General features: G+C 72.0%; 98 protein-coding genes, 1 tRNA gene and 2 pseudogenes (1 of these 101 only partly in view). 56 read left to right on the top strand and 45 right to left on the bottom strand.

The window, feature by feature from the left end; all coding sequences use genetic code 11:
• The 5 genes from ABZ836_RS11050 to ABZ836_RS11030 all read left to right on the top strand — a co-directional run.
• Positions 1–44, top strand: the end of a protein-coding gene (locus tag ABZ836_RS11050) for a Tad domain-containing protein (RefSeq protein ID WP_361141306.1). 382 nt of this gene lie to the left of the window's left edge; only the last 44 of its 426 coding nucleotides appear in the window; its start codon lies off the left edge, out of view; the stop codon is at positions 42–44.
• Positions 45–85: 41 nt separating this feature from the next.
• The gene (locus ABZ836_RS11045; protein ID WP_361141304.1) at positions 86–2,884 is read left to right on the top strand and encodes a BTAD domain-containing putative transcriptional regulator; all 2,799 of its coding nucleotides are present in this window, start codon (positions 86–88) and stop codon (positions 2,882–2,884) included.
• A 695-nt stretch (positions 2,885–3,579) separates the two neighbouring features.
• Positions 3,580–4,749, top strand: a complete 1,170-nt coding sequence (locus ABZ836_RS11040; protein ID WP_361141302.1) for an AAA family ATPase — start codon at positions 3,580–3,582, stop codon at positions 4,747–4,749.
• An 89-nt stretch (positions 4,750–4,838) separates the two neighbouring features.
• The gene (locus tag ABZ836_RS11035; protein ID WP_361141301.1) at positions 4,839–6,608 is read left to right on the top strand and encodes a VWA domain-containing protein; all 1,770 of its coding nucleotides are present in this window, start codon (positions 4,839–4,841) and stop codon (positions 6,606–6,608) included.
• A gap of 75 nt (positions 6,609–6,683) precedes the next feature.
• Positions 6,684–7,178, top strand: a complete 495-nt coding sequence (locus ABZ836_RS11030) for a hypothetical protein (protein WP_361141299.1) — start codon at positions 6,684–6,686, stop codon at positions 7,176–7,178.
• A 121-nt stretch (positions 7,179–7,299) separates the two neighbouring features.
• On the opposite strand, the gene ABZ836_RS11025 is transcribed toward ABZ836_RS11030, so the two are convergent.
• The 14 genes from ABZ836_RS11025 to ABZ836_RS10960 all read right to left on the bottom strand — a co-directional run bounded on the left by ABZ836_RS11025 (position 7,300) and on the right by ABZ836_RS10960 (position 23,098).
• On the bottom strand, positions 7,300–7,596 hold the full coding sequence (locus tag ABZ836_RS11025; protein WP_361141297.1) for a hypothetical protein: 297 nt from the start codon (positions 7,594–7,596) through the stop codon (positions 7,300–7,302).
• Positions 7,597–8,390: 794 nt separating this feature from the next.
• Positions 8,391–8,663 carry a hypothetical protein gene (locus ABZ836_RS11020; protein ID WP_361141295.1) on the bottom strand — a complete coding sequence of 91 codons (273 nt, stop codon included), beginning with the start codon at positions 8,661–8,663 and terminating at the stop codon, positions 8,391–8,393.
• A gap of 399 nt (positions 8,664–9,062) precedes the next feature.
• Positions 9,063–9,665, bottom strand: coding sequence for a hypothetical protein (locus tag ABZ836_RS11015; RefSeq protein WP_361141293.1), 603 nt, complete (start codon positions 9,663–9,665; stop codon positions 9,063–9,065).
• Between the two features lie 177 nt (positions 9,666–9,842).
• Positions 9,843–10,559, bottom strand: a complete 717-nt coding sequence (locus tag ABZ836_RS11010) for a hypothetical protein (RefSeq protein WP_361141291.1) — start codon at positions 10,557–10,559, stop codon at positions 9,843–9,845.
• Positions 10,560–10,815: 256 nt separating this feature from the next.
• The gene (locus ABZ836_RS11005; protein WP_361141289.1) at positions 10,816–11,592 is read right to left on the bottom strand and encodes a hypothetical protein; all 777 of its coding nucleotides are present in this window, start codon (positions 11,590–11,592) and stop codon (positions 10,816–10,818) included.
• A 202-nt stretch (positions 11,593–11,794) separates the two neighbouring features.
• The gene (locus tag ABZ836_RS11000) at positions 11,795–12,637 is read right to left on the bottom strand and encodes an extensin (RefSeq protein ID WP_361141287.1); all 843 of its coding nucleotides are present in this window, start codon (positions 12,635–12,637) and stop codon (positions 11,795–11,797) included.
• The gene (locus ABZ836_RS10995; RefSeq protein WP_361141285.1) at positions 12,634–13,557 is read right to left on the bottom strand and encodes a bifunctional lytic transglycosylase/C40 family peptidase; all 924 of its coding nucleotides are present in this window, start codon (positions 13,555–13,557) and stop codon (positions 12,634–12,636) included. The genes ABZ836_RS11000 and ABZ836_RS10995 overlap by 4 nt, the downstream gene beginning before the upstream one ends.
• Positions 13,554–14,549 carry a replication-relaxation family protein gene (locus ABZ836_RS10990; protein ID WP_361141283.1) on the bottom strand — a complete coding sequence of 332 codons (996 nt, stop codon included), beginning with the start codon at positions 14,547–14,549 and terminating at the stop codon, positions 13,554–13,556. The genes ABZ836_RS10995 and ABZ836_RS10990 overlap by 4 nt, the downstream gene beginning before the upstream one ends.
• 36 nt (positions 14,550–14,585) lie before the next feature.
• On the bottom strand, positions 14,586–17,009 hold the full coding sequence (locus tag ABZ836_RS10985) for a DUF87 domain-containing protein (RefSeq protein ID WP_361141281.1): 2,424 nt from the start codon (positions 17,007–17,009) through the stop codon (positions 14,586–14,588).
• Entirely contained in the window at positions 17,006–18,796 is a 1,791-nt protein-coding gene (locus ABZ836_RS10980) for a conjugal transfer protein TraC (RefSeq protein WP_361141279.1), read from the bottom strand. Before ABZ836_RS10980 ends, ABZ836_RS10985 begins: the two co-directional genes overlap by 4 nt.
• Positions 18,793–19,734: a PrgI family protein gene (locus ABZ836_RS10975; protein ID WP_361141277.1), complete on the bottom strand. Its 942-nt coding sequence runs from the start codon at positions 19,732–19,734 to the stop codon at positions 18,793–18,795. The genes ABZ836_RS10980 and ABZ836_RS10975 overlap by 4 nt, the downstream gene beginning before the upstream one ends.
• A gap of 3 nt (positions 19,735–19,737) precedes the next feature.
• Positions 19,738–21,360: a hypothetical protein gene (locus ABZ836_RS10970; protein ID WP_361141275.1), complete on the bottom strand. Its 1,623-nt coding sequence runs from the start codon at positions 21,358–21,360 to the stop codon at positions 19,738–19,740.
• A gap of 281 nt (positions 21,361–21,641) precedes the next feature.
• A complete protein-coding gene (locus ABZ836_RS10965; protein ID WP_166029014.1) occupies positions 21,642–21,917 on the bottom strand; it encodes a pilin in 276 nt (91 codons plus the stop codon).
• 371 nt (positions 21,918–22,288) lie between these two features.
• Positions 22,289–23,098 (bottom strand): hypothetical protein, encoded by an 810-nt coding sequence (locus tag ABZ836_RS10960; RefSeq protein WP_361141273.1) that lies wholly within the window; start codon positions 23,096–23,098, stop codon positions 22,289–22,291.
• A 476-nt stretch (positions 23,099–23,574) separates the two neighbouring features.
• Here ABZ836_RS10960 and ABZ836_RS10955 point away from each other — a divergent pair, with 476 nt between their 5' ends.
• A complete protein-coding gene (locus ABZ836_RS10955; RefSeq protein WP_361141271.1) occupies positions 23,575–24,237 on the top strand; it encodes a hypothetical protein in 663 nt (220 codons plus the stop codon).
• Positions 24,238–24,273: 36 nt separating this feature from the next.
• Positions 24,274–25,200, top strand: a complete 927-nt coding sequence (locus tag ABZ836_RS10950) for a DNA methyltransferase (RefSeq protein WP_361141269.1) — start codon at positions 24,274–24,276, stop codon at positions 25,198–25,200.
• A gap of 64 nt (positions 25,201–25,264) precedes the next feature.
• Here the strand turns inward: ABZ836_RS10950 and ABZ836_RS10945 are convergent, their stop codons facing one another.
• Both ABZ836_RS10945 and ABZ836_RS10940 read right to left on the bottom strand, forming a co-directional pair.
• Positions 25,265–25,435, bottom strand: coding sequence for a hypothetical protein (locus ABZ836_RS10945; protein ID WP_361141267.1), 171 nt, complete (start codon positions 25,433–25,435; stop codon positions 25,265–25,267).
• Positions 25,436–25,625: 190 nt separating this feature from the next.
• The gene (locus tag ABZ836_RS10940; RefSeq protein WP_361141265.1) at positions 25,626–26,330 is read right to left on the bottom strand and encodes a hypothetical protein; all 705 of its coding nucleotides are present in this window, start codon (positions 26,328–26,330) and stop codon (positions 25,626–25,628) included.
• A gap of 742 nt (positions 26,331–27,072) precedes the next feature.
• Here ABZ836_RS10940 and ABZ836_RS10935 point away from each other — a divergent pair.
• The 3 genes and pseudogenes from ABZ836_RS10935 to ABZ836_RS10925 all read left to right on the top strand — a co-directional run.
• On the top strand, positions 27,073–28,095 hold the full coding sequence (locus ABZ836_RS10935) for a hypothetical protein (protein ID WP_361141263.1): 1,023 nt from the start codon (positions 27,073–27,075) through the stop codon (positions 28,093–28,095).
• Between the two features lie 276 nt (positions 28,096–28,371).
• Positions 28,372–28,698 carry a hypothetical protein gene (locus tag ABZ836_RS10930; RefSeq protein ID WP_361141261.1) on the top strand — a complete coding sequence of 109 codons (327 nt, stop codon included), beginning with the start codon at positions 28,372–28,374 and terminating at the stop codon, positions 28,696–28,698.
• Positions 28,699–29,297: 599 nt separating this feature from the next.
• Positions 29,298–29,759, top strand: a pseudogene (locus ABZ836_RS10925) (recombinase family protein); the annotation flags it as partial.
• 926 nt (positions 29,760–30,685) lie between these two features.
• On the opposite strand, the gene ABZ836_RS10920 reads toward ABZ836_RS10925, so the two are convergent.
• Positions 30,686–30,757: transfer RNA gene (locus tag ABZ836_RS10920), tRNA-Arg, on the bottom strand.
• 138 nt (positions 30,758–30,895) lie between these two features.
• Between ABZ836_RS10920 and ABZ836_RS10915 the strand changes: the two genes are divergently transcribed.
• The 25 genes from ABZ836_RS10915 (at position 30,896) to ABZ836_RS10795 (ending at position 57,660) form a co-directional block, all read left to right on the top strand.
• Entirely contained in the window at positions 30,896–31,366 is a 471-nt protein-coding gene (locus ABZ836_RS10915) for a response regulator (protein WP_356130722.1), read from the top strand.
• A gap of 95 nt (positions 31,367–31,461) precedes the next feature.
• Positions 31,462–32,763, top strand: coding sequence for an ArgS-related anticodon-binding protein NrtL (gene nrtL, locus ABZ836_RS10910; RefSeq protein WP_361141259.1), 1,302 nt, complete (start codon positions 31,462–31,464; stop codon positions 32,761–32,763).
• A 62-nt stretch (positions 32,764–32,825) separates the two neighbouring features.
• Positions 32,826–34,217 (top strand): diaminopimelate decarboxylase, encoded by a 1,392-nt coding sequence (gene lysA / locus ABZ836_RS10905; RefSeq protein WP_356130593.1) that lies wholly within the window; start codon positions 32,826–32,828, stop codon positions 34,215–34,217.
• A gap of 160 nt (positions 34,218–34,377) precedes the next feature.
• Positions 34,378–35,703, top strand: a complete 1,326-nt coding sequence (locus ABZ836_RS10900) for a homoserine dehydrogenase (protein ID WP_356130724.1) — start codon at positions 34,378–34,380, stop codon at positions 35,701–35,703.
• A gap of 8 nt (positions 35,704–35,711) precedes the next feature.
• Positions 35,712–36,779, top strand: a complete 1,068-nt coding sequence (thrC, locus tag ABZ836_RS10895) for a threonine synthase (protein WP_356130595.1) — start codon at positions 35,712–35,714, stop codon at positions 36,777–36,779.
• Between the two features lie 286 nt (positions 36,780–37,065).
• Complete coding sequence (gene thrB / locus ABZ836_RS10890) at positions 37,066–37,989, top strand: homoserine kinase (protein WP_356130597.1); 924 nt, start codon at positions 37,066–37,068, stop codon at positions 37,987–37,989.
• Between the two features lie 464 nt (positions 37,990–38,453).
• Positions 38,454–40,499 carry a transcription termination factor Rho gene (gene rho, locus ABZ836_RS10885; protein ID WP_361141257.1) on the top strand — a complete coding sequence of 682 codons (2,046 nt, stop codon included), beginning with the start codon at positions 38,454–38,456 and terminating at the stop codon, positions 40,497–40,499.
• A 271-nt stretch (positions 40,500–40,770) separates the two neighbouring features.
• On the top strand, positions 40,771–41,952 hold the full coding sequence (locus tag ABZ836_RS10880; protein ID WP_356130601.1) for an LCP family protein: 1,182 nt from the start codon (positions 40,771–40,773) through the stop codon (positions 41,950–41,952).
• Between the two features lie 164 nt (positions 41,953–42,116).
• On the top strand, positions 42,117–42,341 hold the full coding sequence (gene rpmE, locus ABZ836_RS10875; protein ID WP_166021190.1) for a 50S ribosomal protein L31: 225 nt from the start codon (positions 42,117–42,119) through the stop codon (positions 42,339–42,341).
• Between the two features lie 112 nt (positions 42,342–42,453).
• On the top strand, positions 42,454–43,530 hold the full coding sequence (gene prfA / locus ABZ836_RS10870) for a peptide chain release factor 1 (RefSeq protein WP_356130603.1): 1,077 nt from the start codon (positions 42,454–42,456) through the stop codon (positions 43,528–43,530).
• A 70-nt stretch (positions 43,531–43,600) separates the two neighbouring features.
• Positions 43,601–44,440, top strand: a complete 840-nt coding sequence (gene prmC / locus ABZ836_RS10865; protein WP_356130726.1) for a peptide chain release factor N(5)-glutamine methyltransferase — start codon at positions 43,601–43,603, stop codon at positions 44,438–44,440.
• Positions 44,441–44,515: 75 nt separating this feature from the next.
• The gene (locus tag ABZ836_RS10860; RefSeq protein WP_361141254.1) at positions 44,516–45,163 is read left to right on the top strand and encodes an L-threonylcarbamoyladenylate synthase; all 648 of its coding nucleotides are present in this window, start codon (positions 44,516–44,518) and stop codon (positions 45,161–45,163) included.
• The gene (locus tag ABZ836_RS10855; protein WP_356130607.1) at positions 45,160–45,807 is read left to right on the top strand and encodes a protein-tyrosine-phosphatase; all 648 of its coding nucleotides are present in this window, start codon (positions 45,160–45,162) and stop codon (positions 45,805–45,807) included. Before ABZ836_RS10860 ends, ABZ836_RS10855 begins: the two co-directional genes overlap by 4 nt.
• 145 nt (positions 45,808–45,952) lie before the next feature.
• Positions 45,953–47,194, top strand: a complete 1,242-nt coding sequence (gene glyA, locus ABZ836_RS10850; RefSeq protein WP_361141252.1) for a serine hydroxymethyltransferase — start codon at positions 45,953–45,955, stop codon at positions 47,192–47,194.
• Between the two features lie 91 nt (positions 47,195–47,285).
• A complete protein-coding gene (locus ABZ836_RS10845) occupies positions 47,286–48,785 on the top strand; it encodes an MraY family glycosyltransferase (RefSeq protein WP_361141250.1) in 1,500 nt (499 codons plus the stop codon).
• Positions 48,786–49,167: 382 nt separating this feature from the next.
• The gene (locus ABZ836_RS10840; RefSeq protein WP_356130613.1) at positions 49,168–49,605 is read left to right on the top strand and encodes a hypothetical protein; all 438 of its coding nucleotides are present in this window, start codon (positions 49,168–49,170) and stop codon (positions 49,603–49,605) included.
• Between the two features lie 225 nt (positions 49,606–49,830).
• A complete protein-coding gene (gene atpB, locus ABZ836_RS10835; protein ID WP_356130615.1) occupies positions 49,831–50,652 on the top strand; it encodes a F0F1 ATP synthase subunit A in 822 nt (273 codons plus the stop codon).
• A gap of 77 nt (positions 50,653–50,729) precedes the next feature.
• The gene (atpE, locus tag ABZ836_RS10830) at positions 50,730–50,957 is read left to right on the top strand and encodes an ATP synthase F0 subunit C (protein ID WP_356130617.1); all 228 of its coding nucleotides are present in this window, start codon (positions 50,730–50,732) and stop codon (positions 50,955–50,957) included.
• Positions 50,958–50,998: 41 nt separating this feature from the next.
• A complete protein-coding gene (locus tag ABZ836_RS10825) occupies positions 50,999–51,544 on the top strand; it encodes a F0F1 ATP synthase subunit B (protein ID WP_356130619.1) in 546 nt (181 codons plus the stop codon).
• Entirely contained in the window at positions 51,541–52,356 is an 816-nt protein-coding gene (locus ABZ836_RS10820; RefSeq protein ID WP_356130621.1) for a F0F1 ATP synthase subunit delta, read from the top strand. The genes ABZ836_RS10825 and ABZ836_RS10820 overlap by 4 nt, the downstream gene beginning before the upstream one ends.
• A 149-nt stretch (positions 52,357–52,505) precedes the next feature.
• Entirely contained in the window at positions 52,506–54,098 is a 1,593-nt protein-coding gene (atpA, locus tag ABZ836_RS10815; protein ID WP_356130623.1) for a F0F1 ATP synthase subunit alpha, read from the top strand.
• 21 nt (positions 54,099–54,119) lie between these two features.
• Positions 54,120–55,037 (top strand): F0F1 ATP synthase subunit gamma, encoded by a 918-nt coding sequence (locus ABZ836_RS10810; protein ID WP_356130625.1) that lies wholly within the window; start codon positions 54,120–54,122, stop codon positions 55,035–55,037.
• Positions 55,037–56,485 (top strand): F0F1 ATP synthase subunit beta, encoded by a 1,449-nt coding sequence (gene atpD / locus ABZ836_RS10805; RefSeq protein ID WP_356130627.1) that lies wholly within the window; start codon positions 55,037–55,039, stop codon positions 56,483–56,485. Before ABZ836_RS10810 ends, atpD begins: the two co-directional genes overlap by 1 nt.
• Positions 56,486–56,658: 173 nt before the next feature.
• A complete protein-coding gene (locus tag ABZ836_RS10800) occupies positions 56,659–57,033 on the top strand; it encodes a F0F1 ATP synthase subunit epsilon (RefSeq protein WP_356130629.1) in 375 nt (124 codons plus the stop codon).
• Positions 57,034–57,204: 171 nt separating this feature from the next.
• Positions 57,205–57,660 (top strand): DUF2550 domain-containing protein, encoded by a 456-nt coding sequence (locus ABZ836_RS10795; protein WP_356130631.1) that lies wholly within the window; start codon positions 57,205–57,207, stop codon positions 57,658–57,660.
• 288 nt (positions 57,661–57,948) lie between these two features.
• Here the strand turns inward: ABZ836_RS10795 and ABZ836_RS10790 are convergent, their stop codons facing one another.
• From ABZ836_RS10790 to ABZ836_RS10780, 3 genes are all read right to left on the bottom strand, one after another.
• Positions 57,949–59,778: a glycoside hydrolase family 18 chitinase gene (locus ABZ836_RS10790; RefSeq protein WP_356130633.1), complete on the bottom strand. Its 1,830-nt coding sequence runs from the start codon at positions 59,776–59,778 to the stop codon at positions 57,949–57,951.
• A gap of 179 nt (positions 59,779–59,957) precedes the next feature.
• Positions 59,958–60,611 carry a response regulator transcription factor gene (locus ABZ836_RS10785; protein ID WP_361141246.1) on the bottom strand — a complete coding sequence of 218 codons (654 nt, stop codon included), beginning with the start codon at positions 60,609–60,611 and terminating at the stop codon, positions 59,958–59,960.
• 4 nt (positions 60,612–60,615) lie between these two features.
• Positions 60,616–61,827 (bottom strand): histidine kinase, encoded by a 1,212-nt coding sequence (locus ABZ836_RS10780; protein ID WP_356130637.1) that lies wholly within the window; start codon positions 61,825–61,827, stop codon positions 60,616–60,618.
• A 165-nt stretch (positions 61,828–61,992) separates the two neighbouring features.
• Here ABZ836_RS10780 and ABZ836_RS10775 point away from each other — a divergent pair, with 165 nt between their 5' ends.
• Positions 61,993–62,610 (top strand): hypothetical protein, encoded by a 618-nt coding sequence (locus ABZ836_RS10775; protein WP_356130639.1) that lies wholly within the window; start codon positions 61,993–61,995, stop codon positions 62,608–62,610.
• Here the strand turns inward: ABZ836_RS10775 and ABZ836_RS10770 are convergent.
• The gene (locus ABZ836_RS10770) at positions 62,527–63,099 is read right to left on the bottom strand and encodes a cob(I)yrinic acid a,c-diamide adenosyltransferase (RefSeq protein ID WP_356130641.1); all 573 of its coding nucleotides are present in this window, start codon (positions 63,097–63,099) and stop codon (positions 62,527–62,529) included. The two genes, ABZ836_RS10775 and ABZ836_RS10770, sit on opposite strands and share 84 nt — an antisense overlap.
• Positions 63,100–63,243: 144 nt before the next feature.
• On the opposite strand from ABZ836_RS10770, the gene ABZ836_RS10765 reads away from it, so the two are divergent.
• From ABZ836_RS10765 to ABZ836_RS10755, 3 genes are all read left to right on the top strand, one after another.
• Positions 63,244–64,092, top strand: a complete 849-nt coding sequence (locus ABZ836_RS10765; protein ID WP_361141243.1) for a 3-hydroxyacyl-CoA dehydrogenase family protein — start codon at positions 63,244–63,246, stop codon at positions 64,090–64,092.
• Positions 64,093–64,270: 178 nt separating this feature from the next.
• A complete protein-coding gene (locus tag ABZ836_RS10760; protein WP_356130645.1) occupies positions 64,271–64,594 on the top strand; it encodes an STAS domain-containing protein in 324 nt (107 codons plus the stop codon).
• Positions 64,595–64,889: 295 nt separating this feature from the next.
• The gene (locus ABZ836_RS10755; RefSeq protein WP_361141241.1) at positions 64,890–67,466 is read left to right on the top strand and encodes an ATP-binding protein; all 2,577 of its coding nucleotides are present in this window, start codon (positions 64,890–64,892) and stop codon (positions 67,464–67,466) included.
• Positions 67,467–67,581: 115 nt separating this feature from the next.
• Here the strand turns inward: ABZ836_RS10755 and nucS are convergent, their stop codons facing one another.
• Positions 67,582–68,253, bottom strand: a complete 672-nt coding sequence (gene nucS / locus ABZ836_RS10750; RefSeq protein ID WP_356130649.1) for an endonuclease NucS — start codon at positions 68,251–68,253, stop codon at positions 67,582–67,584.
• A gap of 255 nt (positions 68,254–68,508) precedes the next feature.
• Between nucS and ABZ836_RS10745 the strand changes: the two genes are divergently transcribed.
• Positions 68,509–68,898 carry an SCO5389 family protein gene (locus tag ABZ836_RS10745; RefSeq protein WP_356130651.1) on the top strand — a complete coding sequence of 130 codons (390 nt, stop codon included), beginning with the start codon at positions 68,509–68,511 and terminating at the stop codon, positions 68,896–68,898.
• A gap of 73 nt (positions 68,899–68,971) precedes the next feature.
• On the opposite strand, the gene ABZ836_RS10740 is transcribed toward ABZ836_RS10745, so the two are convergent.
• A complete protein-coding gene (locus tag ABZ836_RS10740; RefSeq protein WP_361141473.1) occupies positions 68,972–70,000 on the bottom strand; it encodes an LLM class flavin-dependent oxidoreductase in 1,029 nt (342 codons plus the stop codon).
• Positions 70,001–70,265: 265 nt separating this feature from the next.
• Here ABZ836_RS10740 and ABZ836_RS10735 point away from each other — a divergent pair, with 265 nt between their 5' ends.
• Entirely contained in the window at positions 70,266–70,622 is a 357-nt protein-coding gene (locus ABZ836_RS10735) for an ATP/GTP-binding protein (RefSeq protein ID WP_356130652.1), read from the top strand.
• 89 nt (positions 70,623–70,711) lie between these two features.
• Here ABZ836_RS10735 and ABZ836_RS10730 read toward each other — a convergent pair whose 3' ends face one another.
• The 7 genes from ABZ836_RS10730 to mce form a co-directional block, all read right to left on the bottom strand.
• Entirely contained in the window at positions 70,712–71,527 is an 816-nt protein-coding gene (locus ABZ836_RS10730; RefSeq protein WP_356130654.1) for an ABC transporter permease, read from the bottom strand.
• Positions 71,524–72,576, bottom strand: a complete 1,053-nt coding sequence (locus ABZ836_RS10725) for an ATP-binding cassette domain-containing protein (protein WP_356130656.1) — start codon at positions 72,574–72,576, stop codon at positions 71,524–71,526. The genes ABZ836_RS10730 and ABZ836_RS10725 overlap by 4 nt, the downstream gene beginning before the upstream one ends.
• Before the next feature lie 123 nt (positions 72,577–72,699).
• Positions 72,700–73,467: an ABC transporter permease gene (locus ABZ836_RS10720; protein ID WP_361141238.1), complete on the bottom strand. Its 768-nt coding sequence runs from the start codon at positions 73,465–73,467 to the stop codon at positions 72,700–72,702.
• A gap of 2 nt (positions 73,468–73,469) precedes the next feature.
• Entirely contained in the window at positions 73,470–74,423 is a 954-nt protein-coding gene (locus ABZ836_RS10715) for an ATP-binding cassette domain-containing protein (RefSeq protein ID WP_356130660.1), read from the bottom strand.
• Positions 74,424–74,583: 160 nt separating this feature from the next.
• Positions 74,584–75,513, bottom strand: coding sequence for a cellulose-binding protein (locus ABZ836_RS10710; protein ID WP_356130661.1), 930 nt, complete (start codon positions 75,511–75,513; stop codon positions 74,584–74,586).
• 184 nt (positions 75,514–75,697) lie between these two features.
• Complete coding sequence (scy, locus tag ABZ836_RS10705) at positions 75,698–79,480, bottom strand: polarized growth protein Scy (RefSeq protein ID WP_361141236.1); 3,783 nt, start codon at positions 79,478–79,480, stop codon at positions 75,698–75,700.
• A 204-nt stretch (positions 79,481–79,684) separates the two neighbouring features.
• Complete coding sequence (gene mce / locus ABZ836_RS10700; protein WP_356130665.1) at positions 79,685–80,125, bottom strand: methylmalonyl-CoA epimerase; 441 nt, start codon at positions 80,123–80,125, stop codon at positions 79,685–79,687.
• A 145-nt stretch (positions 80,126–80,270) separates the two neighbouring features.
• On the opposite strand from mce, the gene ABZ836_RS10695 reads away from it, so the two are divergent.
• Positions 80,271–81,467: an acetyl-CoA C-acetyltransferase gene (locus ABZ836_RS10695; protein WP_356130667.1), complete on the top strand. Its 1,197-nt coding sequence runs from the start codon at positions 80,271–80,273 to the stop codon at positions 81,465–81,467.
• A gap of 111 nt (positions 81,468–81,578) precedes the next feature.
• Entirely contained in the window at positions 81,579–82,538 is a 960-nt protein-coding gene (gene meaB / locus ABZ836_RS10690; RefSeq protein WP_356130669.1) for a methylmalonyl Co-A mutase-associated GTPase MeaB, read from the top strand.
• Positions 82,539–82,604: 66 nt separating this feature from the next.
• On the opposite strand, the gene ABZ836_RS10685 is transcribed toward meaB, so the two are convergent.
• From ABZ836_RS10685 to ABZ836_RS10670, 4 genes are all read right to left on the bottom strand, one after another.
• Entirely contained in the window at positions 82,605–83,081 is a 477-nt protein-coding gene (locus tag ABZ836_RS10685) for a MarR family transcriptional regulator (protein WP_356130671.1), read from the bottom strand.
• A gap of 129 nt (positions 83,082–83,210) precedes the next feature.
• The gene (locus ABZ836_RS10680; RefSeq protein ID WP_361141233.1) at positions 83,211–84,002 is read right to left on the bottom strand and encodes an AIM24 family protein; all 792 of its coding nucleotides are present in this window, start codon (positions 84,000–84,002) and stop codon (positions 83,211–83,213) included.
• Positions 83,999–84,649, bottom strand: a complete 651-nt coding sequence (locus ABZ836_RS10675) for an AIM24 family protein (protein ID WP_356130675.1) — start codon at positions 84,647–84,649, stop codon at positions 83,999–84,001. Before ABZ836_RS10675 ends, ABZ836_RS10680 begins: the two co-directional genes overlap by 4 nt.
• Complete coding sequence (locus ABZ836_RS10670) at positions 84,649–85,287, bottom strand: AIM24 family protein (protein WP_356130677.1); 639 nt, start codon at positions 85,285–85,287, stop codon at positions 84,649–84,651. The genes ABZ836_RS10675 and ABZ836_RS10670 overlap by 1 nt, the downstream gene beginning before the upstream one ends.
• Before the next feature lie 197 nt (positions 85,288–85,484).
• Here ABZ836_RS10670 and ABZ836_RS10665 point away from each other — a divergent pair, with 197 nt between their 5' ends.
• The 6 genes and pseudogenes from ABZ836_RS10665 to ABZ836_RS10640 all read left to right on the top strand — a co-directional run.
• Complete coding sequence (locus ABZ836_RS10665) at positions 85,485–85,838, top strand: DUF3817 domain-containing protein (RefSeq protein ID WP_356130679.1); 354 nt, start codon at positions 85,485–85,487, stop codon at positions 85,836–85,838.
• On the top strand, positions 85,835–86,131 hold the full coding sequence (locus ABZ836_RS10660) for an MTH1187 family thiamine-binding protein (protein WP_361141230.1): 297 nt from the start codon (positions 85,835–85,837) through the stop codon (positions 86,129–86,131). The genes ABZ836_RS10665 and ABZ836_RS10660 overlap by 4 nt, the downstream gene beginning before the upstream one ends.
• A 231-nt stretch (positions 86,132–86,362) precedes the next feature.
• Positions 86,363–87,127 (top strand): hypothetical protein, encoded by a 765-nt coding sequence (locus tag ABZ836_RS10655; RefSeq protein WP_361141228.1) that lies wholly within the window; start codon positions 86,363–86,365, stop codon positions 87,125–87,127.
• Positions 87,124–87,810, top strand: a complete 687-nt coding sequence (locus ABZ836_RS10650) for a DUF4166 domain-containing protein (protein WP_361141226.1) — start codon at positions 87,124–87,126, stop codon at positions 87,808–87,810. Before ABZ836_RS10655 ends, ABZ836_RS10650 begins: the two co-directional genes overlap by 4 nt.
• Before the next feature lie 227 nt (positions 87,811–88,037).
• The gene (locus tag ABZ836_RS10645) at positions 88,038–88,673 is read left to right on the top strand and encodes a helix-turn-helix domain-containing protein (RefSeq protein ID WP_356130730.1); all 636 of its coding nucleotides are present in this window, start codon (positions 88,038–88,040) and stop codon (positions 88,671–88,673) included.
• A gap of 271 nt (positions 88,674–88,944) precedes the next feature.
• Positions 88,945–90,606, top strand: a pseudogene (locus ABZ836_RS10640) (cellulose synthase catalytic subunit); the annotation flags it as partial.
• A gap of 778 nt (positions 90,607–91,384) precedes the next feature.
• Here ABZ836_RS10640 and ABZ836_RS10635 read toward each other — a convergent pair.
• The 4 genes from ABZ836_RS10635 to ABZ836_RS10620 all read right to left on the bottom strand — a co-directional run bounded on the left by ABZ836_RS10635 (position 91,385) and on the right by ABZ836_RS10620 (position 95,681).
• Positions 91,385–92,551, bottom strand: coding sequence for a hypothetical protein (locus tag ABZ836_RS10635; RefSeq protein WP_361141224.1), 1,167 nt, complete (start codon positions 92,549–92,551; stop codon positions 91,385–91,387).
• Positions 92,552–92,657: 106 nt separating this feature from the next.
• A complete protein-coding gene (locus ABZ836_RS10630) occupies positions 92,658–93,287 on the bottom strand; it encodes a DUF6114 domain-containing protein (RefSeq protein WP_356130688.1) in 630 nt (209 codons plus the stop codon).
• 104 nt (positions 93,288–93,391) lie between these two features.
• Positions 93,392–94,021: a DUF6230 family protein gene (locus ABZ836_RS10625; RefSeq protein ID WP_356130690.1), complete on the bottom strand. Its 630-nt coding sequence runs from the start codon at positions 94,019–94,021 to the stop codon at positions 93,392–93,394.
• Between the two features lie 679 nt (positions 94,022–94,700).
• Complete coding sequence (locus ABZ836_RS10620; protein WP_356130692.1) at positions 94,701–95,681, bottom strand: tetratricopeptide repeat protein; 981 nt, start codon at positions 95,679–95,681, stop codon at positions 94,701–94,703.
• A gap of 222 nt (positions 95,682–95,903) precedes the next feature.
• Between ABZ836_RS10620 and ABZ836_RS10615 the strand changes: the two genes are divergently transcribed.
• The 4 genes from ABZ836_RS10615 to ABZ836_RS10600 all read left to right on the top strand — a co-directional run bounded on the left by ABZ836_RS10615 (position 95,904) and on the right by ABZ836_RS10600 (position 99,259).
• Complete coding sequence (locus ABZ836_RS10615) at positions 95,904–96,527, top strand: TetR/AcrR family transcriptional regulator (protein ID WP_361141221.1); 624 nt, start codon at positions 95,904–95,906, stop codon at positions 96,525–96,527.
• 25 nt (positions 96,528–96,552) lie between these two features.
• A complete protein-coding gene (locus ABZ836_RS10610) occupies positions 96,553–97,062 on the top strand; it encodes a MarR family transcriptional regulator (protein ID WP_356130696.1) in 510 nt (169 codons plus the stop codon).
• A 64-nt stretch (positions 97,063–97,126) separates the two neighbouring features.
• Positions 97,127–97,468, top strand: a complete 342-nt coding sequence (locus ABZ836_RS10605; protein WP_356130698.1) for a DUF3817 domain-containing protein — start codon at positions 97,127–97,129, stop codon at positions 97,466–97,468.
• 90 nt (positions 97,469–97,558) lie between these two features.
• The gene (locus tag ABZ836_RS10600; protein WP_361141217.1) at positions 97,559–99,259 is read left to right on the top strand and encodes a methylmalonyl-CoA mutase family protein; all 1,701 of its coding nucleotides are present in this window, start codon (positions 97,559–97,561) and stop codon (positions 99,257–99,259) included.
• 76 nt (positions 99,260–99,335) lie between these two features.
• Here ABZ836_RS10600 and pyk read toward each other — a convergent pair whose 3' ends face one another.
• The 3 genes from pyk to pta all read right to left on the bottom strand — a co-directional run bounded on the left by pyk (position 99,336) and on the right by pta (position 104,174).
• Positions 99,336–100,766, bottom strand: coding sequence for a pyruvate kinase (gene pyk, locus ABZ836_RS10595; RefSeq protein ID WP_356130701.1), 1,431 nt, complete (start codon positions 100,764–100,766; stop codon positions 99,336–99,338).
• A gap of 70 nt (positions 100,767–100,836) precedes the next feature.
• Positions 100,837–102,066, bottom strand: a complete 1,230-nt coding sequence (locus ABZ836_RS10590; RefSeq protein ID WP_361141215.1) for an acetate kinase — start codon at positions 102,064–102,066, stop codon at positions 100,837–100,839.
• The gene (pta, locus tag ABZ836_RS10585; RefSeq protein WP_361141213.1) at positions 102,063–104,174 is read right to left on the bottom strand and encodes a phosphate acetyltransferase; all 2,112 of its coding nucleotides are present in this window, start codon (positions 104,172–104,174) and stop codon (positions 102,063–102,065) included. The genes ABZ836_RS10590 and pta overlap by 4 nt, the downstream gene beginning before the upstream one ends.
• Positions 104,175–104,526: 352 nt before the next feature.
• Here pta and ABZ836_RS10580 point away from each other — a divergent pair, with 352 nt between their 5' ends.
• On the top strand, positions 104,527–105,552 hold the full coding sequence (locus tag ABZ836_RS10580; RefSeq protein WP_356130707.1) for an ATP-dependent 6-phosphofructokinase: 1,026 nt from the start codon (positions 104,527–104,529) through the stop codon (positions 105,550–105,552).
• 78 nt (positions 105,553–105,630) lie between these two features.
• Here the strand turns inward: ABZ836_RS10580 and ABZ836_RS10575 are convergent, their stop codons facing one another.
• Positions 105,631–106,272, bottom strand: coding sequence for a helix-turn-helix transcriptional regulator (locus ABZ836_RS10575; RefSeq protein ID WP_361141211.1), 642 nt, complete (start codon positions 106,270–106,272; stop codon positions 105,631–105,633).
• A gap of 206 nt (positions 106,273–106,478) precedes the next feature.
• Between ABZ836_RS10575 and ABZ836_RS10570 the strand changes: the two genes are divergently transcribed.
• Together ABZ836_RS10570 and ABZ836_RS10565 are read left to right on the top strand one after the other, a co-directional pair.
• Positions 106,479–107,882 carry a cation:dicarboxylase symporter family transporter gene (locus ABZ836_RS10570; RefSeq protein WP_356130711.1) on the top strand — a complete coding sequence of 468 codons (1,404 nt, stop codon included), beginning with the start codon at positions 106,479–106,481 and terminating at the stop codon, positions 107,880–107,882.
• Between the two features lie 226 nt (positions 107,883–108,108).
• Positions 108,109–110,352, top strand: a complete 2,244-nt coding sequence (locus ABZ836_RS10565) for an ATP-dependent DNA helicase (protein WP_361141471.1) — start codon at positions 108,109–108,111, stop codon at positions 110,350–110,352.
• A 166-nt stretch (positions 110,353–110,518) separates the two neighbouring features.
• Here the strand turns inward: ABZ836_RS10565 and glgB are convergent, their stop codons facing one another.
• From glgB to ABZ836_RS10550, 3 genes are all read right to left on the bottom strand, one after another.
• Complete coding sequence (glgB, locus tag ABZ836_RS10560) at positions 110,519–112,762, bottom strand: 1,4-alpha-glucan branching enzyme (RefSeq protein WP_361141469.1); 2,244 nt, start codon at positions 112,760–112,762, stop codon at positions 110,519–110,521.
• Positions 112,763–112,996: 234 nt separating this feature from the next.
• A complete protein-coding gene (locus tag ABZ836_RS10555; protein ID WP_361141209.1) occupies positions 112,997–114,451 on the bottom strand; it encodes a maltokinase in 1,455 nt (484 codons plus the stop codon).
• Positions 114,452–114,546: 95 nt separating this feature from the next.
• Positions 114,547–114,831 (bottom strand): alpha-glucosidase C-terminal domain-containing protein (locus ABZ836_RS10550; RefSeq protein ID WP_361141207.1); only part of this gene is annotated, 285 nt, incomplete at its 5' end.

Genomic DNA, 114,831 nt, shown 5'->3' with positions numbered 1-114,831 from the left:
TCACCGCAACCGCCACCGCGCAGGCCGAACGCGTCACGCCCTGACAACGCGGCGGCTCCCAGCGAGCGGCCGAGGAAGAATCACCATGCCTCCCACATCGCCCACCCCGCTTCACCTCGGTAGCCGCCTGAAGGCCGCCGCCACCGCGGCGGCCACCGGCACGGTGACGCTGGCGGTTCTCGTCGGCATGCCCGCCGTCCTGTGGCGGTGCATCGGCACGCCCTGGCCGGAACCGGGCGCCTCCTGGGAGGACTTCACCGACCGTCTCGCCCAGCCTGTCACCGACCCGATGGTCGTCGAACTCCTCGGCCTCTTTGCCTGGGCGTGCTGGGCAGCCTTCCTCGTCTCCCTCGTGCGCGAGGCCGCCTGGTACGCCGCGCACGTGCCGCAGCTCCTCCGCGACCGACGCCTGCACCGAGAGCACCTGGCCGGTCTCCCGCGCCACCGCGCCCTTGTCGCGCTGTGCGTGGGCACCCTCGTGATCGCCCTGCTCACCGTCCTGCGGCCGCCGCAGGCATCAGCGACGGCAGTCCTTCCCGCCGCCTACCTGCACAGCGTGCGACTGGCGGCAGCCACGGCTCCGCTGCAGGTGACCGACGCCAAGGAGACGCCAGACCCGTCGACCGAGCGCACGAACCCGGCTGCGGAGGCGCCTCGGGCGGACTCGGGCGAGGGCCAGTGGTTCGAGTACACGGTCATGAAGGGCGACACCCTCTGGGACATCGCCCACGCCCACCTCGGCGACCCGCTCAAATGGCCTCGGATCTACGGCCTCAACAAGGACCGCCTCCAGCCCGACGGACGCCGACTCACCGATCCGGACCTCCTCCACCCCGGGTGGCAACTCACCCTGCCCGCAGCAGCAGCTGCGGTTCCGACGCCGGCACCTCCTGCCGGTACGACGACGGAAGAGCCTCCGAACCGGGCGCAGCAGACCCCCAAGGCCCCCGCTGCCCCTCACCCGCAGACCCGCAACGAGGCGGCACCGCAAGACCGGACGGCCAACCATCCCGCCGAAGCCGCCAAGCCGGACGTGGTTGCTAACTCGAGAGAGACCGCACCGGTCGCCATCGGCCTCGGCCCGGCTGGCCTGATCGGCATCACCGCGGCCGCCGGCCTGCTGGCCGCACGCCGCTACTGGTACGCCCACCACAACCGCCGCCGCGACGCGGACGAGACCCACCAGGCCCCACCGCTGAGCCCGCTCGTCGACATGGCCGCACGAGCAGCCCACGACGCCTCCCGCCCCGCACCGCACGAACCCGCCGCCGAACCCCTGATCACCCGCCAGGCCACTCTGCAACAGCCGCGCCCCGAGGGCGTCGTCACCATTGGCCGCGGTACCAGCGGCGAAGTTGCCCTCGATGCTCTGGCCGTCCCAGGAGGCTGCGCCTGGGTAGGACCGGGTGCCGAGGCCGCAGCCCGGGGGCTCCTCCTCGGCATCCTCACGGCCGCAGAACGCCGGCGCCTGAAGAGCCCGAGGACGACCGCTGTCGTTCCCGCCGACCTCGCTGCCGAACTCGTGCCCGGACTCCCGAGCCGCTTCTCCGCGCTCACCCAGGCGCCCACCCTCGCAGAGGCGATCCAGGCGGCCGAGCAGCACCTCATCGGCATGGCCCGAACCGACGACGAAGCCGCCCCCGGGAACCCGGAGCCCTCACCCGGTGAAAAGGGCCCGCTCGTCCTTGTGGTCACCCCGGACCCGGCCCACAACGGCCAACTACAGGCCCTCGCAGCCCGCGCCCATCCCCACCGCCTGGTCCTGGTCGCCCTCGGCAACCCCCTGCCCGGAGCCAATTGCTGGACCATTGCCGCCGACGGCACCACCACACGCACCGACACGCAGGGCCGCCAGACGGTGGACCCCCTCCGCCTGTACCACCTCACACCGGCCGGAAGCCGTGAGGTCCTCGACGTCCTGCTCACGGCCCACGGGTACCGCCCGCGCGTCCCCGCCCCCTCCGGGCGACCGGCACCCGCGCCTCCTCCGGTGCAGGAGCCCGCTCCGGACGTCGAGGAGGAACCCGACGAAGAGCCCAGGGCCGGCGTCCTGGAACCACGGTCCCTACGCGAACCCGCTCCTGAAGCAGCCCTTGTCCGGGCTCAGCCCCGCTCCGCCCAGAAGAAGCCGGTACGCGTCCATGTCCTCGGCCCGGTCACCCTCTACGCCCGCGGCAGCGAGACCCCCTTCGGCGCGAACCTGCGCAGCGAGGTCCACGAATTCCTCGCCCTCCTCGCCGCCCATCCGAAAGGCCTTCTGGCCTCCGACATCTCCGAGAAACTCAACCTCGAACCCGGCAATGAGCAGAACTCTCTGAAAAACCTCCGCCGCGCCGTACGTCGAGCGCTGCGCGGGGCGACGGGCACCAAGGAGCAGGAATTCATCCTCCTCCAAGGAGAACTCCACCGCCTCCACCCGGACCTCATCGAAACCGACCTCACCGATTTCACCGACGGCCTGAAGAATTCCGTCTCCTCCGGCGAACTCCTCCTCGATGACGCGGTCCAGGCGCTCCGCCACTACGGTGCGCCGTTCGCCCACGGCAGCGACTACCTCTGGGTCACCCCGGTCCGCGAGGAGCTCGCCACCCGAGCCATCGACGCGGCCATCCGCCTGGCTCGCCACGTCGAGCGCGCCGGCGCGCCGACCACCGGCGGCCGGGACACGCTCCTGCCTCTGCTGGAGCACCTGTGCGCGCTCCACCCTGAACGCGAACGCCTCGCCCAGCACACCATCCGCCTTTACCAGGCCGCCGGTCGCCAGGACGCCGCCCAGCACACCTTCACCCGCCTCCACCGCGCCCTCACCGACCTCGGCCTCGAACCCGACCAGGCCACGAAAGCCCTGATCGCTCCTCGTTCGCCGGCGGGCGCCGCTCGCTGAGGAGGCCGTCGAGGAGCACGCCTCGGACGTCGGTCGAGCCACTTGGAGGACGGCTCGACCCACGTGGCGTTTCGGTGCTCGCTTCCGTGCTCGTTTCCGTAGACGTTTCGGGGGGCGTCCTTGGATACGACGCCCCTCGTGCGCGTATTACCCCAGGTCAGGTGGCCTACGAGCCATCCGCGAGCGGGGCCGACTGTATATCAGTTCAGCGAAGCACCCCGATCTACTGACAGCCGGCCCGCCCGCCAGCTGCCCGTCACGTCCTGGCGCCCATCGGCATATCTGTTGCCCATCCGCCAACCCCTCTCTCTTCCTTCCTTTTTCTTCCTTCTCTTCCCGGCCTCCCTGAACGCCGGCCGAGCCGGGGCCGCTGGCCTGCCAGCAGGCACCGGCGGCGGCCCGGCGGCGGCCCGGCGGCGCACCTGTCGTTGTCGGCGGGGAGCACGACGCTTTCTGTCGTGCCGAATTGAGTTCCCCTCCATTCCCGTCGTGAATTCACGAGGATTCCAGCAATATCAAGCCCATTTTTTGGCCCTGGAACTCCGTTCATCGAGATACCTTTGAATTGTTCCCGGGCGGACCGGGAAGCGAATTCGAAGGAAATCTGTATTCCGCACACGGGATGAGTGCGCCCAAAAGCAGGCGACCGCCTCGCCCGGTGAATCCGGATCCTCGCCGAAAGAAAGGCACGCGCCATGACCACACCCCCCACCTCGTACGCCCCCGCCGCGCCCCAGCAGGGTGCCGCAGCCAGCCTCAGCCGGAAGCGCCCCGGCGAGCTGCGGGCGGCGGTCGCTCAGGTTCTGGCGACGAACCCTCAGCAGTCCTTCACCGTCACCGACCTCGCGAAGGTGCTGGGCCACTCCGGAGGAGCGATCGGCAACGCCTGCGAAACCCTGCTGCACCGGGGCGAGGCGGTGCGACGGGGCACCAACCCGCGCAAGTATCAGGCGAACTCCGCCACATCGAACGCCGCCCTCCGCGTCCCAGGCCCGGCCGCCGCGCCGTCGCCCGTACGCGCGCCGCGCCGCTCGGCCCCGGCACCGGCCGCACAGAACCTCCAGACCGGCCCGCAGCCGATCGTCCGCCCCAACGGCCAGCAGTACCACCCGCGCGCCCTCGCAGACCTCCCCGACATCGAGGCCCTGCGGCGACTGCGGAACACTCAGGTCCCGGTCCTCCTGTACGGGCCGCCCGGAACGGGCAAGACCTCGCTCATCGAGGCCGCCTTCCCCGACCTGATCACTGTCGCAGGCGATGGAGACACGACCGTCGGCGACCTCATCGGCGAGTACATCCAGAACGAAAAGGGCGGCTACGAGTTCGTCTACGGACCGCTCGTCACCGCAATGCAGGAGGGCCGCGCCCTCCTCCTCGACGACGCCACCCTCATCTCCCCGAAGGTGCTGGCCGCCCTGTACCCGGCCATGGACGGCCGCCGACAGATCCAGGTCAAGGCGCACAAGGGCGAGACCATTACCGCCGCCGAAGGCTTCTACGTGATCGCCGGACACAACCCCGGAGTTCACGGGGCCGTCCTGACCGAGGCACTGGCCAGCCGCTTCAGCGTGCAGATCCAGGTCGGTTCCGACTACGACCTCGCCGCCTCTCTCAAGATCAACCCGACCGCCGTCCGCATCGCCCGCAACCTCGCCACTCTCCAGAAGGCAGGCGAGATCGGATGGGCTCCGCAGCTTCGCGAGTTGCTCGCCTTCCAGAAGATCGCCGACGTGCTCGGCGCGGACGCCGCCTTCTCCAACCTCGTCGGCATCGCACCGCTGGAGGACCGCGACACGGTCACGGAGGTCGTCAGCAAGGCCACCGGCCGCCCGGTCACCGCCCTCTCCCTCGGCCGCCAACTCTGAGCCTCCGCCCGGCCCCGGCGGCCGCCGGGGCCGGGCGGGACACGGCCCCACCGGGCCACCACCCCCCAACACACACGGAAGGACAGACCATGCCTGCTCACTTCATGCCGGAACCCCCGAACGCGTACGCCCCCGGTGCCCTCTCCCAGTGGGAGGACGACGGCGGCCCCGCCTACGAGCCCGCTGTCGGACTCCGCGACCTGCACTGGATGCGGATCGGCGCGGAGATGGCCGCACGACTCCCCGAGATCGCCGGACGCGAGGACCTGATCGTCACCTGCAGGCCCGGCACCCAGTCCGGTGCACCGGCGGCCTTCTTCACGGACCTCGCCCACATCGAGGTGGACGGCAGGCTGTTCGGTCCGGTCCACCCGGCCACCGTCCACCTGGCCAAGCCGGGCGACGAGGAGGACCACCCGGTCGTCTGGGGAGCGCTCACCCACGAGGCCGCGCACGCCGCCCACACCAAGTGGCACACCCCGGAAGCCCTGCGGGGAACGGCTCAGGGCCACGCCGCCGACATCCTCGAAGAGTCCCGCATCGAGAAGGCCCACCTCGGCCGCCGCCCCCAGGACCGGACCTGGCTCCGGTCCGTGGTCACCGGGATCATCCAGGAGAACGTCACCCCCGAGGCGGGCGACGACAAGTGGCAGGCCGCCACCGCCGCCGGACTGATCCTCGCCCGCCGTGACGCCGGAATCCTCACCCCGGAGGAGACCGAACCCCTCGAAGCCGCCGTCACGACGATCCTCGGCCCCGACCTCCTCGCCAACCTGGCCGCCATCTGGCAGGCCGCTCACGCCACCGGCGACGAGGACGAGCAGAGCATGCTCGCCCACGCCAAGGCCTGGTGCGACCTCCTCGCCACGGAACCCGAGTTCCCGCAGCCCTTCCCGCAGCAGGGCCAGTCCGAGGAGCCCAGCGAACTCGCCGCCGCCATCGCGGAGGTGACCAGCACGGTCGACGTCAACAACGCAGCCGACACGGCCATCCGCGCCCGCAAGCGCGAGAAGGCCCAGCAGGCCGCCCGTGCCCAGCAGGCCGCCGAAGCTGCCGAGAAGGTGTTCCACCCCGAGACCGCGCAGGGCAAGAAGAACCAGGGCTCCGGCGCCAGCCCTGTAAGCGGCACCCGGCAGCCCACGTCTGCCGAGAAGTCCGCCGCCGGACGACTCGCCCGCGCCCTGCGCGCCGCCGCCTTCCGTGAGCGCACCGTCACGGTCACCGCCTCCGCCGCCCCGCCTGGACGCCTCAGCATGCGCGGGGCCCTCGCCCGCGACGCGCAGCGCGCCGCCGGTGCCGTGCCCACCGCCCTGCCCTGGATCCGCACCGAGCGTCGACAGGGACCGATCCCGCCCCTGCGGGTCGGGATCGCCGTCGACGTCTCCGCCTCGATGGACAACGCCACCGGACCGATCGCCTCGGCCGCCTGGATCGTCGCCAAGGCCGCAGCCCTCACCGACCCTGACTCCCGCACCGCGACGGTCGCCTTCTCCCGCGCCCTCACCGCGATCACCGCACCTGGCAAGGTCCCGTCCCGGGTGACGCGCTTCGACGCCAACGACTTCGGCCACAACCTTGCCGAGGTGATCGACGCCCTCACCGCCGGACTCGGCCTGACGACCCCCGGCGCGGGCCGCCTCCTAGTGATCGCCTCCGACGGCAGGTACGGACCCACCGACGCCACAGCCGCAGCTGAGCGGATCACCGCCCTGCGCGCCGCCGGATGCGCGGTCCTCTGGCTCGCCTTCGAACCGGGGGCAAGCCCGCTGCCCGGCAGCACCTTCCTCGAACTCACCGACCCGGCCCAGGCAGTCGCCGCCATCGGCAAGGCCGCCACCGCCGCCCTCGCAGCCACCTGACCGACCCGGGGCCGCCCCGCCCGGCGGGGCGGCCCCGGCCAACCACCAACCCAACCCTCCAAAAGGAGAAGCCAGATGAACTCCCAGACCCCCCAGACGCCCCTCGCCGACCGCGCCCACGCCGCAGCCGCGTACCTCCGCCTGGCACCCGAGCACAGCCCGTACGGCTCCTATCGGGGCGCGGACCACGCCCGCACGCGGGTCCGCCTCGCCGCGGTACTCGGCATCGGCCTCGACCGGATCGAGACCCAGCCGGACGGCATCCGCCGCCGCATCTTCCCCGGCGAACCGATCATCGCCACCGCGAAGTGCCCGGCCAGCGGCGAGACCTACACCTTCCTCGCCCGCAACCCGCTCTACGACGACGACCCGCTCGAGCTCCTCGGCCCTTGCCCGGAGTGCGGCGGCGAAGTCCCCCTCGCGGACATCCGCCACCTCGCCGACCTTGGCACCTACCTCGCCCGAGCCCCGCTCACCCTCCGCGACACCGACCGCCCCGACAGCCTCCCCGAAACCTTCCAGGAGGACGCCGGCCACACCCCCGACTGCCGCCACGGCGGTATCCGTTGACCGGCTGATTCTCCATCGGGCTGGGGGCCGCCTCCTGGCTAATCCAAGTTGTCGGAAGGTGAGATGGCTCAGCCACGCTTCTGGGGGCTCCGGAACGTCTGTCCCAGAGCCCCCAGTACAGCTACTTGCTCAGCGGCACCGCCTGCTCCTCCTGGTCGTCATGCCCAGAGTGCGCGCTCTGCTCATGGCGCTTGGTCGAGAAGTGCCGAAGAACGAGGGCGAGACCCGCGAGCATGGCCGCGAGGATCGTGCCGATAGCGGACGCTTCTTCCGGCTGGAGCTTGCCCAGCAGCATCAGCACGCAGAGCATGAGGCCGGAAAGCAGGATGACCGAGGCCGCCAGCACGGCTGGCCACGGGGGCGTGACCCTCGCCACCTTCTGCTTGTCGTAGGGGCGTCCGCCGTTACCGTTGTGCACTGGGTATCGATCCTTTCCAGGATTCACGCGTTTACCCGGCGGCCCCCTGCTCCAACAGGGGGCCGCAGTCATGCCTGAGCGCAGACCGCGGCCAGTGGCCTATGGGGTCGCCCTCCGTCGGGCGACCGTCCAATTGCCTCACCTTCGCGCCCTCGTAAGCAAGCAATGTCGAGTTGGCCACAGACGACGGGAGAGCGCGGAATCCCTAGCTCCAAAGGGAGTTGAGGAGGCGCCAGGCGGAGCAAGGTAAGAGCTCGGCGGCCCTTGACGTGCGACTATGTGAGTGGCGATCGCCACAAGGTGAACTAGCGCAATTTTGTGAAAATATCGCAAGCGTGATCTTGACTGCGGAAACGTTTGTGAGCGACCTCACAGCAGCTTATGGCGCCTGGTCAGAACGCTTTTCCTCTGATCGATAATCTCGTGTCCCCCGGCCGGGCGAGCCCTGCGCGTGGCCTAGGTCACTATGAGTTGCGTCACGGCATCGCTCGGGAGGTCAGGCTGCGGGGCTGAAAGCGCGACAGTCACTCTCTCCGCACCTGAGCCGATGTGAGACTAAATCCCCTTAGGGAAGCAACTATCGGTGATTGGCCAGGTTTCAATCTCCCTCCTGGGGATCTCAGTCATGGCCGACAAGTTCGCCCCTGCCTCTTTCGTCTCACCCTGGACTTCACGGAACCCCGGTAACTGCCGTCATTCGGCAGTTCTGGCGAGGACGAGGGCGCGCATGCCGTGCGCCTCCCGTACGTGTGGCCCACCTGGTTTTGGGTGGGCCACACGCCGTTTGCTGACTTCTACGCGCCAAGGCCCGGCCGGGCGAGACGGTAGGTCATGGGCCGGGTCGTGACCTGCTCGGCGTGGCCGTGGCGGGTGAGGGTGACGAGGGCGTTGGCGATGGCGCCGGAGGAGCGGCCGATCGCGCGGCTGATGCGGATTGAGGTGAATGACTCCTTGGGGTGGGTGGTGAGGTGGTCGAGGACCACCTGGTGGAGTGCGCCGGGGGCGAGGCGCTGGGAGTTGCCGCCGGGGATGACCGTCAGAGGCGGGGCGGTGCGCTGGGCGGGCAATTCAGGGGTGGTGGTGAGGGGGGTGCCTCGGCTGCGGGCGCGGCCGTCTCCGGGGTGGGCTCGGGCGTGGTGGTGGCTTCGGGCTCCGGGATGGTGGCCGGGGCGAGGGCTTCCGCGGGTGCCTCGGCGCCGGCGGGGTCGGCTGCTGCGCGGTGGACGTGACCGGTTTCGGGGCGTCGGAGGTCGGGGAGGCCTGCGGCCGGTCGGTGGCCTCCCCGGTTGAGGACGCCGGCCATACCCCAGACTGCCGCCACGGTGGCATCCGCTGAGCAGTTCAGAATCTGGACAGTTGACGGGATCTGCCGCCATCCGTGCCCTCTGGCTGGGCACCCGAACGAGGGCCTCGCATGGATCGTCATCCACGGCGAAGGGCGCGACGCTCCGTTTCCCTGAAGGGGGCTAGCGCGAGACCCACCAGCGTTGCAAGAACGGCACTTGTTTCAGCGCCCAATTCCACCAGTCGCGGTTACCGTTGCGGGTGGCGACGGGCCAGTGCCACCAGCGATTGTTTATGTCATCGCGGGCCAAGTCGAGGAATTTGCCTATCTCGTCGCGCAACTCGTCGGGGTCGGCGATCACATTGGTGGGGTCGCCGGGCGGAGGGGGCTTGATGCTCTCTTGGGACACCAAGTGAACATCGCTGATGCGGTGCTCGGCGATCGCGGGGTGATCGTCGTGGATGGGTATGTCGGGCCAGGCGGTGAGGGTGTGCGGATCCAGCCAGGTGCCCACGATGCGTTGGCAAAGTGTTGCTGCAGCCTCCCGGACTCGCCGGGGCGCCCGCAACTCGACGGAGTGGCAGGTGGCGTACAGATCGTTGACGCCGGAGGTGCCCCGGCCTTGATAGAAGGTGGCGCAGGCCTGGACAAAGCGATCGTAGGCCGCGGCGCGGTCTTCGCGGCGGCCGTGCTTGACCATGACGGTCGGACTGCTGGCCGCCTGCGCCATCTTCATAGCGGCCTGGGTCAGCGCGCGTGTCGCGAGTATCTCAGGAGACGTCATGGCCTGGACTGTAGCCAGCGCCTCTGAGGTCAGGGCTGCATACTGAGGACTCGCATGGATTATTGAGTGCGAAACGGTGGAGGCGGGATTGTCGGCCTCCACCGTTTGGGTGGAGCGGTACTTTCGCTCCGGTGGTGGGCGAACAGTGTCCTCAGACACGCCGTGGCCCACTACCCCCTAGCTTTGATCAGTAGGGCGGGGGAACTTGCGGTCCCAGAGGAGGCCGAGGCCAGCGAACAGGGTGACGGCGATGGCCAGGACGTCCGCGACGCTGCCCACGGTTTCCTGAGCGGCGTCGCTCTCCAGCGTCGCCGTGAAGAGACGTATGCTCGCGCACCCAGTGACGAACCACAGGAACAAGCTGCGGCGTGACTCCCAAGGCATGCTTGCGGTTTGCTCGTTCAGCAGACGGGCCTGCTCCTCAAGTGCCGCCGCTTCGGGTCCCTCCAGTACGAGATTGTCCTCAAGGACCGCACTGTCGGCTTGCTGAAACGCGTCTTGGAGAACGTCCGAGATATCGCCGCGGGTCTCGACGGACAGCTGCTCCCACGGCTCAAGACCGCGGAAGAGACTGTCAAGGAACGACAGATTGATCCGCGGTATGGCCTCGGCGAACAGAGCTACGTGGTTGGCGATATGTGTGAAGTCCATCGCTTGCACGGTTGCAGCCATGGCCAGCACAGGTTGGAAGGCTTGGGCGAGTGCGGCTGGGTCTATCTGGGTGGTGATTTGCCGTACGGCGTCACTCATCTGGAGGAGAGCAGGGCCGAGAGCGGCCACCTGCCCGGAGACCTGGCTGGCCATGGCCGCCACGTGAGCCAGAGCGTCTTGGAGCGTAGGGTCGTTGAATACATCGGACGGCAGCAGCGGATCGCCGGCTGAATCGAGGCTCATGCCGGTTAGCCTTCCACACGGCTCCGACACCGCCCTCGGATCCCCACCGTCTCATCATGCCTGGGCGGTTAATCGAGACTTCGGATCATGCAAGGACGGCGTCGCTGCCGTTTTCGACAATTTGGTGCAGTAACAGGTACGGGTGCCTCCGTGGTCCCGAATTCATGTGGCGGTGGTCCTTGGGCCTCGTTTCGGTCTTACGGCTGTGGGACGTCTCGTGTGTGGCCCGCCCTTACAGGGCGGGCCGTGTGGATACCTACGCGTCAAGCCCTGTCTGCGCCAGCCGGTACGTCATGGGCCGGAAGGTGACCTGCTCGGCGTGGCCGTGGCGGGTGAGGGTGACGAGGGCGTTGGCGATGGCGCCGGAGGAGCGGCCGATCGCGCGGCTGATGCGAGTTGAGGTGAACGCTTCGTCGGGGTGGGCGGTGAGGTGGTCGAGGACCATCTGGCGGAGTGCGCCCGGGGCGAGGCGCTGGGAGTCGCCGCCGGGGATGACCGTCAGAGGCGGGACGGTGCGCTGGGCGGGCAACTCGGGGGCGGCGGTGAGGGGAGAGGGTGCCTCGGCTGCGGGTGCTGCCGCCTCGGCCGCGGGCTCCGGGACGGCGGCCGGGGCCGGGGCGAGGGCTTCCGCGGGTGCCTCGGGTGCGGGCGGGGCCGCCTGCTGCTCGGTGGGCGTGACCGGCTCCAGGGCGTCGGGAGTCGGGGCGGCATGCGGCTGCTCGGTGACGTTCGTGATGTCCGCCGGGGGCTCGGGGGCGGCCGGGGCGGTCGTCTTCCAGAGGTCCGGGGTGCGGACGGTTCCGACGTAGTGGCCGGTGACGCGCTGGGCGAGGCCGCGCTGCTCGAGGGCGGCGAGGGCCTTGGCGGCGGTGGAGCGGCCGAGGCCGATCGCGGTGGCGATGTCGGGGGCGGAGGTCGGGTCGGTGAGTACCTGGAGGTGGGTGTGGACGGTTCGGTAGGAGGGGGGAAGGGCGGCCAGCGGGTCGCCGGCGGGGGTCTCGGGGGCGGTGGTGGGCAGGGTGGTGACAGACATGTGGGGTCCTCGTTTCCGTGTGGTCGGGCGGTGAGGTCCCCGGCCGGGGGCGGTACCGATGGGCGGTCCGCGGTGTTCGTCGGGGCGCGTGCGCAGCGCGTGGTTCCCGGACGAACGGGGCCGTGACGTGCGGGCTACGGCAGTCCGTGTGTCCGCTCGGGTGGTCGGCCACGACCATGGACGCTCGATGGCGGCGACGAAGTCAAGCGGTGTCATCCGGATGGTGTCGGGGGATGTCGGATCGGGTGGTGGGAGCGGGTGATCGGTCGGTGGGCGGGGTGCCGGTCGGTGCCGGTTCGGCGGGGTCGGCCGGCTCGGTCGGGCAGGGGCACGGGGCGTTCGGGCGGTGGATGCGGAGCTGTTCGTGGAGCCGGGCGGCGCGGCGGGGGCCGATGCGTAGGTCTTGCCGGAGGCGCCAGACGCTGACGGGGGAGCCGGTCGTCATGCGGACCGTTTCGTCCAAGGCCACGGCAGCGCCCCATAGTTCGTCGTCGATCGGTGATGAGCCGCTCGGTTCGGGCGCGGGGTCGGCTTCCGGGTGTGGTGGCAGGTCGGGCGGGGGCGGGGTGTCGTCGGGGGAGGGCAGTTCGTTGCTGGCTGGGTCCAGGAGTTGGCTGACCGTTCGGCGGTAGGCGGCGATCGTCTCGGTGAGGCCGATGAGCAGTAGCGCCGGGGTGAGGTGGAGGAGGACGGCCGCGGGGTCGGCGTGGCGGGGCCAGCCGATGTGGCGGTCGGGCCAGAGGCTCTCCCAGGTATTCATCAGAGCGGCGGTGCAGCCGGCGGTCCAGCGCAGGGCGGTGGACCAGGCGGGCGGGGCGATGCCCCAGGAGGCGAGGCGGGCGTCGACGTAGAGGACGCCGGCGAGGGTGGTGCCGATCATCGGGTCCAGGAGGACGGCGATGGGGAGTGGGACGTCTCGGCTGGTGGCGAAGCGGGTGACGTTGACGGTGGTGAAGACCAGGGCCAGGGCGGCGACGACGCCCAGGACGCGGGTCATGTTGCGGAGCAGCGCGACGGCCTCGTGGGTCGGGACGGCGGGTTTCATCGTTTGCCGCCTCGTGCCCAGGGGCGGGTGGCGCCCTGATAGGAGGGGGAGTTGGTCCTGGCTGGGCTCTTCTTGACGTGGGAGCCGGTGTAGGGGGCCTCGATGGATTTGCCGCCGCCGATGTAGAGGGTGACGTGGGTGATGTTGCGAGGGCTGGGGCCGAAGAAGAGGAGGTCTCCGGGGAGGAGGCGTGCGCGGCGGCGGAGTCGGGGGCCGTGGTTGAACTGGTCCTGGGCGACGCGGGGGATGGTGATGCCGGCTGCTCGGTAGGCGGCGCGGGTGAGGCCGGAGCAGTCGAAGCCGCCCTCGGAGGGTCCGTCGCCGCCCCAGACGTAGGGGGTGCCGAGCTGGGCGCGGGCGAAGGTGATCGCTCTGCGGGCCGCCCGAGTTGGGGCGACGGGGGCGGTGCGGTCGGAGGAGGCGTTGTAACGGTCCGCTGTGCGCAGGACCTTGTCGACGTAGGCGTTGGAGGGGTTGTAGTGCCAGATCGCGCGGCGGATGTCTCTGCCGCCTCGTGCGCCGTGGGCGCACAGGAGGCGGGCGGCGGCGTGGACGGCGTCGACGCGGTCCCAGGGGGTGGGCGGGTTCTTGCCGCCGGGCGGCACGGGATACGCGTAGAGGCGGAAGGTGGACGGGAGGAACTGCATCGGGCCGACCGCTCCGGCGCTGGAGACCATGGTCGGGTGCCGGCCGTGGTCGGTCTCGACCTTGCCGATGGCGGCGAGGACCGTCCAGGGCAGGCCCGGGCATTCGGCGGCGCCTCGCTGGTAGAGGGCGGCCATGCCGGGCGGGAAGTCATCGTGGGTGCTGCCGGTGGCGGGGCCGGTGAGCGCGGTAATGAGGGCGACGGCGGCCAGTAGAGGGAGGGTGATGACCGCGCAGCCGACGCCTCCGACGGTCTTGGCGAGGGTCGAGCTCATGCGCTTCCTCCGAGGGCCGGGGGCAGGGGCGGGACGGGGAGGGTGAGGGCGGTGTCGGCGTCGGTGGGGTCGAGTCCGGCGGCGGGGGAGAGCGAGGGCCAGCGGGCGGTGAGGTTGGCGAGGGTGGTGCGGCGGGTGTCGCCGGGTGGGAGGGGTGACCACCACGGGCCCCAGGGGGTGGAAGTGGTGAAGTCGGCGGAGGAGGTCGCGACGGTGAGGCCGAGTTCGCGGGCGGGTGCGGCCAGGCGTTGGCGAAGGAGCTGGGCGTGGGATTCGGTGCGGGTGTGGAGGAGGAGGGCCGGGCTGGTGCCGGTGGTGGTGGCGAAGGCGGCGTAGCCGGGGAGCTTGGCCTCGACGCGGGCGAGGGATTCGCTGCCGGTGTCGTACTCGAGGAAGAACGGCAGGAGTTGGCCGTCGGCCTGCCAGTGGGCGTAGGCGTCGGGGCGGATCAGGTCGCCCCAGCGACGAGCGCAGGAGCGGGCGGAGAGCCAGAGGCTGAGGCGGTGGTCGGGGGCGGTGCGGGTGCGGGCGGCGAGGTGGGTGAGGAGTTCACTGACGCCCAGGTCGTGACCGAGGGAGGGCGAGTAGGCGATGCGGCCGGTACGGGAGGAATGCCAGCCGACCTCGGCGAGGTCGCATCCGGCGGCGGAAGCGAGAAGCGCTGCTCCGGCCGGGCCGAGGGTGTAGTGCTCGGGCGCGGAGCCGGTCTGGGCGAGGGGGCGGAAGGAGTCGAGGACGCCGAGCTGGTGGAGGGTGAGCAGGCGTCGCTGGGCGGTGCGGAGGGCACCGAAGGCGAGGCGGGTGATCTGGTGACTGGTGAGCACCTTGTGCTCGTTGACCATCCGGGTGAGCCACACATCGCGGTCGGTGAGGTGCCGGCTGAGAGCGGCGACGTCGATGTAGCGGGCGGCGCGGGAGCGGGGCCGGGACGTCGCGGCGCGCGGGGTGTAGCGGGCTCCGGGGCCGGATGCGGGGCGGGGCAGTGCGGGCATGGCGATGCCTCCAAGGGACGGGTCGTGGAGGGCGGTTCAGCGGGTGGCGGGGCGCGGGCCGGTGCGTCCGGCGGCTGCGGCGCGCAGGTCGCGGGCACGGCCGGGGACGGCTGGTGGCAGGGGCCGGGTGGTGAGGGTGAACGCGGATGCCTCGGCTCCGCCGGACAGGAGATGGGCGGCCGCCTGGTACGGGCCCAGGTGTGCGAGGTCGTGCGCGGCCAGGGTGGGGAGCGTGTGGCGCTCCAGGGCGTTGGAGTCCTCGGGGGAGGCGTTGAAGAAGATCTTGTTGCGGGCGTTGGCGGAGATGCCTTCGCGCAGGTCGCGGGGGAGCTGGGCGAGGTGCTGGTGGGCCAGCAGCATGGAGAGCCGGTAGCCGCGGGCCTCGGCGAGCATGTCCTCCAGCGGGTACGGCAGGGTGAGGAAGTTGTGGGCCTCGTCGATGCTGAGCGTGGCGTCGATCCGGGAGTGCTCGGGCGTGCGGGCGCGGGCTGCGGCGGCCTGCCAGGTGCCGGCGACGATGAACGAGCCGAGGAGCCGGGCGGTCTCCTCGCCGAGGGCGCCCTTGGGCAGGCGGGCGAGGAGGATGCCGCCGTCGAGGACCTGGCCGAGGTCGAAGGTGGACGGGCCGGCGGCGATCGCGCGGCGGGCGAAGTCCCGGAGGAGGAAGGCGCGCAGCTTGTTCATCACCGGGCCGATGACCGCGGCGCGTGATGGTTCGGACATCGACTCGTACCAGTCCCAGAACCCGCGCAACACCGGGTCCTTGAGCGCCGGGACGATCCGCAGCCGGTAGGAGCTCTCGCCCAGGAGGCGGGGGACGTCGGCGAGGGTGACGGTCTGGCGGGTGCGTTCGCGGTGCTTGAGGAGGGTGAGGCAGGCGGCGCGCATCACGTCGTCGGTGCGCGGTCCCCAGAAGGCGGAGAAGATGCGGCGGAAGATGCCGGTCAGGTTGTCGACGACGACGTCGATGTCCGCGCCGTCCAGGACGTTCAGGCAGGGTGGAGTGTGGGGGTCGTCCGGGTCGATGAGGACCAGGCGGTCGGCGCAGTCGTCGGGGAGCCGGTCCAGGAGGTCGGTGACGAGGTCGCCCTTGGGGTCGATGACGATGACGCCGCGGTGGTTGCGGACGTCGTCGAGGACGAGGTTGGCGATCAGCGTGGACTTGCCGGAGCCGGTGGCGCCCATGACGTGCAGGTGGTGGCGGGCGTCCGGCACGCTCAGGCCCACGCCCCTGCGCGCGCCGGTGTCCGACTGGCCCAGCGGCTTCACGCCGCTGCCGGGCGTGGCCTCCGGGATCGACGGGGGCGGCAGCACGGACCGCGCTCCGGCGCGGCGCAGGCCGGGAGCGTCCGGGTCCACGGGGAGGTGGGCGAGGGCGGCGAGTTCGGGGACGGAGAGCAGGGCGGGCCGCCGGACGGCCGGGTGGCGGCGGTCGCTGAGGTGCGGCTCGGGTTGGCGCAGGCGGGTGCGGACCAGGTAGTTGCGGTCGGCGAAGAGGCCGAACGCCGAGGCCAGGGCGTGGGCGCGGCCTCGCACGAGGTCCGGGGCGGCGTCCGGCTTCGGCGAGCAGGAGGCGGCGTAGGTGATCGTGCACTGCCACTGGGCACCGGCCTGCTTGACCGCCATCTGCCGGACCGCGGCGCTGTGTTCCGGGTCCAGCTTGCCCGTGGTCGAGGGCTGGGACCGGTGGAAGAGGAGCGCGACGAGCGCTGGCAGGCGTCCTGGGGCTTGCCCGGCCTTCAGCGTGCGGGCCTGGCGGCGGGCGCGGCGCAGGGCGAGACCGGTGGCGGGGCGGGCGAAGATCTGCACGCACGCCGTCTCCTCCTCACCCATGCCGGTGGCCGCCTGGAGCAGCGGGCGCAGCGGATCGGTCGTGTGGTCGGTGCGCAGCGGGAGCACGTCGGGCTTGGCCAGCCGCATCCGCCCGGCGCTCACCTCGTGCCCGGTCGGCAGCAGCGGCTCCGGGTCGGTGACGCGGGTGTGCGCGCCGGGCCAGGCCGCCTCAACGGCGCGGCGCACAAGGTCGAGCGGGACGGTGCCGGGGACCCAGAGGCGGATCCGCAGACCGGTGTGCGTCCAGGAGTACTCGAACGCGAGGTGCGGTTGGCCGGAGATGAGCCGCCGCCACCACGGCCGCAGCAGCCCGGCGAGCTGCGCCCACAGGACGCGGCCGCCGTTCGGAGCGACGGTGGGCGGGGCGAGGATCTCGACCATCCGCGCGCCGGTGGACCACTGGCGGTGCCGGTGGTCGAGGAGCCGTCGGCGGGCCACGGTGCCGGCGGACCCGGCCACGAGCAGGCACGGCAGGAGGAGCGGGGCCGCCGACCAGAGCCAGTCCAGGGTCGCGTGGAACAGGGCGGAGGGGGAGAAGGCTTCCGGATGGAGGAGGAAGTCGACCAGGAGGCCGGAAGGCTGCCCGGGGTCCGGCGGCGGCGCGGCGAGGATGGCGGTGGTGGTCACAGCTCCCACTCCTCGTCGACGCCGACCGTCTTGCCGGGGCGGGCGGTGAGTTCGGCGGGGTTCGTGGTGACGATGGCGTGCTCGCCGGGTGCGGCGACGCTGGCGAAGGCGACCTTGTGCCGGCGGTCGCCGGTGAGCAGCAGTGCCTCGCCCTGGGCGGCCGTGAGGAGGAAGTCGCGTTCTCCCTGGCACAGGTTGAAGGTCTCGCTGATTGTGTCGATCGCCTGCGGGGCCTGGTGCAGGAGGATCTGCGTCGCCGCGTTGGAGACGATGGCCCGTCCCAGCGGCGAGGCGAGGACATCGTCGGCGTCCTGGGTGACGACCGCGAGGCCGGTCCAGTGCTTGCGGGCCGCCTTGGCCATCCGGAAGAGGAACCTCGCCCCGGCGCCCTCGCGCATCAGCAGCCACGCCTCATCGACCACGACCAAGTGCCGGCCGGCCTGGGGGCGGTAGGTGACCTGCCGCCAGATCGCGTCCAGCGCGAGCAGCATCGCCGGAGCCTTCACCTCCTCCGGCAGCTGCCGCAGAGCGAACACGACCAGGTGGCCGGACAGGTCGCTGGTGCTCTGGCCGTTGAAGAGCCCGGCATGGGAGCCGGTCACGTACGGAGCCAGGCGGGCGGCGACGGCGCTCGCCGGGACGCTGCCGTCGTCGGCGAGGACCTCGGTCAGGTCGGTGAGGGTGGGCGGGGTGCGTCGCCAGGTGCGGGCGTCGGCGGTGATGCCGGCGCGGGCGTAGCAGGCGAGGATCGCCCGGTCCAGGGCCGCTTTCTCGTCCGGGGACGGCTCCGCACCGAGCAGCACTGCGAGGAAGGTGTGGAGGAAGAGGATGCGCCGGGTCAGCAGGTCCTCGCCCGTGGCGGTGGCGGCCGGGAGATCGAACGGGTTCACGCGGACCCCGTCGGCTCCGAGGTCCAGGACGGTGCCGCCGACGGTTTCGGCCAGGCGCACGTACTCGTTCTCCGGGTCGATGACCGAGGCGGTGACGCCGGTGAACAGCAGGCGCAGCAGCTCCAGTTTGGTGAAGTAGGACTTGCCGGCGCCGGAGCGGGCCAGGGTGATCGAGTTGTAGTTGTCCTGCCCGAACCGGTCCCAAAGCACCGGTGTCCCGGAAGCCGCGTTCAGCCCGTACAGCACCCCGGTCGGCGCGCCGTCGTCGCCGGTGGACTGGGGGAGGTCGGGGCCGGTGAAGGGGAAGCAGGCGGCCAGGGCGGCGGTGTCGAAGGAGCGGCGGATCTTGAGGGTGTCGACGCCGAGGGGGAGAGTGGCCAGCCAGGCGGGCAGCGCCCGGTAGGTGGTCGGGGCGACGCTCAGGAGGAGTGACTCGGCCACCGCGCGGACCGCCGCGGTCTGCTCGGCGAGGGACTCCTCGTCGGGCGCGTGCACGGTGAGGTAGAGCGAGACGTGGAAGAGCTTCCCCTCGCCGCGGGCGATCCGGTAGGCGAGGTCGGCGGCGTCGGCCGCTGCGGCCTCCACCTCGGGGTCGTCCAGGTGCCCCTTCTCGTAGCCGCTGCGCCGACCCGACTCGAGGCGGGCCCGCTGCTTCTTCAGCCCGGCGGCGGCCGTGGCGTTGGGGATCGGGTCGATGTGCAGGGCGATGTCGAGGTGCCCGGGGAAGTTCAGCAGCGGCGCGAGCCAGCCGGGCGTCACCTCGGACGGGTAGCCGGTGACGACCAGGGTGGTGGCCAGGTGGCCGCCGATGGCCAGCATCCGTGCGTGGACCTCGACGGCTTCGGGACCGGCCACGTCGAGGAGTCGGTGGGCGTCGACAGTGGGCGCGGCGTTCATGAGCGGGGTCCTTCCGGGGAGGTGGCAGCTGGGGTGATGTCGGCGTTGGCGGCCTGGGTGATCAGGGCGCGGGTGCGCCAGCCGTCGAGCGGAGTGACGGTGATCTCGGCAGCGGCGAGGGAGCGTTGGGCTTCGGAGACCCGCTGGACGACGCGGCCCGCGTTCGCCGACGGCGACCGGGCGGCGTTCTCGCGGCTGACGAGGACGATCTGCCGGCCCAGCGCGCTGCCGCCGTGGGCGGTCAGCTGGGCCAAGTAGTCGGCGTGGGCGCGGGCCGCCTGCTCCAGCGCGGGGTGCGGCAGCGCGGCAGCGTCCTGGTGCAGCCGGTCGGCGACCGGGGCGAGATCGACGCTGTGGCAGCGCACGAGTAGTTGGGCCGGGCCGGTGAGGGAGTTGAGCCAGCGGGCGAACCCGGCGGTCAGGCTCTGCTGTTCCGATACGGACCGCAGGGCGAAGTTCACCGTGGAGCAGGTGGCGAGGGCAACCTCCCCCTCGGAGCCGAGGCTGACCACGCCGGCCTCGGTCACTGTGTCGCACGGCATGTGCATGGCTGCGGGTGGCGGTCCGGCGTTGGCCGTCCACGGGGTGGGGAGGAAAGAGGGGAGAGGCGGCACGCCTTCCGGGGCGTGGACCTGCCGTTTCGGCGTGCGCGCGTAGGCGAGGCGGGCGGCGAGGAAGCGGTCCAGGCCCACGCCCTCACGCCGTCCGAGAGCCAGGGCAGCCGCGGTGCCGGCCACCGGGACGACCAGGACGAGGTAGACCAGCGGGGCGAGGAACGGGCGGCTGAGCCACCAGCCGCCGTAGAGGAGCAGCGCGGTGACGGCGAGGATCACGGTCTGCCGGAGGGTGAAAGGGCCGAGGACTCGGTCAGGGCGGGAGATGTCGGCGGGGATGCGCGTCGAGTACGGGAACTCGCCCGACTGCTCGGGGTGCGGCACGGGTTACCTCCAGGGTGGTTCGAGCGGAAGCCGCAGCTGCACGGGGCGCGGCGGACGGACACGGACACGGTCGACGCGGATCGGCAGGACCGTCTGGCGGCCACGGGGCGAGCGGTTCGCGGGAGGGGTGGGGGTCGGCGCGCTGCCCGGGGATAGGCGCGGGGGCGAGCCCGGTGTGCGTGGGGAGTGCCCACCGGGGGCCTGGGTGGCGGGTCGGGTCGGGACGTGTTCGGCGGGGACGGGGAGCCAGAGTTGTGTGGCCTGACCGGGGCGGGCGGGGACGCGCGGGGCGTGGATCGGGAGCGCCAACTGCTGCCGGTGCCGGGCCTGCGCGGGGTGGACCACGGCTCGGGGGCCGGGGCGGGCGGGAGGCGCGGGAGCGGCCTGGTTCTGGGGCGGGGCGGCGGAGGGTGGCGTGATGCCGAACCGGGTGAGGACGGCCCGTCCTTCGGAGAGCAGCCGCTGTCCACGAGCCCGGAGGCCTCGGCCCGGCTGCGAGGCCGGCGGCTGGCCGGTGGGGTTGCCTCCGTTGCCCGGCCCGCCCGGGGAGCCGCCGGACCCGCCGCCCGGGCCGGGGCCGCCCCCCGGTGGGCGCCTGCGAGGACCGAAGCCGAAGCCGCCGGACCGTCCGCCCGCCCCGGCGGCGGCAAGGAGACCGCCCACCGGAGTCGCCTGGGCCAGGAGCCGGTACATCGCCAGGTTCTTCAGCATCCGCAGACCGGCCGGAGCAAAAGGAGCCGACGCAGGGCTCCCTCGCAGCACGATCTGCAGCGTCCAGCCCGGAATCTTGAACAGCACCCAGAACAGCGCCGTACCGGCGAGCATGGTGCCCAGCTCGTCCGCCCTCGGGATGCCGACGGCTGTGGCCCCCGGGGCGAAGAACAGCTTCAGCGCCAGAACGAACGTCAGGGACTGCGCGACCTGGATCGCCATGCAGCCGCCCAGCGCCTTCCACCACAGACGAGCCACCGGCTCGGTCACCGGGTGGGCGTGACACGCCAGCATCAAAGGGGCGGCGACCGCGAGGAGCGCCATCACCGCGACGCGCATCATGAAGCCGATGAGCACCGCGACGACCAGCGCCAGGACCATGACGGCCAGGAGCAACAGGTAGATCTTGACCCCGGCCGCACCGAACAGCGCGAACGGCAGCGCCCGCTCGACCAGCCCTTGCCCGGCGTCGCTCATGTCCGCGGCGAGGATCGCGTGCGCCAGCGCGTTGGACAGGCCGACCGCCTTCCCCATCACCGTCAGGGAGGCGGTGCCGGCGGCGAGACCCAGCAGGAGCCGAGGCGCGATGTGCCGCAGGGCGTACCGGGTCTGAACCGTCTCGTGACCCATGACGGTAACTCCGCCGGCCGTCACGAACAGGACATAGACGCCGAGCGTGATCCCGAGGGTCGACTTCCACAGCCTCTGGATGTCCCGGTGCTGGGTCACGTCCGGGGTCGCAAGGAGGGTGTCCGCGAGGAACTCGCGGATCGGCTTCATCACTTGCTCGATGAGGTCGCCCAGGAACGAGGTGATCGCGTTCGTGATCATGGAGCCGAAGTCGAAGAGACCACCCGAGCCGTCGTCGACCTCGCAGTCACTCGCGTCGCCGTCCGCCTCGCAGGCCCGGGGCATCAAGCCGTCGCCCGGCCCCGACGACTCGTCGTGCTCCGGGGCGGGACGCGAAGGACCAGCCGCGGGCGGTGGCCCCGGGGAGGGCTGCGGCTGAGAGGGCCGGCCTGGTGCTGGAGTCGGCGCAGGACCCGGCACGGGCCGAGGCTCAGGCGGCTGAGGTGCAGCAACCAGCACCGGCAGGCCGCCGGACGCGAACGCCTGCACCGCGTACCCCTGCACCAGCCACCCCACCGCGAGACAGCCGAGGAGCACCAGGCGCAGGCACCGGATCGCGGCCACGGTCACTCACCGCCGCCCGCGCCGACGATGTTCTCCAGCACGGTGACGAGCACCGGGGCCAGCATGGCGAGGCCGAACCCGATCGACGACGCCTTCAACGCCCGCTTCGCGGACTCGACCTCCCCCGGATCGCCACCGGCCAGCAGGTACCGCACGCCGCCGAACGTCAGGAACAGCGTCGCCAGCGCGGACAGCAACCCGACGATCCAGTTCCGCAGGTTCCTGATCACGGTGGGGATGTCGGCGACCGCCCAGCCGACCGCCGGCGCGACCAGCATGTGCACCGCCACCAGGCCGCCAACGAACACCAGCCGACGCAGAATGCGCAGCCACGCCGACCGGACCGGCGAGCGGCGAGACGGGCGAAGGCGCTTCACGAGCACCGCGGCACCTCCAAACAGGGACGAGAAGGGGGGAGAAAGCCGGCCCGGCGGTGCGAGGTGCGCAGAACCCTGAGCCCGGGGCCGACCTCCTCAGGTCGCTTGGGCTGGTTTCTCGGGGTGTCAGCACGAGACGGCCGCACACCCCGCACCACCGGGACCCGGGCCGGACGGCCGACGGCCGAGGACCCGGGCGACGACGACCAGTTCGCCGCCGTCACCTCGAATGGAGGCGGTCTCCCGCCGCAGTGACACGGCCAGGCCGCACTTCACTCGGACGGACGAGTCCGCCGCCCCGCCAGCCGGTGCCGCAGGTGGGCGGCGAGGTGCTCCTCGGCGGCGTTGCGGTGCCGGTAGAGCTGCCGCACGCTCACCCCGCGCTCGACGGCGAGCCGGCTCATCGGCTCACCCGCGAGCCGCGTACGCGCGATCAGCCGAGCCTCCGCCACGTCCAGCACGCGCAGCTGCACGGCCTGGGCCAGCACCGTCAACTCGCTCGGCGCCTCGTCGCCCCCGACCCCGCTTCGGGCATCGACGAACTCGACAGCCTCGAACGCCGCCTCCCGGTTCACCTGACGCCACGCCGCATACACGAGCCGGTGCACGGCCCGGTCCGCCGCCCGGAACAACTCCCGGTCCGGCCGCTCAACCCCGAGCTCCACCGCGCGCAACGCCGAGGCGACCCCGGCGAGCGCCTCCTGCTCCATCTCCGCGCGCTCCAGGTGCTGCGGCCTACGAAGCCGGGCCAGCATCCGCCGCAGCACCGGCACCGACATGGCCACCGCGACAACATCCCACGGCGCTCCCAGGCGACGGGCCCGACGGACCACCTCCTGCCAGGTCCGCTCCCGCAGCTCCGCCGACGTCGACGGATGCGCCAGCTGCGCACGCACGCGGTCCACCGGCCAGAACTCCCGGTCCGGCTCCTCACACACCAGGTGCGCCGGAAACGTCAGCGGTGCCGGCCCTTGAGCCAGCGCGAGGAACGCCCGCTCCAGCTCCTCCAGCGGAGACGGCGACTGCCCGCGACCGTACGGGGCGGGGGAAGCAGGACGGCGGACAAGGTGACGGTGCTGCATGGCGCATCTCCTGACGACGAGTCGAGAACTGCTTGCGCCGTCACTCCTCGACCCCGCCCGAGCCACCCCCGGACCACCCGCGCGCCGTCACCGAACCACCCGCGCACCACTGGCACGGCCCGTACGAGCACCGCCTCCCGCGCCACCAGGAACCACCTGCGGGAAGTCCTCCGTGGCCGCAGGCGCAATCGAACATAGAAATCTCCGAGCGCCCCAGCTGCGCCGACCGGGCGACATGACGACGGTGGCTCGCAGGTGGCCCGCGACTGGCTCGCTACTGGCCCGGCACCCGGTAAATCAGCTCTGACCTGCACAGACAGGTGGCCCGGGCGCCCACACTCAACGGCAACTGCCTGCCGCCGCGCCCTCGCCCTGGCCGTTCGATGCAGAACCGGGATGGCAAAAGCCCGCCCCGCCCTCTCCATGACCAGGCGTCAGCACAGTCGGACCACCCTGCAGCCCGGAGCCCCCGTCCCATGACGAACTCCCAGCCCGCTCACACCCCCACCCCCGCCACCCCGCCCGCCACCATCTGGATCCCCGACGCCGAAGAGACGAGCACCCGCCCCTTCCCCGGATGCGTCCTCCCCGCCTGGGCCCTCGACAAGATCCGCACCGACCTCGTCGGCCACCCCGAGCACGACCCGGCCCGCCTCCTCAAGATCGCCATCCGCGACCTGGCCCCTGGCGTCGACGCCCGCATCCCCGCCATCGACCTCCGCGCCCCCGGCCCTGTCAGGTCCCGCCCCTCAGCACGGCCGCGCCTCCTCCTCGCCGAGCTCCACCCCGACGCCCTCCCCACGTTCGCCCTCCAGCCCGACTGCGGCGGCACCGACGACCTGCCCGGAGCAACGGAGAACGGCTGGCCCGGCTTCTTCCACCGCGCCCACCGCTACCTCCCCGACGACGGCCTCCTGCTCCTCGCCACCCGCCAGCGACGCGACGCCGGCCAACTCGCCGACCCCCTCGGCCTCCTCATCGCCCACGCCCGCACCGCTGGCTTCCGCTACCTCCAGCACATCGCCGTCGCCTACGCCCGCCCCCGCGGCAACACCCTCGTCCCGACCCCGCCCCGCGACGCCCCGCCCGGCCTCGCCCACTGCGACCTGCTCGTCTTCTCCGTCATCCGCCACCCCTGACCCCACCGAGCGCCGAACACCGAGGAGCGCAGCACCATGGCCCCGTCCGACTCGATCTGGAACACCGCCCCGACCTCCGCCCCCAAGCAGCGCCGCGGACACTACGTCCGCGGCTCCGCCGCCCACCCCGGCAAGATGCTCCCCCAGCTCGCCGCCCACGCCATCGCCACCTACTCCCGCCCCGGCGACCTCGTCCTCGACCCCATGTGCGGCATCGGCACCACCCTCGTCGAAGCCATCCGCCTCGGCCGCCACGCCATCGGCAACGAGTACGAACCCCGCTGGGCCGCCCTCGCCCGAGCCAACGTCCGCCACATCACCGAACACCTCGGCCCCGACACCGCCACCACCGGCCACGTCACCCGAGGCGACGCCCGCCACCTCACCCGCCTCATCCACCCCGACCACCACGGCAAGGTCGACCTCGTCCTCACCTCACCGCCCTACGGCCGCACCGTCCACGGCCAGGTCCGCGCCACCAGCGAAACCGGCGAACCCGGCGTCCTGCGCATGGACGACCGCTACAGCCACGACCCCTCCAACCTCGCCCACGCCAAGACGGACCAGCTCCTCAACGCCTTCACCAAGATCCTCGACGAATGCCGCCGCATCGTCCGCCCCGGCGGCACCATCGTCGTCACCACCCGCCCCTGGCGCGAACAAGGCGAACTCGTCGACCTCCCCTCCGCCGTCCTCGCCGCCGGCAAGGCCGCCGGCCTCATCCCCACCGAACGCTGCGTCGCCCTCCTCGCCGGAGTCCGCAACGGCGAACTGATCACCCGCCCCTCCTTCTTCCAACTCAAGAACGCCCGCGACGCCCGCCGCGCCGGCATCCCGATGTGCGTCGTCCAACACGAAGACGTCCTGGTCTTCACCCGCCCCGACCACACCACGCAGCTGCCCGCCGGCGCTGTGCCCGGCATCGAACCTGCCCTGGCCGCAGGCGGCCCGGGCCGGCCGTAGAAGAGCAGCAGCACGAAACGGCCGGGCGGCAGAGACAACTGCCGCCCGGCCGCTCGCGTCCGGCCTACTCGCTCTCGGAGTCGCGCTGCCGCACCACCCGGACGTCAGCCGGGACATCACTCAGCCGCTGCCGCGGGAAGCCCGCGATGCTCGGGATGACGGGCGCGTCCTCAGCGTCGGTCAGGTAGTCGTCGGTCCTGAGCAGGTCGTCACCGTGGTCACAGTTCTCGGTCATGCCGGTGCCCTTCGAGTGGGTGTGATGGGGGCGTTCAGGGCGGAGTGCCGTTCCCCGGCTCCCGAACGAAAACAACGTTACAGCGACTCGTGACAAATCAGGCGTAACGCGCCAACGCGTCGAAGTGTCGTGTTGGGCGTTGCGCGGCGAACCTGCCCGCACCCTTGCGCGCGAGTAGACCGGTCGACGGTCAACTCTTGCTGGCGTCGCGCACTCTGCTCCGTGCGGCTGCAAGAATCCGCGCCCCGGTAGTACGGCTCACCCCGAACCGCTCCGCAACAACCGCGGCCGTCGGCGGCCGTAGCCCTTCCCGCTCCGCGCGGTCGACCAACGAACCCACCTCCACCACCCGCGCATCAGGAACTGCCGCTACATCCCGCCCGGCGCGCCCCCTGTTCGGCCGCTCAGGGCTCGACTTGGGCCGTCCTGCCCCGGTCCGCGCTGCGAAGTGCCGCTGATCCCCCTGCCGCACCCGCTCAAGAATCTCCCGCCGAGTCCAACGGCGCCCATGAACCTCGACACCACGAGGCAAATACCCGGACACCGCGTAAGCCCGCACGGTCGAGGCATCGACCCCCAGGAGCGCACCCGCCTCCTTGTCCGTGAGCAGGTCATCGGGATGCTCCTCACCGGACCTGGCCGCCGGCGGCACCGGGACGCCCTCGACGTACGCGCGCACCTGCTCAGCGTCGTAGAGCCGCACCCGCCCCTCGCCCTCGTTGACGCGCTGAACCCGCTCCTCCAAGCGAGCGCGAACCCGACGCCGCCAGGTGTGCAGGGGCAGCCCCATGGCCTCGGCGACCTCTGCCTCCGTGCAGACCTTGCGCCCCTGAGGAATCAAGATGAACCACTCTCCCGATCCAGACGAGATGCCGGAGTTGACGAGAGGTTCCACCGTAGACTCGTAGCATCCTCGACAGCCGCTTTGAGGCGGGTGTCGGTGGGGGCCGAGGCCGGCGGATGCCGTCACTTCCACGCGGAGGTGAGCCGTCGGCCTCGCGTGAGCCTGGATAGTTGATCTTGGTGGCCTTCGATGTCTCCATGGCTGGCACGATTCAGTCCGGCAGGTGGGCAACGGCTGCGGTGACGAGGCCAGGTCGGAGGACATCGGGAGATGCTGAGGCAGCATGTGTGGTGTTCGGTTATCGTCGTGCGAATGGATACCTTCGTGACCGTCGAGCCGTGCATGCATTTGTGTTCGGGCAAGTAGACGCGTAACCGACATTCGCCGCACGAACCCACCGGCAACGTGCAAGGTCCCGGACCGCTAGAAGTAAGCAATGGAGATGGTCCGTACCCAGCGCGGCTTCGTGGGCGTTCGGCGCGAGGTCATTCTGCGAGCGTGCTGCGCGGACGGTGGGGGCAACCCGGTTGGCAGTGTCATGCAGTGTGAAGGCGCAGGAGAGAACTTCGGCCACCTGCGGGCAGGCCGACGTATTTAAGAGAGTGCGGTTGGGGGACGAATGAGAGTCTGCTTTTTGATCGACGAGGGTTGGACTTCGCCGGAGGTTGGGACGTGGGAGTGGGTCACCATGAGGCAGTCCTTGGTGCGAGCCTTCATGGAGTCTGTTCCGCGGCATAGGCGCCACGCCCGATTTGCTTCAGGCACTCTCCCGCTATGGCAACTTGCTCAGAATATGGGTGGAGTCGAATTCGCCGTAAACGGCGTTCTTGGCGAACAATGGGCAGTCTGGAACACCTTTCTTGGACCGGATCTTGTCGAACACATCGTGACGTACGATATTGCAGGCATGGTTGTGGAATCTCTGAATCCGGCAGATGCTCGCGCCATGCATATTCGACTCAAAGACCACGAATGGTACTTGGGGGCAGTGCAAGTTCGTCCGGAGATTCCGGAGCACTGGATGGTGTTTCTCAAGAGCATCCCGAGTCGGTTTCGTATATTTGAGGACTCCCTGTACTTGTTCTATCGGGGGTACGAGTTGGAACTCGAAGACACCCGCGATCATGTGGAATGTCGCGAATGGGAAGATTCCAGGATATTTTCTGCCGTCCATTGGGAGGACTCGGGGGCGCGGGAGACAATCTTTGATCCGTATGACAACATCCATTACTTTCGCAGTCTTGGAGAGGTCGACGAACTGCTTAACGGCCAGTTCTCGTCAGCCCTGAGTGAGACCTTGATGCGATGCTCGGATATGGATCCAAATCTCACACAGCGACTGCATGCCGCCCTAAAGGCATTTGAGAATCATGAGACGGCGGAGGAGTTGGCACATGTCTCGGTGTCTTGCCGGCGATTTACTGAAAAGCTGGCTGACTGCCTCTACCCTCCACGGAAAGAAAAAGTCAACGACCGGAAGGTCGGGCAGGCTGAGTATCGAAATCGCCTGTGGGCATACATTGCGGAGAACGTCGATTCGGACACGGCGCGACAACTGCTCCTCGCAAATTTCGAGGACTTGGGAAAGCGTATCGACAGGCTGGACAGCCTGAGTAATAAGGGTGTGCACTCTGATATTTCGTCCTCAGATGTGAACCGCTTGTTGCTCTCCCTTCTAGTCGTGACACATGATTTGGTTTCCCTGCGCCCGCCCGGTGGAGTTTTCTCCTACAAACCATACGAGACCGAGATTCGCACCTTTATGGACAAGGTCTTGCGCGAAGAAAATAATCTTATTCAGGATGTCGAGGAATAGATCGTTCAGTTCACCTCACGATGCCACTGGAGGCACCTCCGGTGGCATCGTGTATGAGACCTGGCCTGTGGTGATGTAGCCTCAAGCGCTTCTTGTCCCATGGAGGGACTGGGGACACCCTATGTAGCCAGACGGGTTCACCCTCGTCGCCCAAGGAGGTAAGCGCCACGGCGACGCTTGGGCTACTGGGTATCCGACCCTTGGAGTGTTTGGCTGGCGCAGGGTCGAATGTCACTTCTGAGCCGTAGCGTCTCTATGTAAATCGTGGAAAGAGATGTGGACGAGTTCGAGGGCGATCGGCTCGCTCGACGCCGGGCAGCGCGTATAGATCCGATCTTGCAATGCTCAGTCACCGGTTCGGCTGATATTTCAGGTGTAGGGCTTGATGCCGATATCGAGATGGAGCGTCCATGGTCGTTGGCCGCGTGCGCCGATCGGGGACTCACTTGCCCAGCCGACGGATTGCGGGCGGTCGTTGAGTACCTCGTCGTGGATGGTGAGGACGCTCATGCGCTGGCCCAGCGTCAGGGGGCCGCGATCCGCGAGGTGCTGGGGTGGCTGCGTGACCACCAGGAGGACTTCCCGGAGGGCGGCCCGGCGTGAGCGACTTGCCCGAGCTCTCTGGAGGGTCAGCCATGTCCAGTTCCCCGCCCGACGCTCAGGCGTGGGGGCGACCAGCCTTCGCGCGGCCGTGGTCGTCTGATCGGCTGCCGGAAACCGCCGGCCTGCCGGTGACGGTTCCGGTGGCGTGGCTCGGTCGGACGTCCACGGAGGACGCCCAGGACCCCACGCTGTCCCTGCCGCGGCAGTTGCGGAACGCCAGGGCGGCGTTGCCGCCGGGGTGGGTGATCGTTGCCCACTTCTATGACGTGGAGTCGGGGCGGAAGGAGCTCGCGCAGCGCGGCACTTCCCTGGCGTACCAGCAGTTCGATATCCCGATTCCGCGGGACGGGAGCGTTGCCGATCTTCTTGCGGAGGCGCAGCGGCCGGATCGTCGCTTCGCGGCCGTGATCTGTGAGTCCATCGAGCGGGTGGCCCGGCGTACCTACTTCGGGACGAAGATCGAGTACGAGCTGGAGCAGGCCGGCGTCGCGCTCTGCGCGGCGGACGAGCCGATCGTCACGGGCCCCAGGGCGAAACGGGCCACGCCGACGCTCACCCGGCGTGTGAAGCAGGCGGTCTCTGAGTGGTACGTCCTGCAGATGCTCGAGTTGTCCTGGGATGGCTTCGTCGAGCACGTCTCACAGGGCTGGAACGTCGGGAAACCGCCGTACGGCTACCTGGCTGAGCGGCTTCCTCACCCGGTGCCTGCGCGCCGGGCGGAGGGACGGACGAAGCACCGGTTGATCCCTGACCCGGTTCGCGCGTCGGCAGTCACGATGATCTTTCAGCTCCGCGGACTGGAGAAGATGGGGTACGACGGCATTGCCGACCGCCTGAACCTCGATCTTGCGGCCTACCCGCCTCCTGAACCGACTCGGCCTGAGATGGCGCTGGGGAGGTGGAGCGGGTCCGCCGTGCGGGAGATCCTCCGGAACCCGAAGTACACCGGCTACCAGGTCTGGAACCGTCGGCAGACGAAGAAGGGGGGCCGGAACAACGACCCCAAGGAATGGGTGTGGTCCCCGATGCCCACCCACGAGCCGCTGGTCACCAAGGAACTCTTCGACACCGTGGCCATGATGGGCGGCCGTGGACGAGGGTCACGGAGCTCGGACGGGCCCAGCCGACATCCGGCAACGCGGCGCTCCTACGTACTGCGGTCCTTCGCCCGCTGCGACATCTGCGACCGGCGGATGTTCGGGAAGACCCGCCACGGCATCCCCTACTACGCGTGCCAGTTGGATCCCAACGAGCACCAGGAGCGCGACTGGTTCCGAGACCATCCGAAGAGCCTGTGGGTGAGGGAGGAGGTCCTTGTCGGGGTGATCTCGAAGTTCTTCGCCACCCGCGTCTTCGGCCCCAGTCGCCGCGATCATCTTCAGGCCCTGCTGGAGGCCGACCAGCCCGCACCGGACGCGGACGGCGCCCGTCGGGCGAAGGAGCGGGAGGCGCTGGAGCAAGCGATCCGTGCGATCGACTCGCGGCAGACCCGGCTGATCCGGGCGCTGGCCGAGGGGATGGGGATCGATGGGGACGACTTGGCGGCCGGTGACCCTGAGCACGAGCGGGTGTTCCGGGACGCGATCCGGAAGGAACACGGGACGCTGAGCGCGCAGCGGAAGGCGCTCGCGGACCAGCTGGCCCGGCTGAACGAACCCGCAGCGGCTTCGGTCGCCGCGGGCGACAACGCAGCCCTGCTGGACGCGTTGCCGCTGTTGGACGTGGACCTGTCCCGCGTCCCGGAAGAAGTCCAGCGACGGCTCTACAGGGCGTTCGGGCTGGAAGTCCGTTACAGCCGGCCCAGGGAAGAAGTGACCCTACGGGTGACGATCCCGGCCCACATGGTTGACGCACTGGTGGCCATCACCCGCGAGGTGGACCAGTGGAACAAAAAATCGGGCACCAGCACCGAAGTGCTGATGCCCGACTGTGGCACTCGCGGGGAACGAACCGGTCAAAACCGGCAGATCAGTTCCCATCTTTCGAGTGCCCCCGGCAGGATTCGAACCTGCGCACACGGCTCCGGAGGCCGTTGCTCTATCCCCTGAGCTACGGGGGCGTGTCGATCGCGTCGTGTTCGTCGCGGTGACGGGTAGAACACTACCAGCTCATCACGGGTGGTCGTGAACAGGTTTCTGTGCGGGCACCGAGTGCCGGGGTGGGGCGGCGCGGGGGGTCCGTGTCCTGTCCGGTACGGGTGGAAGTGCGGAAAACCGGGACGGGGCGTGCACTCGGTGCCTACTCTCTAGTTGTGGCGGGCACTTCCGGCCGGATCCTTGTCGTGGACGACAGTGAGGTGATCCGGCAGCTGATCAGGGTCAATCTCGAGCTGGAAGGGTTCGAGGTGGTGACCGCGGCCGATGGTGCCGAGTGTCTGGAAGTCGTCCATCGGGTGCGCCCGGACGTCGTCACGCTGGACGTGGTGATGCCGAGGCTGGACGGTCTGGGGACGGCGGCCCGGCTGAGGTCGGACCCGGGGACGCGTGATGTGCCTCTCGCCATCGTGAGCGCGTGCAGCCGCCCCGAGGTGGAGGCCGGGCTGGACGTCGGGGTCGACGCGTTCGTGGCCAAGCCGTTCGAGCCGGCCGAACTCGTGCGTGTCGTACGGCGGTTGCTGGAGCGCGTGCGGGAGCGGGAACGGGCCGCGCCGGGAAGCGGCGGAAACTGAGACAGGGGCCGCGAAGAGGGCGCGGACTGTCCGGATGGCGGGACCCCGCCGAAACGGGTCGACCTACCCCACCCCGGCTCCCCTAATCTGGTCCCGTGACCCCCGTCGAGCTCTCGCACACCGTGCTTCACGCGGTGCGTTCCGCCGTGGACGCGGGCGAGCTGGCGGTGGCCGTGCCGGAGACCGTCAAGGTCGCCCCGCCCGGCCCCGGGGGTTGCGGGGACTACGCCACCAACGTCGCGCTACGGCTGGCCCGGCCCGCCGGGCGGCCCGCCGACGAGGTCGCCGAAGTACTGCGCGCCCGGCTGCTCAGGGCGAGCGGGGTGCGGGACGTCGCGATCACCGGCCCCGGGTTCCTGAACATCAGCCTGGACGGGGACGTGGAGGCGGCCGTGGTGCGCCGGATCCTCGGCCAGGGGTTGCGGTACGGGCACGGGGACGGACTGCGGGGCCGGACCGTCGTCCTCCGGCCCGCCGACGAGATCCGCGCCGCCGTCGTCGCCGAGGTCGCCGCGCGGTTGGTCGAGGCGCAGGGCGGCCGGGCCGAGGTCGTGCACGGTGCCACCGCCGGTGAGGGCGACGCCACCCCCGGCGACGCCGGCGACAGCGAGCCCAATGGCAGCAGCGGCACCGACAGCGACGCCACCCCCAGCGGCCGCACCGCCGCCGCCGGCGCCCCCGGCAGCGACATCACCCCTGGCAGCGACGACGCCCCCGGCAACGACAACGCCGCCGCCCCCACCACCCCCCACCTCATCCGTCCCGTCCCCGCCCCCCGCGACCCCGCCCACCTCGGCCCCGCCGCCGCCCGGTGGGCGTTGCTGCACCCCGCGCCGCACGACCGGCCGAGCCTCGGGGCGGAGCACCTGGCGCAGCGGGAGGGCAACCCGCTGTTCCGGGTGCGGTACGCGCACGCCCGGACCCGTGCCGTCGCGCGGAACGCGGCGCGGCTCGGGTTCGCCGCGGAGCCGGGGCCCACGGAGACGCCGGGGCCCACGGAGACGCCCGGGCCCACGGAGACGCCCGGGCCCACGGAGGCGCCGGGCCCCACGGAGGCGCCGGGCCCCACGCAGACGCCGGGTGCCACGAAGGCCACCGGCACCCCGGAACCCCCGCAGACCCCCGCGTACGCCCCCGCGCTGGTGCGGGCGCTCGCCGACCACCCGCGCGTCCTCGCGCAGGCCGCTCGCGACCTGGCCCCGGACCGGCTCGCCCGGCACCTGGTGGTCGTCGCCGACGCCACGCTCGACCTCCTGACGCACACCGCCGTGCTCCCGGCCGGGGAGGAGAAACCCTCGGCCGCCCACCGCGCCCGGCTCGCGCTCGCCGAAGCCGCCGGGACGGTGCTGGCCGGCGGCCTCACCCTGCTCGGCATCGACGCACCCGAACACCTCTGAGCGGCACTGGCGAAGAACAGACGCAGAGCAGAGGCGAAGAGAGAGACGCAGAGACCACAGACATGAGCCGTTCCGCACACCCCGCCGGGCCCCGTCACGCCGATGTCCTGCCCGAGGGGCACTACAGCCCCCCGCCCGCCGACCTGAACGCCCTCGACCCCAAGGTGTGGGCGGGCTCGGTGACCCGCGGCGACGACGGCGCCGTGCGGGTCGGCGGGGTCGACGTCCGGGAGCTGGCCGAGCAGTACGGGACGCCCGCCTACGTCATGGACGAGGCCGACTTCCGGGCCCGGGCGCGGGCCTGGCGGCAGGCGTTCGGCGAGGGCGCCGACGTGTTCTACGCCGGGAAGGCGTTCCTCTCCAAGGCCGTGGTCCGGTGGCTGTACGAGGAGGGGCTGAACCTCGACGTCTGCTCCGGCGGCGAGCTGGCCACCGCGCTGGCGGCCGGGATGCCCGCCGGGCGGATCGCCTTCCACGGGAACAACAAGTCCCTGGCCGAGCTGGAGCGGGCGGTCACCGCCGGGGTCGGGCGGATCGTGCTCGACTCGTTCCAGGAGATCGTGCGGGTCGCACACATCGCGCAGTCGCACGGGGTGCGGCAGAAGGTGCTGATCCGCGTCACGGTCGGCGTCGAGGCGCACACCCACGAGTTCATCGCCACCGCGCACGAGGACCAGAAGTTCGGCCTTCCGCTGGCCGGCGGGCAGGCCGCCGAGGCGGTGCGCCGGGCGCTGAAGCTGGACGGACTCGAGCTGGTCGGCATCCACAGCCACATCGGGTCGCAGATCTTCGACATGGCCGGCTTCGAGGTCGCCGCGCGGCGCGTGGTCGGGCTGCTGGCCGAGGTGCGGGACGAGCACGGGGTGGAGCTGCCCGAGATCGACCTCGGGGGCGGCCTCGGCATCGCGTACACCAGCGACGACGACCCGCGGGAGCCGCACGAGATCGCCAAGGCGCTCGGGGAGATCGTCGGGCGGGAGTGCGAGTCGGCGGGGCTGGCCGCGCCGCGGATCTCGGTGGAGCCGGGACGGGCGATCGTCGGGCCCACGGCGTTCACGCTGTACGAGGTCGGGACGCTGAAGCCGCTGGACGGGCTGCGGACCTATGTCTCGGTCGACGGCGGAATGTCGGACAATATTCGCACCGCGTTGTACGACGCCGAGTACACGGTCGCCCTGGTCTCGCGCGCCAGCGACGCGGAGCCCATGCTCGCCCGGGTGGTGGGCAAGCACTGTGAGAGCGGGGACATCGTGGTGAGGGACGCCTTCCTGCCGGCCGACCTCGCGCCCGGTGACCTGATCGCCGTGCCCGCCACCGGCGCCTACTGCCGCTCGATGGCGAGCAACTACAACCACGTGCTGCGCCCGCCGGTCGTCGCCGTCGGCGACGGCGGGACCCGGGTGATCGTCCGGCGCGAGACGGAGGAGGACCTCCTCCGTCTCGACGTCGGGTGAACCGATGACCTCCGGCGGAAAAGCCGCCGGAAACCGGGGGAGATCCCGGAAACCTGGGTCTCAGGATCCGGACGAACGGAAGAAAGTTCGTCCGGTGCGTGAGACTGGACAAGCGTGGACCGGTAGGGAACCGGTCCGGGAAACGAGGCGAGGTCGGATGATGCGTACGCGTCCGCTGCGGGTGGCGCTACTGGGCTGTGGAGTGGTCGGCTCAGAGGTGGCGCGCATCATGACGACGCACGCGGCCGACCTCGCCGCGCGGATCGGCGCGCCGGTGGAGTTGGCCGGTGTCGCCGTCCGCCGTCCCGACCGGGTGCGGGCCGGGATCGACCCCGCGCTGATCACCACCGACGCGACCGCCCTGGTCAAACGGGGCGACATCGACGTGGTGGTGGAGGTCATCGGCGGCATCGAGCCCGCCCGGACCTTGATCACCACCGCCTTCCAGCACGGGGCGTCCGTGGTCTCCGCCAACAAGGCGCTGATCGCCCAGGACGGCGCCGCGCTGCACGCGGCCGCCGAGGAGCAGGGACAGGACCTCTACTACGAGGCCGCCGTGGCCGGCGCCATCCCGTTGATCCGCCCGCTGCGCGAGTCGCTGGCCGGCGACAAGGTCAACCGGGTGCTGGGCATCGTCAACGGCACCACCAACTTCATCCTCGACAAGATGGACACCACCGGCGCCGGGTACCAGGAGGCGCTGGACGAGGCGACCGCGCTCGGGTACGCCGAGGCCGACCCGACGGCCGACGTCGAGGGCTTCGACGCCGCCGCCAAGGCCGCGATCCTGGCCGGCATCGCGTTCCACTCGCGGGTGCGGCTGGACGACGTGTACCGCGAGGGCATGACCGAGGTGACCGCGGCGGACTTCGCCTCCGCCAAGGAGATGGGCTGCACCATCAAGCTGCTCGCCATCTGCGAGCGCGCGGCGGACGGCGGCTCGGTCACCGCGCGGGTGCACCCCGCGATGATCCCGCTGACCCACCCGCTCGCCTCCGTGCGCGGCGCCTACAACGCGGTGTTCGTGGAGTCCGACGCGGCGGGACAGTTGATGTTCTACGGGCCGGGCGCGGGCGGTTCGCCCACCGCCTCGGCCGTGCTGGGCGACCTGGTGGCGGTGGGCCGCAACCGGCTGGCCGGGGCCACCGGTCCCGGTGACTCGGCCTACGCGGCGCTGCGGGTGTCGCCGATGGGCGACGTGTTCACGCGGTACCACATCAGCCTGGACGTCGCCGACAAGCCGGGCGTCCTCGCCCAGGTCGCCACCGTTTTCGCCGAGCACGGGGTCTCCATCGACACCGTGCGTCAGCAGGGCAAGGACGGGGGTGCCGCCCGCTCGAGCGAAGTCGAGAGCGGGGGAGAGGCATCGCTCGTCGTCGTCACCCATCGTGCGTCCGACGCCTCGCTCAGCGCGGTCGTCGAGGCGCTGCGCGGCCTGGACACCGTCCGGGGCGTCGCCAGCATCATGCGGGTCGAAGGAGAGTAGGCGGAGTCATGACTCAGACTCACCAGTGGCGCGGAATCATCGAGGAGTACCGGGACCGGCTTCCGGTCTCCGACACGACGGAGGTCGTGACGCTCCGCGAGGGCGGTACGCCGCTCGTGCCCGCGCAGGTGCTCTCCGAGCGCACCGGCTGCGAGGTGCACCTCAAGGTCGAGGGCGCGAACCCGACCGGTTCGTTCAAGGACCGCGGCATGACCATGGCCATCACGCGGGCCAAGGAGGAGGGCGCGAAGGCCGTCATCTGCGCCTCCACCGGCAACACGTCCGCGTCCGCCGCCGCCTACGCGGTGCGGGCGGGGATGGTGTGCGCGGTCCTGGTGCCGCAGGGCAAGATCGCGCTCGGCAAGATGGGGCAGGCGCTGGTGCACGGCGCCAAGATCCTGCAGGTCGACGGCAACTTCGACGACTGCCTGACGCTGGCGCGGTCGCTGTCCGACAACTACCCGGTGGCGCTGGTCAATTCGGTGAACCCGGTGCGGATCGAGGGGCAGAAGACGGCCGCCTTCGAGATCGTGGACATGCTGGGCGACGCGCCCGACGTGCATGTCCTGCCGGTGGGCAACGCGGGCAACATCACCGCGTACTGGAAGGGGTACCGCGAGTACGCGGCGGACGGCCTGTCCACCCGCAAGCCGCGGATGTGGGGGTTCCAGGCCTCCGGCAGCGCCCCGCTGGTGCGCGGCGAGGTCGTCAAGGACCCGCAGACCATCGCCACCGCGATCCGGATCGGGAACCCGGCGTCCTGGGAGTTCGCGGAGGCGGCGCGGGACGACTCCGGCGGCCTCATCGACGAGGTGACCGACCGTGAGATCCTGCGCGCCTACCGGCTGTTGGCCTCGCAGGAGGGCGTGTTCGTGGAGCCGGCGTCCGCGGCGTCGGTGGCCGGCCTGCTGAAGGCGACGGAGGCCGGACTGGTCGATCCCGGACAGCGGATCGTCTGCACCGTCACGGGCAACGGGCTCAAGGACCCCGACTGGGCGGTCATGGGGGCGCCCACGCGGCCCGAGGTCGTGCCGGTGGACGCGGCGGCCGCGGCCGAGCGGCTCGGGCTCGCCTGACCTCGCACCGTCCCGCGGCCAGGCCGCTCTCCCGGCGCACCCGACGCCGCGGGGGGCGGCCTGTCCCGTTCCCCGCGGCGTGGCCGCGACGGGCCGGGAGTCGGGGCGGGTCGACACGCTGCGTGCGCCTCCTGTGCGCCCTATGTCGCCGAGGAAGCATCCTTCGATAGTCTGTACTGAACCAGCCCGCCGCATATGCCGTGCCTGGTTCCGACGCGTTCCCGTCCGCGGAAGCCGGACGCCCCGCGTCTCCCCATGTCCCGCAGTCAAGGAGAGTCATCCAGCGATGGCCGGTCCCGCCTTCCGAGCCGCCGCCGTCCGCGTGCGCGTGCCCGCCACCAGCGCCAACCTCGGTCCGGGGTTCGACGCCCTGGGCCTTTCGCTGGGGCTCTACGACGACGTCGTCGTCCGCGTGGCCGACTCCGGACTGCACATCGACATCGCCGGCGAGGGCAGCGAGACCCTGCCGCGCGACGAGCAGCACCTGCTGGTGCGGTCGATGCGCGCCGCGTTCGACGCGCTCGGCGGCCAGCCCAGGGGGCTGGAGATCGTCTGCGCCAACCGGATCCCGCACGGCCGCGGCCTCGGTTCCTCGTCCGCGGCCATCTGCGCGGGCATCGTCGCCGCGCGGGCCGTGACCATAGGCGGTGAGAACCGGCTCGACGACGACGCGCTGCTGGAGCTGGCCACCGAGATCGAGGGCCACCCCGACAACGTCGCCGCCTGCCTGCTCGGCGGATTCACCCTGGCGTGGATGGAGGGCGGGGTGGGCCGCGCCGTGCGCAGCGAGCCCTCCGATTCCATCGTTCCGGTGGTTTTCGTTCCCGGAAAGCCGGTACTGACCGAGACCGCGCGCGGCCTGCTCCCGCGCAACGTCCCCCATGTCGACGCCGCGGCCAACGCCGGCCGTGCCGCGCTGCTCGTCGAGGCCCTCACGCGGCGCCCCGAGCTGCTGATGCCGGCCACCGAGGACCGCCTCCACCAGGAATACCGCGCCCCGGCGATGCCGGAGAGCGCGGCCCTGGTCGAACGGCTGCGGGCCGACGGAATTCCCGCCGTGATCTCGGGCGCGGGCCCCACCGTGCTGGCGCTGGCCTCCGAGGAGACGGCCCAGAAGGTGGAGATGTCCGCAGGTGACGGCTGGGCCGCGAACCGGCTGGACCTGGATCTGTCGGGCGCGAGCGTGCTTCCGCTCGCGGCCGCCGCATGAACGGCCGCTTTCCCGGATAAGCAGTGACCGGGAGCGGGTTTTCAGGCGATTGCCGGATGTGGAGAGGGGGAATGTTTGTGGGATCCGGTAGTGTTAATGTCAAGTCCGCACCCGACCACCCGAGCGTGGCGAGGTGCTTCACGTCCCCGTCCGGGACAGACATTCTTCCGGGAGCCTCCCAAGCCGCACTGTGTTTCGTACGGTACCTAGTACGCGGGTGCCAACCCGTACGCGAATACTGAGCAGCTCGCCGGGCACGCTCCGGAACCGGTGCGACCGAGCCACGTGACACGCAGAAATCTGTGTCGCCGTCGCGGGGAGCGCCACCACATCACCAGTTGTTCCTCCGCCCGACGAGGCGGACCACCGCCCCGGACCGGTCCATCTGATCAGGACCGATTCCGGACAGCACAACCGGTCGCCGAGCCAGACAGGCCGACGCCCGCTCCAGGGAAGGACCCTTCGTGAGCGACACCACCGATCTGATGGGCGCACGTGTCGACGAGACCGCTGCCGCGCCCGCCACGGACGCTTCCACGCCTGCCAGCGGTGCCGGCTCGCGACGGCGTCGCGGTACCGGCCTCGAGGGCATGGTGCTGGCCGAACTGCAGCAGGTCGCCTCGGGCCTCGGCATCAGGGGCACGGCGCGCATGCGCAAGAGCCAGCTGATCGAGGTCATCAAGGAGGCGCAGGCCTCCGGCGGCGCCCCCGCCAAGGCCGCCCCGTCCGCTTCCGACAGCGAGGCCAAGCCCAAGCGGCGCACCACGTCGCGCACCCGTACGGGTGAGGAGTCGGCCGCCGAGAAGGCGCAGATCCCCGGCCAGCCGTCGCCCAAGGCCGAGCAGGCCGCGAAGGCCGAGGCCGAGCAGGAGCCGAAGAGCGACGAGCAGCCGGCCGAGCGCCGCCGCCGTCGCGCCACCGCCGAGGCCGGCAGCCCCGAGACCGTCACCGCCGAGGCCAAGGGCGAGACCCAGGCCGGTGGCAGAAGTGACAGCGGTAAGAGCGACACGCGCGGTGACAAGAGCGACGTGAAGACCGACAACAAGCAGCAGGACGCGGCCGACCGTTCGCAGGGCGAGCGCGGCGACTCCGGTGACGCGGAAGGCCGTTCGGGCCGCAACCGCGAGCGGGACCGAGACCGCAACCGCAACCGCGACCGCGACCGCCGCAAGGGCGACGACCAGCAGGGCGGCGGCCAGGGCGGCCGTCAGAGCCAGCAGGGCGGCGGCCAGAGCCGTGACCGCGACCGCGACCGTCAGCAGCAGGACGACGACGACTTCGAGGGCGGTCGCCGCGGTCGCCGGGGCCGTTACCGCGACCGCCGGGGCCGTCGCGGCCGCGACGAGGTCGCCGAGCCGCAGGTGGCCGAGGACGACGTCCTGATCCCCGTCGCGGGCATCCTCGACATCCTCGACAACTACGCGTTCATCCGGACCTCCGGCTACCTGCCGGGCCCGAACGACGTGTACGTCTCGCTGGCCCAGGTCCGCAAGAACGGCCTGCGCAAGGGCGACCACGTCACCGGCGCGGTCCGGCAACCCAAGGAGGGCGAGCGCCGCGAGAAGTTCAACGCGCTGGTCCGCCTCGACTCCGTCAACGGCATGGCGCCCGAACACGGCCGTGGCCGCCCGGAGTTCAACAAGCTGACGCCGCTGTACCCGCAGGACCGCCTTCGCCTGGAGACCGACCCGGGCGTGCTGACCACGCGGATCATCGACCTCGTGTCGCCGATCGGCAAGGGCCAGCGCGGTCTGATCGTGGCCCCGCCGAAGACCGGCAAGACCATGATCATGCAGGCCGTCGCCAACGCGATCACCCGCAACAACCCCGAGTGCCACCTGATGGTCGTCCTGGTCGACGAGCGTCCGGAAGAGGTCACCGACATGCAGCGGTCGGTGAAGGGCGAGGTCATCTCCTCGACCTTCGACCGCCCCGCCGAGGACCACACCACGGTCGCCGAGCTCGCCATCGAGCGCGCCAAGCGCCTGGTGGAACTGGGTCACGACGTCGTCGTGCTGCTGGACTCCATCACGCGTCTGGGCCGCGCCTACAACCTGGCGGCGCCGGCCTCCGGCCGCATCCTCTCCGGTGGTGTGGACTCCACGGCGCTGTACCCGCCCAAGCGCTTCTTCGGCGCCGCGCGCAACATCGAGGACGGCGGTTCGCTGACCATCCTCGCCACCGCGCTGGTGGACACCGGGTCCCGCATGGACGAGGTGATCTTCGAGGAGTTCAAGGGCACCGGCAACATGGAGCTCAAGCTGGACCGGAAGCTCGCCGACAAGCGGATCTTCCCGGCCGTCGACGTCGACGCCTCCGGCACCCGCAAGGAGGAGATCCTGCTGGGCGCCGAGGAGCTGGCGATCGTCTGGAAGCTGCGGCGCGTGCTGCACGCCCTGGACCAGCAGCAGGCCATCGAGCTGCTGCTGGACAAGATGAAGCAGTCGAAGTCCAACGCCGAGTTCCTGATGATGATCCAGAAGAACACGCCGAACCCCAACGGCGACTGATCCCCGGATCCCACCACGGCGGCGAAGGGCCGTCCCGCGCAGCGCGCGGGACGGCCCTTCGCCGTGTGCGGCGCGAGAGCTTTCCCACAGGGGAGAGCGGCGGGGGAGGACCGGCGTTGCGGGGGAAAATGCTGGTCAGCGCCGGTTTTCTCAGTGCCTTCGGGGGTGCTTCGGTGGCCGTCCGGGCACGGAGCGCAAACGGTCCATGTGCAAACCTTTCGGCTGCCGTCCCAACGGGTACTCCGTGGAACCGAGAGGCCAGAGGAAACAGATGTCAGCCGAGAGCACGCCGCCGTCCGGCATACCGGAGGAGAACCCCGGCACGCCCGGTCAGGAGCGCCCGAAAACGCGCGGGGGCAAGGGACGCCGCCGCAAGCCCCGCACCCCCCGGCAGCGGGCGCTGCGGGCGGCGGCATGGGCCGCGGCCGCGGTCGTGGCCGTCGGCGGCGCGGGCCTCGGTTACGTGTACACCTCGCTCAACGGGAACATCGACAGCGTCGACATCGACCGCATGCTCGGCTCCGCCCGCCCCGCGAACACCGACGACGGGTCGCAGGACATCCTCGTCCTCGGCTCCGACACCCGCTCCGGCGGCAACAAGCGGCTCGGCGGCGGCACGGACGACGGGGCGGCCCGCGCCGACACCGCGATGCTGATCCACGTCCACAAGGGCCGCAAGGCCGCAAGCGTGGTCTCCCTGCCGAGGGACACGCTCGTCGACCGGCCGTCCTGCGTCGACCGGTCGGGCAAGCGGCAGCCGGCCGAGCGGAACGTCATGTTCAACTCGGCGTACTCCACGGGCGGCGCGGCCTGCTCGGTCAAGACGGTGGAGTCGCTGAGCGGGATCCGGGTCGACCACTTCCTCGAGGTCGACTTCACCGGCTTCCGGCGGATGGTCGACGCGCTGGGCGGCGTGAAGGTCACCACCACCGAGAGCATCTCCGACCCGGAGAGCCACCTGAGACTCGAGGCCGGCACGCACCGGCTGTCCGGGACGCAGGCGCTGGGCCTGGTGCGCACGCGCCACGGCGTGGGCGACGGCTCCGACCTCGGACGGATCCAGCTGCAGCAGGCGTTCGTGAAGGCGCTGGCGCGGCAGGTCGAGGAGGTGGGCGTGCTGTCCCACCCGAAGCGGCTGTACGACCTCGCCGACACCGCGACGAAGTCGGTGACGACCGACGCCGGGCTGGGATCGGTCACCGCGCTGGCCTCGTTCGCGAGCGGGCTCAAGGAGATCTCGCCGTCGAAGATGACCATGACGACGCTGCCGGTCGCCTACGACCCGGCGAACCCCAACCGGGTGCTGCTGGACGAGGACAAGGCGAAGCTGGTCTGGGCGGCCCTGCGGGCCGACAAGGCGATACCCGCGAAGGCGAAGGGGTCCGCCGCCGGACACGCCGACGCCGTGGTCGGCAGCCCCTCCCGCACCGCCGCCTCCCGCGTCGCCTCCTGACCCCGGGGCACGCCGCGCCCCGGCGCCGCCCCGCGGAATAGAACGCCGCCGCCCCCGGTTTTGGGGGATGCGGCCAGTGCTGGCAAACTGGTACGTCGGCCCCGGTTCACGCTCCCGCATCCCGCGGCGGCGACCCGGCGCCCTCCCGGAACCTAGGAGACACCTTGAAGCGCGACATCCACCCCGAGTACGTCGAGACGCAGGTCAGCTGCACCTGTGGCGCGTCGTTCACGACTCGCAGCACCATCTCCTCCGGCGCCATCCGTGCCGAGGTCTGCTCCGAGTGCCACCCGTTCTACACGGGCAAGCAGAAGATCCTCGACACCGGTGGCCGTGTGGCCCGCTTCGAGGCCCGCTTCGGCAAGGCGGCTGCCGGCTCGAAGAAGTAGCGAGCCACCGCGCCGGTCCACGGCCGCCCCGCGCAGGGCGGCCGGGACCGGCGTTTTTGGTCGTCCGCCTTCACCGCAGCCAAGCACCCTTCCAGGAGCCAGGAGCCCCACCATGTTCGAGGCCGTCGAGGAACTCGTCGGTGAGCACGCCGATCTCGAGAAGAAGCTCGCCGATCCGTCGGTCCACGCCGACCAGGCCAACGCGCGCAGGCTGAACAAGCGCTACGCCGAGCTGACGCCGATCGTCGCCACCTACCGCGCCTGGAAGCAGACCGGGGACGACATCGAGGCGGCCAAGGAACTGGCGGCCGACGACCCGGACTTCGCCGCCGAGGTCAAGGAGCTGGAGAAGCTCCGCGACGAGCTCACCGAGAAGCTCCGGCTGCTGCTGGTCCCGCGGGACCCCAGCGACGACAAGGACGTCATCCTCGAGATCAAGGCCGGCGCCGGCGGCGACGAGTCCGCGCTGTTCGCGGGCGACCTGCTGCGCATGTACCTGCGGTACGCCGAGCGCGTGGGCTGGAAGACCGAGATCATCGACGCCACCGAGTCCGAGCTGGGCGGCTACAAGGACGTCCAGGTCGCGGTGAAGACCAAGGGCGGCAACGGGGCGACCGAGCCCGGCCAGGGCGTCTGGGCCCGGCTGAAGTACGAGGGCGGCGTGCACCGCGTGCAGCGCGTGCCGGCCACCGAGTCGCAGGGCCGCATCCACACCTCCGCCGCGGGCGTGCTGGTCACGCCGGAGGCCGAGGAGGTGGACGTCGAGATCAACCCGAACGACCTGCGGATCGACGTCTACCGGTCCTCCGGGCCCGGCGGGCAGTCCGTCAACACCACCGACTCCGCGGTGCGCATCACGCACCTGCCCACCGGTGTGGTTGCCTCCTGCCAGAACGAGAAGAGCCAGCTGCAGAACAAGGAGCAGGCACTGCGTATCCTGCGCTCCAGGCTTCTCGCCGCCGCGCAGGAGGAGGCGGAGCGGGAGGCCGCGGACGCGCGCCGCAGCCAGGTCCGCACGGTCGACCGGTCCGAGAAGATCCGCACGTACAACTTCCCGGAGAACCGGATCTCCGACCACCGGGTCGGCTTCAAGGCCTACAACCTCGACCAGGTCCTCGACGGCGACCTGGACGCGGTCATCCAGGCCTGCGTCGACGCGGACTCGGCCGCCAAGCTCGCCGCCGCCTGACGCCCGGCGCCCACCGCGCGACGCACGACACCGGAGGACCAGCGTGCCGCAGAACCAGAGCCCGCGCAGCGTGCTGCTCGCCGAGGTGGCCCAGGCCACCCAGCGGCTGGCGGACGCCGGCGTGCCCTCGCCGCGCAACGACGCGGAGGAGCTCGCCGCGTTCGTGCACGGCGTGAAGCGGGGCCAGCTGCACACCGTCGGGGACTCCGACTTCGACGCCCGGTACTGGGAGGTCGTCGCCCGCCGGGAGGCCCGCGAGCCGCTGCAGCACATCACCGGCCGCGCCTTCTTCCGGTACCTGGAGCTCCAGGTCGGCCCCGGGGTGTTCGTGCCCCGGCCGGAGACCGAGTCCGTGGTGGGCTGGGCGATAGACGCGGTGCGGGCCATGGACGTCGCCGAGCCGCGGATCGTCGACCTGTGCACCGGCTCCGGCGCGATCGCCCTCGCCATGGCGCAGGAGGTGCCGCGGTCCTCCGTGCACGCCGTGGAGCTCTCCGAGGAGGCCCTGGTGTGGGCCCGCAAGAACATGGAGGGGTCCAGGGTCGACCTGCGCCACGGCGACGCGCTGACGGCCTTCCCGGACCTCGACGGCCAGGTCGACCTGGTCATCACCAACCCGCCGTACATCCCGCTCACCGAGTGGGAGTACGTGGCCCCCGAGGCGCGCGACCACGACCCCGACATGGCGCTGTTCTCCGGTCAGGACGGCCTCGACCTGATCCGCGGCCTGGAGCGCACCGCGCACCGGCTGCTGCGGCCGGGCGGCGTCGTGGTCGTCGAGCACGCCGACACCCAGGGCGGCCAGGTCCCCTGGATCTTCGCCGAGGAGCGGGGCTGGGCCGACGCCGCGGACCACCCCGACCTCAACAACCGGCCGCGGTTCGCCACGGCCCGTAAGGCGACGCCGTGAGCGTGCGCCCCACCGAACCCCTCACCACCGAACGACTCTTCCCCCTGCACGATCCGCACGAGGAGGCCAGCTGACATGGCACGGCGATACGACACCAACGACGCGACCGACCGCGTGACCGGTCTGCGCGAAGCCGCGTCCGCCGTCCGCCGTGGCGAACTGGTCGTCCTGCCGACGGACACCGTGTACGGCATCGGCGCGGACGCCTTCTCCTCGGAGGCCGTCGGCGACCTGCTGGAGGCCAAGGGGCGCGGCCGCAACATGCCCTCCCCGGTGCTGATCGGCTCGCCCAACACCCTGCACGGGCTGGTCACCGACTTCTCCGAGACGGCCTGGGAGCTCGTCGACGCCTTCTGGCCCGGCGCGCTCACCCTGGTCGCCCGCCACCAGCCCTCGCTCGCCTGGGACCTCGGCGACACCCGCGGCACCGTCGCGGTGCGCATGCCGCTGCACCCGGTCGCCATCGAGCTGCTCACCGAGGTCGGCCCGATGGCCGTCTCCTCCGCCAACCTCACCGGCCACCCCTCGCCGGAGAACTGCGACACCGCGCAGGAGATGCTCGGCGACTCCGTCTCCGTCTACCTCGACGGCGGTCCGACGCCGGGCAACGTGCCCTCGTCGATCGTCGACGTCACCGGGGAGGTGCCGGTGCTGCTGCGCGCGGGCGCCCTCACCGCCGAGGAGCTGCGCAAGGTGGTACCCGACCTCGAGGTGGCGAATTGACCCCCGCCCCTGACGCGGGGCTTGGCATACGAGAGGGAGACGGCGGGGAGACCGGCTTCCGGATCCTCCACGTCAGCACCGGAAACGTGTGCCGCTCGCCGATCACCGAGCGGCTGACCCGGCACGCCCTCGCGCAGCGGCTCGGCGACCCCACCTGGGGCGGACTCGTGGTCGAGTCCGCCGGCACGTGGGGCCACGAGGGCGCGCCCATGGAGGAGAACGCGGTCGCCGTGCTCGACGAGTACGGGGCGGACGCCTCCGGCTTCACCGGGCGGGAGCTGCGGGACGAGCACGTCATCCGGGCCGACCTGGTGCTCACCGCCACCCGGGACCACCGCGCCCACGTCATCTCCATGGGGCACTCCGCCGGGCTGCGGACCTTCACGCTGAAGGAGTTCACCCGGCTGGTGAAGGCGATCGACCCGGCGACCCTGCCTCCCCTCGAGGACGGGGTGTGCGCGCGGGCCCGTGCGCTGGTGCGGGCCGCGGCGGCGCTCCGCGGGTGGCTGCTGGCCCCCACGCCCGAGGCGGACGAGGTGTACGACCCGTACGGGGCGCCGCTGCCGTTCTTCCGTTCCGTCGGGGACGAGATACACGGGGCGCTCGACCCGGTCGTGACGGCGCTGACCGGCGTCCCCGGCTGAGACCCCGTCCCCGGCTGAGAGCCCGCGGCCGGAGGTCTCCGCCCGCTGCCCGGCGACCGGCGGGCCCCCGGCGGGGGGACAGCGGGCGGCGCCGCCCCCCTCGGCCTACGCTGGAGCTGTCGTCGGGCGGACGAGGAGGTTCCGGATGGGAACCGTGGTCGGCGCAGGGCAGGGCCTGCGCGCGCAGGACCCCGAGGTCGCGGGGATCCTCGATGCGGAGACGGCGCGGCGGCACACCACCGTGCAGCTGATCGCCGCGGAGAACTACACCTCGCCCGCCGTGCTGGAGGCGCTCGCGTCACCGCTGGCGGACAAGTACGCCGAGGGGTACCCCGGGAACCGCTTCCACGGCGGCTGCGCCTACGCCGACCTCGCCGAGCGGACCGCCGTCGAGCGCGCCGCCGCGCTGTTCGGGGCCGCCCACGTGAACGTCCAGCCGTACTCCGGCTCGGCCGCCGTGCTGGCCGCCTACGCCGCCCTGCTGCGCCCCGGGGACCCGGTGCTGGCGCTGGGGCTGGCGTTCGGCGGACACCTCACCCACGGGTCGCCCGCGAACTTCTCCGGCCGCTGGTTCCGCTTCACCGGCTACGGGGTGGACGCCGAGTCGGGGCTGCTGGACTACGAGCAGGTCAGGGCGCTGGCCCGGACCACCAGGCCGAAGGCCGTGGTGTGCGGGTCGATCGCGTACCCGCGGCACATCGACTACGCGGCGTTCCGGGAGATCGCCGACGAGGTCGGCGCCTACCTGGTCGTCGACGCAGCGCACCCCATCGGGCTGGTGGCCGGCGGCGCGGCGCCCAGCCCCGTGCCGTACGCCGACATCGTGTGCGCCACCACGCACAAGGTGCTCCGCGGACCCCGCGGCGGGATGCTGCTGTGCACCGAGGAGCTGGCGGAACGGGTGGACCGCGCGGTGTTCCCGTTCACCCAGGGCGGGGCGCCGATGAACGTGATCGCCGCCAAGGCGGTGGCGTTCGGGGAGGCGGCGACGCCCGCGTACGCCGCGTACGCCCACCGCACGGTGGCCAACGCCCGGGCCCTGGCGGAGGGGCTGGCCGCCGAGGGGCTGCACGTCAGCACCGGCGGCACCGACACCCATCTGATCACCGCCGACCCGGCCCCGATCGGCGGTCTCGACGGGCGGGCGGCGCGGGACCTGCTGGGCGTGGCCGGCATGGTCCTCGACACATCGGCACTGCCGCACGACAGCCGGGGTATCCGCCTGGGAACGGCCGCCGTGACGACCCTCGGGATGGGGGAGGCGGAGGCGCGGACCATCGCGTCCCTGGTCGGACGGGCCCTGCGCGGGGACGTCGACGGAGCGCGCGCCGGGGCACGCGAACTGGCCGAGGCCTTCCCGCCGCCCTACCCGCGGACCCTCGCGTGAAACCGTCGCGGCCACCCGGAAGTCATCACCTGTAGCCGTCCCTCGCTAGGGTGTGGGTCGGAGTTGGCCAGCGAGATCTGTGGGGAAGCCCGTGCGTGAATACCTGCTGACGCTCTGCATCACGGCCGCGGTGACGTACCTCCTGACGGGTCCGGTGCGGAAGTTCGCGATCGTGGCGGGAGCCATGCCCCAGGTGCGGGCGCGTGACGTCCACCGCGAACCCACCCCGCGGCTCGGCGGCATCGCGATGTTCTTCGGGCTCTGCGCGGGCCTGCTGGTCGCCTCGCACCTCACCAACCTCGGCCAGGTCTTCGAGCGGTCCAACGAGCCGCGCGCGCTGCTCTCCGGGGCCGCGCTGATCTGGATCATCGGCGTGCTGGACGACAAGTTCGAGCTGGACGCGCTGATCAAGCTGGGCGCGCAGATGATCGCCGCCGGTGTGATGGTGATGCAGGGCCTGACCATCCTGTGGTTGCCGGTGCCGGGCGTCGGCCTGGTGGCGGTCACCCCGTGGCAGGGCACGCTGCTCACCGTGGCGCTGGTGGTGATCACCATCAACGCGGTGAACTTCGTCGACGGCCTTGACGGCTTGGCCTCCGGCATGGTGGCCATCGCCTCGCTGGCGTTCTTCCTGTACGGCTACCGCATCTGGTACGGCTACGGCATCGAGGCGGCCGCCCCGGCCACCCTGTTCGCGGCCATCCTCATCGGCATGTGCCTGGGCTTCCTGCCGCACAACATGCATCCGGCGCGGATCTTCATGGGCGACTCCGGCTCGATGCTGATCGGCCTCATCCTGGCCGCCGGCGCCATCTCCATCACCGGCCAGATCGACCCGGACGCCCTGAAGCTGTTCGCCGGGTCCGAGCGCAGCGCGGTGCACGCGACCGTGCCGGTCTACATCCCGCTGCTGCTGCCGCTGACGATCATCGCGATCCCCGCCGCCGACCTGGTGCTGGCCATCGTGCGGCGGACCTGGCGCGGGCAGTCGCCGTTCGCCGCGGACCGCGGGCACCTGCACCACCGGCTCCTGGAGATCGGCCACTCGCACAGCCGGGCCGTGCTGATCATGTACTTCTGGTGCGGGTTGATCGCCTTCGGCGCCCTGTCGTACTCGGTGACGGCGGCCTCGATGCTGATCGTGCTGAGCGTGGCGCTGCTGAGCGCGCTCGGCCTGGTGCTGCTGCTGATGCCGCGGTTCACCCCGCGCGCCCCGCGCTGGGCCGAGCGGATGCTGCCGCCCCGCTACCGCCGCCCCCGCCCGGAGGACACTGAAAACCCTGAGGACCCTGAGGACCCTGAGGACCCTGAGGACCCTGAGGGCTCGCGCGGCCCCGGGGGCCGGGAGGACGGCGCGGAGAGCGGTGGGAGCGCCGTGGGCGCCCCGGAGGGCGCGGAGGGCCTCGCGGGGGACCAGGAGGCCACCCGCGTCACGGCGGGGGCCCACGGGGCCGGCAGCGGCGCCGAGGACCCCGCGCGGCAGGAGGGGGAACGCGAGCCGGTCGGCGTGGGCGCCACCCGGGTCGCCAACGGTTCCTCGGCCGTGGGCCACCGGTCCCGGTTCCGCCGCCCCGGCACCTCCGCCCGCTAGCGTTCCCGGCTCGTCCGCCGGCCAGGGCCAAGGTAAGAATCCGACTAGAGCTTGACCCGCCCGAGGGCTGCTCTTGGGAAGCCCTTGGGAGGGCAAACCGCACCTATACCAGGCATTCGGTGCGCCGAATCGTTCCTGGCGCGCCGCTTAGCCCTCTCGTGTGACAGTAGGCACACAAGGTAGGTAAAGACCTCATCAAATAGTTTGTGATAGCGTTCACGAGTAGCCCGGAACGGAGCCGGACGAGCGAGCGCGACAGCCCCCCGAAAGTCTTTCGAAGGCCAAGTGCGACGGCGTCCCGCCCCGAGGTTGTCTCTCGCACCACGGGTCTACGCTCGTCCATGACGACACCCTGCCCCCCTCAGTAAGCGGAGTTGCCGCCATGCCGTCCAACGACGTTCGGATGCTCATCCACACCGCGGTGCCCACCGCCGCCGTCGGCGCGATCGCCGCGGTGGTCAGCGGTGTGTTCGCCGGCGGCAAGGGTGCTCTCGGCGCCGTCGTCGGAACGCTGGTCGTGCTCTTCTTCATGGGCATCGGGCTCTACGTACTGCAGCGCGTCGCGAGGTCGCTTCCGCACCTGTTCCAGGCCATGGGTCTGATGCTCTACACGGCGCAGATCCTGCTGATGTTCTTCTTCGTGGCCGTGTTCCGTGACACGTCGCTGTTCCACCCCAAGACCTTCGCGATCTCGCTGGTCGTCGGCACCATCGTCTGGGTCGCCGCGCAGGCCCGTGCGCACATGAAGGCCAAGATCCTGTACGTCGAACCCGAGTCGACCGAGAACGAGAAGACGCAGAAGACGGGGCGCTCGTCGTGAGGAACGGGGCCGGGGAAAGCACACCTGAGCGTTCCTGCTATCGTCCGTTGCCGACTGCGGCATCGCGGGCGCGGGCATCCGAGCTGACGCCTGCTCGAACGCGAGGCTTGATGCCCCCCAGCCGCCCCCACATCCGTAAGACCAGTCCCGTGCCGAACCGCGGCCTCGTGCCGCGCCGACACAACGAGGTTGCCGTACCTATGCGCCACGCTGAAGGAGCCCGCGGTGAGTGCTGATCCGACGCAGGTGCTCGCCTTCGAGACCGACTGCCACATCTTCGATGGCTGTGGCTTCCCGGCTCCGGGCCTGCACTCGTTCCTGTTCGAGCCCCTGTGGGGCGACGCGGACAGCAACCTGTACTTCAACAAGCCGATGCTGCTGGCCCTGCTGGGCTCGCTCATCGTTGTCGGCTTCTTCTGGGCCGCCTTCCGCAAGCCGAAGATGGTCCCCGGCAAGCTGCAGATGGTCGCCGAGTTCGGCTACGACTTCATCCGCCGCGGCGTGGTCTACGAGACCCTCGGGCGCAAGGAGGGCGAGAAGTACGTCCCCCTGGTCGTCTCGATGTTCTTCTTCGTCTGGATGATGAACCTCTGGTCGATCATCCCGCTCGCCCAGTTCCCGGTGACGTCGATCATCGCCTACCCGGCGATCCTCGCGGCCATCGTCTACGTCCTGTGGGTGAGCCTGACCTTCAAGCGCCACGGCTTCGTCGGCGGCTGGAAGAACATCACCGGCTACAACAAGGACCTGGGCCCGGTTCTGCCGCTGGCCATGCTGATCGAGTTCTTCTCGAACCTGCTGGTCCGCCCCTTCACCCACGCGGTGCGACTGTTCGCGAACATGTTCGCGGGCCACACGCTTCTGGTGCTCTTCACGATCGCCAGCTGGTACCTGCTGAACGGCATCGGCATCGCCTACGCCGGCGTCAGCTTCATCATGGTCATCGTGATGACGGTCTTCGAGCTGTTCATCCAGGCCCTGCAGGCGTACGTCTTCGTGCTGCTGACCTGCACCTTCATCCAGGGCGCGCTCGCAGAGCACCACTGAGTCATCGCCCGTAGACCCGACCCCCAGTCGTCCGGTGGCCAACCCCCACCGGTCCGTTGAGAAAAGGAAGAACTGGCATGTCCACTCTTGCCGCAGTTACCGGTTCTGTCGCCTCCATCGGCTACGGCCTCGCCGCCATCGGCCCCGGCATCGGCGTCGGCATCATCTTCGGTAACGGCACCCAGGCGCTGGCCCGCCAGCCCGAGGCCGCCGGCCTGATCCGTGCCAACCAGATCCTCGGCTTCGCCTTCTGTGAGGCGCTCGCCCTCATCGGTCTGGTCATGCCGTTCGTCTACGGCCCGTGATCTGACTCTCACGACCAGCCCACTAGACGAAAGGCATTGACATGAGCCAGCTGCTCACGATCGCGGCCGAGGAGGTCCAGAACCCCCTCGTCCCGCCGATCCCCGAGCTCGTCATCGGCCTGATCGCCTTCGTCATCGTCTTCGGCGTCTTCGCCTGGAAGCTCCTCCCGAACATCAACAAGGTTCTGGAAGAGCGCCGCGAGGCCATCGAGGGCGGTATCGAGAAGGCCGAGGCCGCCCAGACCGAGGCCCAGAGCGTGCTCGAGCAGTACAAGGCTCAGCTCGCCGAGGCCCGTCACGAGGCCGCGCGCCTGCGCCAGGAGGCGCAGGAGCAGGGTGCCGCGCTCATCGCCGAGATGCGTGCGGAGGGCCAGCGCCAGCGCGAGGACATCATCGCCGCCGGTCACGCGCAGATCGAGGCCGACCGCAAGGCCGCCGCTTCCGCGCTGCGTCAGGACGTGGGCAAGCTCGCCACCGACCTGGCCGGCAAGCTCGTCGGCGAGTCCCTGGAGGACCACGCCCGTCAGAGCCGTGTCATCGACCGCTTCCTCGGCGAGCTCGAGGAGAAGGCCGAGGCCGCGCGATGAACGGAGCGAGCCGCGAGGCCCTGGTGGCCGCCCGTGAGCGACTCGACGCGCTGACGGACTCCACGTCCGTCGACGCGGCGCAGCTCGCCGACGAGCTTGCCGCCGTCACCGCGCTGCTCGACCGCGAGGTGTCGCTGCGTCGGGTCCTCACCGACCCGGCGCAGTCCGGAGAGGCCAAGGCCGACCTGGTCCAGCGCCTGCTGGGCAGCCAGATCGGCGGTCCGGCCACCGACCTGGTGTCGGGCATGGTCCGGTCCCGCTGGTCCGCCCCGCGCCACCTGGTGGACGCGGTGGAGGAGCTCGCGAACCTCGCCGACCTCACGGCCGCGCAGAAGGCCGGCGCCCTGGACGGCGTCGAGGACGAGCTGTTCCGGTTCGGCCGGATCGTCGCCTCGAACCAGCCCCTGCGCGCCGCGCTGACCGACCGGTCCGCGAGTGCCGAGGCCAAGAGCGGTCTGCTGCGCAGGCTGCTCGGCGGCCGGGCGCACAGCGTCACCGAGCGCCTGGTGATCCGTCTGGTGTCCGCGCCGCGTGGACGTAGCCTGGAGTCGGGACTCGAGTCCCTCGCCAAGCTCGCCGCCGGCCGCCGCAACCGGATGGTCGCCGTGGTCACCTCCGCGGTGCCGCTGAGCGAGATCCAGAAGCAGCGCCTGAGCGCCGCCCTGGTGAGGCTCTACGGCCGCGAGATGCACCTCAACCTCGACGTGGACCCCGCGGTCCTCGGCGGGATCCGGGTGCAGGTCGGCGACGAGGTCATCAACGGCTCCGTCGTGGACCGCCTCGAGGAAGCCAACCGGCGCCTCGCGGGCTGACCGAGCCTGACGGCAACCACTCAAGAACACCGCAAGCAGTACGTTTTTACGGCCCTGGTTGGGCCGTGCAGAGGATGCAAAGTTTCTGGGGGAGCCCCCCAGATTCCCCCAAGAAACTTCGGGCCCAACAAGGAGAGCAGGGAACCCAGATGGCGGAGCTCACGATCCGGCCGGAGGAGATCCGGGACGCGCTGGAGAACTTTGTCCAGTCGTACAAGCCGGACGCGGCCTCGCGCGAGGAGGTCGGTACGGTCACCCTTGCCGGCGACGGCATCGCGAAGGTCGAGGGTCTTCCCTCGGCCATGGCCAACGAACTGCTGAAGTTCGAGGACGGCACCCTCGGCCTCGCCCTCAACCTCGAGGAGCGCGAGATCGGTGCCATCGTCCTCGGCGAGTTCAACGGCATCGAGGAGGGCCAGCCGGTGCGCCGCACCGGTGAGGTGCTCTCGGTCGCCGTGGGCGAGGGCTACCTCGGCCGCGTGGTCGACCCCCTCGGCAACCCCATCGACGGCCTCGGCGAGATCGAGACCGAGGGCCGCCGCGCCCTCGAGCTGCAGGCCCCCACGGTCATGCAGCGCAAGTCGGTGCACGAGCCGATGGAGACCGGCTACAAGGCCGTCGACGCGATGACCCCCGTCGGCCGTGGTCAGCGTCAGCTGATCATCGGTGACCGCCAGACCGGCAAGACCGCCCTGGCCGTCGACACCATCATCAACCAGAAGGCCAACTGGAAGACGGGCGACCCGTCGAAGCAGGTCCGCTGCATCTACGTCGCCATCGGCCAGAAGGGCTCCACCATCGCGTCGGTCCGCCGCGCGCTGGAGGAGAACGGCGCTCTGGAGTACACGACCATCGTCGCCGCCCCGGCGTCCGACCCGGCCGGCTTCAAGTACCTGGCGCCGTACACCGGTTCGGCCATCGGCCAGCACTGGATGTACCAGGGCAAGCACGTCCTGATCATCTTCGACGACCTGTCGAAGCAGGCCGACGCCTACCGCGCCGTGTCCCTGCTGCTGCGTCGTCCGCCGGGCCGCGAGGCCTACCCGGGTGACGTCTTCTACCTGCACTCGCGTCTGCTGGAGCGCTGCGCCAAGCTCTCCGACGACATGGGCGCCGGTTCGATGACCGGTCTGCCGATCGTCGAGACCAAGGCCAACGACGTCTCGGCGTTCATCCCGACCAACGTCATCTCCATCACCGACGGCCAGTGCTTCCTGGAGTCGGACCTGTTCAACGCCGGTCAGCGCCCCGCGCTGAACGTCGGTATCTCCGTCTCCCGAGTCGGTGGTTCCGCGCAGCACAAGGCGATGAAGCAGGTCTCCGGCCGTCTGCGTGTCGACCTGGCCCAGTTCCGTGAGCTGGAGGCGTTCGCCGCCTTCGGTTCCGACCTGGACGCCGCGTCGAAGGCGCAGCTGGAGCGCGGTCAGCGCATGGTCGAGCTGCTCAAGCAGGCTCAGTACCAGCCGATGGCCACCGAGGAGCAGGTCGTCTCCGTCTGGGCCGGCACCACCGGCAAGATGGACGACGTCCCGGTCCAGGACATCCGCCGCTTCGAGTCGGAGCTGCTGGCCCACCTGCGCCAGAACGAGTCGGGCCTGCTCCTCTCGATCCGTGAGGGCGGCAAGATGTCGGACGACACCCTGCAGTCCGTCGCCGACGCCATCGCCGCGTTCAAGAAGACGTTCACGACGTCGGACGGCAAGCTGCTCGGCGAGGACGCTCCGGTTTCCGTCTCCAAGTGACGTAAGGAAGGGACCTGACTCATGGGAGCTCAGCTCCGGGTCTACAAGCGTCGCATCCGATCCGTCACCGCGACCAAGAAGATCACCAAGGCGATGGAGATGATCGCCGCCTCGCGCGTCGTCAAGGCGCAGCGCAAGGTGGCGGCCTCCACGCCGTACGCGACCGAGCTCACCCGCGCGGTCACGGCGGTGGGGACCGGTTCGAACACGCGCCACCCGCTGACCACGGAGGCGGAGAACCCGACCCGTGCCGCGGTCCTGCTCCTGTCGAGCGACCGCGGCCTGGCCGGCGCCTTCAACTCCAACGCCATCAAGGCGGCGGAGCAGCTGACGGCGAAGCTGGAGGCGGACGGCAAGCAGGTCGACACGTACATCGTCGGCCGGCGCGGCGTGGCCCACTACAACTTCCGCGAGCGCACGATCGCGGGACAGTGGACGGGCTTCACCGACGAGCCGACGTACGCGGACGCCAAGCAGGTCGCGGCGCCGCTGATCGAGGCGATCGAGCAGGACACGGCCGAGGGTGGTGTGGACGAACTCCACATCGTCTACACCGAGTTCGTCTCGATGATGACGCAGACCGCCATCCAGGCTCAGTTGCTGCCTCTCAAGCTCGACGAGGTGGCGGAGGAGCTCCCCTCCCAGGGGGAGATCCTTCCGCTGTACGACTTCGAGCCCTCCGCGGAGGACGTCCTCGACGCCCTGCTGCCGCGGTACGTCGAGAGCCGCATCTACAACGCACTGCTGCAGTCGGCCGCTTCGAAGCACGCCGCCACGCGGCGCGCGATGAAGTCGGCAACCGACAACGCCGGTGAGCTCATCGAGACGCTCTCCCGGCTTGCCAACGCGGCCCGCCAGGCCGAAATCACCCAGGAAATCAGCGAGATCGTCGGTGGCGCAGGCGCCCTGGCCGACGCGACCGCGGGGAGTGACAACTAATGACCACCACTGTTGAGCCGACCGCTGGCGCGGGCGTGGCCACCGGCCGCGTCGCGCGGGTCATCGGCCCGGTCGTCGACGTGGAGTTCCCCGTCGACGCGATGCCGGAGATCTACAACGCCCTTCACGTCGAGGTGGCCGACCCGGCCAACGCCGGCGAGAAGAAGACGCTGACCCTCGAGGTCGCCCAGCACCTGGGCGACGGCCTGGTCCGCGCCATCTCCATGCAGCCCACCGACGGCCTGGTCCGCCAGGCCCCGGTCACCAACACCGGCACGGGCATCACCGTCCCGGTCGGCGACTTCACCAAGGGCAAGGTGTTCAACACCCTCGGTGAGGTGCTGAACGTCGACGAGCAGTACGAGGGCGAGCGCTGGTCCATCCACCGCCAGGCCCCGAACTTCGACGAGCTCGAGTCGAAGACCGAGATGTTCGAGACCGGCGTCAAGGTCATCGACCTGCTGACCCCGTACGTCAAGGGCGGCAAGATCGGTCTGTTCGGCGGCGCCGGCGTCGGCAAGACGGTGCTCATCCAGGAGATGATCTACCGTGTCGCCAACAACCACGACGGTGTCTCCGTGTTCGCCGGTGTCGGTGAGCGCACCCGTGAGGGCAACGACCTGATCGAGGAGATGTCGGACTCCGGCGTCATCGACAAGACCGCGCTGGTCTTCGGTCAGATGGACGAGCCGCCGGGCACCCGTCTGCGCGTGGCCCTGGCCGGTCTGACCATGGCGGAGTACTTCCGCGATGTGCAGAAGCAGGACGTGCTGTTCTTCATCGACAACATCTTCCGCTTCACGCAGGCCGGTTCCGAGGTGTCGACCCTGCTCGGCCGTATGCCCTCCGCGGTGGGCTACCAGCCGAACCTGGCCGACGAGATGGGTCTCCTCCAGGAGCGCATCACCTCGACCCGTGGTCACTCGATCACCTCGATGCAGGCGATCTACGTCCCTGCGGACGACCTGACCGACCCGGCCCCGGCCACCACCTTCGCCCACCTCGACGCGACGACGGTTCTCTCCCGTCCGATCTCCGAGAAGGGCATCTACCCGGCCGTGGACCCGCTGGACTCCACGTCCCGGATCCTGGACCCGCGCTACATCGCGTCGGACCACTACGAGACCGCCATGCGCGTCAAGGGGATCCTGCAGAAGTACAAGGACCTCCAGGACATCATCGCGATCCTCGGTATCGACGAGCTCGGCGAGGAGGACAAGCTCGTCGTCCACCGTGCCCGTCGCGTGGAGCGCTTCCTGTCCCAGAACACCCACGTCGCCAAGCAGTTCACCGGCGTGGACGGTTCGGACGTGCCGCTGGACGAGTCGATCGCCGCGTTCAACGCGATCTGCGACGGTGAGTTCGACCACTTCCCGGAGCAGGCGTTCTTCATGTGCGGTGGCCTCGAGGACCTCAAGGCCAACGCCAAGGAGCTGGGCGTCTCCTGAACCCGCTGAGGTTCGGCAGGCGCGGGTGAGGTGAGGGGGCCGGTCTTCGGGCCGGCCCTCCCACCCCCGCTCCACCCCCCTGGGACCGGTTCCCAGGACCCCCGTCTTCGGACGGGTCTAGACTTTGACCCAACACCCGGCATACCGCCGGGTGGTGACCCGAGGAGCCAACCTTGGCTGCTGAGCTGCACGTCGAGCTGGTCGCTGCCGACCGCCAGGTCTGGTCCGGTGAGGCCACCCTGGTCGTGGCGCGCACCACCTCCGGCGACATCGGCGTCATGCCCGGTCACCAGCCGCTGCTCGGTGTGCTGGAGTCGGGCCCCGTGACCATCCGCAGTACCGGTGGTGAGACGGTCGTGGCAGCGGTCCACGGCGGTTTCATCTCGTTCGCGGACAACAAGCTGTCGCTGCTGGCCGAGATCGCCGAGCTTTCGGACGAGATCGACGTCCAGCGCGCGGAGCGGGCGCTCGAGCGCGCGAAGTCGGAGGCCGACGCCTCCGCCGAGCGCCGTGCGGACGTCCGCCTGCGGGCGGTGTCGGCTCGCTGACCCCGGCGCGCTCGGCGCGCTGCTGTGCACGCGCGTGACTCAGCCGCGGCTGGTTCCGGAGCAATCCGGAACCAGCCGCGGCTGAGGTGAATCCGGAGACGGTTCGTTACCCGTTTTCGACTTTGCCAGTTGACAGGTTCCCAGTTCTGAGAGACGAGGAGGTCGGTGCCGATGATCCTCGCTCTGACTGTGTTCGGGACGCTGGTGGTGCTCGCGGTGGTGGGCCTCTTCGCCTTCGGACTGCGCCGCCGGCTGATCCAGCGGTCGGGGGGCACCTTCGACTGCAGCCTGCGGTGGGAGGCGCCCCAGCCGCAGGAGGGGGTCGAGGGCGACGGGAAGGGCTGGGCGTACGGAGTGGCCCGGTACAGCGGCGACAGCATCGCCTGGTACCGGGTCTTCTCGTATTCGCCGCGGCCTCGGCGGATGCTGGAGCGGGCCGCGATCGAGGTGGTCGGGCGGCGGCTGCCGGAGGGTGAGGAGGAGCTGGCGCTCCTCCTCAACGCGGTCGTGCTGGTCTGCGTGCATCAGGGGACGCGGCTGGAGCTGGCGATGAGCGAGGACGCCCTCACGGGTTTCCTGGCCTGGCTGGAGGCCGCCCCCCCGGGCCAACGGGTCAACGTGGCCTGACCTGCACTTCCCCGCCCCGGTGTGATCCCGCAGACGGAACCGCGCACACGTGACCCGCGCCGCGGCGGTCCGGGACCGGGCCCCGGCGAACAGCACGTTCGTCACCCCGACCCGCCCTTCTCCCCGGAGGGGCTGAGGCCCCCGGCGCGAGCCGCGGTGTGCCCACGTGGGAGCCTGCGCCCACCCTCCCCAAGCCCTCGGCGGCGCGGTGGTCCGCAGGGCGCGGGGCGGGAACGGGACAGCGGGGGGCGGCCGTGGTGGCCGCCCCCCGCTGGTGGGTGGGTGGGGTTACAGGTTGCTGGCGATGGCGTTCACGAGTTCGCCGTTCGCGGTGTCGCCGCTGAACTCCCAGAAGAACGCGCCGCCCAGGCCCTGGGACTTCGCCCAGGCCATCTTGCCCGCGATGGTGGACGGGGTGTCGTAGGACCACCACTGCGTGCCGCAGTGGGCGTACGCGGTGCCCGCGATCGTGCCGGTCACCGGGCAGGCGTTCTTGAGGACCTTGTAGTCCTCGATGCCCGCCTCGTACGTGCCGGGGGCCGCACCGGTCGCCGTGCCGCCGGGGGCGGACTGGGTGACGCCGGTCCAGCCGCGGCCGTAGAAGCCGATGCCGAGCAGCAGCTTCGAGGCCGGCACGCCCTTCGCCTTCAGCTTCGCGATCGCGTCCGCGGAGTTGAAGCCCGCGGTCGGGATGCCGGAGTACGAGGTGAGGGGCGAGTGCGGGGCGGTCGGGCCGGTGTTGGCCCAGGCGCCGAAGTAGTCGTACGTCATCACGTTGTACCAGTCGAGGTACTGCGCGGCGCCGCCGTAGTCGGCCGCGTCGATCTTGCCGCCGTTCGAACCGTCGGCGGTGATCGCCGCGGTGACGAGGTAGTTGGGACCGAACTCGGCGCGCAGCGCCTGGGACAGGTTCTTGAACGCCGCCGGACCGGAGGTGTCACAGGTCAGGCCGCAGGCGTTCGGGTACTCCCAGTCGATGTCGATGCCGTCGAAGACGTCGGCCCAGCGCGGGTCCTCCACGACGCCCTTGCAGGACTTGGCGAACGCGGCCGGGTTCTGCGCGGCCTGGGCGAAGCCGCCGGAGTAGGTCCAGCCGCCGAAGGAGTACAGGACCTTGATGTGCGGGTACTTCGCCTTCAGCTTGCGCAGCTGGTTGAAGTTGCCGCGCAGCGGCTGGTCCCAGGTGTCGGCGACGCCGTCGACGGACTGGTCGGCGGTGTAGGCCTTGTCGGTGGCGGCGAAGGAGTCGTCGAGGACGCACTGCCCGTTCTTGACGTTGCCGAACGAGTAGTTGATGTGCGTGATCTTCGAGGCGGAGCCGGAGGTCACCAGGTTCTTGACGTGGTAGTTGCGGCCGTAGATGCCCCACTCGGTGAAGTAGCCGAGGTTGATCTTGCCGCTGGGCGGCGGGTCGGTGGGCGGCGTGGAGCCGCCCGTGGTGCGGACCGAGACCGAGCCGCTGACCGGGCCGGTCTGGTCGGCGGTGTCACGCGCCTGGACCGCGTACGAGTAGTCCGTGCCGGCGGTGAGGCCGGAGTCGGTGTACGAGGTGCCGGTGACGGTGGCGACCTTCACGCCGCCGCGCAGGACGTCGTAGTTCTTGATGCCCTTGTCGTCGGTGGCCGCGGTCCAGGCGAGACGGACCGAGGTGTCGGTGACGTTCGACGTGGTGGGGGTGCCCGGGGCGGACGGGACCTTGTCGCCGGGGACCGTGGGCTCGCCGTCGCAGGAGCCGCCGTTGAGCTTGCAGCCGGTGGGGGAGCCGGTGCCGGAGCCGTTGAAGCCGAAGGAGATGGAGGCGCCCGGGGCGAGGCTGCCGTTCCAGGCGAGGTTCTTGCCCGTCCAGTGGTTGCCGGAGCCGGTGACGGTGGCGTCCCAGGCGGAGGTCACCTTGGTTCCGGTGGGGAAGTCCCACTCGACGGTCCAGGAGGACAGGGCCGTGGTACCGGTGTTCTTGATGGTCCACTTGCCCTCGAAGCCGCTGCCCCAGTCCTGCGTCTTGCTGTAGGTGGCGGTGGCCGAGGTGGCCGCCTGGGCGGGCGTGGCGAGCCCGACCAGTCCGGCGAGGGGAAGGACGAGCGTGGCGACTGCCGCCGTCACGCGTTGTCTGAAGCGCATCTGCGCCTCCTCGGGGTGAGGGTGAGGTGAGGGGGGTGCTCCGGCTGACGGCCTTGACGAGGCCATGACGCCGCGCAAGTGCGGTCAGACTAGAAAGGTCTGGACCACCGGTCAATAGGTCTGGACCAATGCAGTTTCCTTGCGTAAACCGCCGCCCGGGCCGAGCGGGGCACCCGCCGTCAGATCCCCAACTCCTGCGCGAGTACCGCCGCTTGCACCCGGCTCCGCAGTTCCAGCTTGGCCAGCAGGCGGCTGACGTGCGTCTTCACCGTCGCCTCGGCCATGTCCAGGCGCACCGCGATCTGAGCGTTCGACAGGCCCTCGCCGAGGCACGAGAGCACCTCGCGCTCGCGGGGCGTCAGGTGCGTCAGCACGGACGGATCGTGCCCGCCCTCGCGGGGCGCGCGGCCCTGGCCGCCGGCGGCGAACTCCGCGATCAGCCGCCGGGTGACGGCGGGCGCGATCAGCCCCTCGCCGCGCGCCACCGTCCGTACCGCGTCGATCAGTTCCGCCGCCTCGGCGCTCTTCAGCAGGAAGCCGGCCGCGCCCGCGCGCAGGGTGCCGAAGACGTACTCGTCGAGGTCGAAGGTGGTCAGCACCAGCACGTCGGCCAGGTGCTCGGCGGCGATCCGCCGGGTGGCGCCCACCCCGTCGAGCAGCGGCATCTGCACGTCCATCAGCACGACGTCGGGCCGCAGTGCGCGGGCGAGCTCCACCGCCCGCTCGCCGTCGGCGGCCTCCCCGACCACCTCGACGTCGGAGGCGCTGCGCAGGATCAGCACCAGTCCGGCCCGTACGGCCGACTGGTCCTCCGCGACCACCACCCGGATCACAGGATCACCCTTCCCCTTCCGGCACGGGGAGATGCGCCCGCACCACCCAACGCCCGTCCCGCGGCCCCGCCTCGAACGTCCCGCCCACCAGCTGTGCCCGCTCCCGCATCCCGATCAGCCCGGCACCGGCCCCCGGCGCCCGGGCCGGCTCCCCGTCCGGCGTGCCGTGGACGTTGGAGACCCGGACGTCGAGCGCGCCGCCGCCGAGCGACAGCGCGATCGTCACCGGGCCCTGCGCGGCGTGCTTGAGGACGTTGGTCAGCGACTCCTGGACGATCCGGTAGGCGGCCAGCTCCACCGGCGACGGCAGCCGCCGCGCCGCCCGGCCCTCGGCGGAGTCCGGGCCGTGCCACGGTCCCAGGTCGAGGCGGACCGGGAAGCCCGCCGCCCTCACCCCCTCGGCCAGCGGCGCCACGCCCTCCAGGGAGGGCGCCGCCGACGGCTCCAGGTCGTCGCCGCCGGCCCGCAGCAGGCCGATCAGCCGGCGCATCTCGGTCAGCGCCGCCACGCTGTTCTCCCGGATCACGCCCAGCGCCTGGCGGGAGGTGTCCGCGTCGTCCAGCGACAGGGCCGCCGTCGAGTGCACCGCCACCGCGGACAGGTGCCCGGCGATCACGTCGTGCAGTTCCCGCGCCATCCGGGTCCGCTCGGCGGTGACCGCCTGCGCCCGGTCCAGCTCGGCCAGCCGGGCGGTCTGCTCGGCCTCCCGGCGCGCCGACCGGGCCGCGTCCCGGTGGTGCCGGACCAGCGCGCCGGTGGCGGCCGGGCTGAAGGCGACCAGGCTCACCCCCAGGCCCAGCATCAGCGACGAGTACGCGTCCCGCCAGGTGATCACGCCCCAGGCGATCACCACCAGGCTCACCGCGCCGGTGACCACCGGCAGGCGGCGGGCCAGGCCCGCGCCGCCGTAGACGGCCGCGGCGTACATCAGGTCGGTGAAGAGCAGCACGGTCGCCAGGCTGCCGGTGGTGAGCTGGTCCGCGACCAGGGCGACCGTGCCGCCGGCCAGGGCGGCGCCCGGACGCACCCGGCGCAGCGTCTCCAGCACCGAGATCACGACCAGCGGCACCAGCACCCACCAGCCGGGCACGTCCCGTTCCCGCGCCGGGTACACGTCCAGGCCCACGGCCCACAGCAGCAGGCCCAGCGCCAGCCCGCCCACCGCCGCCGCCACGTCGAACGGGCGGGGGCGCCGCGGGGAGGTCTCGACGGTCATGGGTCCATCCAACACGTCACGGCGGCCCCGCACATGCGGCCGGACGCCACCTCCCGACGGCGCGCCTACATCGAAGGATGCAGGCCGGTCTCGTCGCCGCGGGCGATGTGCGCGGGCCCGCGCGGGAGGAGGGTGGAAGGAGACACCGAGGACGGAGGGACCGACGTGATCCTCGCACTGATCATCGCCTGTGAGGTCGGCTTCTGGGTGCTGCTGGCCGCCGGACTGGCGGCCCGGTACCTGCTGCGCAGGCGGCGGCTGAGCACCGTGCTGCTGCTGTGCGAGCCGGTCCTGGAACTGGTGCTGTTCGCGGTGACCGTGATCGACCTGCGGGGCGGCGCGGAACCCGACTGGCAGCACGGGCTGGCCGCCCTCTACATCGGCTTCACCGTGGGCTACGGGCACTACACCATCCGGTGGCTCGACGGCCACGCCGCGCACCGCCTGGCCGGCGCCCCGCCGCCGCGGAAGCCGCCCAGGTACGGCATGGCCCGCGCCGCCCACGAGGGCCGGCTCTGGCTGCGCACGGTGCTCGCCGCCGCCGTGGCCGCGGCGCTGCTCCAGGGCGGCATCTGGTACGTCGGCGACGCCGGCGACACGTCCTCGCTGCGGTCCTTCCAGTGGGGGGCGCTGAGGGTGGTGGGCATCCACGGGCTGATCGCCCTCAGCTACGCCCTCTTCCCCAAGAAGGACCCCGGCTCAGCGCTCCCCGCCGGGCACCCACAGGACGTCGCCGGTGGACAGGTTGGCCACCCGCGCAAGGATGAAGAGCAGGTCCGATAGGCGGTTGAGGTAGGTGGCGGTCAGGGGGTTCATGGTCTCGCCGTGGACCTCCAGCGCCGCCCAGGTCGAGCGCTCCGCGCGGCGCACCACCGTGCACGCCTGGTGCAGCAGCGCCGCGCCGGGGGTGCCGCCGGGCAGGATGAACGAACGCAGCTTCTCCAGCCGCTCGTTGAACCGGTCGCAGTCCTCCTCGAGCCGGTCGACGTAGAACTGCTCGACCCGCAGCGGCGGATACTCCGGGTCCTCCACGACCGGCGTGGACAGGTCGGCGCCCACGTCGAAGAGGTCGTTCTGGACGCGGGTGAGGACCGCGACCACGTCCTCCTCCAGGCCGCCCAGGGCGACGGCCGTGCCGATCACGGCGTTGGCCTCGTTGGCGTCGGCGTAGGCGGAGATGCGGAGGTCCGTCTTCGGGACCCTGCTCATGTCGCCGAGGTTGGTGGTGCCCTTGTCCCCGGTGCGGGTGTAGATGCGCGTCAGATTGACCATGCGCACAGCCTAGGGAACGCCGTGCCCGCCGGCGCCGCGGGTGTGATGTCCGTCAAATGAGACGTGACGCGCGTTACTTAGCGGTCACGAGCGTCCTCGCGGGCGCTAATGTCCGGCCAGAGGACACGAGAACAGGGAGTGGCAGTGGCAGGAAAGCTCGCCGTCATCGGAGCCGGCCTCATGGGTTCCGGCATTGCCCAGGTCTCCGCGCAGGCCGGCTGGGACGTCGTCCTGCGGGATGTCACGGACGAGGCGCTCGACCGGGGTCTGGGCGGCATCCAGGCCTCCTACGACAAGTTCGTGAGCAAGGGCAAGCTGGACGCCGCCGACGCCGAGGCCGCGCTGGCCCGGATCACCACCACCACCGACCTGGACGCGGTCGGCGACGCCGACGTCGTCGTCGAGGCGGTCTTCGAGAAGATCGAGGTCAAGCACGAGATCTTCCGCGCGCTGGACAAGATCGCCCGCGAGGACGCGGTGCTCGCCTCCAACACCTCCGCCATCCCGATCACCAAGATCGCCGCGGTGACGGCGCGGCCCGACCGGGTCGTCGGCACGCACTTCTTCTCGCCGGTGCCGATGATGCAGCTGTGCGAGCTGGTCCGCGGCTACAAGACCAGCGACGAAACCCTGGCGCGCGCCCGGGAGTTCGCCGAGTCGGTGGGCAAGACCTGCATCGTGGTCAACCGCGACGTGGCGGGCTTCGTCACCACCCGGCTGATCTCCGCGCTGGTCGTCGAGGCCGCCAAGCTCTACGAGTCGGGCGTCGCCAGCGCCGAGGACATCGACATCGCCTGCAAGCTGGGCTTCGGCCACGCGATGGGCCCGCTGGCCACCGCGGACCTGACCGGCGTCGACATCCTGCTGCACGCGACCGGCAACATCTACACCGAGTCGCAGGACGAGAAGTTCGCGCCGCCGGAGCTGATGCGCCGAATGGTGGACGCCGGTGACATCGGCCGCAAGAGCGGGCAGGGCTTCTACAAGCACTGATCGAGGACGACCGCGGGGAACGCCCGCACGCCGGACCGAGATCACCCTTCGGATCACCCGAGAGGGTGATTTCGGTATCGGTTCACTTACAGACGGCAACTTCTGGTTCCCCCACGGCGTCAGAAGTGGCATCACCGTACGCAGACGGTGATAGAAGACGCATTCCCGGGGAGCGCTTATGTTCATCAGGGGCGACCACGCCGAGCTGGTCGTCGGGGGCCGCCTCGACGTCCGCAGCGCGGCGGACGCCCGTACGGTCCTGCATTCCGCCGTCGACGACGGCGTCGGCGACCTGGTCCTGGACCTCTCGGAGCTCCACTCCTGGGACGCCACCGGACTGGGCGTGATCATGGGCGTGCACCGCCGGGCCGGCCGCGCCGGCCGCCGGCTCGTCCTGCGCGGCGTGCCGCCGCAGATGCAGCGCCTGCTGGTGGCCACCCGGCTGCACCGCATCCTCGCCATCGAGGGCGGCCTCGCCGCCGACAGCCTGCCGCGCGTCTGACGAGCCCGGCAGACCCGTCCGAGAAGCCCGGCAGCCCCTCGTACCCCCCGGCCGCACGCCGGCCCCACCCGTAGCGGGGCGGTCTGTCGCCCGCCGTGAATCCACATCAGACTGTGATGTCGCGGACGGACCCGCACCCCGGCTGTTCGGTGATACTGAGCGAGGTTTAAGGTTCGGTCGCCTGCCGACCCGACATCCGAACCATCCCTGCGGCGGCCCGGACCAGTGACGACTGCGCGGTGTGCGGCGAGGCCGGGAGGGGCTCGGCACACGACGCTTGGGGGGCTTGGCACCTATGGACCCGAACAGCCGTGGACCCGAGGAGCGCGGCCACGGAGGCGGCGGCCGTCAGCCGCGCCCCCGTCCGCCCCGGGATCCGCTCACGCCGGACTTCGGCCAGCACGCGCCGTCGGTGGCCCGCACCACCGAGGTGTTCACCGACGACCTGCTGCTCACCGTCAACCCCGTCGACGGCAGCGAGATCGAACTCTGCCCGCCCGAGCGCACACCGGAGCGGCCCGCGAAGCTCACCGTCGAGCAGCGCGCCGAGGCCGAGCGGGCCGCCGTCCGCGCCGCGGCCCTGCCGGCCGACGCGAGTGGAGCCGGACTGCCCGCACTGCCGCTGCTGGAACGTCAGGAAGCGCGCGAGGAGCTCGTGCGGCTGCTGGCCCGCGGCCGATCCGTCCGCCTGGTCGGCCCCTCCGGCTCCGGCCGCAGCCGCCTGCTCGACGTCGTCGCCGAGGACTGCGCCGACCTCGCCCCCGACGGCGTGATCCGCCTCGGCGGCCTGGGCCGCAGCGCCGACGAACTCCTGGGCGACCTCTTCCACGCCGCCTACGGCGCCCCCCGCCGCCGCCCCTCCGAGGAGGAACTGCACCGGTACCTCGGCGAGATCGGCGCCGTGGTCGTCGTCGACGACATCGCCTTCGGCGGTGCCGACCTCACCCGGCTGCTCGAGGCCACCCCCGAGTGCGCGTTCCTGATATCCGCCACCCCGGACGTTCCGGAACCCGCCGCCGAGGCGCTGACGGAGACCGTCGCCCTCGACGGCCTCACCCGCGCCGCCGGGGTCCAGCTCCTCGCCCACGCCGCCGGCCGCGACCTCACCGAGGAGGAGACGACCTGGGCGGGCGACCTCTGGTTCGAGTCCGAGGGCCTGCCGCTGCGGTTCGTGCAGGCCGGCGCGTTGCTGCGCCAGCGGGACCGGCTGCGCGCCGCCACCGACGCCGTCGACGAGGTCGGCGTCTTCGAGGACGCGGTGGCCGTCCCCGAGGCCGACCTCCCCTTCGACACCCGTGAGGAGGCCGCACCGCTGCCCTCGCTCGCCGAGGGGGCCGCGCCCGCGCCGCTGCTCGCCTCCCGGCTGTCCCCCTCCGCCCGTGACGCGCTGCGGTTCGCGGTCGCGCTCGGCGGTGAACTCCCGCACCCCGCGCACCTCCCCGCCCTGGTGGGCGACACCCACGCCGACGGCGCGCTGGGCGAACTCCTCGGCTGCGCCCTGGTGTCGTGCGCCGGCGGCCGTCACCGGCTGGCCGCCGGGGTGCTGGCCCAGCTGGAGGCGGCCGGCTACCAGGAGGGCGCCGAACTCCGCGTCCGCACCGCCGCCGAGCACTACGCCTGGTGGACCGGCCACCAGTCCGTCACCCCCGAGCGGGTGAGCGCCGAGGCCCCCGTGGTGCTGGCGGTGCTGGCCGCGCTGCCGCCCGCCGACGACGGGCCGGCGCTGCGGCTGGCCCGCAACGCCGCGCCCGCCTTCGCCTCCGGACTCGCCTGGGCCGCCTGGGAGCAGGTCCTGCGCAGCGGCGCGGAGGCCGCCCGGCTGGCCGGCGAGGTCGGTGAACAGGGCTACTTCCACCACGAGCTGGGCGTGCTGGCGCTGTGTCAGGGACGCTACGAGCGCGCACGCACCGAACTGGACACCGCGGTCGCGCTGCGGGCCACCTCGGGCGACAAGCGGGGACTGGTCGCCGGCCGCCGCGCACTGGCCCTGGTCGCCGACCGCACGGGCGACCTGCCCGGCATGGACGGCGTCCCGGCGGACGGCGGCGCCACCGGGGCCGCGGGCGCGGCGTCACTGGCCGCGTTCGCCGCCTTCGAGGCGTTCGGCTCCGGCGACGGCGACCGGGACACGCGCCGGGACGTGCCCGCCGCCCTGGCGCAGCCGGGTACGAGCGTCTTCCCCGGCGACACCCCGGTCACCCGGCGGCCCGGACCCGCGGCCGGCAAGGGCCGCGACGGCGGCCTGCTGGGCGGCGCCCGCAAGAACCTGGTCGCCGCCGGAGCGGGCGCGCTGCTGGTCGCCGTGCTGGGCACGGTGGTGACGCTGGGCGCGACCGGCGGCGACCAGGACGTGCCCACCGAGGGCACCGGCCCCAACCCGTCCGCCAGCCAGGGCTACGGCGACGAACTGGGCGCCGACGAGGCCGCGGACGACAGCGACACCGGCTCGGCCACCAGCCGCCCGACCGACCCGGGCCCCGACGGGGTGCTCGGCACGCCCGACGACGTCGAGCCCCCGGCCACGAGCGGCGACCCCACGACGGGCGGCGACGAGGACGAGGACGACACGACGCGCGACCCCGACGACGACGGCACCAGCAAGCCGCCGACGAAGAAGCCGACCTCACCGAAGCCGTCACCGTCCACGGACGACCCCACGGAGGAGCCGAGCCCGGAGGACCCGTCCACGAACCCGGAGGACCCGCCGACCGACCCGGAGGACCCGCCCACGGATCCCGAGGAACCGCCCACGGACCCGGAGGACCCGCCCACCGCACCGCAGGAGAGCACCTCCGCCGGTGCCCCGGACCCCGGCAGCCCGTCCGCCACCATGTCGGCGCCGGGCGAGCCGGTCACCCCCTCCGTGGCCTGACGCCCCGCGCACCCGGCGGCGTACCCGGTCACGCACCCGGCGGCGGGCCCGCGACGTGACACCGCCCCCACGGCACCTGGCCGTGGGGGCGGTCGCGTACCGCGGGGTGGTGGGGTCAGAAGAGGCGGAGCTTGTCGTCCTCGATGCCGCGCAGGGCGTCGTAGTCGAGGACCTGGCAGGCGATGCCGCGGTCCGTCGCCAGCACCCGGGCCTGCGGCTTGATCTCCTGCGCCGCGAACACGCCCCGCACCGGCGCGAGCAGCGGGTCGCGGTTCAGCAGCTCCAGATAGCGCGTCAGCTGCTCCACGCCGTCGATCTCGCCGCGCCGCTTGATCTCCACGGCCACCGTCCGCCCCTCGCCGTCCCGGCAGAGGATGTCGACCGGGCCGATCGCCGTCATGTACTCGCGGCGGATCAGGGTGTAGCCCTCGCCCAGCGTCTCGATGCGGTCCGCGAGCAGTTCCTGCAGGTGCGCCTCCACGCCGTCCTTGATCAGGCCGGGGTCCACGCCGAGCTCGTGCGAGGAGTCGTGGAGGATCTCCTCCATCGTGATGATCAGCTTCTCGCCGGCCTTGTTGGTCACCGTCCAGACACCGGCGTCCTCGCCCGTGCCCTCCTTGAGGGCGCACGGCGGCGACATCCAGTTCAGCGGCTTGTAGGCGCGGTCGTCCGCGTGGATCGAGACGCTTCCGTCCGCCTTGACCAGGATCAGGCGGGGAGCGGACGGCAGATGTGCGGTGAGGCGCCCCGCGTAGTCGACGGAGCAGCGGGCGATGACAAGACGCATGGTCGGCAACGCTACTCGACCCGTGGGACTCCACGCGATTCGCCCCTGAAGGCGCTTGTTCGGTTCTGGCTGATTGTGAGCGGAAAGGAGCGATGCGAAATCGGTCAAGTACGCCGTCTCCTGGTGCGCGGGACCTTCGGATGCCTACCGTAGTGAACGGGTGGTCGTGGCACGGGCACGGAGCGTGTCCGTCGTCCGCGACGTCCTGCCCCCGTCCGGCAACCCCCTCGACGAGGGGGTGCGAGAGGAGTACTCATGTCGCTCGACGTCTCACCGGCCCTGCTCGAACAGGCCGAGCGAGGCGAGGTCGACGAAGCGGCTTTCGTCGACTGCGTCCGGACCTCCCTGCCCTACGCGTGGGAGATGATCAGCTCCCTGGTGGCCCAGCTGAAGGTGGACGGCGGACCGTTCGCCGACAACCAGACGCCGCCGCCGGACGAGCAGGCACGGGGTCAGCTCCTGCGCGCGCTCGCCAGCGACGCGATCCGGGGCGCCCTGCAGCGCCACTTCGGTGTGCGCCTCGCCTTCCAGAACTGCCACCGCGTCGCGGTGTTCCCGCTGGACGGGGGCGACGAGAGGCTGGCCCGCTTCACCTCGGTGCGCGCCCAGCTGCTCAACCAGTCGCCCGAACTGAGGGACTGCTGACCCGATGGGTCGACATCCGGCGTCCCGGCGAGGGTGGACACCCCCTCGCCGGGACGCCGGACCCGTTCCCGGCTCACACCAGGCGCGGCAGCACCTCGCCGCCGAGCCGGCGCAGGTTCTCCTCGGTGGCCGCGAGATCCCCCGACCCCTCCGTGAGCAGGGCGAACCGCCGGATCCCGGTCCGCTCCGCGGTCGCCGCGAGGCGGTCGGCGCACAACTGCGGCGTGCCCACCGGGTGCAGACCGCAGAGCATCTCCGTGTACGCGTACGGATCGCGCATCGCGCGCGCCCGGCCGTCCACCGTCATATGCGCGGCAAGGCCCTGTTTCAGCCAACCCGGCATCGCCTTCAGCAGCGTCTCCCTGGCGTCTTCCGTCCGGTCGGCGATCTGGCAGACGCCCGCCGACACGTGGGCCGCGGAACGCACCTCCTCCTCCGGACGCCCCGCGGCGAGCGCGTGCTCCCGCCAGGAGCGCACCACGGCGGCCTTCTCCTCGTCCCCCACGTGCATGCCCAGCAGCATGGGCAGTCCCCGCTCCCCGGCCAGCCGCACGCTCGCCGGAGAGGTGCAGGCGACCACGACCTCGGGGCCCGGGCCGCCCTCCAGCGCCTCCGACGGCCGCGGCACCACCAGCACCTCGCGGAAGCGGAAACGGCCCTCGCCGGAGCCCACGGCCGGCTCGCGCAGCCAGCGCAGCAGCAGGTCGAGGGAGCCGGGGAAGCCGCGCTCGTAGGCCTCCAGGCTCGCCCCGAAGACCTCCAGGTCCACCCACGGCCCGCCCCGGCCCACGCCCAGCGAGAAGCGCCCGCCGGAGGTGATGTGCAGCAGGGCGGCCTGCTCGCCGAGGGCGACCGGGTGGACGGTCGGCAGCACGCTCACCGCGGTGCCCACCCGCAGCCGCCGGGTGCGGCCCAGCAGCGTCGCCGCGAGCGTCACGGCGGACGGGCAGACCCCGTACGGCACGAAATGGTGTTCCGCCAACCAGACCTGGGCGAGCCCCGCCTCCTCGGCGACCTCCGCGGAACGGACGGCACGGTGCAGCGCCTCCGCGTGACCCTGGCCCGGGAACTGGGCGGCGACGACAAAACTTCCGAGGTGCATCGGCACTTCCTGCTTTCCTGGCTCCCGAATCGGAGCTCCCCCGGGCGGCATAACCGCCTGACACGTGCCGAGGTCACGGCCGGGGCCGGGACTTTGCCGATTGTCTGCTGAATGGGAGGCTTTGTGGACCCGAGGTGGAGGAGACGTGTCGGAGTCCGGTCGGGGCGCGTGCCTCCCGGCGGCCTGCCCGGGGGCCGGCGCGGGGCCGCGTAGGCTGGGTGCGACCCCCGCTCGTCCCCGCTCGCACGTCCTCGTGAGGTGAACCGTGTCCCCGCGCCGCAACCGACCCAAGGGTCCCTCGGGAGGGAACGGGCGAGGCGGCTCGTACGCCCACCAGGGGGACGACGAGGAGCGCGGCGGCCGGTACGGCGGCTGGCAGTCGTCGGAGAGCTGGCAGGGCGAGGACTGGAGCGTGCGGCACGTCGCCGGGGCGAGCGCCGCCGGGAAGACCTACCGCTGCCCCGGCTGCGACCAGCTGATCCCCTCCGGCATGCCGCACGTGGTGGCCTGGCCGTCCCACAGCGGCGTCGACGAGCGCCGCCACTGGCACAAGGCCTGCTGGAACGCCAGGGACCGCCGGACCTCGAGGGTCCAGCGGTCCCGCAACGCGCCGCGTTTCTGAGCGGGTCGGCCCGCGCCCGCCGGACACCGGCCGGGCGCCGGGGCCCCCGGGTCACCGGCCCGCGCCGGCGCCCCCGGCAGTCCCGGGGCTCAGACGTCCCGGTTGGCCTGGACGGCGAAGGCGCAGGCGCAGGCCACGCCGGTCACCACGGCGAGCAGACCGATCTGCGCCCACCCGGTCCCGGTGGACAGGTCGCCCTCGAAGATCAGCGACAGCGCGTTGATGGCGTTGTAGTCGCTCATCGCCTGGGCCAGCTCGACCAGGCCCTCGTTGAAGAGCAGGAACGCCGGCATGATCGCCGGCAGCAGCAGCACGCCCAGCATGGTGGTGATGGCGCCCGCCGAGTGCCGCATCATCGACCCCACCGCCAGCGCCAGCACGCCCATCAGCGACACGTACAGCGCGCCCTTGAAGACCGTCGGCAGCCAGGCGGCGTTGGTCCGGGCGCCCACCGTGGTCTGGGCGTAGAGGCCCACGAGGGCGATCGCCACGGCCGCGGTCACGAAGGCCACCGCGAAGAACACCAGGATCTTGGCCGCCAGCACCCGGTGCCGCTGCGGGGAGGCGGTGAAGGTGGTGCGGATCATCCCCGTGCCGTACTCGGAGGAGACCACCAGCACGCCGAGCGTCACCAGGCACATCTGGCCCAGCAGCAGACCGAAGAACGCGGGCATGGTGTACGGGGTGTTGAGGTAGGTGTCCGCGCCGACCAGCCCGGCCATCATGCAGCCGATCACGACGACCAGCGCGAGGAAGACGCCCAGCGTCCACAGCGTGGACCGCACCGAGCGGATCTTGGTCCACTCCGAGGCGAGCGCGTGCCCGAGGTGCGTGCCGCGGATCGGGATGGGCGAGACGTAGGAGGGGGTCCGCGGAACCTGGTCCGGGATCTGCTGGGTGCTCATCGGGCGTCCTCGGTGAGGGTCGGGCGGTCGGCGGCGGGGACGGGCTGCGGAGGCGCGGACGGGGCGGGCCCGGGGTCCCGGCCGTCCGTCCGGCCGGGCAGCGGCTCGGGCCGCATGCCCACCTGCGGGTCGGCGCTGGAGCGGTAGTCGACCATGCCCTGGGTCAGGCGCATGTACGCCTCCTCCAGCGAGGCGTGGTGCGGCGACAGCTCCCACAGCCGGACGTCGGCCTCGTGGGCGAGGTCGCTGATCCGGGGGAGCGGCAGGCCGGTCACCCGCAGCGCGCCGTCCTGCTCCGGCAGCACCCGCGCGCCCGCCCGGTTCAGCGCCGAGGTGAGCCGGTCGCGCTCCGCGGGCCCGTTGTCCGGCACCCGCACCCGGGCGAAGCCGGCCGAGTTGGCGGCGATGAACTCCCGCACGCTCATGTCGGCGAGCAGCCGGCCCCGGGCGATCACGATCAGGTGCTCGGCGGTCAGCGCCATCTCGCTCATCAGGTGCGAGGAGACGAACACCGTGCGGCCCTCGGCGGCCAGCGACTTCATCAGGTTCCGCACCCAGAGGATGCCCTCCGGGTCGAGGCCGTTGACCGGCTCGTCGAAGAGCAGGACCTGCGGGTCGCCCAGGAGCGCGGCGGCGATGCCCAGGCGCTGGCCCATGCCCAGCGAGAAGCCCTTGGTCCGGCGCCCGGCCACCTCCGACAGGCCGACCAGTTCCAGCACGTCGTCCACCCGGTGGGCGGGGATGCCGGAGAGCTGGGCGATGCTCAGCAGGTGACGGTAGGCGTCCCGGCCGCCGTGCACCGCCTTGGCGTCGAGCAGCGCGCCGACGTGGCGGGGGGCGTTCGGGAGCTGCCGGTACGGACGGCCGTTGACCGTGACCTGCCCGGAGGTGGGGGTGTCCAGGCCCAGGACCATCCGCATGGTCGTCGACTTGCCGGAGCCGTTCGGCCCGAGGAACCCGGTGACCACCCCTGGCCGCACCTGGAAGGACAGGTCGTCCACGGCGGTCTTGTCCCCGTAGCGCTTCGTCAGGCCAACTGCCTCGATCATGCTCCACCCATCGTTCGGCCCCGCGTCGTGGCGGACGGGGACGCCGTGTTCCCCATCAGGGTCCATCAGGGTTAGGAGAACATCAGCGGGGCCCGTGGTTCCAGGGTGGCGGCAGGAAAAGTGTCAGGCGTCCCGGCGCTTGAGCAGCAGATAGCCGCCGAGCAGCACCACCAGGCACCACAGGGCCATGATCCCCAGGCCGCCCCAGGGCCCGTACGGCACGTCGTCGTCGAAGGTGACCACCTGCATCACCCGCGCGCCGGCCTGGTCGGGCAGGTACTGGCCGACCTTCTTGGTCGCCTCGACCGTGCCGAGAATGGGGGAGAGCAGGAAGAACAGCGGCATCAGCACGCCGAGCGAGAACATCGGCGAGCGCAGCATCGCCGCCACGCCCATCGAGAAGACGGCGATCAGCGTCATGTAGAGCGCCCCGCCGACCACCGCGCGCAGCACGCCCTCGTCGCCGAGGGAGGCGCGGTGCGGGCCCAGCATGGCCTGGCCCAGGAAGAACGAGGCGAACGCGGTCACCAGTGCGACCACGAAGGCGGGCGCCGTCGCCACCGCCAGCTTGGAGGCGTAGAACACCCCCCGCTGCGGCACCGCGGCCAGCGAGGTGCGGATCATGCCGGTGCTGTACTCGTTGGACACCACCAGCACACCGAAGACGATCATGGCGAGCTGGCCGAGGCTCATCCCGGCGAAGCTGACGAAGGTCGGGTCGAAGGTGAGACGGTCCCGCGCCGGCATGTTCCCGAACTCGCGGCGGGTCAGCCAGGAGATCAGCACGCCGAGGGCGACCGTCACCACCAGGGCGACGGAGAGCGTCCAGACGGTGGAGGCCACCGAGCGGACCTTGGTCCACTCGGAGCGGACGACCTGCGCGACGGCCATGCTCATCCCTTCTTCCAGCCGGCGCCCCAGGACGCCTCCTCGCCGATCGCCGGGCCGCTGTGCGCGTGGTACTCCACGGACTCCGCGGTCAGCCGCATGAACGCCTCCTCCAGCGAGGCCTGCTGCGGGCTCAGCTCGTGCAGCACCAGACCGTGCCGGGCGGCCAGCTCGCCGATCTGCGGCGCGCCCACCCCGTCGAGCTCCAGCACGTCACCGGTCTCCATCGCGGTCAGGCCCGCGCTGCGCAGCACGTCCATGAACCGTTCCCGGTCGGGGGTGCGGACACGGACGTAGGAGCGGGAGTTGCGCCGGATGAACTCCGCCATCGGCAGGTCCGAGAGCAGCCGGCCCTGCCCGATCACGATCAGGTGCTCGGCGGTCAGCGCCATCTCGCTCATCAGGTGCGAGGAGACGAACACCGTGCGGCCCTCGGAGGCCAGGCGCTGCATCAGGGTGCGGATCCAGTGGATGCCCTCGGGGTCGAGGCCGTTGACCGGCTCGTCGAACATCAGGATCCGCGGGTCGCCCAGGAGCGCGGCGGCGATGCCCAGGCGCTGCCCCATGCCCATGGAGAAGCCCTTGGCCTTCTTCCTCGCCACCGCGGTCAGGCCGACGATGTCCAGGACCTCGTGCACCCGCCGCTCGGGCAGGCCGTTGCTCTGGGCCAGGCACAGGAGGTGGTGGTAGGCGCTGCGGCCGCCGTGGTTGGAGGTGGCGTCGAGGAGGGCTCCGATGGTCCGCAGCGGGTCGTGCATCTGCGCGTAGCGGCGGCCCTCGATGCGGACGTCGCCGGAGGTGGGGTGGTCGAGGCCCAGGATCATCCGCATGGTGGTGGACTTGCCGGCGCCGTTGGGGCCGAGGAAGCCGGTGACGATGCCCGGCCGCACCTCGAAGGTCAGGTTGTTCACGGCGACCTTCTCGCCGTACCGCTTGGTCAGCCCCTCCAGCGAAATCATGGCCCCCACGGTAGGGGGGCGGGGCATCCGGTGCCACCGGAACGTGCCGTTCGTCCCCGGGCGCCGGTCCGCCCGCGGCCGGAGCGGCGCACGCGCGGTGCGGGGAAAGGCAGGGGCCCGCGCCGCCGTGCGGCGGCGCGGGCCCCTGGGGGACGAGAGGTCAGCGGGTCTGCTGGGCGGGCACGGTACGGGCCGGCTCCTCCTCGGGGGAGCTCGCGGCGGCGACCGCCGCACCCGTGAGCGTCGCCAGCATCTCGCGGACGTTCGTCAGCTGCGCGTTGATCGAGTCGCGACGGTTCGTCAGCGCCGCCAGCTCGCGCTCGGACTCCGACCGGATCCGGTCGGCCTTCGCGTTCGCGTCGGCCACGATGTCCTCGGCCTGGCGCTGCGCCGTCTCGACCGTCTGACGGGCACGGCGCTCCGCGTCGGTGCGCAGCTTCTCCGCCTCCAGGCGCAGCTGCTCCGCCCGGTGCTCGATCTCCGCGAGCCGCTTCTCGGCCTTGGCCTGACGGGAGGCCAGGTCACGCTCGGACTGCTCCCGGCGCTTGGCCAGGTTGGTCTCGAAGTCGGCGGCGGCCTGCGCGGCCTTGGCGCGGGTGTCCTCGAAGAGGGCGTCCGCCTCCTCCCGCTTGGCCTGGGCGTCCCGCTGCGCGTCGGAACGCATCTGCGCGGCCTCGGACTTGGCCTTCTCGACGATCCGGAGACCCTCGTCCTCCGCCTTCGCCTTGCGCTCCACCGCGTAGGACTCGGCGTCGTTGCGCACCTGCTGGGCGGCGGCCTCCGCGAGCTCCCGGTGCTGCTCTGCGGCGCGACGGGCCTCCTCGCGCAGGTCCTTCGCCTCCTCCTCGGCGAGACGGAGGATCTTCTCGACGCGGGCGCCGAGACCGGCGTAGGACGGCTCCGACTCGTCGGGCTGGGCCTGGACGTTCTGCGTCTCGAGGTGGAGCTCCTCGATGCGCTTCTCCAGCGCGGTGATGCGGGCGAGCGCGCTGTCACGGTCGGAGACGAGCTTCGAGATCCGTTCGTCCACCTGAGCGCGGTCGTACCCACGCCGGACCAGTTCGAAGCCGTAGGGGGAAGTGTCGCTCATGGGGTTCCTGTCGAATGAGACCGGTGAGGTGATAGAGGGAATCCTAGGCCGCCGGGCGGCGTGTCATCGAGCGGAAAGCCCGATTCATCGGGAGAATGCCGCCCCTTTTTGCGGGGAAACCGCCGGTTCTGGTGCGGGTTACAACGGTAGGACCACCCCGGGGACACCGAAATTCACCTTCCGGTCAGTTGTCTGACGACTTGCCACCCGATCGGGTGCTCCCGGCCGAGGCCCCCGCCTTGACACCGGCGTCCTTGGCCGGTCCGGGCGCCTCGAAGGACTCCAGGGCCTCCAGCACGTCCTGGACCCGGGAGATCTCGGCGTTGATGTCCTCGCGGCGGCGGACCAGGACCTCGAGCTCCCGCTTGCCCTCCTCGACCGTGCGCTCGGCCTCGGCGACGGCCTCCGCCTTGATCCTCTCCGCCTCGGCGACCAGCGAGGCCTTCTTCTGCTCGGCCTCCTTGAGCAGCACCTCGGCCTTCTTCACCGCGGCGATGCGCACCTTGCCGGCCTCCGAGCCCGCGTCCGCCAGGACCTCCTTGGCCTTGGCCTCCGCAGTGGCGAGCTGCTCCTCGGCGGCCTTGATCAGCGCGTCGCAGCGCTCGCCGGTGGACTTCATGGTCTCGGCGGCCTCACGGCGGGCCCGCTCGTGCAGCTCCTCCACCTCGGCCGTGATCCGGTCCCGCAGCTCCTCGGCGCGCTCCCGGATCGCCGTCGCGTCCCGGCGGGCGCCGACCAGCAGCTCGTCGGCGTCCTTGCGGGCCTTCTCCACCCGGGAGTTGCCCTCGACGGTCGCCTCGGCGACCAGCCGCTCGGCCTCCTTGCGGGCCGCGCCGACCATGGTGTCGGCCTGCGCCTCGGCGTCCGCGGTGGCCTGCAGCGCCTGCTGCCGCGCGTCGGCGAGCAGCTTGTCGGCCTCGGCGGCGGTCTCGGAGATCAGCGTGTCGACCTGCTCGGCCGCCTCCGAACGCCGCTTGTTGGCGTCCTGACGCGCCTCGTCCAGGGTGCGCTCGGCCTCCTCGCGGGCCGCCGCGGTGAGCCGCTCGGCGGCCGCCTCAGCCTCCTCGCGCAGCCGCCGGGCCTCCTCGCGGGTGCGCTCCGCGTGCTCCTGCGCCGAGGCCACCGTGCGGGACGCCTCGGCGCGCAGCCGCTCGCTCTCCGCCGCGGTCTCGTCGGTGAGCCGCTCGGCCTCGCTGCGGGCCTCGCCGATCAGCGTGTCCGCCTGGGTGGCCGCCTCGCCCCGGATCCGGTTGGCGTCCTCCCGGGCCTCGGCACGGGAGCGGGCCGCCGCCTCCTCCGCCTCCGCGGTCTTCTCGGCGGCCTCCTCGCGGGCCCGGCGGGCCGCGTCCTCCGCCTCCGCGCGCAGCCGCTCCGCCTCCGTCGCCGCCTCGGAGACCGTGCGCTCGGCCAGCGACCGGGCGGCGTCCGCCTCCTCGCGGGCGGCGCCCAGGATCCGGCCGGCGTCCTCCGCGGCGCGCTCCCGCTCCGCGTAGGCGTCGGAGCGGACCCGGTCCGCCTCCTCCTCCGCCTCCTTGCGGGCACGGTCGGCCGCCACCTCGGCGGCGGTGCGCAGCCCCTGGATCTCCTCCTGGGCCTGCTCGTGCAGACCGGCCACCGACTCGCGCACCTGCTGCGCGTGCTGCTCGGCCGCCGACACCATCTCGCCCGCCCGGCGCTCGGCGTCCTCGACCAGGCGCAGCGCCTCGGCCTCGGCCTCCTCGACCCGCTTGCGCGCCGAGGCCAGCAGCTCCTCGCTCTGCTCGCGGGCCCGCTCGCGCTCCTGGTTCGCCTCCTCGCGGGCGGCGCCCAGCAGCTCCTCGGCCTCGCGGCGGCGGCGGGCGGCCTCCTCCTGCGCGGCGGCCAGCGTCTCGGCGGCCTCGGCGGAGATCCGTTCGGCGGCCGACCTGGCCTCCGCGCGGACCCGGTCCGCGGTCTCCTGGGCGTCGGTCTTGAGCCGCTCCGCCTCGGCGGCGGCCTCCGACCGCAGCCGGACGGCGACCGACTCGCCCTCGGCGCGGGAGGCCGCGGCGTCGGAGGCGGCCTCGGTGCGCAGCCGCTCGGCCTCCTCCTCGGCCTGGGCGCGCAGGGCGGCGATCCGCTCGGCGGCCTCGGCGCGCAGCCGCTCGGTCTCGTCGGCGGTCTCCCGGCGCAGCCGCTCCGCCTCGGCGCGCGCCTCGGTGAGCGCCTCCTCGGCGGCCGTGTGCCGCTCCTCGGCCTCGGTGCGCAGCCGGGCGAGCTCCTCGGCCGCCTCGGCCTTGCGCGTCTCGACGGCGGTCTCGGCCTCCTCGCGCAGGGCGCGCGCGGCCTCCTCGGCCTCGGCGCGCACCTCCTCGGCGCGTTCGGCGGCCTCCGCCTTCAGCCGCTCGGCCTCGGCACGGGCGCGCTCCAGCGCCTCGTCGGCCTGGCGGCGCAGCGTGGTGGCACGGGTGAGGGCCTCGGTGCGGACCTTCTCGCTGTCCGCGGTGGCGGTCTGCCGGAGTTCGTCGGCGTCCGCCTTGGCCTTGGCCAGCAGTTCCTCGGCCGACTTGGCGGCCTCCTCGATCTGCTGGACGGCCTCCTTGCGGGCCTCCTGCCGGATCCGCTCGCCCTCGGCGACGGCGTCCGAGCGCAGCTGCTCGGCCTCGCCGCGCAGCCGGCGCGCCTCCTCCTGCAGCTCGACCGTGCGGGCCCGGTACTCCTCGGTGTCGTCCTTGGCGCTGCCCTTGAGCTGCTCGGCGATCTCGTGGGCCTCGGCGCGCAGCCGGTCGGCCTCCGCCTCGGCCTCGGAGCGGATCCGCTCGGCCTCCTCGGCGGCGGCCCGGGTGGTCCTCCCGGCGTCCTCGGAGGCCTTGGTGAGGACCTCCTCGGCGGTGCGGGCGGCCTGCGCGAGCTGGGTGGCGCTCTCCTCGGCGGTGACCGCGCGGGCCTTCTCGGCGGCCTCGGCGACGATCTTCTCGGCCTCGGCGCGGGCGGCGGCGACGATCTGCTCCGCCTCCGCCTTGGTGGTCTCGGCCTCCTCGGTGGCCTCGCCGACCAGCCGGGCGACCTGCTCCTTGGCCGTGCGGATGCGCTGCTCCTGCGCGGCCTCGGCGCCGGAGATCGCCTTGGCGGCGGCCTCCTTGGCCTCGGCGACGACCTTGTCGGCCTCGGCGCGGGCGGTGCGCAGGGCCTCCTCGGCCTCCGCCATCCGCTGCTCGGCGGCGCGACTGAGCTCGGTGGCCTGGCGGCGGGCGGCGTCGGACTCGGTGACGGTGGTGGTGCGCAGCCGCTCGGCGTGCTCGGTGGCCTCCTGGGCCTGCGCGGAGGCGGCGTTCAGCAGGCGTTCGGCGTCGGCGCGGGCGCGGCGCAGGATCTGGTCGGCCTCGGTGCGGGCGGCCTCCGCCTCGCCGGACAGCCGCTGGCGGGCCTCGGCGACCAGGCGTTCGGCCTCGGCGCGGGCGGCGGCCATGGCCTGCTCGGCCTCGGCGCGGGACTCCTCGAGCAGCCGGCGGGCCTGCTGCTCGGTACGGGAGCGCAGCTGCTCGGCCCAGGCGACGTTCTCGTTGACGTGCGACTCGACGGTGGCGCGGCGCTCGGCGAGCTCCTGGTCGAGCTGCTGGCGGCGGGTGACGGCCTCGGAGTGCAGCTCGGCCTGGAGGCGGGCGGCCTGCTCGGCGTGCTCCTGGAGGATCCGCTGGGTCTGGGCGCGGACCTGGCTCAGCTCCCGCTCGGCGTCCTGGCGGAGCTGGTCGGCCTGCATCTGGGCGTTCCGCAGGAGCTGTTCGGCGTGGTAGCCGATGTCACCGCCCTCGAAAGGGGGCCGGAACATGAGGGTCCGGCGCGCCTCGTGGAGCTTCGCGCGCAGCACCTCGACCTGGTAGCCGAGGTCCTCGGCGTGCTGGATCGCCTTCTCCCGCTCGGTCTTCAGCCGCTTCATCTCGGCCTCGAACCGAGTCAGGTGGTCGACGTCATCCGCCGGTTCCCGCTCCTGGCTTTCGTAGCCCCGCACAGCGCGGTCCCATCCGTCCCCTGGTCGCAAGCGTGTACCGAGCTCCGTCCATCGGTCGGACGGGGCCCCCGGGGAATGGTGTCGGACTCGCTGGGCAAGGGCTGCTGCCTGCCCGCGCGCCCCCCGATACCCGGACCCCGGCCCGCGGTCGCCCCTCCGCGGAGAGACGACCGCCCCCACCCTACCGGCCCCTTTCGGGGGAGGTCAGTGGTCCGTGGACTCGGAAGGGACGGAAGTGACCAGTTCTGTCAGGACTCCGTGGCAGTCCTTGGGGTGGAGGAAGGTGATCCTGGAGCCCATCGAGCCCCGCCGCGGCTCGTCGTAGAGGACGCGGACGCCCTTGTCCTTGATGTCGGCGGCGTCGGCGTCGACGTCGGCGGTGCCGAAGGCGATGTGGTGGACGCCCTCGCCGTTCTTGGCGAGCCACTTGGCGACGGGTGAGTCCTCACGGGTGGGTTCGAGGAGCTGGAGGTAGGAAGCGCCGCCGTCCGACGTATCGTTGATCTTGAGCATGGCCTCGCGGACCCCCTGTTCCTCGTTGATCTCGGAATGGAAGACCTCGAAGCCGTACGTGGCCCGGTAGAACTCCACGGTCCGATCCAGGTCGAAGCAGGCGATTCCGATGTGGTCGATTCGCGTCAGCATGCGGTCCAGTGCAGCGCGCAGCGGGCGGTTACGCAACGTGCGCGCGATCACACCCACGGCCCGATGACGCCCCGACTACCGCTCAGTACATTCGGAGAAACCCTCGTCAATTCCACGGCTGGAAGGCCGGAAGGGACGCCATTCCATGTCCGGAACCAATAGCACGGTGATCGTCGCGGGCGCGCGTACGCCCATGGGGCGACTGCTGGGCTCGCTCAAGAACTTCACCGGTGCCGACCTCGGCGGCATCGCGATCAAGGCCGCCCTCGACCGTGCGGGGATCGGGGGCGACCAGGTGCAGTACGTGATCATGGGGCAGGTGCTTCAGGCCGGTGCGGGCCAGATCCCTGCGCGTCAGGCCGCCGTCAAGGCGGGCATTCCGATGAACGTGCCCGCGCTGACGATCAACAAGGTCTGCCTCTCCGGCCTCGACGCGATCGCGCTGGCCGACCAGCTGATCCGGGCCGGCGAGTTCGACATCGTCGTGGCCGGCGGCCAGGAGTCGATGACCAACGCGCCGCACCTGCTCCCGAAGTCCCGCGAGGGCTTCAAGTACGGCGCCGTGCAGATGCTCGACGCCATGGCGTACGACGGCCTCACCGACGCCTTCGAGAACATCGCCATGGGCGAGTCCACGGAGAAGCACAACACGCGCCTGGGCATCGGCCGCGCCGAGCAGGACGAGATCGCCGCCCTCTCGCACCAGCGGGCCGCCGCCGCGCAGAAGAACGGCGTCTTCGAGGCCGAGATCACCCCCGTGGAGATCCCGCAGCGCAAGGGCGAGCCGGTCGTCTTCAGCAAGGACGAGGGCATCCGCCCGGAGACCACCGCGGAGTCGCTGGGCAAGCTGCGCCCGGCGTTCTCCAAGGAGGGCACCATCACGGCGGGCTCCTCCTCGCAGATCTCCGACGGCGCCGCCGCCGTCGTGGTGATGAGCCGGGCCAAGGCCGAGGAGCTGGGCCTGGAGTGGATCGCCGAGATCGGCGCCCACGGCAACGTGGCCGGTCCGGACAACTCGCTGCAGTCGCAGCCGTCCAACGCCATCGCGCACGCCCTGAAGAAGGAGGGGCTGGAGGTCGCCGACCTCGACCTGATCGAGATCAACGAGGCCTTCGCGGCGGTCGCCGTGCAGTCGATGAAGGACCTCGGCGTTTCCTCGGAAAAGGTGAACGTCAACGGCGGCGCCATCGCGCTGGGTCACCCGATCGGGATGTCCGGCGCGCGGCTGGTGCTGCACCTGGCGCTGGAGCTCAAGCGGCGCGGCGGCGGCGTCGGCGCGGCCGCGCTGTGCGGCGGCGGCGGCCAGGGCGACGCGCTGATCCTGCGCGTGCCGAAGGCCTGACCGTAGGCCTGACCCAAGGCCTGACCGAGGGCCTGACCGTAGGCCTGACCGAGGGCATGGCGCCTTCTCTCCCCCCGTTGGTCCCTTTCGCAAGCTGAACGGAGCTGTTGGATGCAGGACGTCGCCTCGCTGGTCGCCCAGGCACGGGAGGGCCGGCCGCGGGCCGTGGCCCGGCTGATCTCCCTGGTGGAGGGGGCGTCGCCGCAGCTGCGTGAGGTGATGGCCGCGCTGGCGCCGCTCACCGGCGGCGCCTACGTGGTCGGACTGACGGGATCGCCGGGGGTGGGCAAGTCGACGTCCACCTCCGCGCTGGTGACCGCCTACCGGAAGCAGGGGAAGCGGGTCGGCGTGCTCGCGGTCGACCCGTCCTCCCCGTTCTCCGGCGGCGCGCTGCTCGGTGACCGGGTGCGGATGTCGGAGCACGCCTCCGACCCCGGTGTGTACATCCGCTCCATGGCCACCCGCGGACACCTGGGCGGCCTGGCCTGGGCGGCGCCGCAGGCGATCCGGGTCCTCGACGCGGCCGGCTGCGACGTCGTCCTGGTCGAGACGGTGGGCGTCGGGCAGTCCGAGGTGGAGATCGCCTCGCAGGCCGACACGTCCATGGTGCTGCTGGCGCCGGGCATGGGCGACGGCATCCAGGCGGCCAAGGCCGGAATCCTGGAGATCGGCGACGTCTACGTGGTCAACAAGGCCGACCGGGACGGCGCCGACGCCACGGCGCGGGAGCTGAACCACATGCTGGGGCTGGGCGAGTCCCGGCAGCCCGGGGACTGGCGGCCGCCGATCGTGAAGACGGTCGCCGCGCGCGGGGAGGGCGTCGACGAGGTCGTCGAGGCGCTGGAGAAGCACCGGGCGTGGATGGAGGAGCACGGGGTGCTGGCCGCGCGGCGCCGGGCCCGCGCCGAGCGGGAGGTCGAGACGATCGCCGTCACCGCGCTGCGGGAGCGGATCGGCGACCTGCACGGGGACCGGCGGCTGGGCGCCCTGGCGGAGCGGATCGTCGCCGGGACGCTCGACCCCTACCGGGCCGCCGACGAACTCGTCGCCGGTCTCACCTCCACGGCCTGACCCCTGCGCGGGCCCCCGTCTCCGGCGCACCGCGTCCCGTCCGTCGGCCGGGACCCCCCGTCCCGGTCACGGGCGGGCGCGGTGGGTGCGGAGGTGGGCGGCGATGGGCGTCAGGGCCGCGGAGAGGGCGTCCAGGGACTCGGGCGGGAGCAGGCCGAGGAAGTGGCGGCGCACCGAGGCCACGTGGTGCGGGGCGACCTTGCGCATCGTCTCGAGCCCCTGGTCGGTCAGGACCGCGAACAGCCCCCGCCGGTCCGACTCGCAGTTCTCCCGCCGCACCAGCCCCGCGTTCTCCATCCGCGTGATCTGGTGCGACAGCCGGCTCTTGGACTGCAGCGTCGCCGCCGCCAGGTCGCTCATCCGCAGCCGCCGCCCCTCGGCCTCGGAGAGGTTCACCAGGATCTCATAGTCGTTCATGGTGAGGCCGAACGGCTGCAGGTCCCGTTCCAGTTGGTACGTCAGCAGCCGGTTGACCTCGAGATGCGTGCGCCAGGCGTGCTGCTCCTCGGCGGTGAGCCACCGCGTGTCCGTCTCGCTCTCCATGGCCCCGATTCTACCTAATGGTTGAAATCCGGACTACCGGGTGGGGCGAACGAGGGAGAAGCGGGAGGAAGCGAGGGGTGTCCGGGGCGGATCACCCCGGAGGGACCACGCTCCGCCGCACCGCCCGCCTCACAGCCCGAACCGCCGCTGGAGGTCGCCGAGCTGCCCCGGCATGCGCGGCATCCCCGAGCCCGGCAGGCCGTGTCCTCCGGACCCCTGGTGCCCGGATCCCCCGCCCGGTACACCCGGCTCGTGCGGCAGCGCCCCGGTGGCCTGGTCCGGCATCAGCGCCTCGCTGGACTGCAGCAGCACCGTGCCGGCGCCGACGAACTCGAACTGGTGCTCCTCGCCGCTGGACCCGCCGATCCCGGTGAGCGCCCGCAGCCCGCCCATCACCCCCCGCACGTAGCCGTGGTCGTAGTGGTGGCAGGGGGAAGGGCAGTCGGCCCAGCCGACCAGGGCCTGCGGGTCCACGCGCAGCGGAGGCTCCATGAAGACGACCGGGCCGTTGGAGGCGGCGACGAACTTCCCCGTGCCGAGCAGGGTCAGGAACCCCGGCACGATGGACTGCTTCAGCGCCAGGCTCGGCTGGTAGGCGAGGAGGTTGCCGGCCCGGATGGTGAGGTTGCCGTCCTCCAGGTCGAAGGAGTTCACGTCGAACGCGCGGTCGGCCAGCAGCATCTTGCCGGAGCCCTGCGCCACCACCCAGTCGCCCGCGTGCAGCGGCGAGTGGAAGCTGGTGCGCACCAGGCGCTCCAGCGCCCCGTGGCCGATGCCGTTGAACTCGATCTGCCCGTAGTAGGCGATCATCCTGCCCTTCTGCAGGAACCACTGGGAGCCCTTGAGCTCCACGCAGAAGGTGTACGGGTTGACGTTGTCGTCCGCCGGGAGCGTGGCGGGGTCGAAGACCGGGACGGTCACAGCTTCTCCTCCGAGGCCTGGACGTACACCGTGCCGCTGCCGCTGAGCTCGAGCTGGAAGGCCTCGCCGGAGCCGCGGCCGACCATGTCCCGCCAGCCCAGCGCGGTGGACAGCTTGTTCCGCAGGTCGCCGCGGTGGGCCACGTAGGCCTGCGGGTCGACGTGGACCGGGCGCTGCGGCGTGACCTGGAGCTCGAAGACGCCGCCGTGGGCCATCACCGCGGCCGCGCCGTGGCCCTGGAGGGTGGTGGTGAACAGTCCCTGGCCGGTGACCTGGCCGCGGACCATGCCCATGACGCCGCCCTGGGCGCCCAGGAACATCGTGCCCTGGCGGAGCGTGCCGTCGAAGGCCAGCAGCCGGTCGGCCTCGACGTGGAGGGTCTCGCCGGTGAGCTGGACGACGTGGACGTGGTGGCCGCCGTGGCCGAAGTAGACCGTGCCGTCGCCCTCGACCGTCATCAGGGGCGTCGCCTCGTCGGCGACCCGGCGGCCGATCATGGACACCAGGCCGCCCTGGCCGCCCTGCAGGTTCGGCGTGAAGGTGACCTCGCCGCGGTACGCCAGCATGGCGCCGCGCTGGCTGAACATCGTCTGCCCCGGCCGGACCGTCGCCTCGACCATCTTGGAGTTGACCTCGCGGAACGGCATCAGACGTCCCCCGCGACCGTGTTGCGCTCGCTCGGCTGCACGTACACCAGGCCGTCCCCCTCGAACCGCATCTGGAAGGCCTCGCCGCCGCCCTCGCCGAGGAAGGTGCGGAAGGTCACCCCCGACTGGAGCGTCTGCCGCAGGTTCCCCTGGTGGGCGACGTACGCGCCCGGGTCCACGGAGAGCGGGTACCGCGCCGAGACCCGCAGCACCACCGCCGGCCCGTCGGAGAGCAGGGCGGCCCGGCCGTGGCCCTCCAGGGTGGTGGTGAACAGCCCGTTGCCCTGCGAGGCGCCGCGCAGGCCGGTGAAGGTGGTGCCGCTGCGCAGTCCTGCGTCGGCGGCCAGGAGGTTGCTGGACTCCACGTACAGCGTGTCGCCCCGGAGGTCGACCAGGTTGATCTCGGACGCCCGGTCCGCGAACCAGCAGGTCCCCCGCCCCTTCACCTCCATCAGCGTCATCTGCTCGCCGGTGAGCCGGCGGGTCACCATGCCGCGCAGGCCCTCGCCACCGCCGCTGAGCTTCTTGAAGGCCATCTCCCCGTCGTAGGCGACCATCGACCCGTTCTTCGCACGCACGGAGTCCCCGGTCATCTCGACGGCGAGCACCTTGCTCCCCTGAAGTCGGAACGTCGCCACCTGGTGACGGTAACCGCAGGCGGGGCCCCGTGGACAGGTCCCGAGGAGGTGCGTGGCCCCGAAATGCCCCTCGGAGGACGAACGGGGAACCTGACCGGCCCCCCGGCCGTTGAGCCGTCCGGGGGGTGCCACAATGGACCGAGCCCGCTTGTGCGCACATTCACAAGCCGTGACGATCCTCCGACCGAAGGTGACCCGTGGACCTCAAGACCGCTGCCGCCCTCCGCCGCCTCCGTCTGGTGTCGGCCCCCGAGGCGGTGTCCTTCCTCCTGCTGCTGGTGGCCTCCGTCCTCAAGCGCACCACCGAGTTCAACGCGGTGCCGGCGCTGGGCGCCATCCACGGATTCCTCTGGGTGCTCTACATGCTCTTCTGGGCCGACGCCTGGTACCGCGCCAAGTGGTCCTTCAAGATCGGTGCCCTGTACTTCATCTGCAGCGTCGTGCCGTTCGGCGGCTTCTACGGCGAGCGCCGGCTGCGCCGTGAGTCCGAGGACGCGGTCGTCGCGGCCCGCGCCCGCAAGGAGATCCGCCCGGAGGGGGCCCAGGCATGATCGTCGCCTTCTCCGTGACGCCGCTGGGCGTGGGCGAGGACGTCGGCGAGTACGTCGCCGACGCCGTCCGCGTGGTGCGCGAGTCCGGCCTGCCGAACCGCACCGACGCCATGTTCACCTCCCTCGAGGGGGAGTGGGACGAGGTCATGGACGTGATCAAGCGCGCCGTGGCCGCCGTGGAGGCGCGCGCCCCGCGGGTGTCCCTGGTGCTCAAGGCGGACATCCGCCCCGGTGTGCGCGACGGTCTGACCTCCAAGGTCGAGACGGTGGAGCGGCACCTCGCCGCCGACTGACCCGCCTCCCGACCGACGGCGAAGCCCGGCGGCCGTCCGGCGCGAGCGCCCGGTGGGCGCCCGGCGGGCGTCCGACGAAGCCCCGGCCCGACCGGCCGGGGCTTCGTCATGTCCGCGGTCGGCGAGACCTCCCGCGACCACCGTATTGAGCGACTGCTCAAACAGGTGTACGTTGCGAACCTGGGTGGTTGAGCGATCGCTCAACCCGGGGTGGGGACGGGGGAGTTCGCCATGGGCATCTACGTGGAGGCCAAGGTCCGCGGTGACCTGGACGAGCTGTGGCGGCGCACCCAGGACCCGGCCTGCCACCAGCGCTGGGACCTGCGCTTCACCGAGATCGAACCGCTGCCCGCCCCCGCCGAAGGGCCGGCCCGGTTCCGCTACGCCACCCGGGTGCTGCCCGGACTCACCGTGGCCGGCACCGGCGTCCACGCGGGGGAGAAGGAGCGCGGCGACGGCACCCGCACCTCCGCGCTCCGCTTCAGCTGCCCGCACCCGCTCTCCCCGCTCGCCGACGGCGGCGGCTACTGGCGCTACGTGCCCGACGGGGACGGCATCCGCTTCCTCACCGGCTACGACTACCGGGCCCGCTGGGGGCGGCCGGGCGCCCTCCTGGACCGGCTGACGCTGCGCCCGCTGATGGGATGGGCCACCGCCTGGTCCTTCGACCGGCTCCGGCTCTGGCTGGAGCACGGGATCACCCCGGAGCGGGCCCTGCGGAACTGGATCGCCGAGATGGTGGTGCGCACGCTGGTGATCGCCGCCTCCTGCGTGGTGCTGCTGGCCGGTCCGCCGCGCCTGGCCGCCGTCGTCGGCCCGCTCGGTCCCGAGGCCGCCTTCACGCTCCCGCTGCTGGCCGCGCTCGCCATCACGCTCGCCCTGATCAAGACGCCCCTGACCGGCACGCCCGCAGCCCGCCGCTGCCTGCGCACCCCGCCGCTGCGCAGCCGCGCGCCCCGGTCCGCCGCGCTCGTCCTGGAGGGCCCCGCGTCATGAGCCGAGGATCGATCTTCCGCCGGGTGATGGGCGCCGAGTTCGGCCGGCTCCACCCCGAGCTGCGCCGCCGCTTCTCGGTCGGGCTGGAGAGCGGCGAGGCCTGCACGGGCACCGGCGTGATGGACCGGATCTGGCACGGGCGCCGCGTCGTCCGGCCGTTCCTGGCCCTCGGCGCCACCCGCAACATCCTGGTGCCGCGGCAGGGGCGCGACGTGCCGTTCGTGATCGAGAACGTCCCGTACGCCGACTCCTTCGGCCGGGAGACGGTCAGCTTCGTGCGCACCTTCCACCTGCCCGACGGGCCGCGCCGGTTCGACGCGCAGATGGTGACCGCGCCGGAGGGCGACCGGATCCTGGACTACCTCGGCACCCACCAGCACCTGGCCAGCGACCTGCACCTCACCGCGGGGGCCGGCGGTGAGCTGGTCATCCGCTCCGGCGAGCACCGGTTCCGCGAGGGCCCGGTGGACGTGCGGGTGCCCGCGGTGATCGGCGGGGACGCGGAGGTGCGGGAGTCGTTCGACGAGGACACCGGGCGCTTCCTGATCCGCGTCCGGGTGGTCAACCGGTACGTCGGGCCGCTCTTCGGCTACGAGGGCTCCTTCACCGCCGAGTACGCCGACGTGAGCCGGCGCGGCGTGCGGCCCGGCCTGCGGCCGGTGCGCGAGGAAGCCCGCGCGTGAGCCGCGCCGACCGCGAGGGGACGGCCGGCCGCGGGGCCCGCGGCGAGGGCGGGGCCCGCGGCGGCGGCGGGGCCCGCGGCGGGGGCGGGGCCCGCGGCGGGGGCGGTGGCGAGGCCCGGGACACCGCGCCGGCGTCCGCGCCCGCGCCCGCGGTCCGGGACGCCGCGCGGGCCGGGGCCGGGGCCGGGGGCGATGCCCGGTGCGTCGCGCCCGACACCCGCACCCGGCTGCTGGAGGGGACCCTGCGCACCCTCGACGAGCAGGGCATCGCCAAGGTGTCCGCCCGCACCGTGGCCGCCGCGGCGGGGGTCAACCAGGCGCTGGTCTTCTACCACTTCGGGTCGATGGACGAGCTCCTCGCCGCCGCCTGCCGCCACGGCGCCGAGGAGCGGGTCGCCCGCTACCGGGAGCGCCTGGCCGAGGTGACCTCCTTCGCCGGGCTGCTGGCCATCGGCCGGGAGATCCACGAGGCCGAGCGCGCGGCCGGCCACGTGGCGCTGATCGGGCAGATGCTGGCCGGCGCGCAGACCCACGCGCGCCTGGGACCGGCCACCGCCGCCGGGCTGGACCTGTGGATCACCGAGATCGAGAAGGTGCTGCGCCGGGTCCTGGCGGCCACCCCGTTCGGCGCGTTCACCGACCCCGAGGGGCTGGCCCGGGCCATCGCCGCGTCCTTCGTCGGGCTGGAGCTCTACGAGGGCGCCGACCGTGAGGGCGCGGCCCGCGCCCTGGACGCCCTGGAGGGGCTGGCCGACCTGGCGGCCGCGGTCGACGGGCTCGGCCCGGTCGCCCAGCGCGCGGTCCGCGCCCACCTCCGCCGTACCGTCGCTCGTCCGGTGAGGTCATCCCGCTCGGCCGAATGAGCGGATTCCGGCCGCCGGTCGACCGACACGCCGACGCGTCGGGAACCTCGCCGGAACACCACGGTTTCCGGGCCGTCGCCGACCTTCCGCGCCCCCGGAACCCCTTCCCGCGGCCCACCACGCCCGGACGCGCCCAAGTCGACAGCTCCCGGAATATCCACTTTTGTGTGGATAGCATCTTGTCCGGTCCTGATCGCCGATCTTCGATCTCCGAACCCCGATCTTCGATCTTCGATCTCCGAAGGCGCGGATTCGATCATTGGAGGGTGCTGTGCTGCCGGAGGGCTACGACTACGACACCCACAGCCGACTGGCGGGGCCGCTCACCGAGCCCCCCGCCGACCAGCCCTGCCGAGTGCGGTACACCTCGCTGCTCTCGCGTGAGCCCCACCGCATGAGAGCGGTCGCGATGATGGCGCTCGCGCCGCTCCTCACCGGTCTGCTGCTGGTCTACCTGGTGTGGCCCAGCCACTGGGTCGAGCGGGACGAGAGCCAGACCTGGCTGGCCGTCCTCGACACGGCCATGCTGATAGGGATCGGCCTGATCGAGTTCTTCATGGTCGTGAACGTCTTCTCGGTCGCCCACGCCACGATGGTCGCCCGCGACCCCGTGCCGGTGACCCCCGAACCCGGCACCCGGGTCGCCTTCATCACCACCTACGTCCCCGGCAAGGAGCCGCTGTCGATGCTCCGCGCCACCCTGGAGGGCGCGGTCCGCGTCACTCACGACGGCCGCGTGGACGTCTGGCTCCTCGACGAGGGCGACGACCAGGAGGCCAAGGACCTCTGCCGGGAGCTCGGCGTCCGCCACTTCTCCCGCAAGGGCGTCGACCGCTGGAACCGCCCCACCGGCCGCCACAAGGCGAAGACCAAGCACGGCAACTACAACGCCTGGCTCGACGCCCACGGGGACGAGTACGACTTCTTCGCCTCCGTCGACACCGACCACATCCCGCTCCCCAACTTCCTGGAGCGGATGCTCGGTTACTTCCGCGACCCGGACGTCGCCTTCGTGGTCGGCCCGCAGGTCTACGGCAACTACACCAACCCGGTGACCAAGGCCGCCGAGTCCCAGCAGTACCTCTTCCACGCGCTGATCCAGCGCGCGGGCAACCGCTATCGGGCGCCCATGTTCGTCGGCACCAACAACGTCGTGCGGATCTCCGCCGTCAAGCAGATCGGCGGCCTGTACGACTCGATCACCGAGGACATGGCGACCGGCTTCGAGCTGCACCGCACCGTCAACCCGGGCACCCGGCGCCGCTGGCGCTCCGTCTACACCCCCGACGTGCTCGCGGTGGGGGAGGGGCCGACCTCCTGGACCGACTTCTTCACCCAGCAGATGCGCTGGTCGCGGGGGACCTACGAGACGCTCTTCAAGCAGTTCTGGAAGGCGCCGTTCTCCATGCCGTACGGCCGGCTCTTCCAGTACTCGCTGATGGTCTGCTACTACCCGATGACCGCGGTCAACTGGTTCCTGGGCATCTTCAGCTGCGTCCTGTTCATGTGGTTCGGCGCCTCCGGCACCTCGGTCTCCACGTCGGTCTGGCTGATGCTCTACAGCGACGCCGCCGCCCTGCAGATCGGCCTCTACCTCTGGAACCGGCGCCACAACGTCTCGCCGCACGAGCCGAAGGGGTCCGGCGGGCTGGCCGGGATGGCGATGTCGGCGATCTCCGCGCCGATCTACCTGAAGTCCTTCACCGCGGCCCTGCTGCGCCGCCCCTGTCGGTTCGTGGTCACGCCCAAGGGCGGCGACAGCAGCGCGGACCGGCTGCTCACCTTCCGGGTGCACCTGTTCTGGGCGGTGGTGCTGGTGGCCTCGCTGGCCGCCTCGGCCGTGCTCGGCAACACCCATGCCGCCATGCGGATCTGGGCGGTGCTGGCGCTGGTGATCGCGCTCTCGCCGGTGGCGATCTGGCGGTACACGGTCGCCGTCGAGAACCGCCGTCGCAAGGCCGCCACCCCGGTCACCGTGCCCGTCACCCTCGCGGAGACCGCCCCGGTCACCGCGGCGGACGTGGTCACCGTGCCGGCCGCGGCGGACGACGCCCCCGCGCCCGCCGCCGGGCCCGCGCACGCGCCGGCCACCGTGCCGGCCACCGTGCCGGCCACCGTGCCGGCCACCGTGCCGGCCGCCGAGCCGACGGGCGAGCCGGCCGCCGAGCCCGCCCGGGAGCCCGAGCCGGCCGCCGAGCCGGTGCGGGAGCCCGAGCCCGTCCGGGAGCCGGAGCCGGAGCCGGTGCGGAAGCCCGCGCCGGTGCGGAAGAAGCCCACGCCGGTCGCCGAGCCCGGCCCCGTGCCGGTGCTGGTCCCCGCCGGCGCGGCGGCGCGGGAGGAGGCCCCGGCCCCCGAGCCGGTGCCCGAGCCCGTCGCGCCCGTGGAGGTCCGCCCGGTGCAGCCGGCCGTCCAGCCGCTGCAGCCCGTGCTCCCGGCCATGTACCCGGTGCCCGCCCTCCAGGCGGGCGCCCTCCCGGTGCACGCCCTGCCCGAGGGAGCCGTCGGGGCGACCACGGGCTCGGCGGTCGCCACGGTCGCCCCGGTGGTGACGGCGACCGCGCCCACCCCCCATCCCACCCCCCTCACGGGCGGTGCCCAGGACGGGAAGCCGACGATGATCTGACTCGGTGGATCCACGTCGGCCCCGACACAGGAGTGCCCCCGCTGCCTCGGGCAGCGGGGGCACTCCTCGTCCGGTTCCGGGCCCCGGCCTAGTCGATGTACTGACGCAGGCCCGGGATGGTCAGGTCGCCGCCGAACTGGCCGGCCTGGACCACCTTCACCTTGGTGAAGTAGATGATCGGGATGTCCAGCGGCGGCGGGTGCTCCGGGGAGAACGTCACCGGGAGCAGACCCAGCAGGTTGCCGGATATGGACTCGGTGTACATCACGGTGTCGCCGCCGCGGATGGTGGAGGTGCTCCCCTTGGCCGCGACCGCGTGGTGGGTCCTGCCGTTCTCCTTGTCGTGCACGACCTGGTGGAGGTCGCCGATGTCGGTGCCGTCGGAGACGACGTACTTCAGCACCTCCTTGACCGTGCCGTTGGCCGTCTTGACCTTGACGATGCCCTCGTACCGGGCGCCCTTCAGCAGCAGCGAACTGGCCTGCAGCTCCCAGGGGTGGTCGGGCAGCGCGACGATGCCCTCGAGGCCGCCCTCCTCGTCGGTGGCGGCGGGGCAGTCCTCGGGGTCGACCGCGGGGGCGGTCGTCTCCTCGACGGGCTCGCCCTTCTCGGCGGCCTCCTCGGCCTTCTCCACGGCCTCGGCGGTCTTCTCGACGGCCTCCTTCGGGGCCTTGGCGGCCGGCTCGGTCTTCTCGCCGTCCTCCGCCCCGTCCTCCGCGCCGTCCTTCGTCCCGGTGCCGGCCTCCGGCTCGTCGGCCGCGGGCTCGTCCTCGGCCCCGGCGGCGGGCTCCTCGGACGCCGGCTCCTCCTCCGGAGCGTCGGGCCCGTCGAACAGGTCCTTGAGCGCGTCGCCGATGCCCTCGAGCAGGTTCGGCTTCTCGGGCTCCTCCTCCGCGGGGGCCTCGGGCTCCTCGGCCCCGGGCTCGGCCGGGGCCGGCTCCTCCGCCCCGGGCTCGGTCGGCTCGGGCTCCTCCGGCTCCTCGGAGGCCGGCGGCTTGTCGCCGTCCGCGCCGCCGTCGTCGTCGGGGGCCGGCTTGTCCTCGCCGCCGGTGCCCTCGTCGGTGTCCTTGTCCTTGTCCTCGTCCTCCTCGGCCGCACCGCCCTTCTCGGCCTCCTCGAGCACCTCCACACAGGCCTGGTACTCCTCGGCCGTGAGCGTGCTCCTGGGGACCGCGGGCCGGTCGTCGGCCTGCGCGAGCGTCGGCGTGAAGCTCATGCCCATGAGGACCGCCGTGGGCATGGCGGCGATGGCCATGCCGCGCGGAATGTGGAGCCGGGCGCGCAACGGTTTCCGCGGTGCCGCGTGCCGCGGCCCTGATCTCGCGTCCGACGCGTCCACGGCCGGGCCGTGAACCTCCTCGTCAGCCGGCACTGTGCCTCCCGTTCACCTCGTTGGCCGGGTTGGTGCTTGACAGTTCGTTCCACTCGCCGGCGGGCTCGTCCCCACGACGCGGCTCGGGAAGCCGGGCGTTCACGGTGCCGGACGCGTACTCGTCCTCCGCGGCGCCGTCCTTGGCGAACGACACGGTGTCGGCCCGCTCCGGCTCACCGGCGAGCGGTTCGGCGCCGTCCGCCGCGGCGGCCCCGTCCGGCCGGCCAGGCGCCCAGGCGATCGCCATGGCGCCACCGATCAGCGCGAAGAGGAAGCCGATGAAGAACCCGCCGAGGTTGGACACCGGGATGGAGACCAGGCCCAGCAGGATCGCCGCGACACCGCAGAAGATCTGGATGTGCCTCTGGAACCAGAGGCACAGGCCCAGCACGCCGAGCAGCACGCCGATGATCAGCGAGCCGGCCCCGGCGGTGGTGGCCATGGTCATGGTGAGGTTGCCGATGTGCAGGTCGGCGTAGGGGAAGTACCCGATGGGCAGACCCGCGAACATGACGAACAGGCCGGCCCAGAACGGCCGCGTGCCCCGCCACGTGCGGAAGTTCCGCCGGACGACCCGAAGGCGTTCGCGGCCGGGCGCGGCAGGAGTCTCGGCGCTCATGGAAAAACAGCTCCCTGGAACGGCTTTGCCGTGATGAGTGTGGTGGTGCGTGGGGCTGGGACGAGCGGGGGAGCCGGGTGGCTCCCTCGCTCGTCAGCGAGTGCCTAGTAGCACTCGTGGACACCCGTCTTCAGCGACATGTTCAGGTTGCTGAGGTTGAAGGTGCCGGCGGTGGTGGCCCATGCCGTCTGCTTGACGCCGGTCAGCGTGACCGAGTCGGCCTGCTGGGAGAAGCCGTTGGGGTTGGCCCCCGCGGAGAGCTCCGGACCCTTGGTGGCCTGGCCGGCCGCCACACCGATGTCGATGTTCTTGAACTCCGCCGACGTCGTCTGGAGGCTCTCGACGTCGATGTACAGGTTCTCGGCCTTGACCGGCGTGTCACCGGTGCCCGCGGTGAGCCGCAGGCTGATGTTGCCGAAGACCGGCACGTGCGGCGTCACGACGGACTGGCACATGTTCTGGATCTGCGCCGTCTTGAAGGCGGAGACCGCGACCGGGTGGTACGTCTCCTTGCCCTCGAGGGTGACGCCCTTGTCCATCGAGCCGTACTGGTTGAAGCCGGTGCCGTCGAGACGGTCGGCGGTCACCTTGAACGACTGGCCGGAGACGCTGAACGACGCGGCGAGCGCGCCCTGCGACAGGCCGACGCCTATCGCGGCGGTGGCGGCGATGCTGGGCACCATGACGACGGCGAACCGCTTCCATCTGGTACCGCCACGCAGCTGGGACTGCATATGTCCTCCTTCTCGGACGTACATCTCCTGGTCCCGGCTGCCACTGAAGGCGGCTCGGGCCGGGCAGGGATGGGAGAAGTGCTACGTCCTCGGGAAGGAGAGCGCCTGTTCTCGTACGGCGCGGTACGCGCCCGAAGCACCGGCGATCACCCCCGAGCGACAACCACTGGCCGCACCGGACAGGTGATCCCGTGCGACCTTTTCGGACAGGCTCCGCACCGGGCGAAGACCCCCCTGTCCTAGGCGCGGCGTCACGGTGACACCGCCCCTGCCCGGTGGGGACCCTGGTGCCCGTGCGCCCGTTGGATGGCGGGCGTACGGAACAGGACCGAGCGTCGCCGATCGTTGTGCATTCTGCGCGCCCCCGCAAGGGGTCTCGTTACCCGCTGGTAACGGCGGGATGGCCGGAGATCGCCCGTCCCGTCGGGCTCCGCGACGCAGGGTTGCCCGCCAAGTCGGGGCAAAAGGGGGTGAATCGCAGCGGACTCGGGCGCATCGCAGGCAGGCCTTTACTGCCAGTAACCCCTGGAAGGTGTCCCAAGATTTGGTAAAGCGTGGCCGCAACGCGCCGCTGGAGCGGACTCCTTCACGGCGGCGCCATGTTTTCCCCGCGTTCCGGCCGCCGAAACGCCGAAGGGCGGTGCCGGACAGGCTCCGGCACCGCCCTTCGGGTCCGCGGCTAGAAGAGGGCGCGCGCCAGCGCGCGCCGCGCGGCCACCACCCGCGGGTCCTCGCCGCCGACGACCTCGAACAGCTCCAGCAGCCGCAGGCGCAGGGCCTCCCGGTCCTCACCGGCGGTCCGCCGCACGGCCTCCGTCAACCGGCCGAAGGCGTCCGCGACGTGACCGCCCACCATGTCCAGGTCGGCCGCGGCGATCTGGGCCGCCGGGTCGGCCGGCTTCTCGGCGGCCTCGCGCCGCACCTTCTGCGGGTCCATGTGCTGGACGCGCTCGAGCAGCCGCGCCTGGGCCACGCCCAGCTTGGCCTCCTCGTTGCCCGGGTCGTCGGAGAGCACGTTCTCGTAGGCGCGGATCGCGCCGCCCAGGTCCCCGGCGTCCAGCGCCGAGGCCGCCGCCTCCAGGGCGGCGTCGTGCGGGCCCTGCGGCGTCGCCGCCGCGGCGCCGGTCGGGCCGCCGCCCGGCTCGGCCTCCGGGTCGACGGTCAGGCCGGTCAGGCCGAACCGCTGCTCGCCGACCGCGATCAGCTGGTCGAGGGTCTCGCGGATCTGGGTCTCGGGGGCCGCCCCCTGGAAGAGCGGCAGCGCCTGGCCGGCGACCACCGCGAAGACCGCCGGGATGCCCTGGATCCCGAACTGCTGCATCAGCATCTGGTTGGCGTCGACGTCCACCTTGGCCAGCACGAACCGGCCGTTGTACTCGACGGCCAGCCGCTCCAGCACCGGGCTGAGCTGCTTGCACGGCTGGCACCACTCGGCCCAGAAGTCGAGGACGACGGGCACCTCGGTGGACTTCTGCAGGACGTCGCGCTCGAAGGCGGCCTCGTCGACGTCGTATACGAGGTCGGCGGGGGAGACGGCTCCGCCCCCGCCCTGGCGGGCGGCCTGGGCGCGCGCCTGCTCCGCCTTGGCCTTGGCCTCCTGGGCCGCCTTGACGGCGGCGAGGTCGACGACTCCGCTCATGGACATGTTCCGTGGCTGCATGCGCCTATCCTCCCCCGAGGGCGTGCCCCGGCGGTAACCGTTCGCCGTCGGCGGTCGGGCGCATCGCCCTGGTGTTCGGCACCGGGTCCCCACCTGGCGCCTGACGTGGTTGTCGCCCACCGGGCGGACCCGGTTTCGCTACGAGTCGTAGCGTAACGATTCGGTGGCCGGACGCCCATCGCACCCGTCGTGATCTGCCTCACGGTCGTAGGGTCGTGTGCCATGTCCAGCCGTAGCCCCGCGTCCCGTACCGGCCGGCCCCGCAGCGCCGCGGCCGACGCCGCGATCCTCGCCGCCACCCGCGAGGCGCTGGTGGAGCTCGGCTGGTCCCGGCTCACCCTGGGCGACGTGGCCCTGCGGGCCGGCGTCGCCAAGACCACCCTCTACCGCCGCTGGCCCGGCAAGAACGAGCTGGTCGTGGACGCGGTGGCCGAGCTCTTCGACGAGCTGGAGCTCCCCGACCGGGGCAGCCTGGCCGCCGACATCGAGGGCGTGGTCCTGCAGTTCGCGGAGATCCTGGCCCGGCCGGAGGCGCGCAGCGGGCTGATGGCGGTGGTCGCCGAGTCGACCCTCGACGCGTCGCTGCGCGAGCGGATCCGCACCTCGGTCGTGGAACGGCAGAAACGGCTGGTCCGGGAGGGCAGGAGCCGGGCCCAGCGGCGCGGCGAACTGCCGCCGGACCCGGACCCGCGGGCGGCCGAGCGCTCCGTCGACCTGATCTTCGACGTGGTGGCCGGGGCCGTGGTGCACCGCGGCCTGGTGAGCGCCGGTCCGGTGGACGGGCCCTGGGCGCGCGACTTCACCGCCCTGCTGCTCGCGGGCCTGGCCACCCCGCCCTCCCCGTGACGTACCTGCGGGTATCGTCGGCCCCGTGCCGAAGCCGCTCAGTCTTGCCTTCGACCCCATCGCGCGCGCCGACGAACTGTGGACGCAGCGGTGGGGCGGTGTGCCCTCGATGGGCGCCATCACCTCGATCATGCGCGCCCACCAGATCCTGCTGGCCGAGGTGGACGCCGTCGTCAAGCCCTACGGGCTGACCTTCGCGCGGTACGAGGCGCTGGTGCTGCTCACCTTCTCCAGGAGCGGGGAGCTGCCGATGTCCAAGATCGGCGAGCGGCTGATGGTCCACCCGACCTCGGTGACCAACACGGTGGACCGCCTGGTCCGCTCCGGACTGGTGTCCAAGCGCCCCAACCCCGACGACGGCCGCGGCACCCTGGCGGGCATCACCGACAAGGGCCGCGAGGTGGTCGAGGCGGCCACCCGCGACCTGATGGCCATGGACTTCGGGCTGGGCGTGTACGACGACGAGGAGTGCGGCGAGATCTTCGCGCTGCTGCGGCCGCTGCGGGTGGCGGCCGGGGACTTCGAGGACGCCTGACCGTCCGCCCTCCGGACGGGGGGTGGGTCAAGATCGCGCAAAATCCGCCGTTACTCTCGTAGGCATGAAGAAAGCCGTGCTGACCCGTTACCGCGCGATGGCCTACATCACGGGTGTGCTGCTGATCCTGCTCTGCATCGGCATGATCGCCAAGTACCTGCTGAAGATCGACGGCGCCGACGGCTTCACCCACGTGGTGAGCCTCGCCCACGGCTGGCTGTACGTGGTGTACCTGATCTTCGCCTTCGACCTGGGCTCCAAGGCGAAGTGGCCGGTGGGCAAGCAGCTCTGGGTCCTGCTCGCGGGCACCGTCCCCACCGCCGCCTTCTTCGTGGAGCGGAAGATCGCCAAGGAGCTGGAGCCGCGGATCACCGACGCCGGCGCCCCGGCGCCCGCCAAGGTCTGACCGCGCCGGACCCCCCTCCGTCGGGCCGCGCTCACCCGGGCGCGGCCCTGTGCGTCGACATTTACTAGGACGTCCAAGTAACTTGTAGGTATGGACGCTGACGCCATCGAGGAGGGCCGCCGTCGCTGGCAGGCCCGGTACGACGCCGCACGCAAGCGGGACGCGGACTTCACCACGCTCTCCGGGGACTCCGTCGAGCCGGTCTACGGACCGCGCCCGGGGGACGTCTACCAGGGCTTCGAGCGGATCGGCTGGCCGGGCGAGTTCCCCTTCACCCGCGGCCTTCATCCGACCGGCTACCGGGGCCGCACCTGGACCATCCGCCAGTTCGCCGGCTTCGGCAACGCCGAGCAGACCAACGAGCGCTACAAGATGATCCTCGCCAACGGCGGCGGGGGCCTGTCCGTGGCGTTCGACATGCCGACCCTGATGGGCCGGGACTCCGACGACGCCCGCTCGCTGGGCGAGGTGGGCCACTGCGGCGTCGCCATCGACTCCGCCGCCGACATGGAGGTCCTCTTCCGGGACATCCCGCTGGGCGACGTCACCACCTCGATGACCATCAGCGGCCCGGCCGTCCCGGTCTTCTGCATGTACCTGGTGGCCGCCGAGCGCCAGGGCGTCGACCCGTCGGTGCTCAACGGCACGCTGCAGACGGACATCTTCAAGGAGTACATCGCGCAGAAGGAGTGGCTCTTCGAGCCCGAGCCCCACCTGCGCCTGATCGGCGACCTGATGGAGTACTGCGCCGAGCGGATCCCGGCCTACAAGCCGCTCTCCGTCTCCGGCTACCACATCCGCGAGGCCGGTTCCACGGCCGCGCAGGAACTGGCGTACACCCTGGCCGACGGCTTCGGCTACGTCGAGCTGGGCCTCAGCCGCGGCCTGGACGTGGACGTGTTCGCGCCCGGCCTCAGCTTCTTCTTCGACGCGCACGTGGACTTCTTCGAGGAGATCGCGAAGTTCCGCGCCGCCCGCCGCATCTGGGCCCGCTGGATGCGCGACGTGTACGGGGCGAAGACCGAGAAGGCCCAGTGGCTGCGGTTCCACACCCAGACCGCCGGCGTCTCGCTCACCGCGCAGCAGCCGTACAACAACGTGGTCCGCACGGCCGTCGAGGCCCTGGCCGCGGTCCTCGGCGGCACCAACTCGCTGCACACCAACGCCCTCGACGAGACCCTGGCGCTGCCCAGCGAGCAGGCGGCCGAGATCGCCCTGCGCACCCAGCAGGTGCTGATGGAGGAGACCGGCGTCGCCAACGTGGCCGACCCGCTGGGCGGCTCCTGGTACGTGGAGCAGCTCACCGACCGTATCGAGGCGGACGCCGAGAAGATCTTCGAGCAGATAAGAGAACGCGGCCTGCGGGCCCACCCGGACGGCAACCACCCGATCGGCCCGATCACCTCCGGCATCCTGCGCGGCATCGAGGACGGCTGGTTCACCGGCGAGATCGCCGAGGCGGCCTTCCGCTACCAGCAGTCGCTGGAGAAGGGCGAGAAGAGGGTCGTCGGCGTCAACGCCCACACCGGCTCGGTCACCGGCGACCTGGAGATCCTGCGGGTCAGCCACGAGGTGGAGCGCGAGCAGGTGCGCGCGCTCACCGAGCGGCGCGCCTCCCGCGACGAGGCGGCCGTGCGCTCGGCGCTGGACGCGATGCTGGCCGCGGCGCGCTCCGGGGCCAACATGATCGAGCCGATGGTCGAGGCGGTCCGCGTCGAGGCCACGCTGGGCGAGATCTGCGACGTGCTCCGCGACGAGTGGGGCGTCTACACGGAGCCGGCGGGCTTCTGACCCGCACGGCGCCGACGCCCCCGCGGCCCGGAGAGGGCGGCGGGGGCGTCGGCGGACGGGCGGCGGGGGAGCGGGGTCAGTTCGCGCCCTCGGAGCCCAGGTGGTGCACCCGGACCATGTTGGTGGTGCCGGGAACGCCGGGGGGCGAACCGGCCGTGATCACCATGGTGTCGCCGGAGACGAAGCGGTTGAGCCGCAGCAGCTCCCGGTCGACCAGCTCGACCATCTCGTCGGTGCTGTTGACGAACGGCACCACGTGCGGCTCCACGCCCCAGCTCAGGCAGAGCTGGTTGCGGGTGGACTCCTCGGTGGTGAAGGCGAGGATCGGCTGCGCCGCCCGGTAGCGGGACAGGCGGCGGGCCGTGTCGCCCGACTTGGTGAAGGCGACCAGGCCCTTGCCGCCGAGGAAGTCGGCGATCTCGGCGGCCGCCCGGGCCACCGAACCGCCCTGGGTGCGCGGCTTCTTGCCGGGCACCAGCGGCTGCAGGCCCTTGGCGAGCAGCTCCTCCTCGGCCGCCTGGACGATCCGGGACATCGTCCGCACCGTCTCGATCGGGTACGCGCCCACGCTCGACTCGGCGGAGAGCATCACCGCGTCGGCGCCGTCCAGGATCGCGTTGGCCACATCGGAGGCCTCGGCGCGGGTCGGACGGGAGTTGGTGATCATCGACTCCATCATCTGGGTCGCCACGATCACCGGCTTGGCGTTGCGGCGGCAGAGCTCCACCAGGCGCTTCTGCACCATCGGGACCTTCTCCAGCGGGTACTCGACGGCCAGGTCGCCGCGGGCCACCATCACACCGTCGAAGGCCGCCACCACGGCCTCCATGTTCTCCACCGCCTGCGGCTTCTCCACCTTGGCGACGACCGGGACCCGGCGGCCCTCCTCGTCCATCACCTTGTGGACGTCGCGCACGTCGTCGGCGTCCCGCACGAAGGAGAGGGCGACCAGGTCGCAGCCCATCCGCAGCGCGAACCGCAGGTCCTCGACGTCCTTCTCGGAGAGCGCCGGCACGTTCACCGCCGCGCCCGGCAGGTTGATGCCCTTGTGGTCGGAGATCACCCCGCCCTCGATCACGATGGTCCGCACCCGCGGGCCCTCGACGTCCAGGACCTTGAGCTCGACGTTGCCGTCGTTGATCAGGATCTGGTCGCCGCGGTTCACGTCGCCGGGCAGGCCCTTGTAGGTGGTGCCGCAGATCGACCTGTCGCCCGGCACGTCCTCGGTGGTGATGGTGAACTCGTCACCCCGCACCAGCTCCACCGGGCCTTCGGCGAAGGTCTCCAGCCGGATCTTCGGGCCCTGGAGGTCGGCCAGGACGCCCACCGGGCGGCCCGTCTCCTGGGATGCTGCGCGCACCCTGTCGTAGCGGCCCTGATGTTCCGCATGGGTGCCATGGCTGAAGTTGAAGCGGGCGACGTTCATCCCCGCTTCGATCAGCGCGACCAGTTGTTCGTGGGAGTCGACCGCGGGGCCGAGAGTACAGACGATCTTGGAACGGCGCATGGAAGGAATCCTATCCGTTTGTTTCGCAGCGGAATAAATACCCGGTGGTAGCTTGCGGCCGCACCCGCTCTCACAGGGTCTGCCGGACGCCCGTCACCAGTTCGTAGGTCCGGGCCGCGATCTCCAGCTCCTCGTCCGTGGGCACCACGGCGACCGCGACCGGTGCGCCCGGCGGCGAGATCAGCCGGGGGCCGTCGCCGCGGGCCCGGTTCAGTTCCTCGTCCACCGCGAGGCCCAGCCCCTCGAGTCCGGCCAGGGCGGCGGCCCGCACCGGGGCGGAGTTCTCGCCCACGCCGGCGGTGAAGGCGACCACGTCCACGGTCCCGAGTACCGCGTAGTAGGCCCCGATGTACTTGCGCAGCCGGTGCACGTAGATGTCGAAGGCCAGGGCCGCGGCCCCGTCGCCCTCGTCGACCCGGCGGCGGATCTCCCGCATGTCGTTGTCGCCGCAGAGCCCGACCAGCCCGGACCTCTTGTTCAGCAGCTCGTCGACCTCGTCGGCCGTCATGCCGCCCACCCGCATCAGGTGGAAGACCACCGCCGGGTCCAGGTCCCCGGACCGGGTGCCCATCACCAGGCCCTCGAGCGGGGTGAGCCCCATCGACGTCTCCACGCACCGCCCGCCGCGCACCGCCGACGCCGAGGCGCCGTTGCCCAGGTGCAGCACGATCACGTTGACCTCGGACGGCTCCCTGCCGAGCAGTTCGGCCGCGGCGCGCGAGACGAAGGCGTGCGAGGTGCCGTGGAAGCCGTATCGGCGCACCCGGTGGCGGTCCGCCGTCTCCACGTCGATGGCGTAACGGGCCGCGGCCTCCGGCATGGTGGCGTGGAAGGCGGTGTCGAATACCGCCACCTGGGGCAGGTCCGGCCGCAGCTTCTGGGCGGTGCGGATGCCGGTCAGGTTGGCCGGGTTGTGCAGCGGGGCCACCGGGGAGAGCCGCTCGATCTCGTCGACCACCGCGGTGTCGATCAGCGTGGGCTCGGTGAAGCGCTTGCCGCCGTGCACCACGCGGTGGCCGATGGCGGCCAGGTCCGGGGAGTCCAGCCCCAGCCCGTCCCGCGACAGTTCCTCGGCGACCGCCTCCAGCGCGGCCCCGTGGTCCGGCACCGGCCCGGTGCTTTCGCGGGTACGCGCGCTGCCGTCGGGGCCGTGCACCAGCGTGTGCCTGATCCGGCCGTTCCGCTCCCCGATCCGCTCGACCAGCCCGACCGCCAGGCGGCTCCGGTCGGACATGTCCAGGAGCTGGTACTTCACCGAGGAGGAACCGGTGTTGAGGACGAGGACACGGGTGGCGGTCATGAGCGGCTCCCCTTCCGCGGGTGGTCGGCGTCGAGGGCGGCGGGCTGCTGCGCCTGGACGGCCGTGATCGCGACGGTGTTCACGATGTCCTGCACCAGGGCGCCCCGCGAGAGGTCGTTGACCGGCTTGCGCAGGCCCTGGAGCACCGGGCCGACGGCGATCGCGCCGGCCGAGCGCTGGACCGCCTTGTAGGTGTTGTTGCCCGTGTTGAGGTCCGGGAAGACCAGCACCGTGGCCTGGCCCGCGACGGGCGAACCGGGCAGCTTGGTCGCCGCCACCGTGGGCTCCACGGCGGCGTCGTACTGGATCGGCCCCTCGACGGGCAGGTCGGGGCGGCGCTCGCGGAGGATCTCGGTGGCCCGGCGGACCTTCTCCACGTCCGCGCCGGAGCCGGAGGCGCCCGTCGAGTACGACAGCATCGCGATCCTCGGCTCCACACCGAACTGGGCGGCGGTCTCCGCCGACTGCACGGCGATGTCGGCGAGCTGCTGCGCGTCCGGGTCCGGGTTGACCGCGCAGTCGCCGTAGACCAGCACCCGGTCGGCCAGGCACATGAAGAAGACCGAGGAGACCAGGTCCGCGTCGGGGCGGGTCTTGACCACCTCGAAGGCGGGGCGGATGGTCGCCGCGGTGGAGTGCGCCGAGCCGGAGACCATGCCGTCGGCGAAACCGTCCAGCACCATCAGGGTGCCGAAGTAGTTGACGTCGGCGACCACGTCACGGGCCAGGTCCACGTCGACGCCCTTGTGGGCCCGCAGCCCGGCGTACCGGTGCGCGAAGGACTCGCGCAGCTCCGACGTCTCCGGGTCGACCAGCTCGGCGTCGGCGATGTCCAGGCCCAGGTCGGCGGCCTTCCGGCGGATCCGCTCGGCCGGTCCCAGCAGGGTCAGCTCGCACACCCCGCGGCGCAGCAGCACCTCGGCGGCGCGCAGCACCCGCTCCTCGGTGCCCTCCGGCAGCACCACGCGGCGCTTGTCGGCGCGGGCGCGCTCGATCAGGTTGTGCTCGAACATCATCGGCGTGACCCGGCCGCTGCTGGGAGCGGAGACCAGCGAACGCAGTCGGCCGATGTCGACGTGACGCTCGAAGAGGCCCAGCGCCGTCTCCGCCTTGCGCGGGGTCGCGGCGTTGAGACGGCCCTCCAGCGTGAAGAGCCGCGCCGCGGTGGGGAAGCTGTTCTCCCGCACGGAGAGCACGGGCGTGCCGGGGGCGAGGCGGGCGGCCAGCGCCATCAGGTCCGGGTCCGGGTGCATGCCGAGGGTGAGCAGCACGCCGGCGATGGGCGGGGAACCGGCGCTGTGCGCGGCCAGCGCGCCCATCACCAGGTCGGCGCGGTCGCCGGGGGCGATGATCAGACAGCCGGGGGTGAGGGCCTTGAGCAGGTTGGGCAGGGTGGCGCCGCCGAAGACGAAGCCGAGCGCGTCGCGGGCGAGGCCCGCCGCGTCGCCGAGCAGCACCTCGGCGTCCAGGGTCTGCACGATCTGCCCCACGGTGGGGGCGGCCAGGGCGGGCTCGTCGGGGATCACGTAGCCGGGCAGGCCGAGCCGGGCGTCGAGCAGGGCCGCCACGGCGTCGCGGTCCTCCGGGGTCACCCGGTTGGCGATCATGGCGACCACGTCGCAGCCGAGGTCCCGGTAGGCGCGGGAGGCGTTGCGGACCTCCGCCGCCACCGCCTCGGCCGGGTGGCCCCGGCCGCCCACCACGCCGATCACCGAGGCGCCGAACTCGTTGGCCAGCCGCGCGTTGAGCGCCAGCTCGTCGGGGATGTTCTCGGCGGCGAAATCGGTGCCGAGGACCAGCACGACCTCGTACGCCTCCGCGACGGCGTGGAACCGGGTGACCAGGGCGGCGACGAGTTCGTCCATGCCGCGTTCCGCCTGGAGCGTGGACGCCTCCTCGTAGGACATGCCGAAGGCGGTGGCCGGGTCCTGGCCCAGCCGGTAGCGGGCGCGCAGCAGTTCGAAGAGGCGGTCGGGGCCGTCGTGGACGAGGGGGCGGAAGACGCCGACGCGGTCGACCTGGCGGGTGAGGAGTTCCATCACCCCCAGGTCCACGACCTGGCGGCCGTCCCCCCGGTCGATGCCGGTCACGTACACGCTGCGCGTCACGCGGTCTCCGTTCCTGTGCGGTTGGCGCCTGGCTCCGGTTCCGGTTCCGGTGCCTCTGGGCCAGCCTGTCAAACATCGTCCCCCGCCGGGGGGCCGGGGGTGGGCCCGCCTACGCCGGGCGGGGGATGGATCCGGGGGCCGGGCCGGGCCGGGCTGGCCAGGTCGGGCCGGGCTGGCCAGGTCGGGCCGGGCCGGGGGGAGGCGGGTGGGGCCGGTGGGAGGGGGAGGACGGTGCGGGGCCGCGGCGGCGGTCCGCCGAAGCGGGGGCGAGGGATACGCGTCGTGGCGGCGGGTACTCGCGGGCCGCGTGGAAGAATCGGGTACGGCGGAACCGGCGAGACGCGGGAGCGGCATGCGCATCGGAGTTCTTACCGCCGGCGGCGACTGCCCCGGCCTCAACGCGGTGATCCGTTCCGTGGTGCACCGCGCCATCTCCCAGTACGACGACGAGGTCATCGGCTTCGAGGACGGCTACGAAGGGCTGCTGGACGGGCGTTACCGCAACCTCGACCTGGACGCGGTCAGCGGCATCCTGGCCCGCGGCGGGACGATACTGGGCTCCTCCCGGCTGCCCAGGGCCCGGCTGCAGGAGGCCTGCCGCGAGGTCCGCGAGACCGCCAACCGGTTCGGCATCGACGTGCTGATCCCGATCGGCGGCGAGGGCACCCTCACCGCCGCCAGCATGCTGGCCGAGGCGGGCATGCCCATCGTCGGCGTGCCGAAGACCATCGACAACGACATCTCCTCCACCGACCGCACCTTCGGCTTCGACACGGCCGTGACGGTCGCGACCGAGGCGATGGACCGGCTGAAGACGACCGCGGAGTCCCACCAGCGGGTGATGGTCGTCGAGGTGATGGGCCGTCACGCGGGCTGGATCGCGCTCGAGTCCGGCATGGCCGCCGGCGCCCACGGCATCTGCCTGCCGGAGCGCCCGTTCGACCCGGCCGACCTGGTGGAGATGGTCGAGGCGCGGTTCGCCCGGGGCAAGAAGTTCGCGGTGATCTGCGTCGCCGAGGGCGCCCACCCCGCCGAGGGGAGCATGGACTACCGCAAGGGCGAGATCGACCAGTACGGCCACGAGCGGTTCCAGGGCATCGGCACCGCCCTCGCCCGCGAGCTGGAGCGGCGCCTGGGCAAGGAGGCGCGGCCGGTGATCCTCGGCCACGTCCAGCGCGGCGGCACCCCCACCGCCTACGACCGGGTGCTGGCCACCCGGTTCGGCTGGCACGCCGTGGAGGCGGCGCACCGCGGGGTGTCCGGCATGATGACCTCCCTGCGCGGCACCGAGATCGTGATGGTCCCCCTGGCGGAGGCCACCGCCGCGCTGAAGCACGTGCCCGCGAGCCGGATGGAGGAGGCCGAGTCGGTCTTCTGACCGGCCGGCCGCCCGGGCCGCGCCCCTCCCGGGCCGCGCCCCTCCCGGGCCGCGCCCCTCCCGGGCCGCGGCCCTTCGCTAGGCGCTCGCCCGGACCGCTTCCCAGAAGTGGTCCACCGCCCGCGCGGCGAAGGCCTCCGGGTCCGGCGCGGCGGTGTGCCCGGCGCGCAGCCGCCGCAGGGCCACGTCGACGACCCGGCGGTCCAGCGAGGCGGTGCGGGCCACCGCCCGGGCGGGCCCCGTGCCGCGTTCCGTGAAGGTCTCGCGGAGCAGGAGTGAGAGTTTCGCGTGGCGACCGCAGATGCCGACCAGGTCGGCCTGGTCGAGCCGGAACAGCGCGCGCAGCGACTGGGTCGGCCGGTCCCCGCCCCGCCAGACGTTCTCCTGCTCCATGCGGAGGTAGGCGAGGACGTCCAGCCCGATCGCCGACGCCACCTCCTCCGGGGTGAGGCCGCGGGCGAGCCGGTGCTCGCGCAGGGTGCGCGGCCGGCCGGCCAGATCGGCGGGGGAGCACCAGAGCATTCCGGCGAGCCCGGTCAACTCCTCGCGCCCAGGCGGGACTTCACCGCGCTCCCAGGCGGTGACCAGCTCGGGCGTCACATGACCGAGCCCGAAGGCGGTGCGCATGCCGTGGGCGACCTCCTCGGGACCGAGCCCGAGAGCGGTGCGGATGCGGTGCGCGGCGGCGGCGTCGAAGGAGGCGGCGGAAGATCTGTGCACCCTGCACACGCTAGGAGCGGGCGGATCACCTCACGACCCGTTGCTCATATCTGATTACTTCCGGTAAGGATCTGTCTCGTCATGGACAGGGGGGCTGGCCGCGCGAGCCGGTCCTGCGCCACCTTGGGTGACCGTCCGGCGCTACGTGTCATGTGCAAGCATCGTCGGACGCTTTTCCCCCACACGGTTGTCCAGGAGGCTTTTCCATGACCAGCACGCCGCCCGCCCAGGGCTCGGCCGGCACGGCCGAGAAACCCCGACGGGACCGCACGCATTACCTCTACATCGCGGTCGTGATCGCGGTGGTGCTCGGCATCACCCTCGGGCTCGTCGCCCCCGACGTCGCCGTGGAGCTCAAGCCGATAGGCACCGCCTTCGTCGGGCTGATCAAGATGATGATCTCCCCGATCATCTTCTGCACCATCGTCCTGGGCATCGGCTCGGTGCGGAAGGCGGCCAAGGTCGGCAAGGTGGGCGGCCTCGCCCTCGGCTACTTCGTGACGATGTCCTTCGTCGCGCTGGCCATCGGCCTGGTCGTCGGCAACGTCGTCCACCCGGGCGGCAGCGTGGAGCTCACCGAGGCCGCCAAGGGCATCGGCCAGGAGCAGGCCGCGGCCGGCTCGGAGACCACGATGACCGACTTCCTGCTCGGCATCATCCCCACCACGCTGGTCTCCGCCTTCACCGAGGGCGTCGTCCTGCAGACCCTGCTGGTCGCCCTGCTCGCCGGCTTCGCGCTGCAGACGATGGGCGGCGCGGGGGAGCCGATCCTGCGCGGTGTCGAGCACATCCAGCGGCTGGTCTTCCGCATCCTCGCCATGATCATGTGGGCGGCTCCGGTGGGCGCCTTCGGCGCGATCGCCGCGGTGGTCGGCGAGACCGGCGTGGACGCCCTCAAGGCGCTGGCCGCCATCATGATCGGTTTCTACGTCACCTGCGCGCTGTTCGTCGTGGTGGTGCTGGGCGCGCTGGTGAGAATCGTCGCCAAGGTCAATCTGTTCAGCCTGCTGAAGTACCTCGGCCGCGAATTCCTGCTCATCTTCTCGACCTCCTCCTCCGAGTCGGCCCTGCCGCGGCTGATCGCCAAGATGGAGCACCTGGGCGTCAGCCGCCCGGTCGTCGGCATCACCGTGCCGACCGGCTACTCCTTCAACCTCGACGGCACCATGATCTACCTGACCATGGCGTCGCTGTTCATCGCCGAGGCCATGGGCGACCCGATGACGGTCGGCCAGCAGATCACGCTGCTGCTCTTCATGATGGTCGCCTCCAAGGGCGCCGCCGGGGTGACCGGCGCGGGCCTGGCCACGCTGGCCGGCGCGCTGCAGTCGCACAAGCCCGAGCTGGTGGACGGCGTCGGCATGATCGTCGGCATCGACCGCTTCATGAGCGAGGCCCGCGCGCTGACCAACTTCGCGGGCAACGCGGTGGCCACGCTGCTGATCGGCACCTGGACCAAGGAGGTCGACAAGGACCGGGTCCGCAGCGTCCTCGCCGGCGAGCTGCCCTTCGACGAGCGCACCCTGCTCGACGGTCACGACGGCCACGGCGCCCCGGCGGACCCGCCCGCGGCGGCGGCCGACGGTGACAAGGCCCTCGCCAAGGCCTGACGCGCCCCGGGATTCCCCCGGCCGACGCACAGAAAATCCCCCGGGAATTGGTCCCGGGGGATTTCGTCGTCTATCTTTGTTCATTCGCGACTTCTTCAATGAATTCGCGACGCAAGTCTACTGACCGAAGTATATCCGGGTGGGAGTGGCATTGTCAAACACGGCACATTCGTACGACGGGGAGAACGGGGAGAACGGGGAGAACGGGGAAACGCAGGACCTCGAATTGCTGCGCGAGCAGGAATTCGTCGACGGGCTCCACGAGCGCGTCGAGGCCCTGCGCGAGGACGCGGACCGTGCCGTCAAGGACGCACTGGCCCAGGGGAACACCCCCATGCAGGCACGTCTGGAGCGCGACATCCTGGTCGCGGAACGCTCGGGTCTGCTGGCCGCGCTGGACGCCGTGGACAGCGCGCTCTGCTTCGGCCGGATCGACCTCACCGACGGCGCCACCCACCACATCGGCCGGATCGGCATCCGCGCCGACGACGCCGAGCGCACACCGCTGCTGATCGACTGGCGGGCCGACGTGGCCCGGCCGTTCTACCTGGCCACCGGTCACAGCCCGATGGGGCTGCGCCGCCGGCGGCACATCTCCAGCCAGGGCCGGAAGGTGACCGCCCTGCACGACGAGATCCTCGACCTCGGCGACACCACCCGCACCGGCCACGAGGACCCCACCGGCGACGCGGTGCTGCTGGCGGCGCTCGACCAGGCCCGCACCGGGCGGATGGGCGACATCGTGCGCACCATCCAGGCCGACCAGGACCGCATCATCCGCGCCCCGCACCACGGGGTGCTGGTGGTCGAGGGCGGCCCCGGCACCGGCAAGACCGCCGTGGCCCTGCACCGGGCCGCCTTCCTGCTCTACGAGCACCGGGAGCTGCTGGCCCGGCGCGCGGTGCTGATCGTCGGCCCCAACCCGGCGTTCCTCGGCTACATCGGCGAGGTGCTGCCCGCGCTGGGCGAGACCGGGGTGCTGCTGGCGACCGTCGGCGAGCTCTTCCCCGGCGTCACCGCGACGGCGGCCGACACGCCGGCCGCGGCGGAGGTGAAGGGGCGCGCGGAGATGGCGGAGGTGCTGGAGCGGCTGGTCCGCGACCACCAGCGGCTGCCCGACCCGGTGCTCGCCGTCGAGCACGACCGGCAGGTCGTGATGCTCGACGAGGGCCTGGTGCGGGTCGCCCGGGACCGCGCGCGGTCGACCGGACTGCCGCACAACCTGGCGCGCGAGTACTTCGAGGGCCACCTCCTCAACACGCTCACCGACCTGGTCGCCGAGCAGATCGGCACCGACCCCTACGACGGGACCAACCTGCTGGACGACAGCGACGTCTCCGCGATCCGCGACGAGCTGGCGGACAACCCGGCCGTGTGGGACGTCATCGACGAACTGTGGCCGGTGCTCACCCCGCAGCAACTGGTCGCCCGCCTCCTCGCGGACCCGGACGGCCACCTGTCCCCCGAGGACGCCGACGCGGTGCGGCGGCCGGTGACCACCGGGTGGACCGTCGCGGACGTGCCGCTGCTGGACGAGGCCGCCGAGCTGCTGGGCGAGGACGACCGCGCCGAGCGGGACCGCGCGGCGCGCGACCGGCAGGCGCGGATCGCCTACGCGCAGGGCGTGCTGGACGTCGCCTACGCCTCGCGGACCTACGAGTTCGAGGACAAGGACGACGAGGACGCGGAGGTGCTCGGCGCGCAGGACGTCATCGACGCGGAACGCTTCGCCGAGCGGCACGAGGAGGCCGACCACCGCAGCGCGGCCGAGCGGGCGGCGGCGGACCGGACCTGGGCGTTCGGCCACATCATCGTGGACGAGGCGCAGGAGCTGTCGCCGATGGCGTGGCGGCTGCTGATGCGGAGGTCGCCCACCCGGTCGATGACGCTGGTGGGGGACCCCGCGCAGACGGCCGAGGCGGGAGGCGTCGGCTCCTGGGCGGGCATCCTGGAGCCGTACGTCGAGGACCGGTGGGTGCACACGCGGCTGTCCGTCAACTACCGGACCCCGGCCGAGATCATGGAGGTCGCGGCGGCGGTGGTGCGGGCCGAGGACCCGGTCTTCGAGCCGCCTCGGTCCGTGCGGGAGACGGGGGTGCGGCCGTTCGCCGTCGCCGCCGACGGGAGCGGGGGCGGAGGTGGGGCCGGGGGGTTGGCGTCGGTCGTCGCCTCGGTGACGGGGGAGCTCACGCCCGAGGAGGGGCGGGTGGCGGTGGTCGCGCCGCGGACGCTGCACGGGGAGATCGGCGCGGCGCTGGGGGTCCCGGTCACCGGGGTGCCCGACCTGACCCGGCGGGTCGTGCTGGTGGACCCGCGCGGGGCGAAGGGGCTCGAGTTCGACTCCGTGGTGGTGGTCGAGCCGGCGGAGTTCGGGCTCAGCGACCTGTACGTGGCGCTCACCCGTGCCACCCAGCGGCTCGCGGTGGTCCACGCGGCGCCGTTGCCGGCGGCCCTGGCGGCGGCGCTGTAGGCCGTCCGGGTCCTTCCGCGGCGCCGCGGTCGGGCCAGGTGCGCACGGTGCGGGCGGCTCGTGCCCGGTGCGGCGAGCCGCCCGCCGCGGAGGCCGGGCCCCCGCGCCCGCCCACCCGGCCCGGGCCGACGGCACCGTACGCGTGGGACCGTCACGTTCGCAGCGGTCAGGCCGGGGTCAGCCAGACCGTGGAGAGCGGGGGCAGGGTGAGGCGGAGGCTGGCCGGGTGGGCGTGCCACGGCTGCGGCTCCGGCTTGAGGGGGCCCACCGTCCGGACCCCGGACCCCCCGTACCGCTCCGCGTCCGTGTTCAGGACCTCCGCCCAGGCGGGCACGTCGTCCGGCACCCCCACCCGGTACCCGTCCCGCACCACCGGCGCGAAGTTGCACACCGCCAGCAACGGCGAGCCCTCCGCGTCGAAGCGGAGGAACGCCAGCACGTTGTCCGCCGCCCCGTCCGCCAGCACCCACCGGAACCCGTCCGGCGCGACGTCCCGCTGCCACAGCGCCGGCGTCCGCCGGTACACGGCGTTGAGGTCGCCCACCAGGTCCCGCACCCCCCGGTGGTCCGCCGCCGCCCCGTAGGACGGGTCCAGCAGCCACCAGTCGGGCCCGTGCGCCTCCGACCACTCCGCGCCCTGCGCGAACTCCTGTCCCATGAAGAGCAGTTGCTTGCCGGGGTGGGCCCACATGAAGCCGAGGTAGGCCCGCAGGTCGGCCCGCTGCCGCCACCAGTCGCCCGGCATCTTGGAGACCAGCGACCGCTTGCCGTGCACCACCTCGTCGTGCGAGATCGGCAGCACGTAGTTCTCGCTGTACGCGTACACCATCGAGAACGTCATCTCGTCGTGGTGGTACGCCCGGTGGACCGGGTCGTGGGCCATGTACTGCAGCGAGTCGTGCATCCAGCCCATGTTCCACTTCAGCCCGAAGCCCAGGCCGCCGAAGCCGGAGGGGCCGACGTGGTGGGTGGCGCGGGTGACGCCGTCCCAGGCGGTGGACTCCTCGGCGATGGTCACCACCCCCGGCACACGGCGGTAGACGGTGGCGTTCATCTCCTGCAGGAAGGCCACCGCGTCGAGGTTCTCCCGGCCCCCGCGCTCGTTGGGCGTCCACTGCCCGTCCTCGCGGGAGTAGTCGAGGTAGAGCATGGAGGCGACGGCGTCCACCCGCAGGCCGTCGATGTGGAACTCCTCGCACCAGTACACGGCGTTGGCGACCAGGAAGTTGCGGACCTCCCGCCGCCCCAGGTCGAACTCGAGCGTCCCCCAGTCGGGATGGGCGGCCCGCTGCGGGTCGGGGTGCTCGTAGAGCGGACGGCCGTCGAACTCGGCCAGGGCCCACGCGTCGCGGGGGAAGTGGGCGGGCACCCAGTCCATGATCACGCCGATGCCGGCCCGGTGGAGGCTGTCGACCAGGTACTTGAAGTCGTCGGGGGTGCCGAGCCGCGCGGTCGGGGCGTAGAAGCCGGTGACCTGGTAGCCCCAGGAGCCGCCGAAGGGGTGCTCGGCGACCGGCATCAACTCGACGTGGGTGAAGCCGAGCTCCGAGACGTAGGCGGGGAGCTGCTCGGCGAGCTGCCGGTAGCCGAGGCCGGGCCGCCAGGAGGCCAGGTGCACCTCGTAGACGGAGAACGGCGCCTCGTGCGCCGGGACCTCACCGCGCCGGGCCAGCCATTCCTGGTCCCCCCACGCGTACTGGGAGGTGGTGATCACCGAGGCGGTGTCCGGCGGGCACTCGGTGCGGCGGGCCATCGGGTCGGCCCGCAGGGTGCGGGAGCCGTCGGGGCGGGTGATCTCGAACTTGTAGAGCTCGCCCGCGCCGATCGCGGGCACGAACAGCTCCCACACGCCGGTGCCGCCCAGCGAACGCATCGGGAAGCCGGTGCCGTCCCAGAAGTTGAAGGTGCCGGTCACCCGCACCCCGCGGGCGTTGGGCGCCCACACGGTGAAGCGGGTGCCGGTGACGCCCTGGTGGGTCATGGGGTGGGCGCCCAGGGCCTTCCACAGCTCCTCGTGGCGCCCCTCACCGATCAGGTGCAGGTCGAGGTCGCCGAGCGCGGGCAGGAACCGGTAGGCGTCCTCGGTGTCGTGCGTGCCGTCCTCGTAGCCGACCACCAACCGGTGGGCGGGGACGGACCGTTCGGCGGCGAGCGGGATCCGGCCGGAGAAGAACCCGTCGCCGTCGTCGTGGAGGTCGGCCCGCAGGCCCTCGGCGACCACGGTGACCGAGCGGGCGTGCGGTCGCAGCGCGCGGACCACCAGCCCGCCGTCCACCGGGTGGGCGCCGAGCACGGCGTGCGGGTCGTGGTGCGTGCCGGACAGCAGCCGCTCGCGGTCCTCCGGGGAGCAGGGCGCGGGGACCACGGCGGGCGCCGGCCGCGGGGGCGCCGCGGCCGGCGGCCCGTCCACCGGGGTGCGCTGCTGCGGCGGCCGGGCGGCGGGTGTCCGGCCGGCGGCGGCCGCCCGCCGGGCACCCGCCGGACGGCCGCCGGAGGTCGGACGGGCGGGCGGTTGGCTGGGCTTCACCACAGGGGCCTCCTCGGAGACGAACGCACGACGGTTCAACGGGCGGGGCGGATCGCGATCACGGCGGTGCGGCGGGCGGCGCGGCGGGCTTCGCGACGGGCGGTCCGGGCGGGCGGCTCACGGCACGGCCCCCGCGGCCCCGCCTGCCCCCGCGGCCCCGCCTGCCCCCGCGGCCCCGGCTGCCCCCGCGGCCCCGGCGGACAGGCGCTGTATGGCGGCCAGCGGGACCCGCAGCCAGTCCGGCCGGTGCCGGGCCTCGTAGACCACCTCGTAGACGGCCTTCTCGGTCTCGCAGGCCCGCAGCATCACCGGGTCGGTGCGCGGGTCGCGGCCGGTGGCCTCGGCGTAGCCGGTGCAGAACGCCGCCCGGCAGGAGTCCGCCCAGCCCGGCGGCCAGGGACGGCCGGCGTGGGCGGCGTAGTCGAAGGAGCGGAGCATGCCCGCGACGTCCCGGACCGCGGGCTGCTCCAGGCGGCGCTCGGCCAGCGGCCGGGACGGCTCGCCCTCGAAGTCGATCAGCGACCACTCGCCGTCCGGGGTGCGCAGGCACTGCCCGAGGTGGAGGTCGCCGTGGATCCGCTGGGCGGTCCAGGTGCGGCCCTCGGAGGCCAGGTCGGCGAGCGCGGTGTAGGCGGAGCGCAGCCCGTCGGCGTACGGGACCAGGGCGGGGACGGCCTTGACCGCCGCGTCGAGGCGTTCGCACATGCCCTCCACCATCTGCGCGAGCTGCGCCCGCCCGAGGGTGACGGTGGGCAGGGCGCGGGCGAGGGAGAGGTGGACCTCGGCGGTGGCGCGGCCGAGGGCGCGGGCCTCCGCGGTGAAGTCGCGGTCGACGGCGAGGCGGGCCAGGGCGAGCTGCCAGCCGTCGTCGGCGTCGCGCAGGAAGGGCTGGAGGACGGCCAGCACGTAGGGGTCCGGATCGCCCGGCAGCTCGGCGGTGAGCCAGCCGACGGGCGCGGGCACCCGGGCGCAGCCCTCGCGGGCCAGGGCCAGGGGCAGTTCGAGGTCGGGGTTGACGCCGGGGGTGACCCGGCGCAGCAGCTTGAGGATCAGCGCGTCGCCGTAGACGACGGAGGAGTTGGACTGTTCGGAGGTGATCAGCCGGGGGGCGGCGTCCAGGATGAACGGTTGCTCGGTCTCTCGTTCGAAGCGCAGTCCGCCGACCCGGGCGCGGCTGCGCAGCGCCTCCAGCAGCAGGCCGGTGGCGCGCGGGTCGTGCAGCGCGTCGTAGACCGTGGTCCCGGCGAACGGGCCGTGGTGCAGGTGTCCGATCATGGCGGGCGCGAGATGGGGCGGCAGGGTGCGGCGGACACCCAGGAGCAGCTGGTAGCAGTCCCCGGGGGCCTGTCCGGCGCGGATCAGCAGGTGCAGCAGTCCGGGCTGGTTGCCGGAGGCGGGCAGCGGCAGCAGCTCGGTCTCGGCGACCACGCCGAGGTGGGTGAGCGGGCTCCCCTTGCCGGCGAACCAACGGCGGCGGGGCAGCCACTCCAGCAGCAGCGGTTCCAGTGCGGAGGGCAGGCCCTGCCCGGGCACGGTGGCGCGGGCGGGGGCGTACGGCGAGGCTTCCGACATGACGTCGCGTCCTTTCCCCTGGCGGTCGGGGGAGGGGGTGTTTCCGCGTGCCCGTCGCGAGGCGGCCGAAACCGCCTCGCGACGGAACTGGCCCGTTATGTCAGGTCCTTGCGGAGACGGAACCAGTAGAAGCCGTGGCCCGCCAGGGTCAGCAGGTACGGCAGGTCGCCGATGGCCGGAAAACGCACCCCCCCGATGAGCTCGACCGGGTGCAGGTCGGTGAACTCCCTCAGGTCCAGCTCGGTGGGCTGGGCGAACCGGGAGAAGTTGTGGACGCAGAGCACCGTGTCGTCCTCGTACTCGCGGAGGAAGGCGAGCACCGCGGGGTTGGAGGAGGGGAGTTCGGTGTAGCTGCCGAGTCCGAACGCCGGGTTCTGCTT

The sequence above is a fragment of the Streptomyces sp. NPDC047130 genome, assembly GCF_040643475.1.
Taxonomy (GTDB): Bacteria; Actinomycetota; Actinomycetes; order Streptomycetales; family Streptomycetaceae; genus Streptomyces.
The sequence above is the reverse complement of the archived record's forward strand: the minus strand, read 5'-3'. Positions and strand labels throughout refer to the sequence as shown.

Excerpts from the sequence above, each read along its gene's own strand:
- ABZ836_RS10655 (WP_361141228.1), top strand. The coding sequence starts at position 86,363 with ATGGGCATCTACGTGGAGGCCAAGGTCCGCGGTGACCTGGACGAGCTG.
- ABZ836_RS10825 (WP_356130619.1), top strand. The coding sequence starts at position 50,999 with ATGAGCCAGCTGCTCACGATCGCGGCCGAGGAGGTCCAGAACCCCCTC.
- ABZ836_RS10995 (WP_361141285.1), bottom strand. The coding sequence starts at position 13,557 with ATGAGCTCGACCCTCGCCAAGACCGTCGGAGGCGTCGGCTGCGCGGTC.
- ABZ836_RS10965 (WP_166029014.1), bottom strand. The coding sequence starts at position 21,917 with ATGCTGGTCGCGCCGGCGGTCGGCTGGGCGGTCGCCGACATCCCCACC.
- ABZ836_RS10715 (WP_356130660.1), bottom strand. The coding sequence starts at position 74,423 with ATGATTTCGCTGGAGGGGCTGACCAAGCGGTACGGCGAGAAGGTCGCC.
- atpD (WP_356130627.1), top strand. The coding sequence starts at position 55,037 with ATGACCACCACTGTTGAGCCGACCGCTGGCGCGGGCGTGGCCACCGGC.
- ABZ836_RS10720 (WP_361141238.1), bottom strand. The coding sequence starts at position 73,467 with ATGGCCGTCGCGCAGGTCGTCCGCTCCGAGTGGACCAAGGTCCGCTCG.
- ABZ836_RS11040 (WP_361141302.1), top strand. The coding sequence starts at position 3,580 with ATGACCACACCCCCCACCTCGTACGCCCCCGCCGCGCCCCAGCAGGGT.
- ABZ836_RS11030 (WP_361141299.1), top strand. The coding sequence starts at position 6,684 with ATGAACTCCCAGACCCCCCAGACGCCCCTCGCCGACCGCGCCCACGCC.
- ABZ836_RS10590 (WP_361141215.1), bottom strand. The coding sequence starts at position 102,066 with ATGACCGCCACCCGTGTCCTCGTCCTCAACACCGGTTCCTCCTCGGTG.
- prfA (WP_356130603.1), top strand. The coding sequence starts at position 42,454 with ATGTTCGAGGCCGTCGAGGAACTCGTCGGTGAGCACGCCGATCTCGAG.
- ABZ836_RS10770 (WP_356130641.1), bottom strand. The coding sequence starts at position 63,099 with ATGGTCAATCTGACGCGCATCTACACCCGCACCGGGGACAAGGGCACC.
- ABZ836_RS10740 (WP_361141473.1), bottom strand. The coding sequence starts at position 70,000 with ATGCACCTCGGAAGTTTTGTCGTCGCCGCCCAGTTCCCGGGCCAGGGT.
- ABZ836_RS11045 (WP_361141304.1), top strand. The coding sequence starts at position 86 with ATGCCTCCCACATCGCCCACCCCGCTTCACCTCGGTAGCCGCCTGAAG.
- ABZ836_RS10860 (WP_361141254.1), top strand. The coding sequence starts at position 44,516 with ATGGCACGGCGATACGACACCAACGACGCGACCGACCGCGTGACCGGT.
- ABZ836_RS10605 (WP_356130698.1), top strand. The coding sequence starts at position 97,127 with ATGAAGAAAGCCGTGCTGACCCGTTACCGCGCGATGGCCTACATCACG.
- ABZ836_RS10960 (WP_361141273.1), bottom strand. The coding sequence starts at position 23,098 with ATGCAGCACCGTCACCTTGTCCGCCGTCCTGCTTCCCCCGCCCCGTAC.
- mce (WP_356130665.1), bottom strand. The coding sequence starts at position 80,125 with ATGCTGACGCGAATCGACCACATCGGAATCGCCTGCTTCGACCTGGAT.
- atpE (WP_356130617.1), top strand. The coding sequence starts at position 50,730 with ATGTCCACTCTTGCCGCAGTTACCGGTTCTGTCGCCTCCATCGGCTAC.
- ABZ836_RS10675 (WP_356130675.1), bottom strand. The coding sequence starts at position 84,649 with ATGCCGTTCCGCGAGGTCAACTCCAAGATGGTCGAGGCGACGGTCCGG.
- ABZ836_RS11035 (WP_361141301.1), top strand. The coding sequence starts at position 4,839 with ATGCCTGCTCACTTCATGCCGGAACCCCCGAACGCGTACGCCCCCGGT.
- lysA (WP_356130593.1), top strand. The coding sequence starts at position 32,826 with ATGAGCCGTTCCGCACACCCCGCCGGGCCCCGTCACGCCGATGTCCTG.
- glyA (WP_361141252.1), top strand. The coding sequence starts at position 45,953 with ATGGGAACCGTGGTCGGCGCAGGGCAGGGCCTGCGCGCGCAGGACCCC.
- ABZ836_RS10730 (WP_356130654.1), bottom strand. The coding sequence starts at position 71,527 with ATGAGCACCCAGCAGATCCCGGACCAGGTTCCGCGGACCCCCTCCTAC.
- thrB (WP_356130597.1), top strand. The coding sequence starts at position 37,066 with ATGGCCGGTCCCGCCTTCCGAGCCGCCGCCGTCCGCGTGCGCGTGCCC.
- thrC (WP_356130595.1), top strand. The coding sequence starts at position 35,712 with ATGACTCAGACTCACCAGTGGCGCGGAATCATCGAGGAGTACCGGGAC.
- ABZ836_RS10725 (WP_356130656.1), bottom strand. The coding sequence starts at position 72,576 with ATGATCGAGGCAGTTGGCCTGACGAAGCGCTACGGGGACAAGACCGCC.
- ABZ836_RS10570 (WP_356130711.1), top strand. The coding sequence starts at position 106,479 with ATGACCAGCACGCCGCCCGCCCAGGGCTCGGCCGGCACGGCCGAGAAA.
- ABZ836_RS10840 (WP_356130613.1), top strand. The coding sequence starts at position 49,168 with ATGCCGTCCAACGACGTTCGGATGCTCATCCACACCGCGGTGCCCACC.
- meaB (WP_356130669.1), top strand. The coding sequence starts at position 81,579 with ATGCAGGACGTCGCCTCGCTGGTCGCCCAGGCACGGGAGGGCCGGCCG.
- ABZ836_RS10990 (WP_361141283.1), bottom strand. The coding sequence starts at position 14,549 with ATGCCCGCACTGCCCCGCCCCGCATCCGGCCCCGGAGCCCGCTACACC.
- ABZ836_RS10685 (WP_356130671.1), bottom strand. The coding sequence starts at position 83,081 with ATGGAGAGCGAGACGGACACGCGGTGGCTCACCGCCGAGGAGCAGCAC.
- ABZ836_RS10630 (WP_356130688.1), bottom strand. The coding sequence starts at position 93,287 with ATGAGCGCCGAGACTCCTGCCGCGCCCGGCCGCGAACGCCTTCGGGTC.
- ABZ836_RS10620 (WP_356130692.1), bottom strand. The coding sequence starts at position 95,681 with ATGCAGCCACGGAACATGTCCATGAGCGGAGTCGTCGACCTCGCCGCC.
- ABZ836_RS10900 (WP_356130724.1), top strand. The coding sequence starts at position 34,378 with ATGCGTACGCGTCCGCTGCGGGTGGCGCTACTGGGCTGTGGAGTGGTC.
- ABZ836_RS10635 (WP_361141224.1), bottom strand. The coding sequence starts at position 92,551 with ATGGCCATCGCCGCCATGCCCACGGCGGTCCTCATGGGCATGAGCTTC.
- ABZ836_RS10935 (WP_361141263.1), top strand. The coding sequence starts at position 27,073 with ATGGGTGGAGTCGAATTCGCCGTAAACGGCGTTCTTGGCGAACAATGG.
- ABZ836_RS10615 (WP_361141221.1), top strand. The coding sequence starts at position 95,904 with ATGTCCAGCCGTAGCCCCGCGTCCCGTACCGGCCGGCCCCGCAGCGCC.
- ABZ836_RS10600 (WP_361141217.1), top strand. The coding sequence starts at position 97,559 with ATGGACGCTGACGCCATCGAGGAGGGCCGCCGTCGCTGGCAGGCCCGG.
- ABZ836_RS10820 (WP_356130621.1), top strand. The coding sequence starts at position 51,541 with ATGAACGGAGCGAGCCGCGAGGCCCTGGTGGCCGCCCGTGAGCGACTC.
- ABZ836_RS10660 (WP_361141230.1), top strand. The coding sequence starts at position 85,835 with ATGATCGTCGCCTTCTCCGTGACGCCGCTGGGCGTGGGCGAGGACGTC.
- ABZ836_RS10780 (WP_356130637.1), bottom strand. The coding sequence starts at position 61,827 with ATGACCGTCGAGACCTCCCCGCGGCGCCCCCGCCCGTTCGACGTGGCG.
- ABZ836_RS10945 (WP_361141267.1), bottom strand. The coding sequence starts at position 25,435 with ATGACCGAGAACTGTGACCACGGTGACGACCTGCTCAGGACCGACGAC.
- ABZ836_RS10970 (WP_361141275.1), bottom strand. The coding sequence starts at position 21,360 with ATGCCCCGGGCCTGCGAGGCGGACGGCGACGCGAGTGACTGCGAGGTC.
- pyk (WP_356130701.1), bottom strand. The coding sequence starts at position 100,766 with ATGCGCCGTTCCAAGATCGTCTGTACTCTCGGCCCCGCGGTCGACTCC.
- nucS (WP_356130649.1), bottom strand. The coding sequence starts at position 68,253 with ATGCGTCTTGTCATCGCCCGCTGCTCCGTCGACTACGCGGGGCGCCTC.
- ABZ836_RS11005 (WP_361141289.1), bottom strand. The coding sequence starts at position 11,592 with ATGTCTGTCACCACCCTGCCCACCACCGCCCCCGAGACCCCCGCCGGC.
- ABZ836_RS10760 (WP_356130645.1), top strand. The coding sequence starts at position 64,271 with ATGTTCATCAGGGGCGACCACGCCGAGCTGGTCGTCGGGGGCCGCCTC.
- ABZ836_RS10625 (WP_356130690.1), bottom strand. The coding sequence starts at position 94,021 with ATGCAGTCCCAGCTGCGTGGCGGTACCAGATGGAAGCGGTTCGCCGTC.
- ABZ836_RS10695 (WP_356130667.1), top strand. The coding sequence starts at position 80,271 with ATGTCCGGAACCAATAGCACGGTGATCGTCGCGGGCGCGCGTACGCCC.
- ABZ836_RS10580 (WP_356130707.1), top strand. The coding sequence starts at position 104,527 with ATGCGCATCGGAGTTCTTACCGCCGGCGGCGACTGCCCCGGCCTCAAC.
- ABZ836_RS10955 (WP_361141271.1), top strand. The coding sequence starts at position 23,575 with ATGACGAACTCCCAGCCCGCTCACACCCCCACCCCCGCCACCCCGCCC.
- ABZ836_RS10950 (WP_361141269.1), top strand. The coding sequence starts at position 24,274 with ATGGCCCCGTCCGACTCGATCTGGAACACCGCCCCGACCTCCGCCCCC.
- ABZ836_RS10810 (WP_356130625.1), top strand. The coding sequence starts at position 54,120 with ATGGGAGCTCAGCTCCGGGTCTACAAGCGTCGCATCCGATCCGTCACC.
- ABZ836_RS10790 (WP_356130633.1), bottom strand. The coding sequence starts at position 59,778 with ATGCGCTTCAGACAACGCGTGACGGCGGCAGTCGCCACGCTCGTCCTT.
- ABZ836_RS10555 (WP_361141209.1), bottom strand. The coding sequence starts at position 114,451 with ATGTCGGAAGCCTCGCCGTACGCCCCCGCCCGCGCCACCGTGCCCGGG.
- ABZ836_RS10710 (WP_356130661.1), bottom strand. The coding sequence starts at position 75,513 with ATGAGCGACACTTCCCCCTACGGCTTCGAACTGGTCCGGCGTGGGTAC.
- ABZ836_RS10745 (WP_356130651.1), top strand. The coding sequence starts at position 68,509 with ATGTCGCTCGACGTCTCACCGGCCCTGCTCGAACAGGCCGAGCGAGGC.
- ABZ836_RS10795 (WP_356130631.1), top strand. The coding sequence starts at position 57,205 with ATGATCCTCGCTCTGACTGTGTTCGGGACGCTGGTGGTGCTCGCGGTG.
- ABZ836_RS10980 (WP_361141279.1), bottom strand. The coding sequence starts at position 18,796 with ATGAACGCCGCGCCCACTGTCGACGCCCACCGACTCCTCGACGTGGCC.
- ABZ836_RS10755 (WP_361141241.1), top strand. The coding sequence starts at position 64,890 with ATGGACCCGAACAGCCGTGGACCCGAGGAGCGCGGCCACGGAGGCGGC.
- ABZ836_RS10650 (WP_361141226.1), top strand. The coding sequence starts at position 87,124 with ATGAGCCGAGGATCGATCTTCCGCCGGGTGATGGGCGCCGAGTTCGGC.
- ABZ836_RS11000 (WP_361141287.1), bottom strand. The coding sequence starts at position 12,637 with ATGAAACCCGCCGTCCCGACCCACGAGGCCGTCGCGCTGCTCCGCAAC.
- ABZ836_RS11015 (WP_361141293.1), bottom strand. The coding sequence starts at position 9,665 with ATGACGTCTCCTGAGATACTCGCGACACGCGCGCTGACCCAGGCCGCT.
- atpA (WP_356130623.1), top strand. The coding sequence starts at position 52,506 with ATGGCGGAGCTCACGATCCGGCCGGAGGAGATCCGGGACGCGCTGGAG.
- ABZ836_RS11010 (WP_361141291.1), bottom strand. The coding sequence starts at position 10,559 with ATGAGCCTCGATTCAGCCGGCGATCCGCTGCTGCCGTCCGATGTATTC.
- ABZ836_RS10880 (WP_356130601.1), top strand. The coding sequence starts at position 40,771 with ATGTCAGCCGAGAGCACGCCGCCGTCCGGCATACCGGAGGAGAACCCC.